Origin of the sequence: Zobellella aerophila (assembly GCF_039539325.1) — a bacterium.
GTDB lineage: Bacteria > Pseudomonadota > Gammaproteobacteria > Enterobacterales > Aeromonadaceae > Oceanimonas > Oceanimonas aerophila.
The window spans coordinates 1-112005 of record NZ_BAABCX010000006.1 but is presented as its reverse complement, the minus strand read 5'-3'; the positions used below and the strand labels follow the sequence as shown (position 1 = coordinate 112005).

The window sequence follows — 112005 nt, the reverse complement described above, 5'->3', positions numbered from 1 at the left end:
AGATCAAAATGATATACCTGCCAGTCGCCGGCCCGGTAGGGCTCGACCAGGGTGTAGGTCGGGCTTTTTACCTTTCCCCGATGACCCAGGGCGGTAATAAAGCCACGGCTCAGGGTGGTTTTGCCTGCCCCCAGGCTGCCATGCAGGTAAATCACCGTTGCTTGGGTGCAGGCTTGAGCCAACTGCCGGCCCAGTTCCAGGGTCGCGGCCTCGTCGGCCAGTTCAATGGTCCACTGTTTTATTGTCATCTTCTTCTACTTGATTAATAAGACGCCTGATATCCGGCAGCAGATCTGAAGCCAGCATACCGACCATTCCATCTTTGATGGCCCGATCACCGGCCAAGCCATGGAGACACACCCCCAGGCGCGCCGCCTGTCCCGCGGCCACTCCCTGGGCCAGCAGGGCGCCGATTATACCAGATAACAGGTCGCCCATACCTCCGGATGCCATCCCCGAATTGCCATAATGACAGAGGCTGACACCTGACTCATCAGCCACCAGGGTCCCGGCCCCCTTGAGGACCACGACCGCACCATATTGTTCCCGTAACCGGCTCACCGCCGCCAGCCGATCGGCTTCTATCTCTGCCACCGAGCAGCCCAGCAGGCTGGCGGCCTCCCCCGGATGCGGGGTCAGTACCCAGGAGCCGCACTCCTCCGGCCTGGCCCCTGTCTGCGCCAGCAACTGCAGGCCAGCTGCATCAACAACCCGGGGACCGCTAAAGGCAAGGGACGACAGCCACAGGGAGCGGGCCCATGCATCCTGCCCCATCCCGGGCCCCACCACCAGAGAGTGGCCCCAGGACCAGTCCTCAAAGTCGGGATACCAGGCGGTCATCAGTTCCGGGCAGGCCATATTCAGCAACCGGTAGTGTTGCCGATGGCTCACCAGCCGCACCAGGCCGGTGCCGCAACGCAAGGCCGCCGCTCCTGCCAGGCGGATGGCGCCGTTCATGCCCCGGTTGCCCCCCAGCACCAGCAGGCGACCCACCAGGCCCTTGTGGGCACTGGCCCGGCGCCGGGGCAACAACCGCCGCAGTTCATCCCATTGCAGTAAATCGGCCACCGGCGCTTGCCCCAAGTGAGACTGAATACCCAGATCGGCCAGTAAAATCTCGCCGCAGACATCCCGACCCTGGCCGGTCAACAACCCCGGCTTGAGGCCCACAAACGTCAGGGTCAGGCTGGCATTCACCGCCCCGCCCAGCAGACGACCGGTATCGGCACAGAGGCCGGAGGGCAGATCGACCGCCAGCACCGGCGCATCGAGCCGGTTGATGTGGTTAATGATCCCCTTGGCCGCTTGCCGCAGCTCGCCTTTCAGGCCGGAACCCAGCAAGGCATCGATCACCAGATCCGGCTGTCCCTGCAGGGCACCGACGCTTTCGATGGCACCGCCATCGGCCCGGTATTGATCCCGGGCCCGGGCCGCATCCCCGCGCAAGGCCTCGGCATCGCCCAGCTGCGCCAGTTGTACCCGGATACCGGCGGCCCGGGCGAGCCGCGCCACCACATAGCCGTCTCCGCCATTATTGCCGCCACCGACAAAGATCCACCAATGCTCCGCCCTGGGCCAACGGCTCCGGGCCAGCTCGAACACCGCCAGCCCCGCCCGGCACATCAGTTCATACATCTGGATCCCGGCCGCCCCGGCCGCCTGCCGTTCACCGAGCCGGATCTGCTCCGAGCGCCAGAGAGAATGTGTTAAACTGTGCCCATTTTCCAGACCGATGGCGACCATGACTGCTCCCGACCTACATACTTTGGCCAACGATATCAAGCTCTGGGGAACAGAGCTAGGCTTTGACCAGGTCGGTATCTGTGATCCCGATTTAACCGATCACGAGCCCCTGCTAGCCGATTGGCTGGCCAGGGGCTACCAGGGTGAAATGGAGTATATGGCACGCCATGGCATGATGCGGGCCCGCCCCCAGGAGTTGTTGCCCGGCACCCTGCGGGTGATCTCGGTACGCATGAACTATATGCCCGAACAAGCCGCCATCGCCCGGGTATTGAGCGCGCCCGATAAGGGTTACATCAGCCGCTATGCCCTGGGCCGGGACTACCACAAGGTATTGCGCCAGCGGCTCAAGCAGTTGTCCGACAAGATAAGCCAGGTGTTCAGCGAACTCAGCGCCCGCCCCTTCGTCGACTCGGCCCCCATCCTGGAGCGCCCCCTGGCGGCCAAGGCCGGCCTGGGCTGGGTGGGCAAGCATTCGCTGCTGCTCAACCGCGAACAGGGCTCCTTCTTTTTTCTGGGCGAGCTGCTGGTCAACCTGCCTCTGCCGGTGGACGAGCCGGTGGCAGAGGGCTGCGGCAAATGTGTCGCCTGTATCACCACCTGCCCGACCGGCGCCATCGTGGCTCCCTATGTGGTCGATGCCAGGCGTTGTATCTCTTATCTCACCATAGAGCTGGACGGCCCCATCCCGGAAGAGTTCCGGCCGCTGATGGGTAACCGTATCTATGGCTGCGATGATTGCCAGCTGATCTGCCCCTGGAATCGCTTCGCTGATGCCAGCAAGGAACCGGACTTTGCCGCCCGCGATAATCTGCATGCTCCCCAGCTGCTCGTCCTGTTTGCCTGGACCGAAGAGCAGTTTTTGAAGCGCACCGAAGGCAGCCCCATTCGCCGTATCGGCTATCAGCGCTGGCTGCGCAATATCGCCGTGGCCCTGGGCAATGCCCCGGCTTCAGCCGAGGTGGCTCAGGCCCTGGAACAAAAACGCCCGCAGGTCAGTGCCATGGTGCTTGAGCATATCGACTGGGCTCTGGGCCAACAGCGAGCGGGACTGACGCAGGTGGATCGCAAGACGGAGCGACTGATCCGGGCGGTGGACAAGGGCATGCCCAAGCATGCCCGCTGATGACTTGTCACCTAGGTTTGGCTAAACAACGTTGACACTCTGTTTCTTATACCAATTTGAATAAAAATCCGATCATCTTTTTAAACCTGAACTCAGAGGCAACACAGCCACCTCCCACAACACGCCATAGACTCATCCCTGAGGGCTCGGGAATGCCGTCCATGGCATTGCACGGTCGTGGTAGTCGATCTCTATTGCCTCTTCTCGAACACCGAGTTGTCTGTAAACTGCGTCAACAGGCAACTCCGTTGCATCAGAAGATGGGGGTGTAAACATCTGATGGAAAAATAAGCATAAAAAAACCGACCCTTAGGTCGGTTTTTTTATTTGGAGCGGGAAACGAGATTCGAACTCGCGACCCCAACCTTGGCAAGGTTGTGCTCTACCAGCTGAGCTATTCCCGCGTAAACTTTTAACTTCTGCGTGGGGCCGCGTCGCGACCCTCTTCGACTTCAGCAAGCTTGAACCCTGCCTGCTGAGCTATTCCCGCAAAACACTTTTGACTTGCTTAAACACCGGTCTGGTAACCCATGCTTTCAATTTGGAGCGGGAAACGAGATTCGAACTCGCGACCCCAACCTTGGCAAGGTTGTGCTCTACCAGCTGAGCTATTCCCGCACACACGTTTAACTAACACTTTAACTTTTCAGATACCGCTCTGGTAAGCCATATCTTCTTGATTTGGAGCGGGAAACGAGATTCGAACTCGCGACCCCAACCTTGGCAAGGTTGTGCTCTACCAGCTGAGCTATTCCCGCAAAACACTTTTGACTTGCTTAAAACACCGGTCTGGTAACCCATGCTTTCAATTTGGAGCGGGAAACGAGATTCGAACTCGCGACCCCAACCTTGGCAAGGTTGTGCTCTACCAGCTGAGCTATTCCCGCACACACGTTTAGCTAACACTTGAACTTTTCAGATACCGCTCTGGTAAGCCATATCTTCTTGATTTGGAGCGGGAAACGAGATTCGAACTCGCGACCCCAACCTTGGCAAGGTTGTGCTCTACCAGCTGAGCTATTCCCGCACACTTCTTCGTACACCGCCGTTTATTACAATTCCGACTGGCTACGGGAGGCGAATTATACGAGCCGAATTAATGAATGCAAGATTTTTTTCAGCCCCCTGAACCGGTTGCCGAATTTAACAGCAACCGTTTCCAGCAATGTCAAATTTTGAACACCTGAGCCCGATAAAACCTCAATTCATCGATGGATTCGCGGATATCATCGAGCGCCTGATGGCTGCCCTTCTTGGTGAATTGCTCGAGCAGGCTCGGCTGCCAGCGGCGCACCAGCTCCTTGACCGTACTCACATCGATATTGCGATAGTGAAAAAACGCCTCCAGTTCGGGCATGTGTTTGACCATAAAGCGTCTGTCCTGACCGATGGAGTTGCCGCACATGGGGGAAGTTCCTGCCGGCACCCACTGCCGCATAAAGTCCAGCGTTTGCGCCACCGCCTGGGCTTCGTCGACCGTGCTGTTTTTTACCCGTTCCACTAGGCCCGAGCCGGTATGGGTACGCACATTCCATTCATCCATCTTGGCCAGCTCGGCCTCGCCCTGGTGGATCGCCAGCACAGGCCCTTCGGCCAGCACGTTTAGCTCCTTGTCGGTTACTATGCTGGCTATTTCGATGATCCTGTTTTCTTCCGGATCCAGCCCGGTCATTTCCAAATCAACCCAAATCAGATTCTCGGTATTCTGGCTCATATCGCTACTCTTTGATCGGCAATGGGGACAAGCTTTAAGGGGAAAGTGTATCATAGCCGGGTATCAGTGCTGGTCTGAGGAAGTCCGTGACAAAGAAAAAACACCTGAACAAGGGGCAGAAACGCAGGGTTAGTGATAACCACAGCCGTCGCCTGCGCCAGAAAGACAACGTACAGATCGATGACAGCCTGCTGGGGCCACCTCAGGAGGGGGTCGTTATCAGTCGCTTTGGGCAACACGCCGACATCGAAGATGGCCAGGGGACCGTGCATCGCTGTAACCTGAGACGCACGCTGGACTCCCTGGTTACCGGCGATCGTGTGGTCTGGCGCCCCGGCGCCGACAACATACAGGGGATCAGCGGCGTGGTAGAAGCGGTTTATCCCCGTCAAACCGTGCTCACCCGTCCCGACTACTATGACGGTATCAAGCCCGTTGCCGCCAATATCGATCAGATAGTGGTGGTGTCTTCCGTGTTGCCCGAACTCAGCTGCCATATTATCGACCGCTACCTGGTCGCCGCCGAGGACGTGGGCATGCCGCCGATCATCGCGTTGAATAAGGTCGACTTGCTCACCGATGGGCAACGCCAGCAGGCCGAACAGGCATTGCAGCGTTATCAGGATATCGGCTACCGGTTGCTGATGGTCAGCTGCGAAACCGGTGAGGGCTTGCTCGAACTCAAGCAGGCGCTGAGTGATAAAACCAGCATCTTTGTCGGCCAGTCCGGGGTCGGCAAGTCGTCTCTGGTCAATGCGGTGATGCCCCATGTCGAGGCGGTCACCGGGGCTGTGTCCGATAACTCGGGCCTGGGACAACACACCACCACCACCGCGCGCCTGTATCATTTCCCCTCCGGCGGCTCCCTAATTGATTCTCCCGGTATTCGTGAGTTCTCACTCTGGCACCTGGAGCCCGAGCGGGTCGCCTGGTGCTTCCGGGAGTTCAGGGACTACCTGGGGGGCTGCCGTTTCCGCGACTGTACCCACGGCGCCGATCCTGGCTGCCTGTTGCAACAGGCCAAGAAACAGGGGGATATTCATCCCGAGCGGATGGAAAGCTACCACCGTATTATCGATGCCATGGCCGATCGCCCCACCCGACATCTGCCAAAAAATGCCTGAAGCCCATATTTTCCAACTAACCACCCATGTCTGCTTTTCGGTAACCAAATGATCGATCACCTGAAAATTCTGCTGCAATACCTCTTACCCAAACACCTGCTGTCCCGCTTGGTCGGCCGCCTGGCCGCCATGGAGGGCGGTAGCCTGAGCCAGTATCTGATTCGTCTGTTCATCCGCCGCTACCGGGTGAACATGAACGAGGCGCTGCACCCGGATCCTGCCCACTATGCCAGCTTCAATGACTTTTTCACCCGACCATTAAAGCCGGATGCTCGCCCGCTGGTGACGGAGCCTGGGGTGCTAGCCATGCCGGTCGATGGCGCCATCAGTCAGCTGGCCCCCATCCAGCAGGGCCGCATCATCCAGGCCAAGGGCCATGACTACAGTGCCTGCACCCTGCTGGGTGGTGACAAGACCCTGGCCGCACCTTTTATGGGGGGGGATTTCGCCACTATTTACCTGGCCCCAAAAGACTACCACCGCATCCATATGCCCTTGGACGGGGTATTGAAAACCATGGTGTATGTGCCCGGTGAACTGTTTTCGGTCAACCCTCTCACCGCGTCCCGGGTACCCGGCCTGTTCGCCCGCAACGAGCGGGTTGTGTGCATCTTCGACACTGAAGCCGGCCCCATGGCCTTGGTGCTGGTAGGCGCCACCATAGTCGCCAGCATAGAAACCGTCTGGGCGGGTACCATAACACCACCGGCCGGCAAACGGATACAGCGCTGGGATTATGCGCCCGAAACCGCCCCGCGCTTGAGCAAGGGGGACGAGATGGGCCGCTTTAAACTGGGCAGTACCGTGGTGTGCCTGTTTGCCCCTGACAGGGTTACACTGTCTGCCGAGCTGACTCCCGCAACCCAAACCCGGATGGGCACGGAGTTTGGTCGTATCAATCCGCAGTAACAGGGAACAGTCGGAAAGGAACCAAGGGATTGCTTTATAGACTAACCAGGCTCATCACCTGGTTAGCAACAATCTGTAACCATTATTGTCGAGAGTGTCACGTGCTTGCCCCTATCCTGCTGTTGTTGAGCCTGTTGTTTATACCTGCCGTGGTCCAGGCCGATCAGACCGCGGCCGATATCGAAGCCTTGCTGGCGGAAGTTCCCAAGGGAGATAAACCAGAGCTGCAGCGACTCCGTGACAGCTATGGCCAGGCCCTGCAACTGGTGCGGGAAGGCGAGCGCTACCAGCAACAAGCCATCGAGCTGAAGGAGTTTATGGACAGCTATCCGACCAAGTCCAAAAAACTCGAACAACAGCTGAAAAACTTCAAGCCCACAGACACCGCCGGCATCGCGGACCTGACCGAAGAGGCGGCCCAGCTCGCCCTGGTCAGTGCCCAGACCCGCCGCCTGAAACTCAGTCAGCAGCGGGAAGAGCTGAACAATGCCCTGAACCTGCTGGAGCTGAGCGACAGCGGTTTGCTCGACCTGCTCAACGACTTGCGTCAGCGGCTGCTCAAGACCCAGAAAAGTCTCGATGAATTGCAGCTCGATGAGAGCCAGGGCCGCCAGCAGGCCGCCAACCGGATCCTCGCCCTGGTACGTGAGCAGGCGCTGCAAAAACGTATCCAGGCCGTTGAACTGGAACAGCTTTCATCTGCCAACAGAAACCGCATGGATCGGCTGACCCTGGACCTCCTGCAAAAGCAGATAGCCGATCTTGACATCCGGATAGAAGCCCTGCAGAACCGGCAAAACGAACTCCGCAGAGAGACCACCGAAGCCACTATTGCCGAAAGCGATCGCTTGCTGGGTGAAGTCATGTCGGACACCCCCCTGCTCTCCAAGCAACAGGAGCTTAATCAACAGCTGTCTACCCAGCTCAGCGACAGGAGCCGGGCCATAGAAGCCTTGCAGCAGGAGTATCAGGCGGTCGAGCAATCGGCCGGCGAGCTGGCCACCATGCAGGCCAACCTCAAGGAACAGCTGGAATGGCTGCAGGTGAGCCGGGGCTTTGGGGAAAACCTGCGCAACCGGCTCAATGATCTGCCGGCGCCCTATCCATTGCCCCAGCTAGAAGCCCGTATTGTGCAGAGCCGGGTCGACAAATACAGCTTCCAGGAAACACTCGATAACCTGCAAACCAACGGTTACAGTGAAAACCTGCGACTGGCACAACAGGATCCGGAACTGGACGCGGAGCAGCTGGCTCAGCTGGAAGAACTGCTGAGTACCCAGCAGCGCCTGTTGGAGCGGCTGATCGTCGCCACCGAGAACTATATACACGAACAGACCCGGCTGAAGGTGGCCTATAGCCGCCAAAACAACCAGTTGGCGGAGATCAAGGCCCTCACCGACGAACGCCTGTTCTGGCTGCCGGACCTGCGGCCGCTGGACGGCCATTTTCCCCAGGCCCTGGCTGAAACCCTGGGCTGGCTGCTGAAGGCCAAAACCTGGACGGCCCTGCCCCGGTCCCTGTTGCAGCAGGGAACAGCCAACCTGACCCTCTATGGCCTGGGCAGCCTGGTAGTGCTGTATCTGTGGTACCTGAGCCGACGCAGCCTGAAAGACTACCTGGCCGACATCAGCCCCCGCATCGGCAAGGTCACCCTGGACAAGTACCAGTACACCTTCAATACCCTGCTGCTCAGCCTGCTGTCCGCCCTGCCGCTCCCCGCCCTGCTCTCCCTGCTGGGCAATGCCATCGACTCGACCTGGGCGCCGCCCATCGTCGGTGCGCTGGCACACGGACTCAGGGAGCTGATGGCGCCGGTATTTATCCTGCTAGTGGTCGGCAACCTGATGCGTAGCAACGGCCTGCTGGTGGTGCATTTCAGTTTGTCGCGGCAAAAGGTCCAGCGGATCCGCCGCCAGTTCCAGACCCTGATGCTGATGCTGCTGCCCGCCCTGCTGCTGTTCTATGTGTCCCAGGAGTTTCGTGAGTTCTCCCTGTACGACACCCAGGGCCGGCTCAGCTTTATGTTCGGCTGCGTGCTGATCAGCCTGTTTTCCTGGCGCATGTACCGGGAAGGCCTGCCATTGCTGATCACCACCCCCAAAAGGGAGCATCTGACCTACGTCAACCACCTGCTCTGGGCTGTGCTGATCATCTCGCCGCTTATCGCCATGCTCAGTGCCATGATGGGTTATCTGTTCACCGCCTACACCCTGTTGCGTCAGCTTGAGGTATCGGTGCTGGTCGGGGTCAGCTTCCTGCTGTTCTACCACCTGGTGAGCCGCTGGATGCTGCTGCAGAGACGCCGGCTGGCCTTTGAACGGGCCAAGAGCAAACGGGCCGAGATGCTGGCACAAAGGGGCAAAGATCGGGGAAAACAGAAGGAAGACGGCGTCGAGCCGCAAACCAGCAGCGAGATGGAAGTGACCGAAGAGCCGGAGGTGGATCTGAACACCATCAGCTCCCAATCCCTAGGGTTGCTGCGCTCGGCCCTGATGTTCGGCTATGTGCTGGGGCTGATGCTGCTCTGGTCCGAGCTCAATACCGCCTTTAGTTTTCTCGACACCATCGAAGTGTGGCAGGTCAGCAGTACCCTCGCCGGCGAAGACAGCCTGGTGCCCATCTCCCTGAAAGACCTGGTGATCGCCGTGTTCGTGGTGGTGCTGACCCTGGTCACGGCGCGCAACCTGCCCGGCCTGATGGAGCTGAGCCTGCTGCAGCGCCTGGACCTGTCACCCGGTACCGGCTTCGCCATTACCACCATTTCCAAATATGTGGTGCTGATTGTCGGCTCCTTTACCACCTTCGCCATGCTCGGCATCGACTGGTCCAAGACCCAGTGGCTGGTCGCCGCCCTGTCGGTCGGCCTGGGGTTCGGCCTGCAGGAGATCTTCGCCAACTTCGTGTCCGGCCTGATCATCCTGTTCGAAAAGCCCATCCGGATCGGTGATACCGTCACCATACGGGACTTGACCGGCACCATATCAAAAATCAAGACCCGGGCCACCACCATCATGGATTGGGACAGGCGGGAAATAATAGTGCCCAACAAGGCCTTTATTACCGAGCAATTCATCAACTGGTCCTTGTCCGATGCCATTACCCGGGTGAAGCTGCTGATCCGGGTGCGTCTGGATGCGGACGTCGAGCTGGTGCAGGCCCTGACCCACGAGGCCATCGCCGAATGCAAGCTGATCCTGGACTCCCCCGTCCCGGAAGTATTCCTGGTGGAAATGACCGATTCGGCCCTGGTCTATGAAGTGCGGGTGTATGTCAACGACATGTCCCACCGCATGCCGATGACCCATGAACTGCACAACCTGCTGCTGGAACGGTTGCGTCGGCACGACATCAAGATCCCTCATCAGCAGATCGATATTCGTCTGGTCGGCGAACAGCCGATCAGGACGACCGACGTCGGCAGAGGTTGACCCCGAGATGAATTTTACCCTTAAACAGCTCAGGCTGTTCGTCACCGTGGCCGAACGCGGCAGCCTGAGCCAGGCCGCCGAACTGATGGTCATGACCCAGTCGGCCGCCACCATGGCGTTGCAGGAGCTGGAACGCCAGCTTAATCATCCCTTGTTTGATCGGGTCGGCCGCCGCCTTAAACTTAACGCCTGGGGCCAGTGGCTGCTGCCGCGGGCCCAAAAGATGATGGCCGAAAGCTATTTGATCGAACAAGGCTTTAAGGGCCAGAGCCCGATCGCCGGCCGCCTCAAGCTGGGCGCCAGTCGCACCATCGCCGACTACTGGATCCCTGAGCTGATCGAGCACAGCTCCCGCCGTTACCCCCAGCTGGATATCAGCCTGGTGGTCGACAATACCCATAACCTGTTGAACCAACTGTATCTCGGCAAGCTGGAGCTGGCCCTGGTTGAGGCTCATGCACAAGAGAAATGGCTCAAAATAGCGCCCTGGACTCAAGATGAACTGGTGATCGTCTGCCATCCCCAGCACCCGCTGGCACAATGCCCACGGGTCAGCCTGGAGCAACTCAGCAAGAGCGAGTGGATTTTACGCGAACCCGGCTCCGGTACCCGGGACACCTTTGAGCGGGCATTGCAGGGCAAGCTGGGACCGCTGAAGATCCGTCAGGAGTATCCCCACCTGCCGACCATCAAGCGCCTGCTGCAATGCCGGCCCTGGCTCAGCTGTGTCTCCCGCCTGAGTGTAAGCGAAGAGCTCGCCGCCGGTACCCTGGTGGCGTTACCGGTCCCCGAACTGTCGCTGAAGCGTTTCTTTTACTTTGCCTGGCACAAGGACAGGGGCGATCACCCGGCCCGCATGGCGTTGCTGGAGCTGGCCAGGGAAATTTTGCACTGAGGGAGCCATACTCAAAGTATAAGCCGGAGGTGTTATGATAAGAGTCATCCTGTGTTGTCTGCTGCTTGCCGGTTGCGCCTCGCCCTACGACTATGATGAAAACGTCAACTTCGACCGGTTCGACAGTGTCGCTCTCTCTCCCGAGGCGAATTTTCAGTCCCTGGATGGCGCCAGGATAGCCGAGTATTCCCTCCAGCTACTGGCGGAGAAAGGGCTGACTCCCAAACCGGCCGACCAGGCGACGCTCTGGCTGAGTTACCACCTCACCACCGAAACCCGGCTGCTGACCACTATCCCCCGCATCACCCGCCACTCCAGATTTTCTCACTGGCATGACTGGGATGATGAAGAGCGGGTATATGGCTCGATACAGGAACAGAAGCTCACCCTGATGCTGACTGATGCCCGCACCCGCAAGATGGTCTGGCAAAGCAAGGCCAGGCGGGCCTTTCCCGATAAACAAAGCGGCGCCGAACGCAGCGAGCGGGTATATGGCCTGGTACAGCACCTGCTGGATAATTACCCGCCCCGGCTGTGAGAGTCCCTTCGGGGAGCCGGAAGCGTTAAGCTTGAAGAAAGACAGCGGTGCTTGCAGGTACAGTTTTGTTGCTGCAGGCCTCGCCGGGTGGCTTATAGCCGACCGCTTACAGCTTAACGCTCAAATTCAGGCCCGGTCCACGGGGAAGGCGATCACCTGCTCCAGCCGTTCAGCCCCAAGCGCCAGCATCACCAGCCGATCAACGCCCAACGCCACCCCGGCACAGTCGGGTAGGCCGGCGTGCAGGGCCGCGAGCATGTATTCATCCAGCGGTTTGGGGTCAAGGCCTCGGGCGATACGCAGCCGGTTGTCCTGCTCGAAGCGCTGCTGCTGCTCATCCGCATCGCTCAACTCATGGAAGCCATTGGCCAGCTCTATCCCCCGGTAGTACACCTCGAAACGCTCGGCCACCCGCGGGTCGGCCGGGCTGACCCGGGCCAGGGCCGCCTGGCTGGCGGGAAAGTCATGGACGAAGCAGGGCACCCGCTGGCCAATGGCCGGCTCCACACCCAAGGCGAACATCAGCTGCAACAGGGTATCCCTGTCTTCCTCCCGGGCGACCAGCTCATCGGCCCCCAGCCCCTGTGCCGCCGCCTTCAATTCATCCAGGGTTGCCGTCAACGGGCATACCCCCAGCTGCCGCCGGACCACCGCCTGATAGGTCAGCCGCTCGGGCTCGGCACACTCCAGCACCAGCATCAGCAACTCGGCCATCTCGTCCATCAGCCGGTGATGATCGAAGCCGGTCCGGTACCATTCCAGCATGGTGAATTCGGGGTTGTGCAGGCGCCCCGATTCTTCGTTACGATAGGATTTACATATTTGATAGATAGGCCCGCAGCCCGCCGCCAGCAGGCGCTTCATATGAAACTCCGGGGAGGTCTGCAGATACAGCAACCGTCCCCGGGCCATACCCGGCCCGACAAAACGGGTGACAAAATTTTCCAGGTGCAGGTCCGTTACCCCCGCCTGGGCCAGGGTCGGGGTGTCCACTTCCAGCACGCCGCGCTGGCCGAAAAAGTGGCGGATACGGGCCAGTACAGCGGCCCTTTGCCGTAACAAGGCAAGGGAGGCCGAGGGCCGCCAATCAACAGGCTGAGTCATAGGGCATTCCGGCAAAAAAGGCGATTTTACCCCTGCCCTGCCGCTTTGCCAGCCCCTTGGGGACCTTTTAATTCCAGCTGATTACCCTCCGGATCGAAGAGGTAGACCGACGGCCCCTCACCTTCGGCGCCGTAGCGCATCACCGGCGGCTCACAGATAACCCCAGCCTTGCTGAAATAGGTTAGCAGATTATCGGCATCGAACGGCGTAATACGCAGACAGAAATGATCCATGTTGGCCTTGCACTGATCGGCCTCCTGGCCATCGCCGCCCAGAGGGCCGCGGATATCCACCAGATCGATCAGGCTGTCTCCGGCCCTCAGCTGATACAGGCCGATATCGGTTTTTTCCCGTTCCAGCCGACAGCCCAGAATACGGCAATAAAAGTCGATCATTCGCTCCGGGTGCCGGACCCTCAGTACCAGATGATCTATTCCCAGGATCTGAAACATACAAGCACCCTCTCTTCACTTAGGCTGATATGAGAATGGCGTAAAATTAACCGAAATAAAAGGGCCAGCCTACCCCTGGCCTGCCTCTGGATGGATAATTCAGAACTGGCTCAATTTCCGTCAAGCGGATTACTTGCTCCAAAAAGTTGCAATGGCCGCGCCGATAAATAGGATCAGTACCCTTTCCCGCCCCGCCAACCGGTGGCATGCGCTCATACTGCCTGCCGGCGGAGCCAATGGGAATCATCAACCGCCTGGCCCCGGAGATTCGGGGCTACCTTATTTATGCTTTAAACATTACGAGGAATTACCGATGGATGTTCAACGTATCAATCCAGCGCCACGCTGGTCGGATGCCACCATTTATAACGGCTTGGTGCATTTTGTGGAGGTGCCTGAAGATACCTCCACCGATATCAGAGATCAGGCGCGCCAGATCTTTGCCCTGGCCGAAGCTTCCCTGGCACAGGCAGGCAGCGATATGTCCCGTATCTTATCGGTCACCATCTACATCACTGACCGGAACAATGTCGCCGCCTTCAATGATGAATGGGAAGCCTGGCTGCCGGCCGGCTGCGCGCCCTCCCGTGCCTGTCTGAAGGTGGAACTGCTCAACCCGGACATGCTGGTAGAAATTGCCTTTGTCGCCGCCAAAGCCGGCGTCTGAACAGAACAACAACGGCTTGACTAAAACATTCCGGCTTTCAGACCTTTCATAGAAAACGGCGCCGAGGCGCCGTTTTCTAAGCTGGTATTGCTGCTCGGGTTATTTCACCCGGGATACATACTCACCGGAGCGGGTATCGATTTTCAACACTTCACCGATCTGGATAAACAGCGGTACCCGTACCACGGCGCCGGTGGTCAGGGTGGCCGGCTTGCCACCGGTACCGGCGGTGTCGCCTTTCAGGCCCGGATCGGTCTCCACCACTTCCAGCTCAACAAAGTTGGGCGGGGTAACAGAGATGGGCGCGCCGTTCCACAGGGTCAGTACACAAACATCCTGTTCTTTCAGCCACAGCTTGGCATCGCCCACGGCCTTGTCGTCGGCGGCGAGCTGTTCGAAGGTATCGTTGTTCATGAAGTGATAGAACTCGCCGTCGTTATACAGGTAGGCCAGTTCCATATCCATCACGTCGGCGGCTTCAACGCTTTCACCCGACTTGAAAGTCTTCTCCAATACCTTGCCGTTCAGCAGGCGACGAATTTTCACCCGGTTAAAGGCCTGGCCCTTACCCGGTTTAACAAATTCGTTTTCGATAATGGCACAAGGCTCTCCATCCAGCATAATCTTGAGACCGGACTTGAATTCATTGGTACTATAAGAGGCCATTTTACCCTCGTGAATTTGACAGAGTTGCAGAAAATGCCGGCAATGATACCCCTAAATAGGGACGAATTACATAATAACTGGCAAAAAGAGCTTGCCCAGGCGTTTACCTCCCCCGAACAACTGCTGGCTTACCTGGAGCTGGACCCGTCTCCCTGGCAGGCCGGACTGGCCGCACGTCGCCTGTTCCCCATGCGGGTACCCCGCCCCTTCGCCGACAAGATGGAAAAGGGCAACGCCCGGGATCCCCTGTTGCGCCAGGTACTGCCCCTGGCCGAAGAGTTTCGGCAGGTCCCCGGTTTTGTTAAAGATCCGCTGGCAGAGCACGACAGCGTCCTGCCCGGCCTGCTGCACAAATACCGCTCGCGGGTACTGCTGATCGTACGCGGCGGCTGTGCCGTCAATTGCCGTTATTGTTTTCGACGCCATTTTCCCTACGGCGACAACAACCAGGACAAGCTCGGCCGACAAGAAGCCTTGAACTATATCGCCGCACACCCCGAGATCAACGAGGTGATCCTCTCCGGTGGTGACCCGCTGATGGCCAAGGATGAACACTTGGCTAGCTTGCTCAGCCAGCTGGAAGCCATTCCCCACCTGACACGACTGCGTATTCATACCCGGCTGCCGGTGGTGATCCCGAGCCGGCTGACCGGGTCCTTGAAGCAACGACTGACCGACAGCCGACTGCAGACGGTGATGGTGCTGCATATCAATCACCCCCACGAAGTGGACGATACCCTAGCCCGGCTCTGTCAGGATTGGCGCCGAGCCGGAATTACCCTACTCAACCAAGGCGTGTTGTTGGCCGGGGTCAATGACGATGCCGACACCCTGACCCGGCTGTCGGAGCGGCTGTTCGAAGCCGATGTATTACCTTATTATTTATATCTGCTGGACAAGGTCGAAGGGGCCGCCCACTTTGATGTCGAGGAGCAACAGGCCAGGCAACTGATGGCCCAGTTGCTCGCCCGTCTGCCTGGCTTTCTGGTACCCAAGCTGGTGCGGGAAGTCGGTGGCGAAACCAGCAAGACCCCCATCGATCTTGGCCTTGAACCCCGTTAAGGAGCCCCCATGCACGATTCCGTCACTGCCAAACTGCATGACACCATTAAAGAGCTGTATCACCAGGCCATAGATGCAGATAAAAAATTGCAGACCCTGCGTGACCAAGGGCAGGCAAAATTCAATGCGGTGCTACGGGAAGACAGCCAGTTTACCAGCCATGCCGATCATTTTATGCCCTATGTAGCCGAACTGGCGGAAGAGCTGGAACTGCTGGAAATGGCCAGTATGGAGGAGTACAACACCCTGCTGGCCCGTATGGTCAGCAAGATCCAGCTGCTGGCCGAGACCCTGAACCAGTTTCTGCGCCTGTCCTGACCAGAGGGCCCGCTACAGTTCAGCCGAGGGCCACTGCCATCAGGCCACGGCCCGACTCAGAGTCATGTTTTTTTAGCCAGGCCTGTACCTCCAGGGCAGGCAAGGGGCGCATGATCAGCTCCCCCTGTATCAATAACTCCCGGCTCAATTCACCGAGTACCTGCCGCTGATGCTCAGAGACCACGCCCTCACATATCAGCGGCAGTTTCAGTACCTGCCCCATTGCAATCAAATTGCCCAGTTGATGGCGGGCTGGACCCGGCTGCTCGATGCCGGACATAAAGCCGGCGTCAATTTTCAACCAGCTGAGGGGGGCGCGGGATAAATGCCCCAGGGAAGACAGCCCGCTGCCGAAGCCATCCAGGGCCAGGCGGATACCCTGCCGGGCGAAGCTGTCCATCAGCGCCATGGAGCCGGGAATATCCTGCATCAGGGTTTCCTCACTCACCTCCAGTACCAGGTCCTTCGGTTTCAGGCCGGTCTGCTTCAGTTCACCCTGTATCGCCACCAGCAGTTCCTGGCGAAACGCCGACAGGGGAATATTCAAGGCCAGCCCCAGCTGTTGGTATCCCTGCCGGTGCCAGCTATACAGATGCTGGCAGGACAGCCGTAAGACCCAGGTGATCAGCCGCTCCGACAACTGAAACTGCTCGGCCACCCGAACCAGCTCCGGTTGGGTAATAACGCCAAATTCGGGGTGGTGCCAGTGACACGAGGCCTCCACTCCTACGCACCTGCCCGACCACAGCTCGATCACCGGCTGATAATTCAGACTCAGGCTGTTGTTTTCCATGGCGACTATCAGATCACTGGCCAGTTGCCGGGTACGGGTGATCTCTTTCAACAGCGAGGGGTCAAAAAAGACATAGGGTGCCTGCTGCCGGCGACACAAGTCCAGCGCGATTTCCGCATGGGAAACCAGTTCGACCGCCGTCCCCGCATCGGAGGGATACAGGGCAACCCCTATCATGGGCTGCAGGTAAAAATCATGTTCCATGATGCTCTGCCTACGGCCGATGAGTTCACGGATACGGGACACCTGGGTCCTGACTTCTTCCAGCTCGACCAGCCCCTCGGCTACCAGCAGGAATTCATCCCGCTCCAGGCGGGCCAGATACTCATTGGCGGACAAAGACTGTGACATCCTGCAGGCCACCGCCTGCAGCAGTTCATCACCGAATTCAAAACCAAATTTACGGCTGATATCACCAAATTGCCGTATTTTTATCAGGGTGACACTGAAGGGCTGGGCCCGTCCGATCAGGCGGTTCAAGCGGCGCTGGGCCGCCGCCCGGTTCGCCAGCTGGGTCAGGGGATCCTTCAGCTGCTGCCGCTGGTGACGGATATGTTCCCGCAGCAGCAGCAGCAGCAGCAGGATCACGCTGACAAACAGGCTGGCCACCTGGATATTGAGCCGCTGGCTCAGGGCACGATAGGCCTGATCATATTCGGCATAAAACCGGACATTATTCTGCATGGTCGCGGTCACGGTCTGGGACAAGGGCTCGAAATAGGGAATGAGCTCAATCAGGATGGCCTGGTAGGCAGGGCTGTTGGGCGAGAGTGCCAGCACCTGAGGTTCAAGCCCCTGGATACGGTTCTCAATTTGTTGCACTAATTGCAACAGGTCCGGCCTGTCGCCCAATATCTCGGTGAGTTTACCGCTTAACAGCACCGGGGTACGGCTCCAGAGAATATCGTAGCGCAACATCAGTTCATCGTGGGTCACGGCGCCGTAATGCCGTAGCCGCACCGCATCGATAAAGCGGCCCATTTCCAATTGCAATTGCATCAGGGACCAGGGCACGTCGTAGGTTCTCTGCTCCAGCAGGCTGTTATGATCGCGGATTTTGACCAGGGTATGGGTGGCGCCGATGGCAAACAGTATCATGATACCCAGTAACAGCAGGGCTGTGCCTGTCTTAAGATAGTTAAGTGTGACCCGGTTGTTCTTGAACCAGGATACCAACGGGATCTGCACGCTTAGTTAATCTCCGTCTGAACCTTGATGTTCCGCAACTGCCAGACCATAAAATGGATAAGCTCCGCCTGCTGTAACACCGGCACCCGATCATAGGGCAGCATCAGCCACAGGGGCCCTTTATCTCTGCGGCTCATGCCGTAACCGTTATCTTGCCAGGCCAGAATAGGGTCATAAGGCGTCACCTTTGCCCAGTCAACCGCAACGCTGTAACCATTCAAGGCCCCCAGCGTCAGGGTTTTTATGGTGGTATGGGCAAATAAGGGCGCCAGCAACTGCCGCAATGCGGGCCCGCTATAAGTATGGGGATCTTGCACCCAGAAATGGGAGGTGGTGATATTAACCTGCGGCAAAGCCTGCAGCTGGCTCAGGGTGTAATCCATCCGTTCCAGGTGCCGGCCATTCTGGATAATGGGACCCGAAATGCTCAACACTACCGGCTCTACCGCCTCCTGCGCCTGTAGCTGCCATCCCAGCAGCATCAACAGCCATCCTATCCGTTTCATGCAGCTTCTCCCTGCTCTTCTCTATTTAATTGCCAATAGCAAATAAACAACCACGCCCGATAAAAGAACAATTCAAAGGATCTGCTCCGTACCGATACATATGATGCAGCATGACATCATAACAGCCTAATGATAGCTATCGGCAGGTCTATTTAATCAATACCTAAGCTCAGTGAAAGTATCAATAAAAAAAAATCCGGGCCACCTGGGCCCGGATTGAAGTGCTCCCGGCAGTCAACCGCCTGGGAAGAGGGATGATGTCGATTACATCATGCCGCCCATGCCGCCCATGCCGCCCATGTCAGGCATAGACGGAGCATCGTCTTTCGGCAGGTCGGTGACCATGGCTTCGGTAGTGATCATCAGACCGGCTACGGAAGCGGCAAACTGCAGGGCAGAACGGGTGACCTTGGTCGGATCCAAGATACCCATTTCCAGCATGTCGCCGTAGCTGTCGTTACCGGCGTTGTAACCATAGTTGCCTTCGCTGGCCTTGATTTTGGATACCACCACAGAGGCTTCTTCACCGGCGTTGGTGACGATCTGACGCAGCGGGGCTTCCATGGCGCGCAGGGCGACCTTGATACCCACGTTCTGATCTTCGTTGTCACCGGTCAGGCTGCTCAGCTTGCTGGCCACGCGTACCAGGGCGACACCGCCGCCAGGAACCACACCTTCTTCTACCGCGGCACGGGTTGCGTGCAGGGCATCGTCAACGCGGGCTTTCTTCTCTTTCATTTCCATCTCGGTGGCAGCACCCACCTTGATCACGGCAACACCGCCGGCCAGCTTGGCCACGCGCTCCTGCAGCTTTTCCTTGTCGTAATCAGAAGAAGACTCTTCGATCTGCTGACGGATCTGCGCGACACGACCATTGATGGCGGCAACTTCACCCACGCCATCGATGATGGTGGTGTTGTCTTTGGTGATCACCACGCGCTTGGCACGGCCCAGGTCTTCCAGAGTGGCTTTTTCCAGCTCCATGCCCACTTCTTCGGAGATCACGGTACCGCCGGTCAGGATGGCGATATCCTGCAGCATCGCCTTGCGGCGGTCGCCAAAGCCAGGGGCCTTGACGCCGGCAACTTTCACGATGCCGCGCATGTTGTTGACCACCAGGGTCGCCAGGGCTTCGCCTTCGATATCTTCGGCAACCAGCAGCAGCGGCTTGGACTGTTTGGCCACGCCTTCCAGCACCGGCAGCAGCTCGCGGATATTGGACACTTTCTTGTCAACCAGCAGGATGAAGGGGTCGTCCAGCTCGACGGTGCCGGTTTCCTGACGGTTGATAAAGTAGGGGGACAGATAGCCACGGTCGAACTGCATGCCTTCAACCACGTCCAGTTCGTCTTGCAGGCCCTGGCCTTCTTCAACGGTGATGACACCGTCGGTGCCGACCTTTTCCATTGCTTCGGCGATCAGCGCGCCCACGGTTTCGTCGGAGTTGGCGGAAATGGTGCCTACCTGGGCGATGGCGGTGGTGTCTTTACAGGGAACGGACAGGCCTTTCAGCTCTTCCACTGCCTGGATCACGGCTTTGTCGATACCGCGCTTCAGATCCATCGGGTTCATGCCTGCAGCCACGGCTTTCAGACCTTCGTTAACGATGGACTGGGCCAGTACGGTGGCGGTGGTGGTACCGTCACCGGCTTCGTCGTTGGCCTTGGAAGCCACTTCTTTCACCATCTGGGCGCCCATGTTTTCGAACTTGTCTTCCAGCTCGATTTCTTTGGCTACGGACACGCCGTCCTTGGTGATGGTGGGGGCACCGAAGGACTTGTCCAGTACCACGTTACGGCCTTTGGGGCCCAAGGTGACTTTAACGGCGTCGGCCAGGATGTTCACACCCTTGAGCATTTTAACGCGGGCATCGTTACCAAATTTTACGTCTTTAGCTGCCATTGTTCTTTCTTCCTTTAAGCTGAATGGAAATTAGGCTTCGACAATAGCCAGGATGTCGTTTTCTGACAGGATCAGCACTTCTTGGCCGTCCAGCTTCTCGGTCTTGACGCCAAAACCTTCGTTGAAGATCACCTTGTCGCCAACCTTGACGGACATGGGCTTCACTTCGCCGCTGTCCAGGATGCGGCCATTACCTACCGCCAGGACTTCACCACGGGTAGATTTCTCGGCGGCGGAACCGGTCAGTACAATACCACCGGCAGATTTGGATTCGGCTTCAATACGCTTGATAATGACACGATCGTGCAATGGACGAATGTTCATCGATAACTCTCCTGATGAGTGTTGTTACCTTGTGAGATAAACGGCCCAAGGCCGCAAACTGTTCCGTTGACCCTTTATATGGGAGCGCTTTTCTCCCCTTCAAGGGTAAAACTCAAAATTTTTTAAATTTTGTCCTGTCGGGGCGCTATCATAGCCGCCATCCTCACGCGGTAATGACCCACGTTCAATCAAGAGAGTCCGAGTGGCACGACAAAACTCCCTGCTTACCGCCCCCATAGGTCCGCAACTGGCCAGGATGACAGGCCCCATGACGCTAGGCATCGTCGCCATCCTGGCGTTCAATCTGGTCGATACATTTTTTATCGGACTGCTGGGCACCGAGGCGCTGGCGGCGGTGAGTTTCACCTTTCCGGTCACCTTTGTGGTGACCTCGCTGGCGATGGGTCTGGGGGCCGGCCTGTCCGCCAACCTGGGCCAGGCGCTGGGGGCCGGCAACCACCAACAGGCAGCCCAGTTCACCAGCGACGGCCTGCTGTTGTCGGTGCTGCTGGTCAGCCTGCTGGCATTCACCGGCGCCGGCACCATTGAGCCCCTGTTCCGCGCCTTGGGCGCCGGCACCTCACTGATTGGGCTGATCCATGAATATATGCTGATATGGTATCTGGCGGTGCCCATGTTGATCCTGCCGATGGTCGGCAATGCGGCGATCCGCGCCACCGGCGACACCCGCACCCCCAGCCTGGTGATGACGGTGGCTGGGCTGGTCAACGGCCTGCTCGATCCCCTGCTTATTTTCGGGCTCGGGCCCTTTCCCGAACTGGGCATTCGCGGCGCGGCCATCGCCTCTGCCTGCTCCTGGCTGATGGCCATGCTGGTGGGCATGTATCTGCTGCAAACCCGTGAACGCCTGTTGATCTGGCGCCTGTCCCCCTTGCCGGTGCTGTGCGGCCACTGGCGTCAGCTGCTGCATGTTGCCGTTCCCGCGTCCTTCACCAATATGCTCAATCCCATCGCCACCGCCCTGCTGATGACGGTGCTGGCCGCTCTGGGTACAGAGGTGGTGGCCGCCTATGGCGCCGCCTCCCGCGTGGAAGCCCTGGTGTTGATCGTGATGATGGCGCTCAGCTCGGTACTGGCGCCCTTTATCTCGCAAAATACCGGTGCCGGCCTGCATCAGCGCAGTCGCACCGCCCTGCTGCTGAGCATGCGCTTCGCCCTGGGTTTTCAATTGCTGGTATTTGCCTTGCTGTGGCTGCTGGCGCCCCTGATTGCCCGGGCCTTTACCGAGAGCGAAGCGGTGGCCCACCATATCACCCTGTATCTGCGGCTGGTGCCGCTAGGTTACGGTCTGCAGGGCTGCTTCATGCTGCTGGCCTCGGCCCTGAACGGCCTGCGGGTATCGGTGATTTCGCTGATGCTGAACGGCTTGCGGCTGTTTGGTCTGTTACTGCCCCTGGCCTGGCTGGGCGCCAGCTGGAGCGGCGAGGTGGGCATTTTTACGGGCATACTGCTGGCGAACATGCTGGCGGGGCTGATCGCCGGCCTGTTCGCCTGGCGACGCTTTCCCTCGCGGATCAAGCATCCGCTGGCCTGAGCGGGTACTCGTCGGTCGGCTTGATGCTGACAAGCGATGGGGCAGACCCACAGCAACATGTACAGCCGGAGATCCGCCTTTGGGGACCCCCGGCTTAGTGCCCCGGTGGTTAATCGTCCTTACGCTGGTAGTCTCCCTCGAAGGTGGAGCCTTCGTCCTGGGGATGACGTCTGATGCCGGGGCGCTCAACCCCCTGTTCGGTATAGTGATATGGCGCATGGGTAAAGGTCCGCCCCTGACGCATATGCACCTGGGCATTCCCCATCAGCCTGGTTGCCAGCCGCTCGCGCACCGGGGGCAGCAACAGGGCCAGACCGACGAGATCGGAAACAAAACCCGGGATCAACAGCAAGAGCCCGCTGATCCCCAGCATCAGGCCCGACAGCATCTCCTGCGCCGGCGCCTCTCCCCGATTCATCTTTTGTTGGGCATCCATCATGGTCTTCAGCCCCTGATGACGCACCAGGTTGATGCCCACCAGGGCGGTCAGGATGATCAAGGCGATGGTGGTCCAGGCGCCGATGGCGGAACCCACCTGGATAAAGACAAAAATTTCCAGCAAGGTCATGCCGACAAATAACAAAAACACTTTACCCACTCGTTACCTCATAACGCCGGTTTCGGCTTTCGATCGCTCCAAGGTAGTAAAATGAGGGCAAACAGTGTCACTTTCAAGCCTAAATAAGCATCCAGACTGTTCCTCCCGACCCGGACCAGTCTGGCGGGTACCGACCAGGGCCAGTGCCGAAAGATGATTTTACCCCTGGGTCGGGGTATAGTTGGGCTTGCCTGAACGGGAGAAAATCATGTCGGAACAGCTAGTCGTGGTGCTTTGCACCTGCCCCGATCGCCAGCAGGCCATGATGCTGGCCAATACCCTGGTCCAGGAAAAACTGGCCGCCTGTGTCAATTTATTGCCCGAGGTGCTGTCGGTCTATCAATGGCAGGGCAAACTGGAGCAGGCGGAAGAAGTACAACTGTTGATCAAAACGGCTTATTCCCGCTTTAATGAGCTCAGTCAACGAATTAAACAACTGCATAGCTATGATGAACCCGAAATACTGGCGCTGGATGTGAAAGCGGCCGGTCAAGGTTATGCCAGGTGGATAGCCGATGTTACACAGAATTAGTATTCTTTTAGCCTGTTGCTGGTTGCTGGCCGGTCCGGCCAGCGCCGGCCTGCTGGAGCGGCTTACCTCAGGCAATAGTACCCCCGCGCAAAACGCCTTCCTGCGGGTGGACCAGGCGTTCCGGATCGACAACTGGCAGCATGACGGCCAGCTGGTGATCAATGTCGATATCGAGCCCGATTATTATCTCTATCGCCATAGTATTTCGGTAACGGCGGAGGGGGCTGAATTGGGCCAGTGGCTGTTGCCGGAGGGCAGCCCCCATGAAGATGAATACTTCGGCAAGAGCCAGGTCTATTACCAAAACCTGCGGCTCCAGTTGCCGTTGGAAAATATCGGTCCCGAGGCCAGGATCACCTTCGCCTACCAGGGGTGTACCACGGGTCTCTGTTACCCACCGGAGCGACTCGGCATAGATCTTAATTCCCTGGCCGACGCCGGACGCACTTCCTCTCCAGCCACGACAGGCGGAGAGGATTCGCCAATGAAAGTGTCGTTCGATACCAGTGAACAGGGGCGGCTGGCCAGTGCCCTGAGCAACCAGGGTGTCTGGCTCAATATGGGCGTCTTCCTGTTATTGGGCATAGGCTTGGCCTTTACCCCTTGCGTCTTCCCCATGTATCCGATACTCACCGGTATTATCGCCGGCAGCGGCCGGCTGAGCAGCCCTCGGGCACTGTGGCTGTCCTTCGTGTATGTGCAAGGCATGGCGCTGACCTACACCCTGCTCGGCCTGGTGGTCGCCTCCATCGGTTTGCAGGCCCAGGCGGTGTTTCAGCATCCGTCGGTGCTGGTGAGCCTGGCACTGCTGTTCGGCATGCTAGCGCTGTCCATGTTCGGGCTCTACGAGCTGCGCCTGCCCAGCCGGCTGCAAACCCGGTTAACCGGGTTGGCCAACCGGCAGCGCGGCGGCTCCACGCCGGGTGTCGCCGCCATGGGCATGATCTCGGGACTGGTCTGTTCCCCCTGCACCACGGCGCCGCTCTCCGGCGCCCTGCTCTATGTTGCCCACAGTGGCGATCTTATGCTCGGTGGCCTGATCCTGTATGCCCTCGGCCTGGGCATGGGGGTGCCCCTGCTGATCCTCGGCACCAGTGGCGGTAAGCTGCTGCCCAGGGCCGGAGCATGGATGAACATGGTTAAAGCCCTGTTTGGCTTTGGCTTGCTGGCGGTGGCCATACTGCTGCTGTCGCGGCTGCTAGCCGACTCGCTGATTTTCTGGCTCTGGCTGGCGCTGGCACTTCTGGTGATTGGCTACCTCTATCACCAGAACCGGCGCAGTACCTGGTCGGCACTGCGCTCCGTCACCTCGCTCGGACTGATGGCCGGCCTTGCCCTGACCCTGTTGTTTGGCTGGCAACAACTGCACACGCCGGCGCCGGCCGCCCAGCCGGTCAGTTTTACCCGCATTAAAACTGTCGACGACCTGAGCCTGCAGCTGGCCTTTGCCCGGGAGCAGGGCAAGACGGTGATGGTGGACCTGTATGCCGACTGGTGCGTGGCCTGTAAAGACTTTGAGCATAAGACCTTTAATCAGCCGATGGTGCAACAACGGCTGGAGCAGATGCATCTGCTACAGGCGGACGTGACCGGCAACGACGCGGACGATATTGATCTGCTTAACGAACTCCAGGTGCTGGGGCTGCCGACCCTGGTGTTTTTCGACAAGCATGGACAGGAGCCGGCGGGCAGCCGGATCACCGGTTTTATGCCGGCGGAGACCTTTGCCGAGCACCTTAGCCGCCATCGTATGGCCGGCGGCTGAAGGCGGCGCTATTCCAGGGAGTATTCCACGCTGGTGACCACCCGCACCTGTTTTTTCTCGGGCGTATAGCCGTCCAGATCGGACACAGAGAAATAGCCTTGCTGGGCGGAGCGGATGGCGCCTACCTCCGCATCGGCGTCCTTGGCGAACTGCTGAGCCGCCGCCCGGGCATTGGCGGTGGCTTCGGCAATCATATCCGGCTTGATCTCGTTCAAACGGGTAAACAGATACTGGGTCTTGTGTTCAAAACGCTGCCTGAGCAGTACACCCTGACTGACCAGGGTAATCGCCTCCGGTTGGATGTTGTTAACCCGCTCGACCTGAGCCGTGCGCACCAGCACGATGGCATCGGCTCGGTAGCGTTGTGGCGCCCGTCGCTCACCATAGTTGTCTATCCATAGATCGGTGACCGCCGGTGCCGTCGCCCTGATCTCCTGTTCGCTGAATCCCGCCTGCATCAAAAAAACGGTGATTTTCTGCTGATCGTTATCGAGCGCCTCATATAACTCGGCCAGGGTGTCTGCCGTGACCGAAAAGCTAAGCGGCCATACAACCAGATCCGCCTGAACCTCCCGTTCGGCCAAGCCCTTTACCGCCACCACCCGATCAGCCTGCTTCCAAATAGCGACCGCGTCCTTGAGATAACTACCGCTCCAGACCAGGCCCAGTGCGATGAGAGAGCCCAGTACCAGGGCCGCGCCGTTATCGTTTCTATTCATCCTGGAACCCTGTATTATCCGCCTTATCAACCATTTGATTATAAACGGCTAAATGAACTCAGCCCCGGGATCACAGAGCCAAAACTGGTTTATTTATCTGCTACGCTGCCGGGACGGCAGCCTGTATACGGGCATCAGCCTGGATCCGCTGCGACGGTGCCGGGAACATAATCGGGATGCCCGTCGGGCATCCCGCTATGTCTGGTCTCGCCGCCCGGCGGTACTGGTATGGCAGCAGCCGCTCACCGACAAATCGCTGGCCCTGCGCCTGGAGCGGCGCCTAAAACGGCTGTCGAAAGCACGCAAGGAGGCCCTGCTCGCAGCCCCCGAACGCTGGCGGGGCTGGTTAGAGAACGACTGAACAGGACCAACAAAAATGGCGCCAAGTGGCGCCATTTTTATCTGATTAGCCGGCCGTTAATCTTCTTTTACCACTTCCTCGGCCTGGGCGATTTCCAGCAGCTCAACCTCGAAGATCAGCACCGAGTTGCCGGGGATGGTACCGGCACCGGTCTCGCCGTAGCCGAGTTCGGCGGGAATAAAGAACTTGTACTTGGCGCCCACCGGCATCAGCTGCACGCCTTCGGTCCAACCCGGGATGACCTGGTTCAGCGGGAAGCTGGCGGGCTCGCCACGTTCAACCGAGCTGTCAAACTGGGTGCCGTCGATCAGGGTGCCGGTGTAGTGTACCGTCACTACATCTTCGGCCGCCGGCTTATCGCCTTCTGCTGCCGTCAGCACTTCATACTGCAGGCCGGACTCGGTAACCTGTACGCCGTCACGCTTGGCGTTTTCTGCCAGGAACTCCTGGCCCTTGGCCTGGTTGGCCGCCGCCTTTTCCTCTGCTTGCGCCTCAATCAGGGTATTGATGCGCTCATCATAGGCGGTCAGGGCGCCCTGTACTTCCTCGTCAGACATCTGTCCCTGATCGGAAAAGCCGTCCTTTACACCTTGCAAGATAACTTCATTATCGAGGTCAACGCCCAGTTCCTGTTGTTTTTCCAGGGTAGAGCCAATATAGCGACCCATGGACAAACCAATGGCATAGGCCGACTTTTGTTCAAAACTGGTCAGCTCAACACCGGACTCAGTGGTTGCCGCCGGGGCAGTCTCAGCCACTTTTTCGTCTTTACAGCCACTCAACCCCACCAGAACAGCAGATGCCAACAAACTTACTTGCAACAGTTTTTTCATTATCTACTCCAAACTGGGGCGCAACCCCATGGAAAATAAAGTACTTATCACTCACGGCCTATACTACCGTTTCAGCTTACCCATGCGAAAGCCCAACAGCATAAAAATATCCACAGGCCTGTGGACTGCGGCATCTTTCGTCAGTTCCCGCGTCGAAAGGCGCTGCCGGTCGGGCTTCAGCTCCATGGCAAAGAAACTGGTGTCTGTTCCTGCATTCGGTGACAATAGCCAATACGATCACCCCGTCGCCCAGGTCATAAGCCAAGCCCGGCAAGCTACAAGAGGTCAGCATGAATCAGGAAGCCCGCATCGAACAACTCGAAACCCGCCTGGCGTTTCAGGACGACACCATAGAGCAGCTCCACCGGGAAATCACCGCCCAGGGCGCCGAGCTCGCCAAGCTTAAGACTCAGCTCACCCTGATGGGTTCAAAATTAAAGGAAATCCAGGGCGGGCAGATCGCCAGCCAGGCGGAGGAGACCCCGCCCCCCCACTATTGATGGCGCACCCCGCCCATTGAAAAGGGCGCCGAAGCGCCCCGTATTCCCTCATGCAGCTCAGTGCTTGTGACCGCAGCAACCGCCGGCGTGATCATGATCGTGGTCGTCATGGCCGTGTTCACCATGCACATGACCGTGGGCCAGCTCTTCTTCGGTGGCGGCACGCACTTCGCGTACTAGGCCCTTAAACACAAGGGTCATGCCCGCCAGCGGATGGTTGCCGTCGACTTTCACGTACTCTTCGGCCACTTCCACTATGGTCACCGGACGGTGGCCATCGTCTGTTTCGGCCACGAAGGTATCGCCTTCCGAGACTTCCATGCCATCGAACAGCTCGCCGGGGACCGACTGCACCAGGCTGTCATCATATTCGCCGTAGGCCTGCTCCGGCGGCAAGGTCACTTCAAAGTCTTCCCCGGCCAGTTTGTCGAGCAGGGCGGCTTCCAGGCCGGCTACCAGATAGCCGGTGCCGTGCAGGTATTGCAGCGGCTGTTTGCCTTCGGTGGAGTCGAGCACTTCGCCGTCGGCCTTGGATACGGTGTAATCGAGGGTAACTACACTGTCTTGGGATACTTTCATTGGTTCTACCCTGGTCGTGAATATGTGCATAGGATACATGATGGCCAGGTGGGATGAAATGCATGACACAAGGAAGCAATGAGGCGGGCAAAAAATGGCCCCAAAGGGGCCATCATGGCAGAAAACAAGCTTACACAGGGAATATGATTGCCTCGATCTGCCGGCACCTATTCTAGCCCAATATTTCCACTCGTGAAATATGGCTATTGCGGCTTGAACAGGCCAATCACATCCCCGCCGCCGGCTTCGCTCACCTTGGCATCCGTCTGGCTCTGGCTATGGCCACAGGCGACACAGTCAACCTTCTCGACACCGTGCTCCATATACAGCATCATGGTATCCATAGCATGGCATTTAGGGCAGGTGGCGCCGGCAATAAAGCGCTTCTTGCGGCGAGTCTCCATGGCTACATCCTCTGAGTGACAACTAACCCGAATTTTCCGCCAAAATCGAACCAACTACAATGACCTCACGCCTGCATTACAGCATTAGTTATCTTTTTCACGCCTCGACCAAATTGATCCCGGGCAAGCGTCAACGCCACCTCAAGGGCCAGGCGTTGCTGGTCCATCAGGGCTCGGGGCTGCTGCAACTCGGCCGCCACTATTACCCGCTGGTGGCGGGACAGGGAGTGTATCTGGCCAGTGAGACCCTGTTTGCCTGGCATGCCTTTGCCGGCGCCAGGGTAAGCACCCTGCTGCTGTCCCCCCGCCTGGAACAGCCCGGAGACAGCGGCCGCCTGCCGGCTTCCGCCCTGTTGCCCGCGCTGCTGGACAAGCTGGCCCACTGGCAGCAGCCCAGGGACTGGCAAGGTCCCTACGGCCGCCTGTGCCGGGCCGCCCATGATGAATTGCGCGAGTTGTCCTTTACCCCTGTCGACAGCCAGCCGCCGCTGCTGGCCAAGGTCTGCCGGGATCCGAGCGGATTTACCCTTGATGGTGCAGAACAAGACGACTTTCGCCGCCTGTTCGGCACCGATGGCGACAGCTGGCGCCTGCAGGCCAGGTTGTTGTTTGCCCTGCGCGATCTCGGCCAGGGCACGGGCCTGGAACAGCTGGCCGAGCGCTATGGTTTCGCCGGCGTGCCCCAGTTCGAGCAAGATTGCCGACATTGGCTGGGTAGCCTCTGTCATCAGAGGGGTAAAACCGGCTAAAATGGCGTTTTTCGCCATGAGTTTGCCCACGCCATGATCATCGCCAGCCAGATTGAGTTACTCCGGGGGGGCCGCCCCCTGTTAAAAGATACCAGTGCCACTATCCATGGCGGGCAGAAGGTCGGCCTGGTCGGCCAGAACGGTTGTGGCAAGTCCAGCCTGTTTGCCCTGTTCAAGGGCGAGCTCGGCCTGGACAGCGGCCAGCTGAGCCTGCCCGCCGACTGGCAGATAGCCAGCGTGGCCCAGGAAACCCCGGGGCTCGACTGTTCGGCGCTGGACTACGTGATCGATGGCGACCGGGAATACCGCCGGCTTTGCCGGCAGCTGAGCGAGGCTGAGACGGCCCACGACGGCCTGGCCATCGCCGAGCTGCACGGCAGGCTGGACACCCACGGCGGCTATCATATCCATGCCCGGGCCGCGGAGCTGCTCCATGGCCTGGGTTTTGCCGCCGACGCCCAGGCGCGCCCGGTAAAGGATTTTTCCGGCGGCTGGCGGATGCGCCTGAACCTGGCCCAGGCGCTAATCTGCCGCTCCGATCTGCTGTTGCTGGATGAACCCACCAACCACCTGGATCTGGATGCGGTGATCTGGCTGGAACGCTGGCTGAACAGCTACCCGGGCACCCTGATCCTGATCTCCCACGACCGGGACTTTCTCGATGCGGTGGTGAACCGCATCATCCATATCGAAAATGCCAAGTTAAACGAATATACCGGCAATTACTCGGACTTCGAGCGAATGCGCTGCGAGCAGCTGGCGCTGCAACAGGCCATGTACGACAAACAGCAGCGGGCATTGAGCCATATGCAAAGCTATGTGGATCGCTTTCGCTACAAGGCCAGCAAGGCCAAACAGGCCCAGAGCCGGCTCAAGGCCATGGAGCGGATGGAGCTGATCCTGCCGGCCCATGTGGATTCGCCATTCAGCTTCAGCTTCCGCCCCCCGACCAGCCTGCCCACCCCGCTGCTGGTGATGGAAAAACTGTCGGCGGGGTATCAGGGCAAGGCGGTGCTGTCGAATATCCAGCTCAACCTGGTGCCCGGCTCGCGCATCGGCCTGCTGGGGCGCAATGGCGCCGGCAAGTCCACCTTTATCAAGCTGCTGGCCGGTGAACTGTCGCCGATGTCGGGCAAGCTCGAAGCCAGCAAGGGCATCAGCCTGGGCTATTTCGCCCAGCATCAGCTGGAAAGCCTGCATCCGGAAGAGTCGCCGCTGACCCATATCGCCCGGCTCGACCCAAAAGCCAGCGAGCAGAGCCTGCGGGATTACCTGGGCGGTTTCGACTTCCGGGGCGACAAGGTCAAGGAGCCGGTCGGCCCCTTCTCCGGCGGCGAAAAGGCCCGTCTGGTGCTGGCGCTGATCGTCTATCAGAAACCCAATCTGCTGCTGCTGGATGAACCCACCAACCACCTGGATCTGGATATGCGCGAGGCGCTGACCCTGGCGCTGCAGGCGTTCGAAGGCGCCATGGTGATCGTCTCCCACGACCGGCACCTGCTCAGGGCCACCACCGATGAGCTGTATCTGGTGGACGGCGGCCGGGTCTCGCCCTTCGACGGGGATCTGGAGGATTACCATAAGTGGCTGCTGGAACGGGAAAAGAGCGCACAGCCGGCGGTCACTGCCGGGGGAGAAAATTCGGCCCAGGCCCGCAAGGCGGAAAAGCGCCGCCAGGCCGAGCTGCGCCAGCAGAGCCAGCCCCTGCGCAAGGCCATCGGCAAACTGGAGGGCAGGATGGAGGAGATCGGCGGCAAGCTGGCGGCTATCGAGATAGAACTGGCCGAGCCCGAGCTGTATCAGGCCGAGCACAAGGCGCGCCTGCAGCAGTTGTTACAGGCCCAGTCGCCCCTGCAACAGCAGCTGGCCGACACCGAAGCCGAGTGGCTGGCGCTGCAGGAACAACTGGAACAGCTGGAGCAGGAAGTCAACTGATGAGCATCACCTCCTCCTCCTTCTGGCAGTTCAGCAGCCGCCATTACGGCAAGCCTGGCGTGGCTCCGGCCTGCCTGGCGCTGCAGGATAACCATGGTGCCAATATCAACCTGTTGCTGTTATTGCTGATGCTCGAGCAGCAGGGGCTGACGGTGCCCCTCGCGCCCTTTAATAATCGGGCATTACAGCGGGCAAGGCTGTTCGACCAGTGGCGCGACCTGAGAAAAAATCTCAAGCATGATCTGCCCAGCGAACAGTACCAGCAGTTGCTGCAACACGAACTGGAACTGGAGCGCTGGCAACAGGCCGAACTGTTGCAGGTGCTGGACGAGCACCCCGCCGTCACCGGCAGCGGTGCCCTGCTCACCTACCTCACCCAATCCGGCGTGGCCGATGCCCCGCTGTGGCAAGCCCGGCTTGCCGGTACCTTACAGGAAAAATAATGCTCAGTTATCGCCATGCCTTTCACGCCGGCAACCATGCGGACGTGCTAAAACATGCCGTGCAATGCCTTATCCTCGAGGCCCTGGGCGCCAAGGACAAGGGCTTCAGCTACATAGATACCCATGCCGGTGCCGGCGGCTATGCCCTGGACCACGAATGGACCCAGAAACGGGCCGAATACCGGGACGGCATTGCCAAGTTGTGGCAGCAGCAGGAGCGATGGCCCGAGCTGCAAACCTATCTGGATGCCGTCAGGGCCTTGAACGATAGCGATGAGCTGGCCTTCTATCCGGGCTCCCCCCAGGTGGCGCGCCATTTCAAGCGGCCCCAGGACAGGCTGGCACTGATGGAGCTGCACAATAATGAAATCGATATACTGCGTGACCAGCTCAGGCAGGACGGCATCGCCATTCACCACAGGGACGGCTTCGAAGGCCTGGTCGGCCTGCTACCGCCCACCCCCAAGCGGGGCCTGGTGCTGATTGACCCGCCCTACGAGATCAAAGAAGACTACCAGCGGGTCGCCTCTACCCTGGCCAAGGCTCATCAACGCTGGCCCATCGGGATTTATGCGGTCTGGTACCCGCTGCTGGCCAGGGCCGTGGATCGCAGCGGGCAATTGAAACAGGCGCTCGCCAAGCTGGGTTTCGAGCAGGTGCTGTGCGCCGAGTTGATGGTGGAGCAACAGGCCGATGACTTCGGCATGTACGGTTCGGGCATGATAGTACTCAATCCGCCCTGGCAGCTGGACAGCAAGCTGGCCGGGCTGCTGCCCCGCCTGGGCCAGGCCCTGGCGCTGGACGGCCAAGCCGACTGGCGGCTGGAATGGCTTAAAAGAGCTGAAAGCTAGCAGGGCGCCAGCTTCACCCTGCCGGCGTTACGCTGTCCGCTTCCTGGAGAAGCCACTGGCAAAAGGCCCGGATCCGCGCCTGTTTGGGAGAATCCGGGTGCCACACCATATAATACTGATGCAGGGGCGCCAGCTGTTCGACGAAGGGCCGGCACAGCCGGCCTTCACGCAGCAGTTCGGCCACCAGCACGGAGCGGCTCAAAGCCACTCCCTGCCCCGCCAGCACCATATCCAGCGCCAAGCTGCCGTCATCCACCGTCACGCTCCGGCAGTGCGCCAACAACGACTGCCGGCCCGAGAGCGCCAACCAGTTCTGCCAGCTGACACCGGCATACTCGGGCGCCGCCACAAGCGTCACCTGTTCAAGATCGTCGACCTGGTGCAACCGAGCCGCCAGTGCCGGGCTGCAGACCGGAAAGGCCATATCCCGCATCAATAATTCGCTGTGCAATCCGGGGTAGTGGCCCTGACCATAGCGAATGGCCAGATCCACCTTATCTCGGGACAGGTCGGCCAGCTGCTGGCTGGGCAACAGACGGATATCTATGGTGGGGTAGGCACTGGTGAAACGCCACAGCCGCGGCATCAGCCAGCGTGCCGCCAGCGAGGGCAGCACGCTGATCACCAGCGGGCCTGCCAAGGGGGGATCGGTGAGCAGGGACAGGCCCTGGTGGAGCAGGGCCAGACCCTGCTCCACCAGCGGCTGCAACTGTTCCCCCTGTTCGGTCAGCAACATCTGCGTGCCCTGACGGCGGAACAGCCGGCAGTTCAGGCTCTGCTCCAGGTTGCGGATCTGTTGGCTGACCGCGGCCTGGGTGACATGCAGCTCGGCGGCGGCGGCGGAATAACTATGCAGCCTGGCGGCCACGGCAAAGACCCGTAGTCCGCTTAACTGACTGGCCGTTATTTCCTGTGCCACCCGCCTTGCTCCCGTTAAGCCTGCCCCTTGTTGGCGACCGGCCTGGCATACATAGACAGCACCAGCTCCCGCAGGTCCTGGGGCATCTGTGCCATATGCTGCTCAAACAGTTCGATGGCCTTGGGATCAATATGGGCCGTTTGTCCCGCCGCCAGATAATTGCTGGGGAACAGGTGGTAATTGGTGTGAATTTCCCGATCGATGGCCTGCGCCAACTGCTCGGGACCTTCAAACTCACCACCGATCGGCTGCCCGAAGGTGACATGCACCCGGCCTTTCTGGCCGACAATGCCCTGTACTATGCTCTGAATATCCTCGAACTCACTTTTTTCGTAGGAGCCGTGGCGGGCTTTGGCGTACAGCTCGCGGGCCTTGGCCAGATCGCCCGGATCGTATTCATAGGAGATGGATACGGGGACCAGGTTCAGGCTTTTAATGTAGTCATTAAAGGGGATTTTCTGCCTTTTCCCTTCCATATAGAACATTTTCAGGATAGCCGGATCTGTTCTGTCATCGCCGTCCTTGGCCCGTCCTTCTTTCTGGGCGATCCAGATGGACTGGCCCTCATCGATGGAGTGGCGCAGATAGGCGGACAGTTCGCTGAAGGCCTTCATCATCTCCCGCGGTCCCTTGGCCGAGCGCTTGACGATAAAGCTCTTGTTCAGCTTCATCAGCTCGGTGGCACAGGGCTTGCGCAGCAGGTTGTCGCCGATGGCGATGCGCACCGTATCCAGGCCGTTGCTGTGCAGCCCCCAATTGACGAAGGCCGGATCCAGGGCGATGTCCCTGTGGTTGGAGATAAACAGATAGCCGACGCCCGGCTTAAGCTGTTCAATGCCGGAATAACTCACCCCGCCGGTGGTATTGGCGATCATTTTCTCCATATAGCCCGCCACTTCCAGCTGAACCTGGCGAATGCTGGCGAGGTTGCGCCAGCGCCAACCCAGGTAGAGCCGGATGGCGGCTTTCAACAGGGGGCCACCCCATTGGGAAAAAGCAGGAAAACGGTATTTGGCGATGGCGCCAATGAATTCATCATCCCGGATCAGGCGCTCGGTGGCCGCGGCTACCTCATCATCCCGGTAGGGACGTATTTCTTTAAATGTATCAGTGTCTGAAACCATGACTGCCTTGGTCTAAGTAATTGTTCCAAATGGCACTATTTCGGTAAGTTCCACACCTCGCCGCAGTCTCATCGACTACGCAAGGAAGTAAATTAAGCGGCCATCCAGAGGGCAAAATGCGCCCAAATTCTACACCCTTTGACCATAATCGCTAATCAATTAACAAAAAAAACGGCTCACCACCAGATCATCAGTACACTGACGGCGGTCAGGCCCGCCATCAGCAGATTAAAGCACCGCCAATCCAGCGGTGTATGCAGCCAGCGCCGCACATGCATGCCAAACAGGGCCCATATATGGCCAGTCAACACGCCGAAAAACAGGAATACCGACAGCACCCAGAAGGTCGACGGCCAGTAAGCCTCTCCGGCCAGGGTGAAGCCGCTGATGGCGGAGATGGCCATCAGCCAGGACTTGGGATTCAGGAACTGGAACAGGGCACCCTGATGCCAGCGCATGCCCGTATCGCCTTGCTGCCGATCGGGAGGGGGAGCACTGGCTATTTTAAAGGCCAGCCAGAGCAGGTAGAGGCTGCCGGCGATTTTCAGCGCCCACTGCAACACTGGCCACAGGATAAAGAGCTGGCCAAGGCCCAGGGCGGTCAGCAGCATCAGGGTCTGCAACCCGAGCATGATACCCAGCAATAATTTCAGGGTAGGCCGGTAGCCGGAGCGGGTACCCGAGCTGGTAAGTAGCATGTTATTGGGCCCGGGCGTGCCACAGGCTGCCAAGGCAAAGCCGGCGACCGGGCCGATAAACGCAAGATCCATCAATATAAACCGAAAGGAATAAAAGCATGTTCTACTCGATTTTACCGGCGGCGCCCAGTATTTTATGATGGTGCCACCGGACGGGCACTCCCCCTGCCCCGATCACCCCGATATGTCAGCTTGTTAGTAGGTTCAGATGAATCAGCCCGGCCCCTTTACTTCTCCCTGGTGGGCGCGCAGCGGCCATGTGCAAACCATCTTTGCCAAATACCTGCACCGGACCAACATCGCCTACCGGAGCCAGCGCCTGGAGCTGCCGGACGGTGACTTTGTGGATCTGGCCTGGGGCCTGCCCCGGCTGCCCGACACCAGCCCCCTGGTGGTGCTGTTTCATGGTCTGGAGGGCTGTGTTCAATCGCACTATGCCAAGGGCATGATGGCCGCCGTCCATGCCCGTGGCTGGCAGCCGCTGCTGATGCATTTCCGCGGCTGCAGCGGCGTACCCAACCGAACCCTGACAGCCTATCATTCGGGCGCAACCGAAGATCCCCACTACCTGTTGCAGCGGCTTGCCAGCCATTTTCCCGGGCGCCCTCTGGCCGCCATCGGCTATTCCCTGGGCGGCAACATGTTGGTCAATTACCTGGCGGAGCACAGGGATAATCCCTTATGCTGCGCCGCAGTGATCTCGGCTCCTTTGCATCTGGCCGCCTGTGCCGAGCGGATAGACCAAGGATTCTCCCGAGTCTATCAGTACTACCTGCTGCAGCGCATGAAACGTAACTGGCAACGGCGCTTGGCCCGGCACCCGGGCCAGGCCTGGTCGGACGAGCTGGAACGGATCCGCAGCCTGAAACAGTTCGATGACAGGATCACCGCCCCGATGCATGGCTTCAGGGATGCCGACGACTACTACCGGCGTTGCTCTGGCCTGTCCAGGCTCAAGACCATCAACACCCCCACCCTAGTGATCCACGCGGCAGACGATCCTTTTATGTCGGCGGCAGTGATCCCGGACCCAGCCTCCCTGTCGCCGACCATCCACTATGAATTAAGCCGGACCGGCGGCCACGTGGGCTTTATGCAAGGCCCGCCCTGGCGCCCCCGTTTCTGGCTGGAACAACGTATCCCCGACTGGCTGGCAGACCATTGGCCAAATACTTAGGAGCATAGATTGATCATTCCCTATCAAGAACTGACCGAAGACACCCTGAACAACCTAATCGAGCACTTCGTGCTGCGGGAAGGAACCGATTACGGCGAACAGGAAACCGAGCTGGCGGAAAAGGTACGGCAGGTTAAACAGCAGCTAAAGCTGGGCGAGGCGATCATCCTTTACAGCGAGCTGCATGACAGCATCAACATAGTGCCGGCGACCCAGGTGGCTCACAAACCTTGACCTGCCCCCGGCCGACTGCGTATAAACATCCACAGTCACTGAATAAATAGGGCCCATTATGTCAGCCAAACACCCCGTTATTGCGGTTACAGGTTCATCCGGTGCGGGCACCTCCACCTCCACCGACGTCTTTCAATCCATGTTTGCCCAGCTGGGTGTCAAGGCGGCGGTAGTCGAAGGCGACAGTTTCCACCGCTATACCCGCCCGGAAATGGATGTGGCCATTCGCCGGGCCCGGGAGCAGGGCCGCCATATCAGCTATTTCGGGCCCGAGGCCAACGACTTCGATCTGCTCGAGCAGTTCTTCAAGGAATACGGCAATACCGGCACCGGCCAGTTCCGCCGTTATCTGCACACCTTTGATGAAGCCGTGCCCTTCAACCAGATGCCGGGCACCTTTACCCCCTGGCAGCAGCTGGCCAACGACACCGATCTGCTGTTTTACGAAGGGCTGCACGGGGGCGTGGTCACCGAGGAGCAAAACGTCGCCCAGCATGTGGATCTGCTGGTAGGCATGGTACCCATCGTCAACCTGGAGTGGATTCAAAAACTGATCCGCGATACCGCCGAGCGGGGCCATTCCCGGGAAGCGGTCACCGACTCCATCGTACGCTCGATGGAGGATTATATTAACTTCATCACCCCCCAGTTTTCCCGCACCCATATCAACTTCCAGCGGGTACCGACGGTGGACACCTCCAACCCCTTCAGCGCCAAGACCATACCCACCCTGGATGAGAGCATGATGGTGATCCGTTTCCGGGGCATCAAGAACGTCGACTTCCCCTACCTGCTGGCGATGATCGACGGTTCTTTCATGTCCCGCCGCAACACCCTGGTGGTGCCCGGCGGCAAGATGGGTTTTGCCATGGAGCTGATTTTGCGCCCCATGCTGGAGCAACTGCTGGAAACCGGGAAAATCCGCTAGATAACGGCTCCGCCTGAGCGAAACCCTGCCACCATCAGGCGGCGTTAATCTCAAAGGAATGGGAGACCTTGGCGGCCTTTTCCAGCATCATCATCACCGAGCAATATTTTTCCATCGACATTTGAACGGCTCTCGCCACCTGCTTGTCGGCCAGCTCGGGGCCGCTCACCACAAAGTGCAGATGAATATCGGTAAACACCCTGGGGGGCTGTTCGGCCCGCTCGGCGCTGAGCTCCACCTCGCAACCGGTGACCGTATGGCGACCCTTCTCCAGGATCATCACCACATCGATGGCGCTGCAGCCACCGGCACCCAGCAGTACCGCCTCCATCGGGCTGGGACCCTTGCCCGGGTTGGTGCCATCCAAGATGATCTTGTGGCCGGATTCGGACGTTGCCTCAAAGCACAGATCCTGCAGCCAGTTTACTCTTGCTTTCATATCGCCTCCCATGAACATGCAAAAGTGGCATGTTAGCCCATTGCCTCCGTCTCGACGAGTGGATAAAAGCCCATAGGCTCTTGATGGCGGGGTCCAAGCCTTTTATGCTAGCGACTATCCACAAGGCAAGGCAGCCTGGTTGCCTGGGTATTGCGCCCGAGTTAATTAAGAGGAAAGTCCATGGTTATTGGCAAGCCCCAAAGTGATCCTACCCTGGAATGGTTTTTGTCACATTGCCATATACACAAGTATCCGGCGAAAAGCTCCCTGATCCATGCGGGCGAAAAGGCCGAAACCCTCTACTACATAGTGAAAGGCTCGGTGGCTGTGCTGATCAAGGATGAAGATGGCAAGGAAATGATCCTGTCTTATCTGAATCAGGGCGACTTTATCGGCGAACTCGGCATGTTTGAGGAACTCGAAAGCCCGGTGCGTTCGGCCTGGGTGCGTGCCAAGACCCCCTGTGAAGTGGCGGAAATTTCCTATAAGAAATTCCGCCAGCTGATCCAGGTGAACCCGGAAATCCTGATCCGCCTGTCCGGTCAGATGGCCAAGCGGCTGCAGAGCACCAGTCAGAAGGTGGGCGACCTGGCGTTCCTGGATGTCACCGGCCGTATCGCCGAGACCCTGCTCAACCTGGCCCGCCAACCCGATGCCATGACCCACCCGGACGGCATGCAAATCAAGATCACCCGCCAGGAAATCGGCCAGATCGTCGGCTGCTCCCGGGAAACCGTGGGCCGCATCCTGAAAATGCTGGAAGAACAGAACCTGATCTCCGCCCACGGCAAGACCATAGTGGTATTCGGCACCCGCTGAGTACCCGTACCCACTACTCAAACGCCACCGTCCGCGGTGGCGTTTTGCTTTTGAGAATCGAGGAAAAAAGATGTCCAGCAAGGTCTATTGCATTGCCGCCTTTACGCCCAAAGCGGGCCAGGAAAAAGCGCTGTTCCGCGTGTTACAGGCGCTCGAAGCCGATACCCTGCGCGAAGACGGTTGCCTGCAGTACCGGGTCACCCGGCACATCCCGAGTCCCTTTGCCGGTGGCCAAAGCCATCCGCTGGTATTCAACGAGATCTGGGCCGACATGGCCAGCTTTGAAGCCCATTGTCAGCGCAGCGCCATCAATGACTTCTTTCAGGCCCACTGCGTCAACCCCGATGGCCTGGTGGCAGACCACAACGTCTGTATCTACACGGACGAGCCGGAAGACTACGACGCCCCCAAACTCGGCTGACATCACCCATACCCCAATAATAATGCCGGGATATCCCGGCATTATTATTGGGGTATGGGTGAGGCGGCGACTCAGTCCACCAGGCCGTATTCGTCGCGCAGTATGGCGATGATATCCGCCTTGGGGTTGTCGGACAGCACCAGCTTTTCACCGGTGATTTTCTCGGCGATACCCACATAGGTGCGGGAGATGTCCATCAGTACCTCGGTTGGCAATGCATTGTCCCGGGCCAAGGCCTCCCGTTCGGCCATGCGCTCCTTGTTGAGCAGGATATCCGGATCGGGGAAGTGATTGAGCAACAGCTGGCGGAAGCCTTCCTTGGAGTTCTCCACTATGCGTCCTTCCCTATAGGACGGGCCGTCCCAGATGCGGGATGAGTCGGGAGTGCCCACCTCATCCATGTAGATCAGCTTTTCATTGCCTTCGGCATCGGCAACATAGCCGAACTCGAACTTGGTATCGACGAAGATCTGATCGAGCTTGCCCAGCTCCCGGCTTATCACCTCGAAGCCTTCTTTCAGCAGCTTTTCGTAGTGGGCGATATCCTCCCGGCTGCTGAAGTTGAAGGCGGCGAAGTTGTCTTCGATATTCTGGCGGGTAATGTTCACATCGTCCGCCTCCGGCACCCCGGGAATGCCCTTGAGGACACCCTTGGTAGACGGGGTGATCAACAACTCCGGCAGCTTCTGGTCTTTTTGCAGGCCATCGGGCAGGCGAATGCCGCAGAACTCCCGCTCGCCCTTGGCATAACTGCGCCACATGGAACCGGTAATATACTGGCGGCAGATGGCCTCGATCTTCACCGGTTTGGCTTTTTGCACTATCCACACGAAGGGATGGGGAATATCCAAGATATGGCTGTCGGCCAGACCCTGCTCGCGGAACAGCTTGAACCAGTGGTTGGAGACAGCATTCAGCGCCGCGCCCTTGCCCGGTACCCCGTTGATACCACCTTCACCATGCCAGATGCAGTCAAAGGCCGAGATACGATCGCTGATCACCATGATCGCCAAGGGCGCGTCGGCGGCCACGTTATAGCCCTTTTCGGCAATCAGCCGGCGGCTGTCTGCTTCGGTCAGCCAATAGACAGAGCGCACCTTGCCGCTGTGAACCGGCTGCTGGGTACGGATGGGAAGGTCGTTGTTGACGGCTAAAACCTTGTCGGCAAGACTCATTGCACTTGTCCTGTATGAAATGTTCAACGTTGGGTGGTCTGGAAATTCACCGTGATAATTATGATTAGATGCCCGGTGGGGGAGGCGGAACGGGACTTTCCAGTGACGCTATAATAGCAGAACTTGCCCGGTCGCCTAACCTCCGGCGTCGCTTTTATGCTCGCCTCCGCCCTTCCCGGATCCGGGTTTGGGCCTGATGCCGGTGACACCGGCGGTCAGGGTAAAGCGCATGGCTTCTTCCAGGCTCATGTCCAGGGGCCGCACCGCGCTGCTCGGAATCAACACCGCATAACCGCCAATCATATAACTGAGCGGCAGATAGACCAGTACATAGCCTGCCTGGCGGAGCCCGGGCGGTAGCCGCTCCTGCTTGGCCTGGGTGACGAAACCGATCAGCTCCAACTCGCTATCCCCCAGCCTGACCGCCACCACCTGTTCAAACTCCTTGCGGGTTTCCGGCGAAAAGTAATCGAAGAAATCACGTATTGCCCGATAGATGGACTTGATCACCGGCATCCGGTAGAGCAATTGCTCCCCCCTGGCAAACAGGCTCTGCACCACATAGGCGTGCATCAACAACCCCACCACAAAGGCCAGGATACAACCGACCAGCAGGCCCAGGCCGGGAACATACCAGTGGTAAGGCACCAAGGCGCGGATCAGGTTGCCCAGAACCGCCTCCATGGAGATGATGATCCAGTAGAGCAGATACAGGGTCAGTGTCACCGGCAACAGGGTGATCAGGCCGGTTAGAATATTTTTACTGATAAACTTCACCATCTGGAGCTACTCCCTGCGGGCATGGAACAGGTCCAGGGCCCGGAGTGGGACAAGGCTCTGCTGTTAGGGGATGTCCCGTAACAGCCCCCCCTAAGTCTCAGCGCAAATGCCGGTTCGGGCCAGTCGGCGATTAGATCCCCTTTATCAGCAGTGCCCACCCCTGCAGTACCAGTTCGCTCAGCTCCTGCAGCGGTGGCACCAGGCTGCCGCCGGCCGACCAGGGCCATATCTGCTGCTGTTGCCACACTTGCTGCCAATCCAGCGGACTGGGGGCCAGCCACCAGCAGGCGGCAATCTGCAGCACAAGCAGCAGGCTCCAGCCCGGTGCCGACCAGTCGGTCAATTTCAGCGCCGTGCCGAACGACTGCTTGATGCGCATCCCGGCCAGATCCACGCTGTACAACTCATCCAACAACAGATGCAGGGTCGCGCCGATAAACACGAAGCCGCCGACGCCCCAGGCGGCCTGGGGGCTCAGGTGAAAGAGCCGATGGGCCAGCACTACGGCAACCAGGGTAAAGAGCAGATTGGCCAACAGCGAATGGAGTACCCCCCGGTGCACACTGAAATGGGCAAACAGCTGGCACAGGGGATAACGCACCAGCAGGTAAGCCAGCCCCCCCAGCCCCAGGGCGAGCGGGACAGACCAGAGGGTTATCGCGAAGGTAGCGGCCAGGGCCGCCGCCATGGCGCCGAAGCAGCGGAACACGATGCGCAAGGCCATCGAGCTGTCGGAGTCGATATCCGGCAGTATGCCGCCCAGGGTGCCGGCAGCCCAGTACAACAGGGCTTCCGGCAGGGAGGCCAGCCCGGAGAACAGGGCCAGCCCGGCCAGGCCGCCGCTGACCACGGCGGCCACCTGGGTGTGAGTTTTGAAATCAGCCATAAAATCTATTGGAGCCCAGAGAACCGGGCAATCAGCCATGCCCGTACCACAAAGGGCCGAGAGTCTAGCATGGGGGAATAACTGGATAAATATCCATAGCTGCCAGCCGGCTGGTTATACGGCGGCTTCGATCGCTTGCCGGAAAGCCAGCAGAAATAAAAAGGCCGCCCGAGAACGGACGGCCAATAGGCAGGTATCGGGCCAGGTTGTTTCCTCGCCAACACACAGCGAGTCCACCCTTGTATGCTTGAGGCGGCACCCCTGCCGCCAATAGTTGGCTCAGAGGCCAACCAGCCCCCCCTGCATAACGGCGTCTGCAGCGTTAGAAGTTCAGCTGGCCTTCCAGCATATAGGTGCGACCGGGCTGAGGTACACGACCGATGGAGCTCACATCCACACCGCGGAAGTAATAGTCTTCATCCAGCAGGTTGTTCACGCCCAGGCCCACATTCAGGGTCATGTCGCTACCCAAGGGGATATCCCGGCCCAGGCGGCTGTTGACCAGGGTATAGGCAGGCAACTCACCGGCGCCGCCGTTGGCGGTTTCATTCACCGTATTGGCGGCATCGCTGAAGCTTTCCGAGGCATAGAGCGCATTGGCGCTGGCGGTCCACAGGCCCATCTTGTAGGTGGCATCGGCGCTCACATGGTGGCGCGGTGCATTGGGCAGCTCCTTGCCCCGGTTGTCGCCGGTCAACTGCTCGGTATCCAGCAGGGTATAGCCCAGGCCCAGCTCGAACTCATCGGTCGGATGCCAGCGGCCTTCCAGCTCTATGCCCTGCTGGCGGGTCTCACCCAGGTTCTCATAGACCAGGGCGGTGCGGTTGAAGACGATCTGGTCCTCGTAGTCGATGCGGAACAGGGTGGCGGAAGCCTCCAGGCTGTCGGTCAGCTGCCAGCGGCTGCCCAGCTCGTAGTTCCAGGCGGTCTCGTTGGCCACATCCCCTTCCCGAGTGACCTGCGCTGTCTGCACCGGCACCAGGGAGCGCTGGGCGTTGGCGAACAGGAAGACGTCATCGGTGGCCTGCAGGCCGACGGTCAGGCCCGGCAGCCATTCGGAGGCGCGGTTGTCGCTGACGGCGCCGGAAATGGCGTCCTGGTAGTCGGTACGCACATCTTCGTAACGGATCCCCGGGGTGACGGCCAGGCGATCATCCATAAAACGCACCGTATCGCTCAGGTAGGCGGCATAGGCGTTGGTGGTAAAGTCCCACTCCCGCACCGGGGCATGGACACCGGTGGCCAGGGTCAGACGGTTGACGTCAAAGTCCACATCTTCCCGCACGTAGCGGCCGCCGAGCATCAGGGTATGGTTGGCCAGCTGTTTGCTCACCCTCGGCTCGGTGCCGTACACCTTGAACAGCCGGGGGGAATCAGACACCTGGGTGGCCGTCTGGGCCGGGTCCATGGGTGAGGCGAAGAAGAAGGTGCGATCCGCATCATGGGCGAAGTTGCGCCACTGGAACTCGAGGTCGTCGCTGGGGGTATGGATCCAGGTCAGGTTGGCGCGCCACATATCCGCATCATAGGCATCAAAGGGGCGCTGGGACTGGGTACGATCGGCGTCATAGGCGGCCGGGCTCAGGGCGCCGGGCAGGTCGGCGGTCACATCATAGTACTGCAGCTGGGCCTTGAGCTCGTTGATATCATCCAGGAAGTAGTCGGCATCGAAGATATAGTTCTGTACTTCGGTGTCGGAGTGATCGCGGAAGCCGTTGCCCTTCTGCAGGTTGGCCTGGAATTGCAGGCCCAGGCTGTCGGTGACGAAGCCGCCCACCCGGTAGTAGCTGTCGGTCATCACATGGCCGGTGCCGTCGGCGATCAGCAAGCGCTCACGCAGGGTCTGTTCCACTTCGTTGGGAATCGGCTTGGTGACCAGGTTAAGCACACCGCCCACGTTATTGGGGCCATAGTGCGTGGCGGCGCCGCCACGCACGATATCCACCGCCTCAAGGCTGGGCAGTGTCACCGGAAACAGCGAGACGCCCACATTGGTATAGGGACCGATGGCCACCGGATAGCCGTCCACCAGCATCTGCACCCGCTCGCTGCGCAGCGGGTTCAGGCCGCGCACCCCGATGTTGGGCAGTATGCCGGTACCGGTTTCGTCCAGCACCTGAATACCGGGCACCTGGCGCAGGGCATCCTCCAGGTTGAGGGCGCCGCGCTCGTGCAGCTCCTCGCTTTCCACCACGTTACGCGCACCCGTGTAGGTCTTGGCGTTTTCCTTGGTCGGGGTACCCAGCCAGTCGCCTTCGACCACCACCTGCTCCAGCTGGCTGGTGGCGACTTCCTCGGCGGCGATCGACGGCATGGCCGGCATCAGCGCCAAGCTGACCAGGACACTCAAGGGGCGACGGCGGAAACCGGTAGCCGCGTGATTCACTTTCCCTGCAAAAGACATAAAGAAACAAACCCAAATGATAATGATTAGTATTTGGTTATTATTTTACATTCTTGTTTTTATTTCAATTAAAAGTTGAACTTTTTATGCTTTTGATTGACACCTGCCTACGGGACGGCTACCTGGCCGTGCCCCGGGCCAGGGCATAGTGATAGCCTTCGTCGTCCCGGGAAATGGTGGCGTCGACGCCGAACACCCCGGCGATCAGCTCCCGCCTGAGCACCTGGGCCGGGCTGCCCTGGCAAATCAGCCGCCCCTCCCGCATCACCACCAGCTGGTCCGCGTAGCGGGCCGCCTGATTGAGTTCATGCAGCGACATCAGCACCGACAGGCCCTGTTCCTGGTGGAGCTCCCTGAGCAACTCCAGGGTTTCCAGTTGATAGCCCCAGTCCAGGTAGGTGGTCGGCTCATCCAGCAGCAACAAACCGGCCTGCTGGGCCAGGGCCATGGCAATCCAGGTCCGCTGTTGCTGGCCGCCGGACAGGCTGCGCAGCTGTCGCCCGGCCAGGTCGGCGACCCCGGTCAGCCTCATCGCCCACCCCACCCGGTCATGATCCTCCTGACCGGGTCGGCGCCACAAACCCAGGTGCGGGTAGCGCCCCAGCATCACCAGCTGTTCCACCCGGATCTCGTCCGGTGCCGTCGGCTGCTGGGGCATAAACGCCAGCTGGCGCGCCAGTTCGCGCCTTGGCCACCGGCCGAGCGCTCGTCCCTGCAGGCGGATCTCACCCGCCTCGGGCGCCAGCAGGCCGGCCAGTCCCTTGAGCAGGGTGCTCTTGCCGCAGCCGTTGGGGCCCAGCAGGGCGCAGACGCCCGCTTCCAGCTTTAGGCTGATGCCGTTGACAATCCGCTGCTCGCCATAGCCCAGGCTCAGCTTGTCGATTTCCAGCATGTTCACACCTTACGATTGAGTAGATAGAGGAAGAAGGGACAGCCGACCAGGGCGGTGACCACCCCCACCGGCAACTCGAACGGGCTCATCAATACCCGCCCCAGGGTATCGCCGATCACCACCAGCAAAGCGCCCAGCCAGATGCAGGCCCACAGCTGGGCCGGTACGCTGTGCGGGCAGAGCCGGCGGGCCAGGTAAGGCACCAGTATGCCGACGAAACCGACCGGTCCGCTCATGGCCACGGCGCTGGCGGCCAGTGCCACCGCCAGCCCCAGCATCAGGCCGCTCCACAGGTTCACGTTAAAGCCGAGGGTCAGCGCCTTTTGCCGATCCAGGCTGAGCAGCATCATGGGGCGGGCCAGGCCGGTGACCAGCGGCAGCAGCACCAGGCTCCAGGGCAGCAGCGCCCAGACCCTGTCCCAGCCGGCGCCATAGAGGGTACCCGCCAGCCAGAGGATGATCACCTCGCTGGTGGCCTGGCCCCAGACCACCAGGGCGCCCATCAGCAAGGCGGAAAAGATGGCGGCGCAGGTGGCACCGACCACCGCCAGCCGCACCGGACTCAGCCCGGTGCTGCGCCACAAGGCCCACAACAGCAGCCCCGCCAGCAGCCCACCGACCAGGGTCAGCCAGGGCAGCAGCGTCAATGTGACCGGCACCAGCCGGTAGGAGGCGTCCTCGCCCAGCAGCCGGGTCATGACCACAAACACGGTCACCGCCGCCAGCCCGCTGCCGGAAGAAATACCGAGCACCCCGGCATCGGCCAGGGGGTTGCGGGTGATCAACTGCAGCAGGTAACCGGCGAGGGCGAAATGGGCGCCCACCAGCATGCCCAGCAATACCCTGGGCATACGGTAATCCAACACCACCCGGAGGATATGCTCCCCGGCCTCGCCGGCCGTCAGCTCCACCAAGTTGGCCAGATGCACATTGGCCGCCCCCTGCACCAGGGCGGAAAAGGCTGCCAGTACCAGCAACAGAGGCAAGCCGAGGGCGGGTAACAGCCGCTTCATACCTTCTCCTTCACCATCAACCGCAGCAACAGCGGACCGCCGAGCAGGGCGGTCATCACCCCCAGGGGGATTTCCTGGACGGTCCCGGGCAGCCGGGCCAGCAGATCCGCCGCCATCAGCAAGACGCCGCCGAGCAGCAGGCACAGCCCCATGGGCAACCGCCGCCCCGGCCAGCAGAAACGCACTATATGGGGAGCGAGCAGGCCGACAAAGCCGATGGGACCGGCCACCGCCACCGTCGACGCCGCCAGTACGGTGGCCAGCACCAGGTACCAGGCCCGCCAGCGCGCCGGCCTGAGACCCAGGCTCAATGCCATCTCGTCACCGCCGCCGAGCAATTCCAGGTTGCGCCGGGTCAGCCACAGGGCCAGCAGGGGCGGCGTCATACAGCTCAACAATAACGTCAGCTGCGGCCAGCTGCGGCCGGCCACCCCGCCCGCCATCCAGAACAGGAATTCGCCGGCATCCGCCTCCGCCCGCAGCAGCAGCGTCGTAGTCAGGCCGCCGCATAGGGCGGTGACCGCCACCCCGGCGAGTACGATGCGAGTCGGTTGCAGCTGCCGGCCACCGGCAAGCAACAGGGTCAGCAGGCCGGCGCACAGGCCGCCGACGATCGCCAGCCAGGGGGTAAGATTGATACCGGTGTTCAGCAACAGGATACCGGCGACCACCGCCAGGGCGGCACCGGCGGACACCCCGGTCAGCCCGGGGGACGCCAGCGGGTTACGGCTCACCCGCTGCATCACCAGCCCCGACAAGGCCAGGCTGGCGCCCACCAAAAAGGCCAGCAGGGCCCGCGGCAGGCGCAGCTCCCATACCACCACACTGGCCAGGCTGTCGCCCTGCCCCAGCAGCGCCGTCCATATCTGGACCGGGGTCAGCGACAGGCGGCCCACCGCCAGCCCGCTCCAGAGCAGCACCGGCACCATGGCCAGCACGAAGAGCAGCGACTTCATCGGAAGGAATGCAAGGCCAAATCGGCCGGCAGATCGACGGGGGGGTCAAACAGATCTGGATAAGCCAGGTGGCCCAGCTGACGCAGGATCAGCGCCCGGGCGATGGGTCCGCCGCCCTCCTTCCAGTGCTGGCCAACCAGATACACCCGGTCATTTTTCACCGCCTTGAGATGCTTCCACAAGGGGTTGTTGACGAAGGCCCTGGGCTGGGCGCTGGGGAACAGTACCAGGATATCCGGGTCGGCGGCGAGCAGTTGCTCCAGGGGCATGCGGAAACCGAACGGCAGCTTGCCCGGCCAGTCGGGGCTGGCACCGGTCACGTTGTGCAGACCCAGGGCGGTGGCCAGTTCCACCGGCAGGAAATGATCGTAATAGACGAAGGGCTCTTCGCTGGCGGTGACCAGCAGGGCGATGCTCTGCCCTGCCCGTTCCCCGACCTGCCCGGCCATCTGCTCCAGGGTCTGCTGAAACTCCAGGTTGAGCCGTTCGGCCTGCGCCGGCTTGCCGACCAGGATGCCGATGTCCGACACCGCCTTCAGGCTGTCGGCCAGGGTCAGATCGTCGAACGCCACATAGGGCGCGATGGCGTCTATCCGCCCGGCGATGGTCTCGGTATAGCGACGTACCGCCAGCACCGCATCCGGCGCCAGTTCAGACAAGAGTTCCAGGTTGGGCTGCCCGCGCGTGCCCAGGCTGACCGCCTCGTTAACGGCATCCCCCAGGTAAGCGGGCCTGTCCTGTTCATCGAACTGGGTCACGGCCACCGGTGGCACACCCAGGGCCGCCAGGGTATCGGCGGCAAAGGTGGAAACCGCCGCCGGCCGGCTGGCCGGCTGGGGCAGCGCTATCTCCATGCCCCTGTCATCCGTGACCTGGATCCCGGCCGTCACATTAAAGGTCAGTGTCGCCAGCAGGGCGGCAGCTAGAGTCAATCTCATCTGAAACCTCTCCATCTTGGAATGGCTGACGAGTCTAAAACAAATAAGAATCAAAATCAGTTGCTTTTTATTACCTCATCTCGATTCACCCACAAAATTAATGGTTGAATTTGAATGATAATGGGAATAGTTTACATTTAACAAAAACAACAACCCTATCTTATGCTGACCATCAACCCGTTAAAAACCAGCCTCCGCCAGGGTAAGCTCGTGTATGGCCTGCTCAATTCCGTCCCCGGACCCTGGCTGGCGGAAATGATCGGCCGCGCCGGCTATGATTTCGTGATCCTCGATATGGAGCACCTGCTGGTGTCGGAGGAAACCCTGCGCCACAGCCTGCAGGCCGTCCTGCTCACCGGCTGTACTCCCCTGGTGCGGGTTCCCGCAGTGGATGCCAAGCTGATCGGCCGGCTGCTGGATGCCGGCGCCCGCGGCATAGTGCTGCCCCAGGTGGACGGCGCCGCCACCGTCGCCCGGGCCATCGCCGCCAGCCGCTTTCCTCCCCTGGGCAAGCGCGGCATCACCGGCGGCCCCATCACCGGCTTCGGTACCCTCAAGCTCGACGACTATATCCGGCTCGCCAACGACAACATCATGGTGGTGCCCATGATCGAATCCCGGGCCGGGCTTGACGCCTTGCCCGAGATCCTGGCGCTGGAGGGCGTCGACATGGTGCTGGAAGGTGCCCTGGATCTGGCGCTGGATATGGGGCTCGGCCCCCAGCCCCAGGATCCGCAGGTAGAAGCAGCCATCGGCCGGCTGGCGACTCAGTGCCTTGCTGCCGGCGTGCCCTTTTGCGCCAACCCGCGCAGCCCGGAGCAGGCCGCCCTCTGGCGACGAGCCGGCATCACCGCCTGGCTGGCGGGGGAAGACAGGGGCTATCTGTTCCGGGCCCTGAGCGACCGGCTGGCCGACCTCCGCCAAGATATCTGAATTCATGCCCCGTATTTCCTGAACCTGAGGACAGTTATGCAATCCCCTATCGTGATCCTGACCCACGTGGTCAACCGCGCCGTCATCGACGGCTTTATTCCCGCCGCCCGCAGTCTTGGCCATGAGGTGGTGCTGGTCACCGACCAGGGGCTGGCGCACCGGGAACGCCTGGCAGAGGTGCGCATCCTCGAGTGCGACGTCTTCAATCCCCTGGCGATCCTGGATCTGCTGACCGAGCAGGCCATCCGTCCCGCCGCGCTGTTCTCCAACAGCGATCACCTGCAGACCGCCGCCGCCATCGCCGCCCGGGCCCTGGCGCTGCCTGCCAAGGACTGGCAGGTCTGCTACCGGGCCAAGGACAAGCTGCGCATGCGGGAACGGCTGGCCGGCCTCGGCCTGCCCAGCGTCTGGTCCCGCCAGCTGCAGCCCGGCGAGGTACCGGAGCACGACTGGCCCTATCCGCTGGTGGTCAAGCCCAGCCAGGGGGTGGCCTCCCTGGATGTGTGCCGGGTCGACAGCCGGGAACAGCTGACCGCCTTGCTGGCGGAACGCGCATCCCCGGCCCCCCTGCTGCTGGAACAATATATGGAAGGCCCGCTGTTCACCCTGGAAACCCTAGGCGACGGCCGGGAACTGGTGGCCATCGGCGGCTTCGACGTCAGCCTGTCCGAGCCCCCGCACTTCATCGAAACCGCAGCCCGCTGGCAGGGGCCGATAAGCCAGGCCTGGCAAGCGCAGGCCCTGGAGCAGGTCCGTCGTTTCGGGGTCGGCCTCGGGGTCTGCCACAGCGAATTTATCCTCACCCGGGAGGGCCCGGTGCTGGTCGAGATCAACTACCGCAGCATAGGCGACGGCCGTGAGTTCCTGCTCGACCGGCTGCTGCCCGGCGGCTGGTTTGCCCCCATACTGCGGCTGCATCTGGGCAGCCCCCTGCCGACCATCAGCCCCTCGACACAACAGGCCCTGATCCAGTATCTGGTGGCCGAACGCAGCGGCCGGCTGGTCCGGGCACCGCAGCCTCCGGCCCGGCCCGGGCTGAGCTACAGCGCGCTCCACCAGGCGGGCGACAGCCTGCTGCTGAGTCACTCCAACAAAGACTACCTGGGCGTGCTCTATCTGCAGGCCGAGTCGGCCGCGGAGCTGGAACGACTGCACGGGGACGCCATGGCCGCCATCCACTGGGAGATCAACTGATGACAGAACAGCAACGCATTTGCTGGCGCATCATTGACGCCTGCCTGCGGGAAGATGTCCGTCAGATCCGCAGCCGGGGCCGGCGCGTCGAACAGGACGGCCAACTCTGGCTCGAGCTGGATCATCTGGGCTCGCCCCTGCGCCTGCCGGTGGCGGACTGCGATTACATGCAACCCCTGTGCGCCACCGCCAGCCACTGGTTTTATCACTCAGATGGCTACTGGCGGCAGGAATCCGGCCACCGCGCCTGGCTCGGCCGGCTGATGGCCGGCCTGGAGCAGGCAGAGCAGGCGCTCTATCTGTCCTATATGGATGAGGCCGACGCCGCGGTCGAGCAGGGCGAGCTGTGTCGCCAGTCCTTCGCCGAACAGGCCGGGCAACTGGCCCGCTTCGGGGGGGACTGGGGTGAGCGGCTGCTGCACGCGGATCAATTGGCCAGCTTCCTCGATCACCCCTACTACCCCACGGCCCGGGCCAAATTCGGCTTCAGCCCCGTACAACTCAGGGCCTATGCGCCCGAATTCGCGCCGGTGTTCGAGCTGCACTGGCTGGCGCTGCCCGCCGGCAGGGTGACCCTGACCGGCCCCCTGCCGGACTGGTGGCCCCGCTTCACCCAGGTAGGCCTGGCCTCGAGCCTGGCCCACAGCCATGTGCTGCTGCCGGTACACCCGCTCACCTGGCAGCAGCTGGGCCCGTTGCCCGCCGACGCCCTGCCGGCCCCCGATACCTTCCTGCCGGTGGTGCCGACCCTGTCGGTACGCACCCTGGCCCTGAAGGACAGAGCCTGCGAACACCTCAAGGTGCCGCTGGCCATGGCCACCCTGGGCCAGAAGAACATCCGCCTGATCAAGCCCAGTACCCTGTACGACGGCCACTGGTTCGCCCGCTGCCTGACCACCCTGGAGCATAACGACACCCTGCTGCAGGGCCGCTATCGCCATGTGGACGAATCGGTAGCCGGCCACTTGGGCGATGACAAGCTCTTTGCCTTCCTGCTGCGCCGCTACCCTGAGCCCAGACCCGGCGAGACCCTGGTACCGGTGGCCGCCCTGTGCAGCCCCCTGCCCGACGGCCGCCCCTATATCGCCGGCCTGTTGGCGCAGCAGGGCGGACCCGGGCTCGAGCCCTGGTGGCAGGAATACTGCGCCCTGATGGCCAGGGTGCATCTGCGGCTGTGGCTGAAATACGGCATCGCCCTGGAGTCCAACCAGCAGAATGCCGTGCTGTCGATCACGCCAGGCCAGCCCCTGAGCCTGGTGATGAAAGACAACGATGCCGCCCGGTTGTGGCCGGAACGCTTCGGCCAGGCCTGTCCGGGACTGGCCGGCAACCTCGACGAGCTGCGCGATGCCCGTATCCTGGTGGACGACGAGCTGGCCCTGGCCCAGATGTTCACCACCATCACCCTGCAGCTGGATCTCGCCGCCGTGCTCGAAGGCCTGGCCGAACGGGGCTGCCTGGAGCGGGAATGGGGCTACCGGGTGCTGCGCCTGAGCCTGCGTCAGGAACTGGATGCCCTGCACCGGGAGGGGCTGGATACCCGACTGGCCGAAGCGCTGCTGTTCAACGCCGAGCACCAGTACGTCAAGTACCTGCTGCAAAGCGGCAGCCTGCTCAGCAAACAGCACTCGGGGGCGGCCGACATCAACAAGTTCTACGGTCTGTCGGGCCCCAACTTCCTGCGGGCAGGCGAATGAGCAAGCTGCTTCCCGCCGTGCTGGCCTGCCATTTCCTGGCGGCCTTTACCGTACTCGGCATGCCGCTGTTCATGCCCCGGCTGGTGGCCGAATTCGGACTGGCCCAGACCAGCCCCTGGGTCGGTGTGCTGTACAGCCTGCCCGCCGTGCTTACGGCCTTGTCCGCCCCCCTGTGGGGGCGGTTCGCCGATCGCTTCGGCCGCAAGGCCTCGTTGTTGCGCGCCCTGGCCGGACTGAGCCTGGCCTTCCTGCTGGCCGGCCTGGCGCCATCCTTAAGCTGGTTCATCCTGGCGCTGATGCTGCAAGGGCTGTTCGGCGGCACCCTGGCCGCCGCCAACGGTTATCTGGCCGTCAGCCTGAGCCGGGAGCAGCTGGCCCGCGCCCTCGGCTGGACCCAGTTCACCGCCCGCCTGGCGCTGGTCTGTGCCCCCATCGGACTGGGCCTGCTGGCCGCCGCCTTTTCGGTGCGCCAGCTCTACCTCTGGCTGGCGCTGCTGCCGCTCGCGGCGCTGGTGCTGGCCATGGGCCTGCCCGGGGAAGGCGAGACCGGCACGAAAAAACCGTCCGTGGCCGGTGATACCGCCGTCCCCGAACACTGGCTGTGGACCGCCATGGCGCTGCAGTTCCTGTTCTTCTTTGCCATGGTGGCGACCTTTCCCTACTTCCTGCCCTATGCCGAACAACTGGTCGCCGAGCCGGCGCTGATCGGTCTGCTCTACAGCCTGCCGCACCTGGTGTATCTGCTCGCGCAGCCGTTTGCGCACCGCTGGCAACTGCCCTGGCGCACGGCGCTGCTGTGGGGACTGGCGCTGCAGCTGCTGGCCTGCCTCTGGCAGTTTCAGCTGCACAGCCTCCCCGCCCTGCTGGCGGCACGCCTGCTGTTCGGCTTAGGGATCTGGCTCGGCTTCCTGGGGCTGAACCAGCTGATCGGCCGGCTGACCCGGAGCCATAACGCCGGCAGCTGGTTCGGCAAGCTCGACGCCGTGGGCAAGGGTGCCGGCGTGCTGGCCGGTCTGGTGGCCGCCTGGCTCAGCGCCGGTCCGGGCGCGCATACCCCCTTTGTCGCCGCCGCCCTGGCCTGTGCCGGTGGCCTGCTGTTACTCAATTTTTTCACTATGGAGACCCACACCGATGGAAGCCCAGCTCATCTCGACCACACCGTTAAGTGATCCACTGCAGGGCCTGGCCGAACACCAGGCCATCGGCTGCCTGCTGAACTGCTACCTGCGGGAATTCGCCCTGCCCGCCGGGCAGGTGGAATGGCGGGCCGACGGCGATCTGCCCAAGGCCCTGACCAGCACCTTGCTCGCCGGCGAACCGCTGCGCCTGAGCCTGCCCGAAAGCGGTGTCAAGCTGGCGCTGAAAGCGGATCGTGTCAGCCTGCTGGGCCGGGCCCGCTTCAGCTCGGCCCCCTTTATCAAGCGCTTCGGCAATCCCTGGCGGCCGCTGTCGGCCATGGATGCCTGTCGCCTGCTGCTGCAGGAGATGGCGCTGCAGACCCGCACCCCCTTTAATCAGGAGCTGGCGGATCAGCTGGCCAACAGCACCGGCATCACCCGCGCCTTCCTGACCCATGCCCGCCCCACTCAGGCCGACAGCCTGCTGGAAAGCGAACAGGCCCTGCTCTGGGGGCACCCCATGCATCCCAGCCCCAAGAGCCGCCATGGCGTGCCCATGGACGAGCTGCTGGCCTGCTCACCCGAAGTGGGCGCCCGTTTCCCGCTTTGCTGGTTCCGGGTCGATGAGGCCCTGTGGCAACACAACGGTGAGCCGGCGGCCCTTGCCATGCTGGAACAACTGGCCGGCGCCCCCGGCCTCTATCCCTGCCATCCCTGGGAGGTCCGCCATATCCTGGACTCGTCGCTCTACCGTCGAGCCGAGCAAGGCGGGCTGATCGAGTACCTGGGCCCCCGGGGGCTGACCATGTGGCCCACCTCCTCGGTGCGCACCCTGTATCGGGCGGATTTGCCCTATTTTCTCAAGTGCTCCATCCATGTGCGGCTGACCAACTGCGTACGCAAGAATGCCTGGTACGAACTGGAAAGCGCGGTGTTCATGAGCGAATGCCTGGCCCCGGTGCTGGACCGGCTGGAACGGGACAACCCGGGCTTTGCCCTGATGCGGGAGCCGGCCGCCACCAGCCTGGACTTCTCATCCCTCGCCGGGCCGGCAGAACAGGCGGAAGTACAGCACCTGCAGGAATGTTTCGGCCTGCTCTATCGCGACAACCTGGACCAGGAAGTACAGCAGGCCTGCGAGCCAACCCTGGCCGGCGCCCTGTTCGCCTGGGATCGCTTCGGCCAGAGCCAGCTGGTGCAGCGGCTGCTCGGCCTGGCCCGGGACCGGGGCTGGCGTTACCGGGACGCCGCCCTGAACTGGTTCGATGCCTACCTGAGGGCGCTGGTGCCCGGGGTGCTGGATGCCTGCTTCAATCATGGGGTGGTGTTCGAACCCCACCTGCAGAACACCCTGGTCGGCTTCGATAACGGCCTGCCGAGCCGGGTCTGGATCCGGGATCTGGAAGGCACCAAGCTGCTCCCGGAGCTGTGGCCGGAGCAGCGCCTGCAGGGCCTGTCGGAGCGGGCCCGGGCCTCGGTCCACTACCCCAGGGCCCAGGGCTGGAACCGCATCGGCTACTGCCTGCTGGTCAACAACCTGTCGGAAGCCATCTTCCACCTGGCCGACGGTAACGCCGAACTGGAGCGGGCCGCCTGGCTGCGGCTGTCGTCGGCCCTGCAGGCCTGGGCCGACGCCAACTGCTGGCCGGCGGAGATTGCCGAGCTGCTGGCAGGCGGCCCCCTGCCTTCCAAAAACAACCTGAAAACCCGGCTGCTGCAAAAGGCCGACCGCCTGGCCGACTACACCCTGCTAGCCCACCCGATGAGAGCATCCGCATGAGCCCCCTGATTGAACAACAGTTAACACAGCTGCAACAAACGGCCGACGAGCCTGTTTGTGCCTATCTCTACGACCTGGACGCCCTGGCCGCCCACGCCCGGCAGATGCGCGAGGCCCTGCCCGCCAACTGCGAGCTGTTTTACGCCGCCAAGGCCAACCCAATGGGACCCATACTGGACACCCTGGCCCCCATAGTGGACGGCTTCGAAGCCGCCTCGGGCGGCGAGCTGGCCTGGCTGGCGGAGCGGCACCCGCAGCAGCGACTGCTGTTCGGCGGCCCCGGCAAGCTGAACTCCGAGCTGGAAGCCGCCCTGCGACTGGGAGTGGAATGCATCCATGTGGAAAGCCTGACCGAGCTGGAACGCTTGGTCGGCCTCTGTGCCAGACTCGGTTGCACGGCAAAACTCATGCTGCGCATGAACATCCCGCTCGACGGCCTGCCCAGCACCAAGCTCGCCATGGGCGGCAAGCCCACCCCCTTCGGCTTGGACCCGGACGACCTGCCCGAGGCGCTGGCGCTGGTTGCCGAGCATCCCTGCCTCGTGCTGCAGGGCTTCCACTTTCACCTGATGTCGCACCAGCTGGACCCGCAGGCCCACCTGGCGCTGATGCGGCTCTACTTCCGCACCGTCAAGGGCTGGCAGGCCCAATACGGGCTGGAGGCAAAGGTGCTGAATGTAGGCGGCGGCATCGGCGTCGACTACCAGCAACCGGATCGGCTGTTCGACTGGCCCGCCTTCTGCCGGGAGCTGCAGGCGCTGATCATCGCCGAGCAGATGACCGGCACCCGGCTGCGCTTCGAATGCGGTCGCTTCATCAGCGCCCGCTGCGGCTACTATGTGATGGAAGTGCTGGACATCAAGCGCAACCACGGGGAATGGTTTGCCATCGCCCGCGGCGGCACCCACCATTTCCGCACCCCGGCCGCCCAGGGCCACGACCATCCCTTTTATGTGCTGCGCGGCAGGCAGCCGGCACGGCTGCGGGACGCCCATGTCACCCTGGTGGGCCAGCTGTGCACCCCCAAGGATGTGCTGGCGCGCCGCCAGCCCATCCCTGAGCTGGCCATCGGCGACTGGCTGGTGTTCCGCCATGCGGGTGCCTATGCCTGGAATATCTCCCACCAGCACTTTCTGATGCATCCGGCGCCGGAGCAGATCTTCCTGAGTGAGCGGGCACAGGGCGAATTGTAGGATTGTCGGTCACCCGCATCAGGTAGGTCGGGCCTTGGCCCGACGAGGAAACATTGCCTGCCGCTTGTTCACTCCATTACGCCCACAAAAAAAAGGGGTTGCCCAAGCAACCCCCAAAAATGCCCTATCAGCTCACTCGTGCTCAGTGGCTGGGCAACAGACCCGGTTGTACCAGACGGCTCAGGCTACCGGCCTTGAGCAGGGCATCGGCCTGCTCGATATCCGGCGCGAAGAAGCGGTCCTTGTCGTAGTAGCTGACCTTTTCACGCAGGGTCTGACGGGCCAGCTCCAGGGTCGGTGTGGTCTTCAGGCCGCCACGGAAATCCAGGCCCTGACAAGCCGCCAGCAGCTCGATAGCCAGCACGCCGCGGCTGTTTTCCACCATGGGCCACAGGCGACGACCGCCGTTGGGAGCCATGGACACGTGGTCCTCCTGGTTGGCGGACGTCGGCAGGGAATCGACCGAGTGCGGATGCGCCAGCGCCTTGTTGTCGGATGCCAACGCCGCCGCCGTCACTTGGGCAATCATAAAGCCGGAGTTGACCCCGCCGTTTTCCACCAGGAAGGGCGGCAGGCCAGACATATGGGTATCCATCATCAGCGACACCCGGCGCTCGCTCAGGGAGCCGATTTCGGCAATCGCCAGGGCGATATTGTCCGCCGCCATGGCCACCGGCTCGGCGTGGAAGTTACCACCGGAGATGACGTCGTTGTCTTCGGCGAATACCAGCGGGTTATCGGACACCGCATTGCCTTCGATCAGCAGCACCTCGGCGGCCTGCCGCAACTGGGTCAGGCAGGCGCCCATCACCTGGGGCTGGCAGCGCAGGGAGTAAGGATCCTGCACCTTGGCACAGTGCACATGAGACTTGCTGATGTCGCTGGACTCACCCAGCACATGGCGGTAGCCGGCGGCGGCATCGATCTGCCCGGCTTGACCGCGCACCTCATGGATGCGGGGGTCGAACGGACGACGGGAGCTCAGGGTCGCTTCCACGGTCAGGCCACCGACCACGATGGCGCTGGCGAACAGATCTTCGGCTTCGAACAGGCCGCGCAGGGCGAAGGCAGTGGATACCTGGGTGCCGTTGAGCAGGGCTAGGCCCTCTTTCGGTGCCAGCGCCATCGGCTTGAGGCCGGCGATTTCCAGCGCCTGACCGGCACTGATGATTTCGCCCTGGTAACGGGCCTGGCCTTCGCCCAGCAGCACGCAGCTCATGTGCGCCAGCGGCGCCAGGTCGCCGGAGGCGCCGACGGAGCCCTTGGCCGGTATGCAGGGGTACACCTCATGGTTGACCAGGGCCATCAGCGCTTCCAGCACCTCCAGGCGGATACCGGAGAACCCCCGGGCCAGGCCGTTGATCTTGAGCACCATGATCAGCCGCACCAGCTCGTCGCTGACCAGTTCGCCCAGGCCGGTGGCGTGGGACAGCACCAGGGAGCGCTGCAGGGTTTCCAGATCTTCCGGCTTGATGCGGGTGTTGGCCAGCAGGCCGAAGCCGGTGTTAATGCCGTAAACGGTTCTGTCTTCGGCGACCATGCGGTTGACGCAGTCGACCGAGGCCTGAATGGTGCCGTGCGTGCTCGGATCCAGGCTCAGCTTGACCGGCTGCTCGTAGGCCTGGCGCATCTGCGCCAGGGTCATTTTTCCGGGGATGATAGTCAGAGTAGTCATCAAATCAGTCCTTATTTACCATGGGCAGGTCCAGGCCCTGCTCACGGGCACAATCAATAGCGATATCATAACCTGCATCGGCGTGACGCATCACCCCGGTACCCGGGTCGTTGCGCAGCACCCGGCCCAGACGGGCGGCGGCGGCGTCGGTGCCGTCGGCGACGATAACCACACCGGCGTGCTGGCTGAAACCCATGCCCACACCACCACCGTGGTGCAGGGAAACCCAGGTAGCACCGCCCGCGGTGTTCAGCAGGGCGTTGAGCAGAGACCAGTCGGAAATGGCGTCGGAACCGTCCTTCATGGCTTCGGTTTCGCGGTTGGGGCTGGTGACGGAGCCTGAATCCAGGTGGTCACGACCGATCACGATGGGCGCCTTCAGCTCGCCGTTCTTGACCATTTCGTTAAAGGCCAGCGCCAAACGGGCGCGGTCTTTCAGGCCAACCCAGCAGATACGGGCGGGCAGACCCTGGAAGGCGATGCGCTCGCGCGCCATGTCCAGCCAGTTGTGCAGGTGCGCGTCGTCCGGGATCAGTTCCTTGACCTTGGCATCTGTCTTGTAGATATCTTCCGGATCACCGCTCAGAGCTACCCAGCGGAAGGGACCTATGCCTTCGCAGAACAGCGGACGGATATAGGCCGGAACAAAGCCCGGGAAGTCGAAGGCATTCTCGACACCCTTCTCTTTCGCCATCTGACGGATGTTGTTGCCGTAATCGGTGGTGGCCGCGCCGCGGCTCTGCAGGGTCAGCATGGCCCGCACCTGGATGGCCATGGATTCCTTGGCGGCGTCGACGACGGCCGCTTCGTCTTTCTGGCGCATTTCGGCGGCGTATTCCATGGTCCAGCCCTTCGGCAGGTAGCCGTTCAGCGGATCATGGGCACTGGTCTGGTCGGTGACCACGTCCGGCACTATGCCGCGCTCGACGATCTCCGGGAAGATATCGGCGCAGTTGCCCAGCAGGCCGACGGAAACGGCTTCGCCCTTGGCCTTGGCTTCTTCGATCATCGCCAGCGCTTCGTCCAGGCTGTAGGCCTTCTTGTCGACATAACGGGTACGCAGGCGGAAATCGATACGGGTTTCGTCACATTCAACCGTGATACAGGAGAAACCGGCCATGGTGGCGGCCAGCGGCTGAGCGCCACCCATGCCACCCAGACCGCCGGTCAGTACCCAGCGGCCCTGGGCCACACCGTCGAAGTGCTGCTTGGCCATGGCGGCGAAGGTTTCGTATGTGCCCTGCACTATGCCCTGGGAACCGATATAGATCCAGGAGCCGGCGGTCATCTGGCCGTACATCATCAGGCCTTTCTTATCCAGCTCGTTGAAGTGCTCCCAGTTGGCCCAGTGGGGTACCAGGTTGGAGTTGGCGATCAGCACCCGGGGGGCGTCGACGTGGGTCTTGAACACCCCCACCGGCTTGCCGGACTGGATCAGCAGGGACTCATCGTCCTCGAGGCGTTGCAGCACTTCGATGATCTTGTCATAGCAATCCCAGTTACGGGCGGCCCGGCCGATACCACCGTATACCACCAGATCCTCGGGCCGCTCGGCCACATCCGGATGCAGGTTGTTCATCAGCATGCGCATCGCGGCTTCGGTCAGCCAGCTCTTGCAGATTTTATTGACGCCGGTCGGGGCTTTGATGACGCGGCTGGGATCATGGCGATTATTTTGTTGTGACATGGGGTGTCCCTCTTACAGTGTCAAGGTATGAATTAACCGAGCCGCCAACCGGGCCGTATGGCCATCAACGTCATACTCGGGGTTGAGTTCTGCCAGATCGGCGAGCCGTAACTTGCCGCTGGCTTTAATCTGTTCAATTAAAGGTTCAATCACATCCAGTGCCACCCCCCGGGCTGCCGGTGCGCTGACACCGGGCGCCTGGGCTGCGGGAAACACATCGATATCTATGGTCAGGTACAGGTGGTCGCATCCGCCGATAAAGGCATCCAGCCCGGCCTGCAGCTCGGGCAAACGGGCCTGAGTCATGGCCCTGTCTTCCCATACCAGTACCTGCAGCTGCTCGGCCTTGTTGAACAGCGCCTGGGTATTGGAGGCACGACTCACACCCAGACAGGCGTACTGGAAGGGCCAGCCTTTTTGCTCACAGGACTGGGCTATCTGGGCAAAGGGGGTGCCGGAGGACACCACGAAACCGGGATCGCGTAGATCGAAGTGCGCATCGAAATTGATGATGCCGATACGGGGGCTGACTTGCTGTTTGGCCAGATGTTGGGCCAGCCCGCTCCAGGAACCGAAGGCCACCTCATGGCCGCCGCCCATCACTATGGGCAGTTGCCGCTGCGCCAGGCACTCGGCGACCTGCCCGGCCAGGGCGACATGGGCCTGCTCCAGGGCTTCGCCTTCGCAGACCACATCACCCGCGTCATAGACAGGCGCCGACTGGTGCCAGGCCAGGCTCGCCAGCATCTTGCGCATGGCGGCGGGTCCTGCGGCGGCCCCCACGCGCCCCTTGTTGCGGCGTACCCCTTCATCGCTGCAAAAGCCGATCAGGGTATACCCCGGCTCGGCCGCCTGGCTGAACGGCTGTACCTGCTGGTGCCAGCGGGCGGTATTGGGCTCGGGATCAACCCGGCCTGTCCATGCGTTCATCTCCGGCTTCATGCCTTTACTCCTGCAAAAATACGTTGGGTTAACCGGGGCAGGCCCACGCTATAGGCCAGCTCGGCAGGATTCTTGGTATCCCACAGGCAGAAATCCGCCTGCAGCCCGGGAGCGAGCCGGCCCACTTGCTGCTGCAGCCCCAGCGCCCGGGCGCCGTGGGCTGTTACGCCGCGCAGCGCCTCAACCGGGGTCAGGCGGAACAGGGTGCAGGCCATGTTCAGCATCAGTTTCAGGCTGAACATGGGCGAGGTACCCGGATTGGCATCGGTGGCCAGCGCCATGGGCACGCCATAACGGCGCAGCAGCTCGATGGGCGGCAACTGGGTCTCGCGCAGCATATAGAAGGCGCCGGGCAACAGGGTGGCGACAGTGCCGGCTTCGGCCAGGGCCCTGACCCCGGCCTCGTCCAGGTATTCGACATGATCCACCGACAGGGCGCCGGCCCTGGCGGCGGCGGCGCTGCCACCCAGGTTGGACAGCTGCTCGGTGTGCCCTTTGATGGCCAGGCCATGTTCCTTGGCCGCGGCATAGACCCGCTCGCACTGCTCGACCGAGAAGGCGATGTTTTCGCAGAACACATCCACCGCATCGGCCAGGCCTTCGGCGGCCGCCGCCGGGATCATTTCCTTACACACCAGCTCGATATAGCCGTCGGCGTCCTCTTTATATTCGGGAGGCAGCGCATGGGCGCCGAGCAGGGTGGTTTGTACCCGCACCGGCAGCTCGGCGGCCAGTCGACGCGCCACCCGCAGCATCTTCAATTCGTGTTCCAGGCTCAGGCCGTAGCCGGACTTGATTTCGACCGTGGTCACGCCGTCCGCCATCAACGCCTGCAGTCGGGGTTTGGCTGCCTCGAACAGCTCATCTTCAGAGGCCGCGCGGGTCGCGCGCACCGTGCTGATGATACCGCCACCTGCGCGGGCTATCTCTTCGTAGCTCTTACCTTCCAGCCGGGCTTCGAACTCGCCGGCCCGGTTGCCACCGAACACCAGATGGGTGTGGCAGTCGACCAGCCCCGGGGTCACCAGGGCACCGGCCACATCGATACACTCGAAGCCGGACCGGTCAGCGGCGCTCAGCTCGCTCATCGGCTTGAGCCAGGCAATCTGTGCGCCTATTACCGCCATGGCCATCGGCTGCTCTTCGGTGTTTAAACCATCAAACAGGGTCGCGTTAAGCCAGAGTGTGCTGTCGGTGCCTTGCTTCATCGTTAAGCTCCTCGTTCATTTGTATATACATTCATTCATCAACACCGGTTAAGCAAGTAAAATATCGCTTAAATTCATTAAAAGGTGATTTTGATCACAGCTTGTTGCAATGATCAGTTAACAAAGCCAACCTTTTTGTATATACATTAAACGCGTCCAATATCTAATCTAAAGGAGGGACCGCAATGAACCAGGTAACGGAGCAGACTCGCCCCCAAGGCAAGGCCATAGGCCGACTGCTGGGCCTCAGCGCCATAGGTATATTTATCTTTTTTATTCCCATCAGCCTGCAGGGTAAGCAAAGCATCCCCCTGGATCATATGGTGGGCTGGCTGCGCGGCGCCCTGGGCGATACCGGTGCCGCCTGGTACGCCATGGCAATGATACTGGCCGGCGCCGTCTATCCGCTGATCACCGGCCGCTGGCGGGAAAGTATCACCGACAAGGTGTTCCTGCTGCTGAAATGGTTGGGGCTAGCCGCCGGCGTCATGGCGGTCACCGGGGCCGGACCGGCGATACTGCAGGCTCCGGACATGCTGCCGTTCCTGTTCAACAAGCTGGTGATCTCGGTCGGCCTGATCGTGCCCATCGGCTCGGTGTTCCTGGCCTTCCTGGTCGGCTATGGCCTGCTGGAAGCAATCGGCATACTGGTACAGAAGCTGATGCAACCGATCTGGCGCACCCCCGGCCGTTCCGCCATCGATGCGGTGGCCTCCTTTGTCGGCAGCTACTCCATCGGCCTGCTGATCACCAACCGGGTGTACAGCTCGGGTCATTACTCGGCACGGGAAGCCGCCATCATCGCCACCGGTTTTTCCACCGTCTCGGCGACCTTTATGATCATCGTCGCCAAGACCCTGGATCTGATGGATATCTGGAACCAGTATTTCTGGCTGACCCTGCTGATCACCTTTATCGTCACCGCCATCACGGTGCGGCTGCCGCCGCTGTCCACCATGGACAACCATGCCCGGCACCGGGAGCCGGAGTGTGAGGACGGTAATCGTCTGGGTGTCGCCTGGCAGAATGGCCTCGAAGTGGCCGAGCAGGCTCCCAGCCTGGGCAAGAATATCGTCGATAACTTCAAGGATGGCCTGGTGATGACCATCAGCATACTGCCGTCCATCATGTCGGTCGGCCTGCTGGGCCTGCTGATCGCCAAGTACACGCCGCTGTTTGACTGGCTGGGTTACCTGTTCTACCCGGTCACCTGGCTGTGGGGTATCGAGGATGGCATGGCCCTGTCCCGCGCCACCGCCGCCGGGCTGGCGGAAATGTTCCTGCCGGCGCTGCTGATGGCCGAGGCCGACTTCATCGCCCGCTTCGCCGCCGGCGTGGTGTGCGTATCCTCGGTGCTGTTTTTCTCGGCTTCCATCCCCTGCATACTGGCTACCCGCATCCCGCTGAAAGTCGGTACCCTGGTGATCGTCTGGTTTATCCGCGCGCTGTTAAGCCTGCTGCTGGCCATTCCCACCGCCATGCTGGTGGCAAGCTGACAATCAAAACGGGCGCCGCCGTACCCGCGGCGGCGCTTCTTGCCCCTCACCGTATTTCTTCAGGATAAAATCCGACCGGTTAACCGCCAATCGGGATACCCGAACTGCGAACGCCGGCAAAGGGGGCTATTTGGGCTGGTTCCCATCTCCTCTTGCCGCTAAGATGGTGTTTTTTATAAGAGAAACCGTCATGGCCCTGAACGCCACCCTGCACAAGGTCCGCATGAATATCAGCGACCTGCACCGTCACTATTACCAAGAGCACAGCCTGACCGTTGCCCGTCACCCCTCCGAAACCGAAACCCGGCTGATGGTACGACTGCTCGCCTTTATGCGTCATGGCCATGAAGATTTAAGTTTTACCAAGGGATTGTCGACCGACGACGAGCCTGAACTGTGGCAGAAGTCGCCTGATGGCCGCACCCTGCTGTGGGTCGAGCTGGGTGAGCCCAGCGTCAAGCGCATCAAACAGGCCCTGTCCCGGGCCGAGCAGGTGGTGATCTACAGCTATGGCGGACGCAGCGCCCTGGAATGGTGGAACAAGCATCGGACTGAGCTGGGCCAGCTGCCCAGATTGCAGATTTTTCATCTGACCGATCCCCAGCCGGCGCAGCTGGCAGAGTTATGTACCCGCTCGATGGACCTCTACGCCACCCTGCAGGAGTTCGAGCTGCAGCTGACCGACGGTGAGCACAGCCTGGATCTGCAGCTGACCCAGTGGCGCTGAGGCTTACCCCAACTTAAGGGTCGATCTGAGTTTATAGCGATCACCCGGGTGCCAGAGCCGGGCAAAACTGACCAGCTGATGCAGTGACCAGGTGCGCCGGCTGACCAGCAGGCAGGGGATTTCCGGCTTGACCTTCAGCCACTCGCCGATTTGTGCGGGGGCTATCCTGGCCTCCACTATATGTTCCAGATCGGACAGCGGGCAGTTCTGCACCAAAAAAGCATTAGGCGTCATCTGGCTGAAATCGCAGGACAGGTAATCGGGCACCAGCACCGGGTTGACGAAGCGCTCCTCGACTTGGATCGGCACCTCGTTCTCCTTATGCACTATCACCGAGTGATAGACATTGGCATTAAGCCGCATGCCCATCTGCAGGGCAATTTCCTCGTCTGCCCGGCGATTTTCCAGCAGGATCACGCTGTTGCTGTAGCTATGGCCTCGGCTTCGCACTTCGTCGGCAATATTATTGATATCGGCCAGGGGGGATTCCGCCTTGGGCTCGGTGACAAAGGTGCCCAACCCGGCCCGCCGTATCAGGTAGCCTTCCTGCACCAGATCCCGGATCGCCTTGTGGGCCGTCATCCGGCTGACACAAAATTGCTCGGCCAGCGTCTGCTCGGGTGGGATCTGCTGATACAGCGGATACTCCCCGGACTGAATACGGGATAGGATATGCTGCTTGATTTGCTGATAAAGCGGGGTTGATTGGGTCACTTGGCCTCCTGTTGCTGATTCAATTGTACATACAATTAAAATTGAGTCATACAACAAGGGTGAAAAAGCTCAGCTTCCGGCCTCGTGCCCATCGGTTAACCCATTGGCGGCAATATACCGTTAACACCTTGTAAAAAGGTCGGCTGCACGGCCGGACGCTGCCGTTGACTGTACGTCATAAGTCAAAAGGCAAGGCTTTCAACCCTGTGAAATTTACGATAAGGTGCCGCCCATCGAGCAAGCAGCACCATCGGCAGGATGACCTTGGAAAAACACGAAGAAATCCTAGTAGCGTTGCGCCAGATAATCCGGGCCATCGATATCCACTCCCGCAAGCTCAGCAAGGAATCGGGTCTAACCGGGCCCCAGTTGCTGCTGATGCAGGCAATCCAGGATATGGGGGATATCACCATGCGCGAGCTGGCTCAAGCGACCAACATGAGCCAGGCCACCGCGACCACCATTATCGACCGGCTGGAGCAGAAAAACCTGGTACGGCGTGAGCGCAGCCAAACCGACAAACGCAAGGTCCATGCGGTATTGACCGATGAGGGCGTGGCCAAGTTGAAAACGGCGCCCCGTCCCCTGCAGGAGAGCTTCATCAAGCGCTTTCAGGCCTTGGACACCTGGGAGCAAAACCTGCTGTTATCCTCGTTGCAACGGGTGTCGACCATGATGAACGCCAGTGATCTGGATGTGGCCCCCCTGCTGCAGGTCGGCAGCCTGCTCCACGAATAACCGGCTTATTCTTCCAGGCTGATCCCCAGGTTGGAGACCCCCCCCTGGGCGGAAAAGTCCCGGATGGCCAGTATGGTCTCGGCCTCCCTGGGCTGGGCAACCCGCTCCAACAAGGCCACCTGAAACTCCATCTCGGCCTCGATCAACTCGTTTTCGTACAGTTCCTCATCGCTGAGATCCCGCTCCGCCAACAACTCGACAAAACCGGCCACCGCTCCCAGCGAGGCATGGCTGGCTTCCGAGGCCTCTTCACCGATGCGGCAAATCACCGAATTGTAGGCCGCCCCCAGGGCCACGCAGGCGTCCAGCGCCGGATAGGCACCATAGGATTCAAAGCGGGCGGGATCCGGGATCATCTTTTCAAATGCTTCCAGTTCGGTGGACAAGTCCACCCGGGATCCTTTTACCGTCAGATAGGTCCATAAGACGTCCAGGGTATGTCGAAAGCGTTCGCCGTCACCGAACCCCGAGGTTTCGGCAAACAACCGATAGTTAGGATACATGCGTTCGGCCAGGCTCAGGGCGAATACCGTTTGTTGCCAGGGCATCAGCTTGTTTATTTTTTTATAGAATTTGTCACCAAACACGCGGGAATCCTTGTTGTCTCGGCTACCCCTGGTGCCAAGTGCCGCCATGCAGGCCTTTTACGGCCGCGGCTCACACTTTGCGAGGGAAACCCTGGTATAAGTCTGTGCATATGCCATTGTCTCATAAAAAGGTCTTACAAGAAGCACATTGAGGAGATTAAGGTATGTCTACTCATACCCTGCTACTGCTCAGCCAGGACAACGAACAATATCATGCCCTGTTAAAACAGGCCTACCTGCCCGGCCTGACCATAGTCGCCCCCAAGCAGCAAGGTGAAATCCAGGCCGCCCTGCCCATTGCCGATATCCTGCTGGGCGAACCGGTCCGCCTTAAGCCTTGGCTAAAAGAGGCCCGCGCCCTGAAGTGGGCCCAGTCCACCTACGCCGGGGTAGACACCCTGCTGACCCCCGGCTGCCGCCATGATTACCGGCTGACCAATGTGCGGGACATTTTCGGCCCCCTGGTCAGCGAGTACGTCTTTGCCCACCTGCTGTCGGTCACCCGCCACCTGCGTCATTACCGCGAACAACAGCGGCACCATAACTGGCAGCCGATCCCCTATCAGAGCCTGCAAGGCAAGACCATGCTGATCGTCGGCACCGGCAGTATAGGCCAACATATCGCCGGCACCGCCAGGCAGTTCGGCATCACAGTGCTCGGCGTCAGCCGCTCCGGGCGGGAGGCGCCAGGATACGAGCGAACCTACCAGGTACAGGCCCTGAACAAGGTATTGCCCAAGGCCGATATCCTGGTGAGCGTGGTGCCTTCAACCCCCGCAACCCGCAACCTGTTCGATGCCGAACGGCTCAGTCACGTTAGGCCCGGGGTGATTTTCTTTAATGTCGGCCGGGGTGATGCGGTGGATGAAACCGCCCTGATCCAGGCCCTGCGCAATGGCCGTATCGGCGCCGCCATCTTGGATGTATTTGCCACCGAGCCGCTGCCGGCGGACAGCCTGCTGTGGGATATGCCCAATGTCATCGTCACCCCCCATAATGCCGGTTATAGCTTTCCCGACCAGATAGTGGGCCGCTTCTGCCGCAACTATCTGAAGTTTATCGAGGGCAAACCGATGGAAGGGCTGGTGAACTTCGACCTGGGATATTGATGGAACGGACGGGATAACGTGACCGAATCATTAGACAAACTGCTGGTGCGGGTACGCAACTGTCAGATCTGTACCGCCCATCTGCCCCTCGGCCCCCGGCCCGTGGTGCAGATAGCCCGCCAGGCGCGCATCGTGATTATCGGCCAGGCGCCCGGGCTCAAAGTACATCAGACCGGCCTGCCCTGGAACGATGCCTCGGGCGATAACCTGAGGAGCTGGCTGGGAGTCAACCGGGAGCAGTTTTACAACCCGGAGCTGTTCGCCATCATGCCCATGGGCTTTTGTTACCCGGGCAAGGGCAAGTCCGGCGATCTGCCGCCCCGTCCCGAGTGCGCCCCCGCCTGGCACCGGCAATTATGGGAACAGTTGCCCAATATCGAGCTGACCCTGTTGATCGGCCGCTACGCCCAGCGCTATTACCTGGCCGGAGAAGGCTATGCCACCCTGACCGAAACGGTGCGGAACTGGCAGCAATACGCCCCCGCACGCATCCCCCTGCCCCATCCCTCACCCCGTAACCGGCGCTGGCTGAGCCAGAACCCCTGGTTTACCGAAACCCTGCTGCCGGAACTGAAGGCACGCACTCAGGCACTGTTGGCCAACCAATCTCATGACTTTTCCGGGTAATCCAACGGGCTGCCACATCGGCCCGGGAACGGGACACCCCCTAGCCCTTCTTGGGTAACAGCTGGCTAATCAAGAACAGCGAGGCGGCGGACACCACCACCGAAGGGCCGGCCGGGGTGTCATGGGAAATAGACAGCTGCAGACCGCCCAATACCGACAACACCCCCAGGCCGATGGCGTAGAGCGCCATCTGTTCCGGGGTGCGGCTGAAACGACGGGCGGTGGCGGCGGGAATGATCAGTAAAGAAGTGATGATCAGGGCACCGACAAACTTCATCGCCACCGCGATCAGCACGCTGATCATCAGCAGCAGCAGCAGTTTCAGCGCCTCGACCCTAACCCCTTCGACCCGGGCCAGCTCCTCGCTGACGGTGATCGACAGCAACTGGCTCCAGTAACGGCGCAATACCAACAGCAGCAGCAATCCGCCCCCGTAAATCCAGTACAGGTCCATCGGCTGGATCGCCAGCAGGTCACCGAACAGGTAGGACATCAGATCGACCCGCACATTGTCCATAAAGGCCAGCGCCACCAGGCCCAGGGAGAGGGCGGTATGGGCCAGGATGCCGAGCAGGGTATCATTGGCCAGCCAGCTGGATCTCTGCAGGGCCGCCAGCATGATTCCCAGGATCAGGCAGGCCACCAGCACCGCCAGGGTGAGATCTATCTGTAACAACAACCCCAGCGCCACCCCCAGCAGGGAGGAATGAGCCAGGGTATCGCCGAAATAGGCCATCCGCCGCCATACCACGAAACTGCCCAGGGGACCCGCCAACGCGGCGATGCCGATCCCTGCCAGCAGGCCATACAGCAAAAAACTATCCCACATGGCGAACATCTCCGTGGTGCTCATCGTCACAGTCGTGATGGTGGGTATAAACAGCCAGCTGGGCCAGTTCGGGGCGGCCGAACAGACGGGCAAACTCCGGATGACGAGCCACATGTTCCGGCTCACCGTGGCAGCAAATATGCTGGTTCAGGCAAATCACCTGATGGGTGCTGGCCATCACCAGGTGCAGGTCGTGGGATACCATGAGCACACCGCAGTTAAGCTGGTCGCTGATCTGTTTGATCAGCGCATACAGCTCGGTCTGGCCATGGACATCGACGCCCTGGGCCGGCTCATCCAGGATCAGCAGCTCCGGCTCCATCATCAAGGCCCGGGCCAGCAGCACCCGCTGCATCTCCCCTCCCGACAGGGCCTGCATGGCCCGCTCGGCCAGCCGCTCGGCCCCCACCATGGCCAACGCCCGGGCCACCGTGATGCGCCGGCCGTGGGCCAGGCTCAGGAAGCGGGCGACCGTCAGCGGCAACACCGGATCCAGGTGCAATTTTTGCGGCACATAACCGATCCGCAGCCCTGACTTTCGCCACAGGGTCCCGGCCGTGGCCACTTTAAGCTTCAGCACCAGCTTGACCAGCGAACTCTTGCCGGCGCCGTTCGGCCCCACCAGTGTGAGTATCTCCCCCCGGTGCAAGGCAAAGGAAATCCGCTCCAGAATCACCGTATTCTCGGCAGTCAGACCCACATCGGTCAACTCCACCAGTTTTGTCATGGGCTCCTGCCTTTACAAAAATGTTTGTTATATTATAACATTGCCAATTCACCGAACTCCACCATCAATCGAGCGGATCCCGTCAATGAAAGTGTTATATACCCTGGCCCTGGGCCTTCTGCTGCACGCCCAGGCAACAGCCGTAGAGGTGCTGGCCAGCGTCAAGCCCCTGCAGTTGATTGCCACCGCCATCACAGATGGGGCCGCAACCACCGAGTTGCTGCTCAAGCCGGGTACCTCACCCCACGATTATGCCCTGCGACCATCCGATCTGAGACGCATCGATCAGGCAGAACTGGTGCTGTGGGTCGGGCCCGAACTGGAGCCGTTTTTAACACCGCTGTTGGGCAACCAGCCCAACAGCCTGCCGGTGCTGGCCCGGCTGCCGCCTCGTGAGACCCATGCGGAACACGAAGAACATGCAGAACATGCAGAACATGCAGAACATGCAGAACATGCAGAACATGCAGAACATCAGCATAAGGCCGCGGTCATCGATAAGCACACCGAAGCACATGATGACCATCGGCACGGTGGCCGGGATCCCCATGTCTGGCTGGATCCCCATTATGCGCAGCACATCGCCGAGTTGCTGGCCGAACGGCTAAGCAAACTGGATCCAGCCAATGCCGCCCGCTATCGAGACAACCTGGAGCAATTCAAGACAGGCCTGGCTCAAGTCGATCTGGAAATCATGGAGCAACTGGCCCCGGCCAGAAACCAGGGTTATTTCGTGTTTCACGATGCCTATGGCTACTGGGAAAAGCATTACCGGATCCCCTCCCTCGGCCATTTCACCATCAACCCGGAACGCTCACCCGGCGCCAAGACGGTGAGCCGTATCCATCAGGCGCTGAGTGAAGCCAAGGCCCATTGCGTCTTTGCCGAGCCCCAGTTCAGGCCGGCGGTACTGCAGGCGGTGGTGCGCAATACCCCTGCCAGGGTGGGCATCCTGGATCCCCTGGCCACCGATATACGGGTTGATACACAAGGATATTTTGCCTTTATGCGACAGCTGGCCAACAGCATGGCCGATTGTTTACTCACCAAATGAGAAAAAAAACGGTATACTGGGGAACTATTTTTAGACTTACTTAAACTAATTCCGATTGAGTCGCTCTGCGAGTCTATTTTTTCATAAAAACTTGCCGTTTTATCGCCTGTAGAAAGATTCAGGAGTATAGAGCAGTTTTTGCATTCACATTAAGAGACCAACAGGCACAGGTAACCCGGATGAATCCACTCCGCCCGATACAGACATTACTGCAGGAAATACCCACCCAATTACCTAAGCGGCACAAGTATGGCCTGGTCTTGTTGAGCGGTTTGACCCTGTCGACGGCGGTCATGATGCCCACTCCCAACGATCTGATTGAGCAACCCATCAAGATCAGCCTGCCGGCCAGCCTAAACCTCCCCAAAGAAGCAAAAACCCAGGTAAACAACACTGAGTTCTTTACCCTCACCCATGATGAAATCGGGCCGGTTGAGCCGGTTGATGCGCTCGATACCATAGTATCGGATGAACCTGAATGGCAGGAATATGTGGTACAACCCGGCGACACCCTGAGCAGCATCTTTAACGGTTTGGGCCTGCCCCTGGGCACCATGTACACCCTGTTGGAAGCCGACAAGGCCCGTTCGTTGAACGGCATTAACCCGGGCCAGGTCCTGTCGCTGCTGATCGACGCCGACAACCAGTTGCAACAGCTCAAAATCAAGCGGGATCTGCTGCACACCCGCATCTTCACCCTGGCGGGAAATCAATTCGAAAGTACGCTGGAAACCGAAGAAAGCAGCTGGGAATCCCGCAGCCTGAGCGGAGTCATCAACGGCAGTTTCTACATCAGCGGCCGCAACGCCGGCCTGTCGGCCACCCAGATCCAGCGCATCGCCAACCTGTTTCAATGGCAGATGAACTTTTCCCGCGACCTGCAGCAGGGCGATACCTTCAAGGTGGTGGTCGAACGGGAGTTTGTAAATGGCCAGAATACCGGTAAATCCGAACTCAAGGCCGCCCAGATCACCAATCGGGGGAAAACCCTAATGGCATTTCGTCATGAGGACGGCAAATTCTACGATGAAAACGGCGACAGCCTGGAACGCGGTTTTATCCGAACCCCGCTTGAACGAAACGCCAGGATCAGTTCCAATTTCAACCTAACCCGCAAGCACCCGGTCACCGGCCGGGTACAGCCCCATAACGGCACCGATTTCGCCGTACCGGTCGGCACCCCCGTCATCGCCACCAGTGACGGTGTGGTGGTCAAGGCCACCCGCCATCGCGCGGCGGGCATCTACCTGGTGATCCGCCATGGCCGCCAGTACAGCACCCGTTACCTGCACCTGAGCCGCCTTCTGGTAAAAAAAGGCGACAAGGTCAGCCGTGGTCAGCGCATCGCCCTGTCCGGGAACACGGGCCGCTCCACCGGCCCGCACCTGCATTATGAATTCCATGTCAATAATCGCCCGGTCGACCCCCGGCAGGTCAAGCTGCCGATGGCCGAAGGCCTGAACGGCAGCGAACGCCAACAGTTCCTGAGCCGGGTCGAACAGTACAAACGCGGCTTTGCCGGTTAAGCGGACACCATAAAAAAAAAGCGCCTCGCGGCGCTTTTTTACTTTCCCTATTGCTATGCCTGGTGGTAAGACCGGGACAACCGCTGCACCGCTTCGATAAAGGCGCCGGCGTGCGCCGGATCCACATCAGGGTGAATGCCATGGCCCAGGTTGAACACATGGCCCGGCCCCTTGCCGAAACCATCCAGTATGCCGGCCACTTCCTGCTCGATGCGGGGGATCGGCGCGTAGAGCATGGACGGGTCCATATTGCCCTGCAGCGCCACCTTGTCACCGACCCGGCGCTTGGCGTCGGCGATATTGATGGTCCAGTCCAGGCCGACGGCATCACAACCGGTACCGGCGATGGCCTCCAGCCACTGGCCGCCATTTTTGGTAAACAGGGTGACCGGCACCCGGCGGCCTTCATTCTCCCGCACCAGGCCATCGACGATCTTAGCCATATACTGCAGCGAGAAATCCTGGTAATCCCTGGGGCTCAGCACACCGCCCCAGGTATCGAACACCATCAGCGACTGGGCGCCGGCGGCCACCTGGGCATTAAGGTAGGCAATGACGCTGTCGGCCAGCTTGTCGAGCAACAGGTGCAGGGCTGCCGGCTCGGCATACATCATCTTCTTGATCTTGGTAAACGCCTTGCTGCTGCCGCCTTCCACCATATAGGTCGCCAGGGTCCAGGGACTGCCGGAGAAGCCGATCAACGGCACCTCGCCCTTCAATTCCCGGCGAATGGTACGCACCGCGTTCATCACATAGGCCAGTTCCCCTTCCGGATCCGGCACGCCCAGCTTTTGTACATCCGCCATGGAGGTGATGGGGCGTTCGAAGCGGGGACCCTCGCCGGTTTCAAAATACAGCCCCAGGCCCATGGCATCGGGAATGGTCAGGATATCGGAGAACAGGATGGCCGCATCCAGGGGAAAACGACGCAGCGGCTGCAGGGTCACCTCACAGGCCAGCTCGGCATTTTTGCACAAAGACATAAAGTCGCCGGCCTGAGCCCGGGTGGCCTTGTATTCGGGCAGATAACGCCCCGCCTGGCGCATCATCCATACCGGCGTCTGCTCCACCGGCTGGCGTAAGAGGGCTCGTAGATAGCGATCGTTTTTTAAAGTATTCATCCTGTCTTCCCGGATAGGCTGGCAAATTGGCGTTATTCTATCACCAGAGCCCGATGATATGAAAAACTAAACCAGAAAACAGGATACCAGTTATCGGCAACACGGGGGCTACATAGGAGTAACAAATAATAGCGAATTGACTCCCATCTTGTGAGTCTGGCTATTGACCAAGGCAGAAGTTTTCTTTACTTATATCTGTATCGCTGTGCTTCGTCCGGGCAGCCCATGGAGGGAATTATGCTAAGGAAAATAGAAAAAACAAAAGAGCAGTGGTCGGGTAAACATCAGGCCCTGGACTCTTTCCTGAATGCACGTCAGAGCCTGCTGGTTGACTATATCCACCTTTCTGACAAGCACAAGACCCTGCCCTCTCAGGAAGAGCTACAGGAGTTTTGTGGTCAGCTGGTCGACTATGTCTCTGCCGGCCATTTCGAGATTTACGATTATGTGCTCGCCGCCTACGAGGCCGCCCAGGGGGACGCCCGGCTGATGGCCGAACGCATCTACCCCAGCATCAAGGAAAATACCGAAGAAGCACTGTATTTCCACGATAAATACGCCGAAGCCGCCGATGAAGAAACCCTGTTGGAACTAGATCAGGATCTGAACCGGCTGGGCGAGGTGCTGGAAGAGCGCTTCGAGCTGGAAGACAAGATGGTGTCGGCGCTGAACCTGCTGGCCAGGCTGGATAACCAGCAACCGGCCTGAGCATGGCGGCCGCCTTCCTGTCAGAGGGCGGCCAGGGCCTCATCCAGCTTCTTCACCGCGATCACTTCCATCCCCTCGGGTGACTGTTTAGGTCTGTTGGCCCAGGGCACGATGGCGCGGGTAAAGCCGTGCTTGGCCGCTTCCATCAGCCGTTCCTGGCCCGAGGCCACCGGCCGGATTTCGCCGGACAGCCCCACCTCGCCGAACACCACCAGTTCCTTGGGCAGCGGCTTGTCCCGAAAGCTGGAAACCAGGGACAGCAACAGCGCCAGATCCGCGCCCGTATCTTCCACCCGGACCCCACCCACCACATTGACGAACACATCCTGATCCGCCATCTGCAGGCCGCCATGCCGATGCAGTACCGCCAGCAGCAACGCCAAGCGGTTATGCTCCAGCCCCACCGTCACCCGCCTGGGATTGGCCAGCTGGGAATAATCCACCAGCGCCTGCAACTCGACCAACAGCGGCCGGGTACCCTCCCAGATCACCATCACCACCGAGCCGGTGGTCTGCTCCTCGCCCCGGCTGAGGAAGATGGCCGACGGGTTGCTGACCTCCTTCATGCCGGTTTCGGTCATGGCGAACACCCCCAGCTCGTTGACCGCACCGAAGCGATTCTTATGGCTGCGCAGGGTACGAAACCGGCTGTCGTTACCGCCATCAAGCAATACGGAGCAGTCGATGCAGTGTTCCAGCACCTTGGGGCCGGCCAGGGTACCATCCTTGGTGACATGGCCGACCATCAGGATCACCACGCCCTGCTGCTTGGCGAAACGGGTCAGCTGGGCGGCGGCTTCCCGCACCTGGGACACCGAGCCCGGCGCCGACTGCACGTCGCTCACATGCATCACCTGGATAGAGTCGATCACCATCACTGCCGGCCGCTCTTCCCGGGCGATATGGCAAATTTGCTCGACGCTGGTTTCCGACAGCATGCGCAGCTGATCATTGGGCAGGCCCAGACGCTGGGCGCGCATGGCCACTTGCTGCAGCGACTCCTCGCCGGTGACATAGAGGGTTTTCATGCGGCGGGCCAGCCCGCACATCACCTGCAACAGTAAGGTACTCTTGCCCGCCCCCGGGTTGCCCCCGATCAGGATCGCCGAGCCGGGCACCAGTCCCCCGCCCAGCACCCGATCCAGCTCCCTGAAGCCGCTGGCGAGCCGGGGAATGTCGGTCAGGGCTATCTCGCTGAGCACCTGCACCTGGTTATCCTGCGTCCCCGCATAACCGGAGAAGCGGCTGTTGCGGTTACCGGCGGCCGGTGCTAGGCGGATTTCACTGACGGTGTTCCACTCCTTGCATTCGGAGCATTGCCCCTGCCAGCGGGGAAACTCGGCGCCACATTCATTACAGACGTAGGCGGTTTTGGTCTTGGCCATGGCGTAATCAGGATCCGGTTATGAACGAAATACCTGTCAGTTAACTAACTGATTTTAATCGTGCTACAGCGGTCAGGTCCGAAGACAGACACGCCGTAGACCCTTCCCTGGGGGCTCCGCCGCGCCATCCATGGCGCGGAGGGTCTGCTTGTCGGCTCCTGACCACTGTCTCGAGTGGTGCGGTATTTGTATCAGTTATTTAGGGGAGGAATCGGCCTGCAGCAGGCACAAGACCCCTTCCAGGCTAAGATGGTTGAGGCATACAGGCGCCTTTTCCCGTACCAGTGGCTTGGCGTGCAGCGCCACCCCCAGTCCCGCATGGCCGAGCATAGCCAGATCATTGGCGCCGTCGCCGATGGCCACCGTCTGGCTCATGGGCAGGCCATATTCATGGGCCAGATCCACCAGTATGTTGGCCTTGGCATCCGCATCCACGATGGCGCCCAGCACCTCGCCGGTCAGCTTGCCGTCGCGCACTTCCAGGGTATTGGCAAACACCGCATCCAGTCCCAGCTGCTGCTGCAGATGGCAGGCAAAGGCGGTGAAGCCGCCGGAGGCGATGGCCACTTTCCAGCCCATGTCCTGCAGGCCGGTCACCAGGGTGGTCAGCCCCGGCATCAGCGGCATGCGGCCGATCACCTGCTCGATAATGGCCGCGTCGGCACCGGCCAGCGCCTTGACCCGCCGGCGCAGGCTTTCGGAAAACGGCAGGGCGCCTTCCATCGCCGCCCGAGTGATGGCTGATACCTGCTCACCGACCCCGGCCAGCTTGGCGATTTCATCTATGCATTCGATTTGAATGGCGGTGGAGTCCATGTCCATCAGCACCAGGCCGGGCTGCCGGCTGTCCGGCAGAGATGGCAGGCAGGCCAGATCCCAATCACTGGCCACCGCTTCCAGCTGGAACTTGAGCTCGGGATGCCAATGGGACAGCCGCAGGCTCACCAGCTCCCGCTCCGCCACCCGCTTGATGCCGACCAGCTCTACCTCTATATCCTGCCCGGCCAGGACCGCCAGGCTGGCGTTCAGCGCGGTCTTGGTCAACCGCTCGGCCAACAGCACCAGCACGGCTTCGCTCTGTTCCAGCCGTCCGAGGCTCAGATGCTGGGGGTGGCACAGGTAGCGGCCATCATTGAGGATAGGAGGCCATTCCTGGAGCCGTTCGGGTAATGTATCCATTGGCAACGCCACGTTTATGTCCTTTGTTTATGCAAATCTGGGGGCTTCAGGGTAGCGTATTGCTTTTTCTCCAGGCAAGGGACAATATGGGCCCTCTTCATCAAAAAACACCGGTTATGCCTCGCTACCTGCTTATCCTCTTGATATCACTGATTATTGTGCTGCCCGTCGGCTGGCACCTGGCACGCTTGTCCGAGGCGGGGCAAAGTTGGCTGCTGCTGCCCCAGCGCCAACTGGCCGACACCCTGAGCGACTACGCGCAGGCCCAGGCAGTCCGGGCGATTCAGGCAGAAGACAGCGAACTGCAGCAACAGCTGGTGGATGAATTGGCGGCGGCCCGTCTGATCCTGGCCGCCCGGCTGTATGACAGCCAGGGGCGGATGCTGGCCCGGGCCGGTACACAGCCGACAGAGGCGGGAGGCAGCCCTTATGTGCGACCGCTTTACCTGCAAGACAGACCGCTGGGATTCTTGCGGTTGACCCTGGCAAAGCAAAGCATCCACCAGCAGCATCAGCAATTACTGCTCCAGCTGGAGCTGCACCTGCGCTGGCTGCTGCCGCTTTGTGCCGCCGGCGGTGCCCTGCTCTGGATTGTGCTGGGCAGGCTGCGCCGGCGGACGGTGACTTAGTTACCCAGCAGCACCGACTCCAGCGCCACGGAGATCATATCGTTGAAGCTGGTCTGGCGCTCATCCGCACTCAGCGCCTCATGGCGCAGTATATGATCGGAGACGGTGCAGATGGTCAAGGCCCGGGCACCGAACTCCGCAGCCACCCCATAGAGGCCGGCCGCTTCCATCTCCACGCCCAGGATGCCGTACTGTTTCATCAGCTGGAACAACTCGGGTTGGGGCGAGTAAAACAGGTCGGCGGAGAACAGGTTACCCACCTTGAGCGGCACCCCTTTGGCCTTGGCGGCGGTCACCGCGTTGGCAACCAGCCCGAAGTCGGCGATGGCGGCGAAATCATGATCCTTGAAGCGGCTGCGGTTGACCTTGGAGTCGGTGCTGGCGCCCATGCCGATCACCACATCCATCAGGTTGACATCGTCACGCACCGCGCCGCAGGAGCCGACCCGGATCAGGGTATTCACCCCGAACTCGGTGATCAGTTCCTTGGCATAGATGGACACCGAGGGGATGCCCATGCCGTGGCCCATCACCGAGATGGCCCGGCCCTGGTAGCTGCCGGTAAAGCCCAGCATGTTGCGCACCTTGTTGACCTGCCTGACATCGCTGAGGAAATTGTCGGCGATATATTGGGCCCGCAGCGGATCGCCGGGCATGATGACAGTACCGGCAAAGTCGCCGCGCTCGGCATTGATATGGGGTGTAGCCATAAAATTCCTCGTTAATCTTTCCAAAATAGCAGTGAGATAGACCGACAGGGTCGGAACACCGGGGCTGGTCAGCCCAGGCCCAACCACCATCGGCGCTTACAAAAACGACTTGCCGTAATCCATCGGGCTGACACCGAAGTAGCTGGCCAGGGTCTGGCCGATATCGGCGAAGGTGTCGCGCCCGCCCAACGAGCCGGGCTTGAGGCCGCCGCCGGAACAGATCACCGGGATATGCTCACGGGTGTGATCTGTGCCGGTCCAGGTAGGATCACAGCCGTGATCGGCGGTCATGATCAGCAGGTCATCCGGTTGCAGCAGGGCCAACAACTCCGGCAGGCGGCGGTCGAAGGCTTCGAGTTCGGCGGCATAGCCGGCCACATTGCGACGATGGCCGTAGCTGGAATCGAAGTCGACGAAGTTGGTCATCACCAAGGTGTCATCCCCCGCCCGCCTGATTTCATCCAGGGTGCTGTCGAACAGCGCATCCATCCCCGTGGCCTTGACCTTGCGACTAATGCCGAGGTGGGCATAGATGTCGGCGATTTTGCCGATGGACACCACCTCGCCGCCTTTTTCATCCACCAGCTTCTGCAACAGAGTCGGCGCCGGCGGCGCTATGCTGTAATCGCGACGGTTGCCGGTACGTTCGAAATCGGCGGCACTCTCGCCCTTGAACGGCCGGGCGATCACCCGGCCTATGTTGTAGGGCATCAGGGCTTCCCGGGCAATCTCGCACAACCGGTACAAGCGCTCCAGGCCATAGCTCTGTTCATGGCAGGCAATCTGAAACACCGAATCGGCCGAGGTGTAGCAAATCGGCTTGCCGGTTTTGATATGCTCCTCGCCCAATTGTTCGAGTATGGCGGTGCCGGAGGCATGGCAGTTGCCCAGTATGCCGGGCAAGCAGGCACGTTCGATTAGCGCGTCCAGCAATTCTGGCGGGAAGCTGTCGCGTTCGTCCAGGAAATAGCCCCAGTCGAACAACACGGGCACACCGGCGATTTCCCAATGGCCGGACGGGGTATCCTTGCCGGAAGACAGCTCACGGGCATAACCGTAGCTGCCGGTCAGCCGCTCCGGCAGGGTGATGCCTTCGGCAAACCGGCCGGTGCTTTCCTGATGGGCGTGGAACAGGCCCAGCCGGCCCAGGTTGGGCAGCCGGAGCGGTCCCTGCCGGCCGTTGTCGGCCTGGCCGCGGGCACAGGCCTCGGCAATATGACCCAGGGTGTCGGCCCCCACATCGCCGAATTGGGCGGCATCTGCGGCGGCACCGATACCGAAAGAGTCGAGCACCAATACGATTGCGCGTTTCATTTTTCCTCCTTGGGGCGGATCACGTCATAGATCATCCTGGGGGCCTCTTCCTTTTCCCCCACGGTGATGGCCTCACGCAGCTGTCGGGCGGCGACGGCATAATCGTCTTCGCTACGAGCATGGATAAAGGCCAGCGGAGTCTGGGTATCGAGCCGGTCACCGATACCCACTATCTGGGTCAGGCCCACGCTGTGATCGATGTTATCCTCGGGCCGGCGGCGTCCACCGCCCAGCTCCACCACCGCCATGCCGACGGCACGAATATCCATGTCGGCCACATAGCCTGCCTGCTCGGGATAAACGGGGCGGATAACGGCCGCCTCGGGCAGATATTTGCCGGCGTTGTCGAGGATGTCGCTTGGTCCGCCCAGGCTGGCCACCATGCGTTCGAAACGCTCCGCCGCCTGGCCCGAACTCAAGGCACCATACAGCTTACCCCTGGCTTCATCCTCGTCCTCGGCCAGCCTGCCCGCCAACAGCATTTCCACCGCCAGGGCCTGGGTCACCTCAAACAAACGGCCGGTACGGATGTCTCCCTTGAGCATGGCGATGGCCTCGGTCACTTCCACCGCATTGCCGGCACTGTTGGCCAGTACCTGGTTCATATCGGTGAGCAGCGCCCGGGTCGGGGTGCCGGCGCCATTGGCCACCGTCACTATGGCCTCGGCCAGCTCCCGGGAGGCGGAGGCATTGGGCATAAAGGCACCCGAACCCAGCTTCACGTCCATCACCAGGGCATCCAGGCCACAGGCCAGTTTTTTGCCGAGGATGGAGGCGACGATCAGCGGGATCGATTCGACGGTGGCGGTCACATCACGCACGCTGTACAGACGGTTGTCGGCGGTCGCCAGGCTGCCGGTCTGGCCAATAATGGCCACCCCCACCTCCTTGACCAGGCGGCGAAAGTCGGCGTTGGACGGGGTGATGTCGTAACCGGGGATCGACTCGAGCTTGTCCAGGGTGCCCCCGGTATGGCCCAGGCCACGGCCGGAGATCATCGGTACATGGGCACCGCAGGCGGCCACCCAGGGGCCCAGTACCAGCGACACCAGGTCCCCGACCCCGCCGGTGGAGTGCTTGTCGAGCACGGGCCCGTGCAGGCCCATGTCGGACCAGCTCAACAGGTCACCCGAGTCCCGTATCGCCAGGGTCAGGGCGATGCGTTCCTGATCCCTCATGTCGTTCAGATACACCGCCATGGCGAAGGCGGCTATCTGGCCTTCGCTGATGCTGCCGTCACCGATGCCCTTGACGAAGAAGGCGATCTCCTCCGGGCTGAGTTCCCGGCCGTCCCGCTTATGGCGGATGATTTCCTGGGGCAGCATCAGTAGCCTCCCTCCGGTGCGTCCTTATCATCGACGCCCAGGGTGTGCAGCAGGTTGGTCAGCAGGCTGGAGGCACCGAAGCGGAAGTGCCGGGGGCTAACCCAGCCGGCGCCCATGATGCGTGCTGCCAGCCGCAGATAGTCCTGCGCTTCTTCGGCACTACGCACGCCCCCGGCCGGCTTGAAGCCGATGTCCCGGCCCGCATCGCGGATCACCCGGAGCATGATGTCGGCGGCTTCCAGGGTGGCATTGACCGGCACCTTGCCGGTGGAAGTCTTGATAAAGTCGGCGCCGCCCTCGATGGCCAGCTCGGAGGCGCGCTTGATAAGCGCCGGCTCCTTCAGCTCGCCGCTCTCGATAATCACCTTCAGCAACACCTCGCCGCAGGCGGCCTTGCAGGCCTTGACCAGTTCAACGCCCACTTCCTCGTTACCGGCCAGTAAGGCGCGATAGGGAAAAACCACGTCGACTTCATCGGCACCGTAGGCGATGGCGGCACGGGTTTCGGCCACGGCTATCTCGATGTCATCGTTGCCCAGGGGGAAGTTAGTCACGGTGGCGATCTTCACTTCAGCTTCCACGCCCAGCTCGCGCAGGGCTCTGCGGGCAACGGGAATGAAACGCGGGTAGATGCAGATGGCGGCGGTGTTGCCGGCGGGCGTGACCGCCTGCCGGCACAGCTCGACCACCCTGGCATCGGTATCGTCGTCGTTGAGGGTGGTCAGGTCCATCAGGCCCAGGGCCTGGCGGGCGGCAACTTGTATTTCTGTCATATGCTTCTCCAGTCTTCACTATCAGGTTATAAGCGAGCGGACTTGGTTCCTTGAAGAGGTGATTAATTCCATTTAACCGCAAATGTAGGCCTATGTACCGCCGATGGCAGGTTGCCGACGCATATACAGGAGTCTTCCCGAAGCAACGCCGGTAATTAAGGAGCGGTGAAAGGGATCAGCTCAACCGCTCTGTGCCAAGGTCGAAAAATGCTTCCTGCATTTTTCGACATTTCCGCCATCCATGTCGGTCAGTGGCGCAGCGGAGCCCCCATGGGGCAGCTTGCTGGCTGCACCGAGCCGGGTGACGGACCGAACATCCGGTGAATGTTCGCAGCCGTCAACCTGCGAAGGCGGCCTTAGACCATGGCGTGTCAGAGGAGCCCTTTTACCGCTCGTCAGCCTGCATGAACAAGTCACTCTTTTAGTTTACAGGGCCGCCAGCGCCAGGAAGAAACCGGCGATGGTGGCGGACATCAGGTTGGACAGGGTGCCGGCCAGCACCGCCTTCAGGCCGAAACGGGCGATGTCGTGGCGGCGGTTCGGCGCCATGCCGCCCAAGCCGCCGAGCAGGATGGCCACCGACGACAGGTTGGCGAAGCCGCACAGGGCGAAGGAGATAATCGCCTTGGTGTGCTCGGACATGGCTAGGCCGGTACCTTCGATCAGCAGTTCATCGGTCAGGTAAGGGGCGAAGTTGATATAGGCGACGAATTCGTTGACCACCAGCTTCTGGCCGATAAAGGAGCCGGCGATGGTGGCTTCTTCCCAGGGTACTCCCAGCAGGAAGGCCAGCGGCGCAAACAGCCAGCCGAGCAGCAGCTCCAGGCTCAGGTTGTCCATGCCAAACCAGTTACCCACTCCGCCCAGCATGCCGTTGATCAGTGCGATCAGGCCGATAAAGGCCAACAGCATGGCACCCACATTCAGCGCCAGCATCATGCCGGAAGTGGCACCGGCGGCAGCGGCATCGATCACGTTGGCGGGACGATCTTCCGCCGGCATATCCGCATTGACGCTGGACTCATCCACATCGACACTTTCGGTCTCCGGCATGATCAGCTTGGCGAACAGCAGGCCACCGGGGGCGGCCATAAAGGAGGCGGCGATAAGGTACTCCATGGGCACCCCCAGCGAGGCGTAGCCGGCCAGCACGGAGCCGGCGACCGAGGCCAGGCCGCCACACATCACCGCGAACAGCTCGGAGTTAGTCATCTTGGCGATAAAGGGCCGGACCACCAAGGGGGCCTCGGTTTGGCCCACAAAGATATTGGCGGTCGCCGACATGGACTCGGTGCGCGAGGTGCCCAGCACTTTTTGCAGGGCGCCACCGAGGATCCGGATGATCCACTGCATGATGCCTAGGTAGTAAAGCACGGCGATAAGGGAAGAAAAGAACACGATGATCGGCAATACCTTGAGGGCGAAGATAAAGCCCAAGCCGCTCGCGAAGGCCGCATCGCCGACCAGGCCCCCGAACAGGAAGCCCATGCCGTCCTGGGCATAAGTAATGACCTGGGACACGCCGCCGGAGATGGCCTGCAGTATGTCTTTGCCCACAGGCACATAGAGCACGAAAGCACCCAGACTCGCCTGGATGGCGAAGGCCCCGCCCACGGTACGCAGGCGGATGGCCCTGCGGTTGTTGGAGAACAATACGGCGATTAGCACAAGCGTCGCCATCCCGACCAGACTCATGATCAATGTCATCTGATTCCTTCCTCTGTAATGAGCGGTTACGGATCAGGCGGACAGCCTGCCATCAAGGTTGGGCATTATACGTGTTGCCTTACCACTGAGTAGTGAGCATGCGGAAATCGACGCGGATATGGCGGAGAAAATATCAAATATTAGAACGAAAACGTTTTTTTAAGGAGTACACTCAGGCCGGCAAGGCGAACAGCCTGCCGACATTTGCCTCCGTTGCCGCTCCGATCGAATCCTCACTCTCGCCCCTGAGTATAGCCAGGGTGGCGAGGATGTCGGTCACCCGCACCGGTTCATTGCGCTGGCCCTGACAGCCGCACAGGGGCATATCCGGGGCATCGGTTTCCAGCACCAGGGCTTCCAACGGCACCTGGGCCATCACTTGGCGGGTCTTGGCTGCCCGCTCATAGGTGATTACTCCGCTTACCCCCAGCTTGAAGCCCAGTTCGATGTAGGCTTCGGCCTGCTGCAGCGAGCCGGAAAAGCTATGGATAACGCCACCAGGGGGGCGGAAGCGACGCAGTTGCTTGAGGATGGGTTCATGGGTCTGGCGGGCATGGAGGATCACCGGCAGGGCATGATCCGCGGCCAGGCGCAGCTGAGCCTGGAAAAAATCCTGCTGTTGGGTCATCGGCAGATCGACGGCGGCGTCCAGGCCAATCTCCCCCACCGCCACCAGCTTGGCAGGACGCTGGCCGAGCCGTTCCGCCAGCTGCTGCCGCCAGTCGGCCGGTTCGTCGTGGAGAAACCAGGGATGAACGCCGACGGCGTAGAAGATCCCGGGATAAAGACTCGCCAGGGCGTGCAGCTTGGGCCAGCGGTGAGACTCGGTACCCGGAATGACAATCCGCTGCACGCCCTTGGCGGCCGCGTTCTGGATCACCCGATCTCGGTCCGGGTCGAAGCGGTCGAAATCCAGGTGGCAGTGGCTGTCGGTCAGTTTCATTCGGGCTCCTTTCGGCGCGGGGTACAGGAACGCCGGTGTTCCGGCAGCAGGCCCCATTCCCGGCACCAGGCATCATAGTTGGCCAACCAGCGGCGGATCCATTTCATCTGTGCCTCCTGCCCTCAGTGTAATATCGATGATGCCCTTAGGGGGCGAAACTCTGGCTTTCCTGGTACAAAAAAGCCGCCCGCAGGCGGCTTCATGCTTGTTAGTTAAGCGTAAAACGGGATTGATTAGCTTCCCGCCGACACGCCGTAAACCCATCCCTGGGGGCTCTGCTGCGCCATCCCTGGCGCAGAAGGTCGGCTTGAAAGCCAACCCATCCCGTTAACTGACCGGCACTAGCCCGCAGGCGGCTTCGGCTTAGTGTTCGCGGGTCTTGCTGAACTCGATGTCCGGATAGCGCTCCCGGGTCAGGTTCAGGTTGACCATGGTCGGGGCTATGTAGGTGAGGTTGTCTCCGCCGTCGAGCGCCAGGTTGAGCGACATCTTGCGCTGGAACTCGTCCAGCTTCTTGGCATCCTTGCCATAGACCCAGCGAGCGGTGGAGACGTTCACCGCCTCGTACATGGCATCCACGTTATATTCGGACTTCAGGCGGGCCACCACCACGTCAAACTGCAGCACGCCGACGGCGCCGACGATCAAGTCGTTGTTGTCGAGCGGACGGAATACCTGCACCGCACCTTCTTCCGACAGCTGAACCAGACCCTTGAGCAGCTGCTTTTGCTTGAGTGGATCGCGCAGGCGGATGCGGCGGAACAGCTCGGGGGCAAAGTTGGGGATGCCGGAGAACTTGAGATCCTCGCCCTGGGTGAAGGTGTCGCCGATCTGGATGGTGCCGTGGTTATGCAGGCCGATAATGTCGCCGGCAAAGGCTTCTTCCGCCCGCTCCCGGTCGCCGGCCATAAAGGTGACCGCGTCGGAGATGCTGACTGTCTTGCCGAGGCGCACGTGCTTCATCTTCATGCCCTGGCTGTATCTGCCGGAGACGATGCGCATAAAGGCGATACGGTCCCGGTGCTTGGGATCCATGTTGGCCTGGATCTTGAAGACAAAGCCGGAGAACTTCTCTTCGCCCGCTTCCACTTCGCGTTCGTGGGTCTGGCGCGGCATCGGCGCCGGCGCCCAAGAAGTCAGACCGTCGAGCATATGATCGACCCCGAAATTACCGAGCGCGGTGCCGAAGAACACCGGGGTCAGCTCGCCGGACAGGAACAGTTCCTTGTCGAACTCGTGCGACGCCCCCATCACCAGCTCCAGTTCTTCCCGCAGCTGGTCGGCCAGATCGCTGCCCACCGCCTCATCCAGCTCGGGATTATCCAGTCCCTTGACGATGCGTACCTCCTGGATGGTATGACCCTGGCCGGACTTGTAGAGGATGGTTTCGTCCCGGTGCAGATGATACACCCCCTTGAACAGCTTGCCGCTGCCGATGGGCCAGGTGATGGGGGCACACATGATCTTGAGCTCGTTTTCCACTTCATCCAGCACTTCCATGGGATCACGGATATCGCGGTCGAGCTTGTTCATAAAGGTGACGATGGGGGTGTCGCGCAGCCGGGTGACCTCCATCAGCTTGCGGGTCCTGTCCTCAACGCCCTTGGCCGCATCGATCACCATCAGGCAGGAGTCCACCGCAGTCAGGGTGCGGTAGGTATCTTCCGAGAAATCTTCGTGACCGGGGGTGTCAAGCAGGTTGACCAGGCTGTCGTTATAGGGGAACTGCATCACCGAGGTGGTCACCGAGATACCCCGCTCTTTTTCCATTTCCATCCAGTCGGACTTGGCATGCTGGCTCGAGCCCCGGCCCTTAACGGTACCGGCGGTCTGGATGGCGCGCCCGTGCAGCAACACCTTTTCGGTGATGGTGGTTTTACCCGCATCCGGGTGCGAAATGATGGCGAAAGTCCGTCTTTTGGCGACTTCCTGCAGAAATTGCGGTGATGACATGGTCGGCGATCTTCTACTTTGATGATGGAGTCAAGGCGGCAAAGCGCGCTTCACTCGATGAGCGACAGATAAACTGCATCTATTGTCTCCGATCCGCGGCGGATCCTCAATCAACAGATCGTGCCCGCAGGCTCGCTGCGGCAGCCTGCCCGTATCAAAGTTCCCGCTCCCGCAGGCTTCATCCCTCCCCGACTTGTCGTTATCATGACGTTTTCAGCAGATAAATCATCTTGAATCATGTCCCGTCATTACTGCCATGGCTGTCGGTTGCCACTGAACGCCTGTCTGTGCCACCAGGTTACTCCCCAGCCTTGTCCTCTCCCCGTGCTGATCCTTCAACATCCGCTCGAGGCGAGGCATGCCAAAAGTACCGTGCCTCTGCTGCGCCTGGCCATGCCCGAGCTGCGGGTAGTGGTAGCGGAAACGCTGGACCCTTTACCTGAACCGGCAAGCGGCCGCTGGTGGCTGTTGTATCCAGGCGCCCAGGCGCTGGATGTGGACCGGGCAGAACCGGCCCGGCTCCGGGCCGAGATAGGGGGGCTGGTGGTATTGGACGGCACCTGGCGCAAAACCCGCCGTCTGCTGTACCTCAATCCCTGGCTGCGGCAACTGCCCACCCTGAGTTTCAGCCAGGCTCCCGCCGGTGCCTATGCGATACGCAAAGGCCCGGGGGGGCAGGCCCTTTCCACCCTGGAAAGCCTGGCCCATGTGCTGCATCGCCTGTCTCCCCGGTTTGCTCCGGCGCCCCTGCACCGGCTGCTGGCAGCCAGGGTGGCGTTGTTTCAAACACACCGGGGTGCCACGGGTGACATGGGCTGAACCAGCCCGGCGCCCCGGCCCGCAACAGCTGTATACAAGGAGCCCGGCAGCAGGGCGAACACTCCACCTCCCTTTTTACACTCGCTGGCTTCCAATATCCGCTATCATGATGTCATTAAGCGCGGGACCAGCCAATTTACCTCCACATAAAGAAAATTTGACCGATCGCGAGTAAAACATGCAACCATATGATAATATTGATTTTTAAACGAATAAAAACGATAAATTTCAGATTTTTTTAGCGACCAAGCTAAATTCATTGTTAAATAACATTGACATTCGTCATATAATTGAAAAAAATTCAGTGTCAAATTGTCAACATTTCAATATTTAAAAAGTATACAGTTTGAACCAAAAGGCAGCGCATGTGGTCTCAGCACCCAGCTCGACGCAAGCTGGGCATCTGTTTCGATGCGCTAGGGTCCAAGTAATAAATATGAAACAGAGAAGGTAATACCATGGAAGCGTATCTGCTGGAATTTGGTAACTTGTTGCTGAGATGGCTGCACGTCATCGCCGCTATCGCCTGGGTGGGCGAGTCCATCTATTTCGTCATGCTCGATAATGGCCTTAAGCCACCCAAGTCCGAGGCCTGCAAGAAGAAAGGGGTATTCGGAGAAATGTGGGCGGTCCACGGTGGTGGTTTCTACCACAATCAGAAATATGCCAGCAGCCCGGAAGAGCTGCCGGAAGACCTGCACTGGTCATTCTGGAAATCCTACACCACCTGGCTGTCCGGTTTCGGCCTGTTTGCCCTGCTCTACCTGACCAAACCCAGTTTTTACCTGGTTAACCCCAACAGCCCCTGGGAATGGGCCGCCAACATGGTCGGCTGGCAGGCCAATATCGCCGCCCTGGCCTTCCTGCTGTTCGGCTGGGTGGTCTATAACGAACTCTGTAAACGCATCAGCCCGAACATGGAACGGGACGGTATCCTGAGTATTGCCGTCGCAGTGATGATGGTCGTGGTCGCCTACCTGAGCACCCACATCTTCTCCGGTCGCGCCGCCTTCCTGCTGACCGGTGCCGTCATGGCGACCGCCATGTCCGCCAACGTATTCTTCTGGATCATCCCCGGCCAGCGCCGCATGGTGAACGCCATGAAGGCTGGCGAGACCCCGAACCCCCTCGATGGCAAACGCGGCAAGCAGCGCTCGGTGCATAACACCTACTTTACCCTGCCGGTGGTATTGCTGATGCTCAGCAACCACTACTCCTTCACCTATACCCATGCCGATGCCTGGGTGATCATGTCACTGTTTATCTTTGCCGGAGCCCTGATCCGCCAGTACTTCGTACTGATGCATGCGGGCAAACACCAGCCTGCCTACCCGGTTGCCGGTGTGGCGCTGATCCTGGTGGTGGTATGGCTGGGTGCACCTACCGATGCCAAGGCCCCGACCGTCAGCTCGCCTGCCGTCCAGTCGCAGGATGTATCCGCGACGTCCGCCGTGGTAGATGAAGACGACGGTGAGGCAAGCTTGGCCCAAGTACTGGAGATCATGGAAAGCCGTTGTGTTCAGTGCCATGCAGCACAACCGACCCAGCCGGGTTTTGCCTCTGCGCCCCTGGGCGTGCTGCTGGACTCGCCGGAGCATCTGAAACTGCAGGCCGAGAGCATCAAGCAGGTAACGGCAAGCAAATATATGCCGCTGGGTAACATCACCGGGATGACAGACGACGAGCGCGCCGTCATTGCCGCCTGGGATGGCAACTGAGTCCAAGCCAGGTCTTTTACTCCTTTCACAGGCTCGCTTCGGCGGGCCTGATTTATTTATGCCGCCGGTCTTCCCCCTTTCCCGGATGACCGCCTCTCCGCCAGACCCACAACGACATGACCCGGTCAACTCCGGTGCTTCTCGCTTATCCCGAGCGGGTGGAGTAAGTCGGCCCGGCTTCGGATTCGCCCACCATCCAGGCCTCTCCGGCTCGACTCGTGCCGTGAACGCCAAGCCGGATGTCATTCAGTTAACGGGACTGGCCTCATGACTGCCTGACGGCTCTCAAAAAAGGGGGGGGCGCGGGTCGCGCAGGGAGGAAGCCCTTCCTGACTCGCATTACCACCTAAGAACCTGTTTACGATCTTTGCAAGACGGCCTGTTACCACTTAGCGAAGCAGCAGGGCTACCTCCACCGACACGCTCGGCACATCCCTGTGACGCTCGACACATGCCGTCCATGGCGGTCAGTGGCGCGGCGGAGCCCCAGGGGGCGAGCTTGCACGCCGTGACGAGGTGTTTCAACCCAACCGAACATCCAGTGAATGTTCGCAGTGGGTTGAAACATCAAATGTCATGTCCTCACGGCGTGTCGGCGCAGCAGTGCGCTTTGTCCGAGTATCGCAGGTATCAAACAGCCCTAGGGTGTGTCCCGTTACTGTGCGTTAATTACGCTGATGCTGTGCCGCTTCGAGGCAAGGCGCGCACCGCGCAGTTTGGTGGCCCCAAATCAACGGTAAGCAACACCGCAACGGAGCGGCACAGCATCAGCCCTTCGGGTCGCCCCCCAACAGGGCGCGTTCTGCGTTAGCTGGCTTACCCATAGGCCCACTATGCGTTGCACCTGCTGCCTTGAGCGCCCCTGTTGGGGTGGCGTCGAAATCATGAACAGTATCGGGACACACCCTAAGGGCACCTTGCACCCAGTCGGCCGACTCAGCGGTGTTAACCGGTAACCGATCCCTCACACAAAAACACCGCATATCTAGGGATACGCGGTGTCAGGTTTGCTCAATGTCAGGCAATTATCGAAACTTTAGAACAGCTTGATATAGGCCAGGATCAACAGGGCGATAAACAGGGTTTCCAGCACCACCAACAGTACCGGTTTCCAGCCCACAGACAGGATATCTTTCAGCTGGGTGCGAACCCCCAGGGCCGCAATCGCCGTCAGCAGCAACCAGGAAGAGCTGTCGGCCAGGGGATCGCGAACCTGGGCAGGGATCCAGCCCAGGCTGTTGAGGGTGAACAGGGCGACAAAGCCCAGCAGGAAGCCCGGGATGGCCACGCCCTTGCCACTGCTATCGCCGCTGTTGCGTGCGGCACGGCGGATCACCACACCAATGGTCATGACGATAGGCACCAGCATCGCCACCCGCAGCAGCTTGACGAAGGTACTCAAGTCACCCACTTCACTGGACATGCTGTAACCGGCACCGACCACCTGGGCCACATCATGGATGGTGGCACCGATAAACAGGCCGGACTCCTGGGGGGTAAATCCCAAGGCGGTACTAATCATGGGGTAGAAAATCATCGCCAGGGTGCTGAGGGTCGTGACGCTGATAACGGTAAAGAGGGTATTACGCTTGGCCTGCTCATCATTGGGCAGCACACTGCTGATCGCCATGGCCGCAGACGCCCCGCAGATGGCCACGGAGCCGCCGGTTAGGGTGCCAAACGAAGAAGAAAAGCCCAGCATACGCGCCATCACGATGCCGAAACCGATGGTCAGGACCACCGCGGAACACACCATCAGCATCGGCGCCCACCCCAGGGTCAGCACATCTCCGAAGGTAATACGCAGGCCCAACAGGGCAACCCCCAGACGCAGCAGGGTCTTGGCCGAAAGCTCCAGCCCCGGCAGGCAGTTGGGCTCCTGGCTCAGGAAGTTGAAGGCCAGCCCCAGCAGCAGGGCCATCAGCATGGCCGGCGCGCCATAGTGTTGTGACAGGAAACTGGCCGCGATCCCTATGGTCACAGAAACACATACACCGGGAAAATAACGTTTTCTTAGTTCTTCGAGTCTGCGCACTGGGCCTACCGCCTGATTTGTGGTGTCAACAGCCATGTTTACCGCCTTTGCTAAGCTTAGTTCCAGACAGCAACAGGGCAAGGACAATCGAGCCTCTTCCCTGGCATGCTGCCATACCTATCCGTTTCCGTTTTTATTCGTTATCGGGTAACAGTCACGGCAATATGTTAGGAAGACGGGTTCTGCTTATCCAATGCCTTTTTCTAGGGACATAGTTACTTTTCGGCATACAATGCCTTATCACCCCATTAACAGGCTAAGCAATGGAAACCAAGTGGCTGCACGACTTTGTCGTCCTGGTCGAACAAGGCAACTTTTCCAAGGCGGCCGACGCCCGCAACGTTACCCAGCCGGCCTTCAGCCGGCGGATCCGCTCCCTGGAAAACTGGCTGGGAGTACCGCTGGTCAACCGTCATCGCTACCCCATGAGCCTGACCAAGGCCGGGGAAACCTTCTTCGAACAGGCCAAGACCCTGCTAGGCCAGATCTACGGGATTAAAGAACAGCTGAGACAGACCAGCGCCGAGTACCAAAGCCTGCGCTTTATCGCCCAGCCCTCGCTGGCGGTGTCATTTTTCCCCGCCTGGCTGCATGGCTTACGGCCCCGGATTGGGGACTGCATGGTGAGGTTGAATACCAGTCATTACCACGATGCGGTGGAGCAATTCCTGGCCGGCTCGGTGGATTTTTTATTGTGCTTTTGCGGCTCCGGCGCCGATAGCCCCCTCGAACGTCAGGAGATAGAGCGCGTACATGTGGGTCAGGACAGGCTGGTGCCGGTTTCCATACCGGACTTGGAAGGCCGGCCACGCCATGCTCCCCACCAGGACAGGCCGCTGAAATTGCTGGCCTACCCCAAGGATGCCTATCTGGGTGAGCTGATCCAGCGGGAGTGCCTGGCCAAGCTGGGAGATCATAAGTACCAGCCAGTCTGTGAGAATGCCCTGGGAGAAGGGTTGAAGGCCCAAGCCCTGCAGGGGGACGGCGCCGCCTGGCTGCCGGCCGGCCTGGTTCAGCGGGAAATAGCGCAGGGCCAGCTGGTGATACTGCCCACACTGCCCGCACCTGTCCTCAATATCGAACTCTGCCGGATGCTCCCGCCCCGCTCCGAAGAAGCCGAGCAATTCTGGCACTATGTGCTGGAGCAGGCCCATGAGGCCGGGGCGCCGGGCTGACATCTGCGACCAGATGCGCCGCTACCAACAGGCATCATACCCTGGCCGGATCATGGAGACGGGGTGGGAAAACGCCCCTGATATATGCGTTCGCTCTGCTCCATCATCCCTTGGCCTCTCTGAATCAGCCGCTTTCCAGCCCTGATGTTCTCATTCCCCTCGGCAACCTGCTGCTCGCCTTTTTCCTGCAGCTTCTCCCCCTCCATCACCAGCTCACTGCCTTCGTTCCACATTTCCGCGAACGCCTCGACGTCCCTGCTATCGGACATCATCCTCTCGCCCATGGTCGGCTTGCTGCCACAGCCGTAAATCGACAGCAGCATCAACGCAAGTACTCCCCAGCCTGCTCGGTTGCTCATCATTACCCCCTGGGTATCACCGATATCTGCATGACAACGCCGTAAGCATAGTTCATCCCGCTGGCATATCGCGCCATGGGACAGGAAGGCCGGTTTAACCATAGCCGACACCTGCCGTGCAGGGAGAATGCCTGGATCATCCAATTTATGCATCGCAATAAAAAAATAAAAAAATATAATCAATATTATATTTTTAAAGTAAAAAATTAATAAAAAACAAACAATGCAACGCACAAAACACACTAGGCTTATCATTGAATCCGGCTCTTGCACTTAGCAAGTATTAATCCAACGATGACAGGTAACGATGATGAACAAGCTGACTCAAGATATGCAGGGCAAGGTGTGTGTTGTCACCGGCGCCGCCCGCGGCCTGGGCCGCGCCATCAGTGAACGACTGGCCGGAGCGGGGGCGAAACGAGTATATGTGTGTGACATCAACCTGGCGCCGGCCCATGCCTGGCTCGAACAATATCCCAATATCACCGGCGTGGAGCTGGATGTCTGCGATCCGGCGGCGCTGGCACAACTGAGCGCAAGGATAGTGGCGGACCATGGCCGGGTAGATGTGCTGGTCAATAATGCCGGCATCACCCGCGATGCCCTGCTCGACAAGATGACCGCGTCCGACTGGGACCTGGTGCTCAACGTCAACCTCAAGGGGGTATTCCTGGTGACCCAGGCCATGTATTCGCTGATGAAGGTGCAGATGCAGGGCGCCATCGTCACCATCTCCTCCATCGTCGGCACCGACGGCAACATCGGCCAGAGCAACTATGCAGCCAGCAAGGGCGGAGTGATCGCCATGACCAAAGGTTGGGCCAAGGAATTTGCCCGCGGTGGGGCACAGATCCGGGCCAATTGCATCGCCCCCGGTTTTATCAATACCGAGATGACCCGGGCAGTGCCGGAAAAAGTGCTGGAAAAGATGACCGCCCGCATCCCCCTGGGCAGGCTGGGCGAGCCCCGGGACATCGCCGAGGGCGTGCTGTTTCTGGCCAGCGACCGGGCCCGCTATATCACCGGCCAGGTACTGAAAATCGACGGCGGCCTGGTACTTTAATACCCACACAAAGGCAGCGCTCGGAACCAGTGTTAGCGCCGCGACATCGGTGCGGCAGAGCCCCATGGGGCGAGCTTGCTCGCCGTGACGAGGTGTTGCCACCCAACCGAACATCCAGTGAATGTTCGCAGTGGGTTGAAACATCGAGTGTCATGTCTTCACGGCGAGTCTGCCTGTGGTACCCGACCGTTGCGCCCAGATCACAACACCTCCGCCCGGCTGCTCAGGTGCAGCCGGCGGCGCAGGCGCCGGGCCAGGGCATCCACCAGGATATTGAGCCCGGCACACACCAGCAACAGCATCATGGCCCGATCGAAGCGGAACTCGCTGAACGCCGAATCGATGAAAAAACCCAGGGTGGGAATGCCCAGCATGCCCAATATCGCCGTTTCCCGGATCAGGTTCTCGAAGCGGTACAGGCTGTAAGCCATAAAGACCCGGTACAACCGAGGCAGCACTTCGAAACAGTAAAGGTTCACTCCGCGGACCGCATCCTCCCGCAGCACCAGGGTATTGAGATGGTGCCCCAGCAAATGGGCAATGATGGCGCCGTTGTGCAGGCTGAGCGCCAGTATCGCCGGCAGCATGCCCGGGCCGAGCAACAGCATGCCGATAAAGGCCAGCAGGTACTCGGGCAGGGAGCGCATCAGTACCAGCCACCAGTGGCTAGTGGTGCGGCTGAGCCGATAGCCGAAGCGACGGGAAATGGCCGGAAACCACAACAACGCAAGCCACGCCGTGACCACCAGTGAAAGCAGCGCCAGCACCAGGGTGTTGAACAAACCGGGGGCTATCTGCCCTTGCCACAGCCCGCCCAGCCAGGGCCAGAGCCCGGCCCAGTCGCCAACCCGCAAGGGGGCCGGTACTATGTCTTCGGTAAAGAAACGCGCCATCAGCGCCCAGTTCAGGCTGGCCAGCGGCGGCAGCCAGAGCAGCGACACCAGCAGATAAAACGGTACCAGCCGGGGCCGCAACCACCATTTGATGCTGGCGATGATCAGCACCAGGGCATAGAAGAAACTCGCCGCCTCACCGTAGAAGCCCTGGCGCAGCAGGGATTCCAGATGGTAACCCAGGGTTGGCAGGCCGATAAAACCCAGCACCGCCGAGCTGCGGATACCGCATTCCAGCCGATAGCCGGTGTAGGTGGCCATCTGCCGCCAGCACAGAGGCAGCTGGATAAACAGCAGTCGCGACCAACGCCCCATGCCGGGAGCCAACGCCTGCTCCGGTGCCGGATCCGCCTCTTCGAACAGCTCGCCGTAGATCTTGGCGAAGGTGCCCGCGTAGGGCAGCGCGATGGCCAGCACCCCGGCCGGCGCCGACAGCCCCAGCAACTGGATAAACAGCAGCGCCCAGAACAGCTCGTGCACCGCCCTGAGCGACGCCGACAGCCGGCGAAGGCCGGCATGGCGGTACCCCGCCGCCAGCCCCAGCCCCAACAGGGCGCCCAGGGCCACGCCCTGCAGGGCGAAAGCCAGGGTATTGGCAATGGCGGAAAACAGGGTAGCGGCCTCGGGCAGGCTCGGCAGCAGCAGGCCGGCGCCGAGGCGGGCCAACTCGCTCCAGGGATCCAGGGCGGTAATAGACAGATCGGCCCAGGGCAGGCACAGCAGCGCCAGCAGCACAAACAGCAGGCTGCTGTGCACCATGGCCCGGGCCGGCTGCGGCTGGGCCATCAGGCGCTCCGGTACAGGGTACGCAGCTGGTCCGGGGTCAGCTCACAACTTGCCGCATCCAGCATCACCCTGCCCTGACGCAGGCCCACCACCCGGCTGCAGTGCGTGAGCGCCTGCTCCACGTTATGCAGCGCCAGCACTACCGTGTGATGGCGCTGACAGACCAGCCGCAACAGCTCGTCGGCCTGGCGTTCATCCAGCGCCGATACCGGCTCGTCGCCGATAAAGATCGGCTTTTGCTGATACAGCGCCCGCCCCAGGCTGACCCGGCTCTGCTGGCCGCCGGAAAGCTGCTCGGCGGCGGTCCACAGCTGGCCGCCCAGGCCGAGACTAGCCGCCAGCTCGCGGATCTCCGCCCGGGGCCGGGCCAGGGGGCGTACCAGGTTGGCCAGGTTGTACCAAAACGGATAACGGCTGAGCCGGCCCATGTAGATGTTGTGGAACGCCGACAGCATGGGCACAAGCCCCGGTTGCTGCGGGCACCAGGCCACGTCATTGGGCCGCAGCTCGCGCAACCGGCGCAACAGGGTGCTCTTGCCGGCGCCCGACTCACCCAGCAGGGCAATCTTGTCGCCCCGCCTTACCTCCAGCGACAGCTCGCGCAGCACGGGCGTGCCCGCGTAGCCCAGGGTATCCTGGTGGAACTGGAACAGGCTGGCGCCGTTTTCCATTACTGCTCGGGATCCATGATACCGATGGCCACGGCAGTCTCGCGGATGGGAGCGTAATCATCGTTGCTCGCCGCGATAAAGCCGGAGCGGGGGAAAGCGGCAAGCAGCTCGGGAGCATCCATCTCCAACAGCGCCTGCCGCACCTTCTGCTTGAAACCCTCGCCGAAGCGCGCGTCCACGTCACCGCGAATGCTCCACTGATAGTCGGGGTAGGCGGGGGTGGCCCAGATCACCCTGACCTTGCTCTCGTCGATATTGCCTTTTTCCTTTTCCGCATCCCATACCGCATAGTTCACCGCACCCAGCTCGAAGGCGCCGGACTGCACCAGGCTGATGGTGCGGTTGTGGTCACCGGAAAAACCCACCCGGGAGAACAGCTGCTCCGGGGCCTGGCCGAACCGTTCGCGCAGGTAGAATTCGGGCATCAGCCGGCCCGAAGTGGAGCCCTTGTCACCGAAGGTGAAGCGCTTGCCGGCGATGTTCTCGGGCAATTGCTCGCCCTCGCTCAGCCCGGTACTGGCATGGGCGATGATGTAGCTGACGAATTCGGTATCTTCCACCCCCTGGGCGATGGCCTCGCTGCCAGGTACCAGCTCGCGGGCCTGCACCCCGGTGAGGCCACCAAACCAGGCCAGTTGCACTTGATCGTTGCGAAAGGCGCTCACCGCCGCCGGATAGCTTTTCACAGGAACATATTTCACTTCAATGCCCAGTCGTGCGCTCAGGTGGTCGGCAATCTTGCCGAAACGCTCGGTCAGATGGCGTTCATCCTGGTCCGGAATGGCGGTAAATACGAAAGGCTCGGCCTGTGCCAGGGTGCTCAGACACAGGGCGGTCAGGCCTAGCAGGCAGGCCCGGAAAGAAACGGTCATCTTCATGGTCAAGTGGTCCGAAAAGTGCGGGAGGCAGATTATAACCGATGACCGGCCGGGATCAGAGTCCCAGCCAACCGTTCATCTGCGCCATGTACACTAGGGTGCCCAACAATATGCTGAGCAGCGCCTGACGCCGCCATAGTTGCAGCACCGCAACCACCACCACGGCGATGATCTGTGTCTGGCCATCGGCCGGTGCTTCCCATCTATGTACCCCCATGGCGTACAGCGTCAGCAGCACCATCATCGCCACCGGCAACCGCCGTCCCAGCACCTGGATACGCCTGTGGTGGGCGATAAAACCTCGGGCCACGAAGGGAAAGGCGCGCAGGCCGAAGGTCACCAACCCCATGATCAGCGCCGCGAGCAGGTAATCCAGATCAGACATGGGCCGCCTCCCCCTGGGGCTCTGGCCAAGCCAGCAACACCAGCACCAGCATCACCGAGGCCGCCAGCAGGAAGTACTCACCGACCCAGGCGCCGGCCACGGCCGCGGCCGTCAGCCCCAGGGCCACCGCCCACCAGTCTTTCTTGGCACGGATCTGCTCCACCGCTAGCACGGTAAAGAGCGCGGCCAGGGCGAAGTCCAGCCCCTGCAGACCGGTGGGCAGGCCGCGCGCCAGCAGCACCCCGGCCAGGGAGCCGATCACCCAATAGCTCTGGTTGAACAACACCACCAGCAGGGCGGTCCTGCTGTCCTTCACCTGGCCGGAAGCACTGAGCAACGAATAGGTCTCGTCGGTGATGCCGAAGATAAAATAGGGGCGGCCGACGGCCCCCTTCGGCAGCAGATGATAGAGCGACAACCCGTAGAACAGGTGGCGGAAGTTGACCAGCAGCGCGGCCACCGCCAGATCGAGCCAGCCGATGCCGGCGGCCAGCATGCCCACCGCCAGATACTGCAGGGCCCCGGCATAGACGATAATGCTCATCAGCGGCGCCCAGTACCAGCTCAAGCCCGCATCCACCCACAACACCCCGAACACCGCCCCCAGGGGCAGGTAGCCCATCATCACCGGCAAGGTGAGCGGCAGCACGCCGCGCCAGCTATTCATGCTCGTTGTCCCATAACCAGATAAAACACCAAACATTAAGAGATTGACGGGAGCTTATCAAGAACCCTGGCCGGTTTGGTGACATATAAACAGGTTTTCGCGAAACTAGCCTTTAACACAGAGCACCTGCTTTAAGGTATGGACCACCTCGACCAGGTCGTTCTGGTTGGCCATGACGGTGTTGATATCTTTATAGGCGGCGGGGATTTCATCAATCACATGTTTATCCTTGCGGCATTACACGCCCTGGGTCTGTTGCCTTAACTCATCGACACTAAAACGTTCACGCGCCGCCTTACGGCTCATGCTGCGGCCGGCGCCATGGGAGCAGGAACAAAACGAGTCCGGATTACCTTTGCCTCGGACGATATAAGAACACCCCCCCATACTACCGGGAATAATGCCCAGCTGCCCCTTACGGGCGCTGATCGCCCCCTTGCGGGTCACATAGACCTCGGCATTAAAATGCCGCTCTTTTTGTACGTAATTATGATGGCAATTGATGGCCTCCTCGGTCACCTCAAAGGTCGGCAATAAGGGGCGGATGGCTCCGAGGATTAACTCCATCATCTGTTGACGATTTATCCAGGCGTAGCGTTGTGCCCAGTCCACCGCCTTGAAGTAGTCGTCAAAATAGCGGCTGCCTTCGCGAAGATAGGCCAGGTCTTTGTCGGGTAGCCGGATGTGATGGCGTTGCATTTCCTGGCGCGCCAGTGCGATAAAGTAGCGGCCGAGGGCATTGCCAATACCGCGACTGCCGGAGTGCAGCATGATCCAGACGTCATCGGCTTCATCCAGACAAAGTTCAATAAAATGATTGCCGCCGCCCAGGGTGCCGATCTGCTGAATCCAGGTTTGTTCAGGCTTACGCATCATCTTCAGCAGGCCGGAGTGTTTGTGAAAAAGCCGGTCTATTTCCGCTTTAAGGGGACGCCAGAGCCCTGGGCTTACCGAAGGCCCTCGATGTTTTTCAGCACCAACCGGCACTGCGTCTTCAATCGCACCGCGCAAGGGACGCATATAATCGGGCAGTTGTGCCGCCGTCAGCGATAGCCGGACGGCGTTCATACCGCAACCGATATCCACGCCCACGGCCGCGGGGATAATGGCGGTGCGCGTTGGGATGACGGTGCCTATGGTGGTGCCAATACCCGCATGGACGTCGGGCATGGCGGCAATGTGGGGATACACTATATCCAGCTGTGCCAGCTTCTTCAGCTGTTCCAGGGCCGACCTCTCCACCTCACCGGTAAAGATCTTCACCGGCCTCAAGCCAGAACGCGGATCCGTGTTCAACTCCAGTTTTACCGGCATAGCTCTACCTCACTCGGGATCAGGAACCACTGTGTGACTACAGGCCCGGCTCACTTCCTGATAGCTACGTCCGGCATGTCCCCGATAGCGCCTGGAAAAATGAAAGGGCACCAAATGTTTGACCGCCGCTTCGGTGCCAATCTCCCCACGGGCCCGCGTGGTCAGATGGCCGGTGCCGCTTGCCTGGGTGGTATCGGCATTGACAAAAGAGGCTTCACAAAACAGCGTATGGGCATTCCTGGCCAGCTCGGTCAGCTTGCGGCGGTTGTCTGGAATATCGGCGAAGTCGGTCGCATAGACCAATTTTTCTCCCGTACCCTGCATCAGGATGCTGTCTGCCAGCTCAGCCACCGATACCGACCGGCCGGCAAGCGGGATGCGCGCGCCGAACTCACCGTTCAGCACATGCTCCTTGAGTTGCTGTAACCAGGGGCCCGGCGTCAGCCTGAGTGCGGTCAATTGAGCATTACGCACCTTGAGCCGGCCGCTGGTTTCAAAGGCAAAGGCTAGCACGGGGGTATGCTGACGGCGCCCTGCCGCGGGGGCTATGATCCAGCGTCACGGCGCGCACGCGACATGAGTCGTCCTGCCAGATAAGGCCATCCGTGACCACTTGCTCAGGGAGTTCATGGCCGATGACGGAACCGGCGGTGATTTGCCAGCGGCGCAGGCGCTGGTCATGGAGTTCAAAGATATCGAAGCTGGGGGCTTTGTCGCCGATGCGATCCCAAAGGATACCGCCGATCATGCCGGCAATATGTTGTGTCAGACCCGGAGGCCCGAACAGCCGGCAAGGCGGGTAGTAGCCGATGCGGGAACGCAATAACCAGAGAAAGCCAATGATATGGTCGATATGGGCGTGGCTGATAAAGACATCACTGATTTGGTGCGCAATACGGGCAGGCAGCCGGCCGTGATCGCCCAGATCAAACAGCCAGCTGCGTTTCTGGTCGCGTAGGCGGAGCAGCAGTAACGGATCGCCAAAGACCCCATTGACCAGCATAGCGTCCAGCGGACCGACCCGCCTGACGACCGGCGGATTGCGGGAGTCTGTCGACAGCCGCTCGCCCAGGGTCTCCTCGGCTGTGGGGGTCATGACATCCGTTATTGGGCCGGCGGCTCGGGTTTGTGGTCGAATGGGCGGGGCCGTATGTAAACCCTTGCCGGCCGTGCACACGGCATCGCGCAGCAACAATTGCCGAACGTTTTTAAGCTAGCCGTTGCTAACGGGAGCCGGAATCCGCAGCCTGTTGTGAACCAGACTCATCACCTGGCCCAAGGCGAGGGTTCGTTGTTCGTCCAGCAGGGCGACCTGTCGTCCAACCCAGGCCCTGGGTTCCGACAAGGGAGGCGGTGTTCCCAATAGTAACAAGTGGTCGAGCCGATGGGTTTGCCCGGTCGCCTGCTTCAGATAGCTCTGCCAGCGTTGGGTTCGCTCGCGCCGGTGAGGCATTTTATCGGGCCGGCAGGCTTGATGATGAGCGGAGACGAACACCCACTCGGCACCGCAAGCGCCGAGTTCATTAATTAACGGCGGCGGCTGGCCGTTACGGATCAGGATGAGCACCAGCTCAACATGGGCCGCCGAGATCAGCGCCGGCAGCAATTCGGCGCCTGCAACGCCGCGGGTCACGCCGGGGCCATCGATAATCAGTGTGTCGGTGTTGTGCTGCGGGAGCCTGGCCAACAATGCGCTTACCATGGCCGCCAGCGGTAAGCGAAAGCGGCCGGCATCCAGGCTGCAGAGCGCTTCGAAGTCCCGTATTTCCCACAACAGCCGCCCTCCTGTCGCAGGTTCCTGCCCCGTTAACTGCTTGTCCGCCAAATACGGAACCGTTAGGCAAATGGCGCCCTCTTGACAGCAGCAGCCCTATTAATTGCGCCGCCAAGGTGGATTTGCCAATACCGGATTCGCCAAACAACAGCACCCGGCACCCTGTCGTCAGATGCTCATTGATGATTTTTTCGGGCGAATAGCCGCCATAGTCGTGATGAATAACGCTCTTCATTGAGCCGCCTACCGGTGTTTTCGGGACTCTTGCTCACAAGATCATAGCTGTTCCGAATGGTGGGTCACTCGAGACAGCGAGCGGGTATCGCTAAGCAGACCCCCAGGGGCGAGCTTGCTTGCCGTGACGAGCGGTTTTCATGGCGTGCCTGCGCTACCCGTGTTGGAAACAGTTATTCAGTCTCTACTTTTAACATCGGTTAAAAACAAGGGGATTACCAGGCCTTCCCGGGCTCCCCATAAACAAAAAGGGAGCCTAAGCTCCCTTTGGTTAACCTGTCGGTATTAAGGCATTACAGCGCTTTCAGGATATTGTCCACGCTGTCTTTGGCGTCGCCGAACAGCATGACGCTGTTTTCTCGGAAGAACAGCGGGTTCTGCACGCCGGCATAACCGGTGTTCATGGAGCGCTTGAATACCACCACCTGCTGGGCCTTCCACACTTCCAGTACCGGCATGCCGGCGATGGGGCTGGCCGGATCTTCGGAGGCGGCCGGGTTGACGGTGTCGTTGGCGCCGATCACCAGCACGGTATCGGTATCCTCGAAGTCCTCGTTGATCTCGTCCATTTCCAGCACGACGTCGTAGGGTACCTTGGCTTCCGCCAGCAGCACGTTCATATGGCCAGGCAGACGGCCGGCCACCGGGTGGATACCGAAGCGAACATTGACGCCGGCCGCACGCAGCTTGGACACCAGATCCGCCACCGGATACTGGGCTTGGGCCACCGCCATGCCGTAGCCGGGGGTGATGATCACCGAGCTGGAATTCTTCAGCATCTCGGCGACGTCTTCGGCGTTAGCCTCGGTATATTCGCCATCTTCTTCTTCACCACTGGACGCACTGACGCCATCGGTGCCGAAGCCGCCGGCAATCACCGAAATGAAGGAACGGTTCATCGCCTTACACATGATGTAGGACAGGATGGCACCGCTTGACCCCACCAGCGCGCCGGTCACGATCAGCAAGTCGTTGGACAGCATAAAGCCCGCCGCCGCCGCCGCCCAGCCCGAGTAGGAGTTGAGCATGGAAATCACCACCGGCATGTCGGCACCGCCGATGCTGGCCACCAGATGCCAGCCGAAGGCCAGGGCGATCAGGGTCATCACCAGCAGGGCGAAGGTAGAGCCTTCCACCTGCACGAACCAGATCAACAGCAGCGCGGACACCACCAGCGCGGCCAGGTTCAGCTTGTGGCGGTGCGGCAGGGTCAGTGGCTTGGAGGAAATCAGGCCCCGCAGCTTGCCGAAGGCCACCACTGAGCCGGTGCAGGTCACGGCACCGATAAACACGCCCAGGAAGACTTCGGTATTGTGGATGTTGAGGATGGCGCCGGACATATCGCCATGATCGATATAGGTGTTGTAGCCCACGAAAACGGCGGCCAGACCCACGAAGCTGTGCAGCACGGCAATCAGCTCCGGCATTTCGGTCATTTCCACCTTGAGGGCGAAACGCACACCGATGGCACCACCGATGATCATCGCCAGCACTATCCAGCCCAGGCCGGTCACTTCAGGGTTAAAAATAGTGGCCAGCAGCGCTATGGCCATACCGGCGACGCCAAACCAGTTACCGGCCTTGGCCGACTCCTGCTTGGACAGTCCCGCCAGGCTCATGATAAAGAGCACAGCGGCAACGATATAAGATGCAGTAACAAGTCCTTGTGACATTCAATTAGCCCCTTCTAAACATCTTGAGCATACGGTGGGTGACGGTGAAACCGCCAAAGACGTTGATCGAGGCGATCAATACGGCAATAAAGGCAAGAAAGGTAACAAAACCACCTCCTCCCACCTGGGACAGGGCCCCGACCACGATAATGCCGGATATGGCGTTGGTGACCGACATCAGCGGCGTATGCAGCGAATGGGACACGTTCCAGATCACGTAGTAACCCACGATACAGGCCAGCACGAATACGGTGAAATGGGACAGGAACTCGACCGGCGCCGCCGTCGCCAGCCAACCGAACAGCACCAGGCCAGCACCGCCCAGATAATACTTGAGGTTACTCGGTTGCTTGGCATGGGCTTCGGTCTGGGGCTGCGCCTTGGCCGCGGCCTTGGGGGCGGCGGATACGCTGATGGCGGGAGGCGGGAAGGTCACTTCGCCATCTTTTACCACCGTCATGTTGCGCAGCACCACGTCGTCGAAATCGACCTTGATATTGCCGTCTTTCTCTTTGCTCAGCAGCTTGGCCAAGTTGACCAGGTTGTTGGCATACAGGGTGGAGGACTGGGTCGGCAGTCTACCGTTCAGATCCGTATAGCCGATGATCTTGACACCGTTGTCGGACACGAACAACTCGCCGGGCTTGGTCAGTTCACAGTTACCGCCGTTTTGCGCCGCCAGATCCACGATCACCGAGCCGGGGTTCATGTTGGCCACCATCTCGGCGGTGATCAGCTTGGGCGCGGGTTTACCCGGGATCAAAGCGGTGGTGATGATGATATCCACCTCTTTGGCCTGGGCCATGAACAGTGCCATTTCGGCTTCGATAAAGGCCTTGCTCATCTCCTTGGCATAACCGTCGGTGGAGACGCCTTGCTCTTCTTCGTATTCCAGCTCCAGGAACTCGGCACCCATGGAGTTGATCTGCTCTTTTACCTCGGGACGGGTGTCGAAGGCCCGTACTATGGCACCCAGGGAGCCGGCGGCACCGATGGCGGCCAGGCCGGCCACACCGGCACCGATCACCAGTACCTTGGCGGGCGGTACCTTACCGGCGGCGGTGATCTGGCCGGTGAAGAAACGGCCGAATTCGTGAGCGGCTTCCACCACGGCACGATAGCCGGCGATGTTGGCCATGGAAGACAGGGCATCGAGCGACTGGGCGCGGGAGATCCGCGGCACCATGTCCATCGCCATCACGGTCACGCCCTTGGCTTTCAGTTTTTCGACCAGCTCGGGGTTTTGAGCAGGCCAGATAAAGCTCACCAGCGTGGTGCCGGCAACCAGTTTTTCCACTTCCTCAGCGGTAGGGGCATTCACCTTATAGATAAGGCCGGCCTGCCAGACTTCGTCCGAGCTGGCCAGACTGGCGCCGACGGCCTGATAGGCGGCATCGTCGAAACTGGCCTTCAGACCCGCGCCCTGTTCGACACATACATCAAAGCCCAGTTTGCGCAGCTGTTCGACCGACTTGGGGGTCGCCGCCACCCGCGTCTCGCCGTTCAGCGTTTCTCTTGGGATTCCGATTAGCATAATAATTCCCTGATTGATGTTGATATCTCACCGGTGCCCCGTAAATCAGGCATACCGGAGATCGGGCAGGCTGTTCCTTCAACTCCGCCGGGCCAGCCTAGCCCTTCCTTACTCCAGCCATAATGAAGCTTTAATTACATCGACACAGTTTCATTTACATACTTGAAACTAAGTTTTATACTTTTTAACCTGTTCGAAATCAAAACCTCTCCCGAATCATAAAAAACAGATTCTGGTGGGGAATAATAACGCAGGAATGAAACAGTGTCGGACGACACTATACTGATAATGGATGTAAAAGATAAATTGGTCTTTCCTCCGTTCTTAATCGGTAATAGCTTTCAATCGCCCAACTTCCCTCTATGTCGCCCCGATTTAGCGAGCCAAGTCACAGAAAAGACAGTCCTAATAAAAAAGGGGCCTCAGCCCCCAGCTATTTCGGCATAACTTATGCCTTCACAAACAGATACCAATAGCCGAATAACAGGTTAAAACCGGCAAAAAACACAATGCCGGCCCAGCACAGTGCCACCATCGCAGACCCGAGCCGATACTGTTGCGGCACATTGTCCAGCTTCATCAACCGGTAATTCAGCCAGGCAAATACCAGGGCGCTGATAAAGGCGGAAATCATGGCGAACTCCAGCATCGCCAACAGCGCCCCCTTGAAGAACATGATGATCAGCGCGCCGGCCATACCCATCACAACCATCAACGGATAGGTATAGCGGCTGCCATGGCCGGTCGGCCGGCTGCCCCGGGCTTGCCCAAACTGCACGAAACATTCACTCAGGGCCCGGCTGTAACCGTCGAGCACGGTCACGGTAGTCGAAAACATACACAAGAAGGCGATCAGTGCGATCAGCCAGCGGCTCCACTCCCCCATGACACTGGCATAGACATCGACCAGCTGATGGGCGAACGCCAGGCCAGAAGTCGCCAGCGGCTGGTCGCTGCCGTGCAGCACCAGGGCACCCAGCGTCACAAAGGCGATGGCCAGGATCGTTGAGGTGATATAGCCGACGTTGAAATCGACCAGGGCGTCTTTATAGTCCAGCTCATCACCCAACGCCTTTTTCTTCTGACGCAGCCAGACACTGTTCCAGGAAGACAATTCGATCGGCGCCGGCATCCAGCCCATCAACGCCACCAGGAAACCAACCGCGGCCAGGTTCCAGGGACTGGGTGAAACAAAGTCGGGCGGAGCTACTCCGCCTTTATTGAGGGCGATAAACACGGCGGTGACGGTGGCGACGGCCAGGCCGACGATGATCCACTTGGTGACCCTGTCCAGCATCTTGTAATGGCCGGTGATCAAAAATGCCAGTGAGCCTGCCAGCACTATCATGCTGAGCTGAGTCACATTCAGGCTGTCCCCGATGAAAAGCCCCAGGATGCTGCCGCAGAGCATGGCCACCCCGGCGGTACTGACCACGGCGGCGAAGATATTGAGCAGGGTAAACAGGTGCAGATAGCCCCGTCCGATGCGGTCATAGCCCTGGATCAGGGTTTCATCGGCCGCCATGGTGTAACGGGCGCCAATCTGGAAGAAAGGGTATTTCAGCAAGTTAACAAGGATAATCAGGCCAACCAGTTGCCAGCCGTAAATGGCCCCGGCTTGGGTAGAAGCCACCAAGTGTGAACCACCAATGGCGGCGGCGGCGGCGAGTATGCCCGGACCCAATGCACGCATGTAGTGGCTTATGCTGCGTGGCTTGCCCTGCGCTGCCTCGACTGACTCTATCATCTTACTTTCCCGCCCTTTTACTTTTATTTTCATTTAAAAAAGCGAGTAAAAAGCCATAAGCCACTGGCTAAAGCAACTGCTTTTTTAAGCCACGCATCATAACAATCAGGCCAATAAACCAAAAAACAATAATTAACTGAAATATAAACCCAAAACAAAAACAAATAACTTGCCTAAGGATTGCACATCACGATGAGTTCGATATTTAATATCATCTATGTTTTTTGATCCTATCCGCAAATTTTCAATGGTTTGTCCTGTTCTCAAACCACAGGCCTACTCCTTGGCCAATAACCAGTTTCCCGCTTCGGGATGATGTCCCTGCAGGGTAAAGGGGACCGACTCCAGGCCATGCCCATTGTTGATTTGCAAGGCAAAATGCAGGTGCGGCCCCGAGCTGAAACCGGTGTTCCCCGAGGCCGCTACCCGCTCCCCGGCACGTACCCGCTGCCCTTCCTGCACCAGGATGGAATGGGTCTGAATATGGGCATACAGGCTCATGGTGCCGTCATCGTGCAGCAGCCGCAGGTAGTTGGTGCGTTTGCGGTACTCGGCCTTGAGTCCGCCGCCGGAATGGTAATCCACCGCATCCATCACTATGCCGTCCTTGGTGGCCACCAGCGGCGTCCCTTCGGGCAGGGCGATATCCAGGGCATAACGGTTGGCGACTTTGTTATGGCTGAAGTCGCCGTTAAAGCCCTGGGTGATACGGTAGCGCCCGATAAAGGGCACCCCTATGTCCCTAGCCCCATCCGGAGCTCTCAGTTTAGGCGCCTGGTGCAGCGGCTGCCTGGTCATCCCGCGGATGATCTCCGGCTTGGGTCTGACCCTGTTGTCATCCAAGCGGCTGTCGAACGACGCCATCAGCATCCGTTTTCCCGGCATATAGGCAAAACCATAGTCATAACGCCAGTGGCCTGGCTCGGCCGGTGTCAGCTTGCCGATAAACTTTTCTTCCCGGGGAGCCAGGCGCATGGCCTGCAGCAGGCGCTCGGGGATCTGCACATTTTCCTGGCGTGGAAAACTCAAGGTCAGCTTGGCGGGGCTGAACAACCGGTTGAGGGCGAAGAAATAGTGACCATCGGGCTTTTCCAGCACCCGGATCAGCACCCCGTCCTCGTCGATGTCATCTTCCAGCCAGAGATCCGGCTCAAAATCGACCGAGTTCAGATAGCTGTCGGTGTAATGGATTACCCCAGAGGCGTCCTGGTAACGATAGATATTGGCGCTGAGGGCCATCGGCAGCAACAGCAGCCAGGCCCAGAGGAAAGGCTGTAAGGCACTCATTTGGCATCCTTGCTTGAGTGTTTGACCTTCAGTATAGGTAAGCTACAGCACTTTTTGCATGATGACGGCGTCTTCCCGGCCCTGGGCCGAGCGGTAGTAAGCCTTGCGTCTTCCCTGCTCCACGAAACCGGCCGATAGATACAGCCGCTGGGCGGCTTGATTGGATTCACGTACCTCCAGCCACAGCTGGGAGATATGCCGTGCCGCCGCCGACTCGACATACCGGGCCAGCAATTGGCGACCCAGCCCCTGCCCCTGGCAAGGCGGTGTCACGCAGATATTCATCAGGGTGCTTTCATCCAATACCTGATCGGCAATATAGAAACCCAGCAAGGTTTGCCCCCGCCAGAGTGAGCCGGAGAAATAGCGCTCGGAAAAACAGCCGGCCAGCAGCTGCCGACTCCAGGGAACGGGATGGGCCGCCTGTTCCAGCTGCAGCATGGCTTCCAGGCAGTCGGGGGTCAACGGGCGATGGTCAGGCTGCACAGGCAACTCCAAAGCCGGCGCTTGTGTTCGGCCGTCAGCGGCAGGGCACCGGACCAGGTCAGTTCAGCCCCTTCTTCTTCCAGATTAAAACCCAGTACAGCAGGAGCCGTAGGACAGCCGGCCTTCCTCCAATCCCGTTCACTCAACCGCCGTAACTGCCCACCATCGAGCGTCAGCGCCCTAGCGATATCGGTGGCCAGTTGCTCGGGCAGCCGAACCCCTTCCCCCACCACCAGCAGCAGCTGTGCCGGGGTGGCGGCCGGCACTGGCGCATAAGGCAGCCGGCCAGGATGAATACATCGCCAGACCGGCAGTTCAAGGCTTGTCAGTAATTGTGTTTGTAATGGCGTCATCGGGCCACTCTATAACGTCCATAACGCAAAAAGCCAGCATTAAGCTGGCTTTTTGACTGTCATTTGGCAGGGGCGGAGGGATTCGAACCCCCAACCGTCGGTTTTGGAGACCGCTGCTCTACCAATTGGAACTACGCCCCTGCAACACGAGGCGAATTATAGCGAGACGCGATCAAAGGTAAAGGGCTTTTTCCGCCCCCTCGGCGCGTTCGCTCAGCTTTTCACCGATTACCCTTTAAAAAACAGCCAGCATTTTGATTTAACGGTGTAATTCTCTATAATCTGCACGACTTGCAGCCGCCCGGAGCCTTTGATGCCCCCTTCCCTTTTCCTGCACCAGGCCAACACCCAGCTCGTGCCGAACGGGATGCTCTGCGACTGCAATCTATTAGCTCTAATGGCCCCGCTCCGGGGCTTTTTTACGGTCCCAACTTCACCTAAAGAGCCTTGCTGATGGCAAACCCCCTATTTCAAAAGCATGTTATCTCTATCTCCGACTTTACCCGAGCCGAGCTGGAACTGGTGATCGACACGGCGGTCAAGCTCAAGGCCCATCCAAGGCCCGAATTGCTCAGGCACAAGGTGGTCGCCAGCTGCTTCTTCGAGGCCTCCACCCGCACCCGACTGTCGTTCGAAACGGCGGTACACCGCCTGGGCGGCGCCGTCATCGGCTTCTCAGACAGCGGCAGCACCTCGCTGGCCAAGAAAGGCGAAACCCTGGCCGACTCGGTGAAAATCATCAGCTCCTACAGCGATGCCTTTGTGATGCGCCATCCCCAGGAAGGCGCGGCCCGGTTGGCGGCCGAGTTCTCCTCGGTGCCGGTGATCAACGCCGGCGACGGCTCCAACCAGCACCCAACTCAGACCCTGCTGGATCTGTTCACCATCTATGAGACCCAGGGCACCCTGCAGGGCCTGACAGTGGCCTTCGTCGGTGATTTAAAATACGGCCGTACTGTGCACTCCCTGACCCAGGCCCTGAGCCTGTTCGGCTGCAAGTTCTACTTTATCGCCCCCCAGGCACTGGCCATGCCCGACTACCTGTGCGACGAGCTGACCGAGAAAGGCATCAACTTCGAGTTCCGGGACAGCATGGAAGAAGTGATGGACGAGCTGGACATCCTTTATATGACCCGGGTGCAGAAAGAGCGCTTCGACGAAACCGAGTACATGCATGTGGCGTCCAGGTACGTGCTGTCTCCGGAGATACTGGACAACGCCAAGGACAGCCTCAAGGTACTGCACCCCCTGCCGCGGATCGACGAGATCACCGCCGAGGTGGATGACACCCCCTATGCCTATTATTTCGAGCAGGCGGAAAACGGGGTTTACGCCCGTCAGGCCCTGCTCGCCCTGGTGCTGAACGAGAGCCTGTGAGAACCATGATGAACAAGAACCAACTGCAAGTTGAAGCCATCAACAACGGTACCGTCATCGACCATATCCCGGCGGGTCAGGGCATCAAGATACTGCAACTGTTCGGCCTGGCCGACACCCATGAAAAAATAACCGTCGGCCTGAACCTGCCTTCCAAGGCCTTCGGCGCCAAGGACATCATCAAAGTGGAAAACACCCGCCTGTCCGCCGTCCAGGCGAACCAGCTGGTGCTGTTCGCGCCCCAGGCCACGGTCAACCTGATCGAAGACTTCGAAGTGGTGGAAAAACTGCAGCTGCAACTGCCCGAGCGGGTGGAGGGCGTGTTCTCCTGCCCCAATTCCAACTGCATCAGCCATAGCGAGCCGGTCACCAGCAAGTTCAAGGTCAGGGTCGTGGAGTCTCAGGTCCGCTTTCGCTGCAACTACTGCGAGAAATCCTTCCATCAGGACATGATGGGGAGCTGAGCCATCTGCCACCGAACCGATAAACAATAAGCCCCGGCCTGCTTTCAGACCGAGGCTTACTCAATGACCACTCCTGCGACTTAGGGCAGATCGAACACCAGCGCCCGTACCGGCTGGGTGGCACTGAAGCTTAACCGTTCTTCGTCGCTGAGGGCGGCGCCGTCGCCGGGGGCCAGCCGCTCGCCGTTGACACTGAGTTTTCCTTCCACCAGCTGGACCCAGGCCTTGCGCCCCGGGGCCAGCGCCAGCTCGGCTCCCTCGCCTTGTCCCAACCACAGTTGATACAGGCAGGCATCCTGCTTGATGGTCAGCGAGCCCTCGGCGCCGTCCGGGCTGACCACCAGGGTCAGGCCGGGAGCGCGGCCGAAATTCTGCTGCTGGTAGCCAGGCTTGCCGCCGATGGCGTTGGGCTCTATCCAGATCTGCAGGAACTTCAACGGCTTGCTGCTGGAAGGATTGTACTCGCTGTGGTAGATGCCGCTGCCGGCGGACATCAGCTGGAACTCCCCGGCGCTCAGCACCTCCTCGTTGCCGGAGCTGTCCTTGTGGGCGATGCAGCCCTCCAGCACATAGCTGATGATCTCCATGTCTCTGTGACCATGGGTGTCGAAACCTGCCCCCGCGGCCACCGCGTCGTCGTTGATCACCCGCAGCCGGGAAAAGCCCATCTGTGCCGGATCGTAGTAGCTGCCGAAAGAGAAGCTGTGCCGGCTGTGGAGCCAACCGAAGTTGGCCCTGCCTCTTTCATCCGCCCTTCTGATGCTGATCATGGGACCTCCTCAGTTCAAACGTTGTGCCAGGGCCTGGTCCAGGCCCAACTTGCCGGCGCCGGAGAACAATAGGGAGACCGAGGCCGCCAGCAAGGCCAGGCCGAATTCGTAGCCGCCGTTACTCATAAAGAGGCCGTTTTGAATATGCACCGAGAAAATCGCCACCAGCATGGTCACCGCCAGGGTCAGCGCCGCCGGCCGGGTCAGCAGGCCGAGCAGGATGAAAAGCCCGCCGAAGAACTCCCCGGCCCCGGCCAGGAAGGCCATCAGCATACCCGGCGTCAGGCCGATGGAGGCCATGAACTGACCGGTGCCTTCGAGGCCGTAGCCGCCGAACCAGCCGAACAGCTTCTGGGCGCCGTGGGCCATAAAAATGATGCCGACCGGTACCCGCAGCACCAGTGCACCCCAACCGGCCTGGGACTCGAGTAAGGAAACCAGAGTAGACTTGCTCATATAACACCTCTTCATAAAATTTGATAAAAACTGTGGAATTAAAGCCTGCCTGAACGGCAAGCTTTGAACTTGAGGCAATTTTAATGGAGGGATTTGCAGTAAAAAATTGGAATGATTTGGCGATGTCATTGAAATATTCTGACAAAGAAAGTGCCTCTTAAGAAACAGAGGCACGCTTCGTTCAGCTTTGGGCCGCCTTATACTCCCGCGCCTGGGACGCCAGCCGGATATGGGCATTGACCTCGCCGTAGCGGGAATAGCCGAGCCGCTGTACCACCTCGAAGAAAACGCCATGCACTTCGTGGGTGTAGAAGTGGAAGAACTCGCCCTCGTCTTTGCGATCGTAGAGGATATTTAGCCGCTTGAACCCGGACAGCAATTCCGGCTCCAGGGCGAAGCGGTTGCAGTGGTAATGCTCGGTGCACCTGAGCAGTTGCTTGAGGTTGTCGGTGGCCAGCGCCAGGGCACAGACCGATACCCCGTGGGCCAGGTAATGCTAGCGGGCTAGGCAAGCGCATCGTTCACGTTGTCCGTTCCATGCCAACAGACCATTTTCGTACCAGGCACATATTACTTCCAGTTTTGCAGGAATGCCGTTATATCCCCGATTTGTGGATAACAGTAGCTGAAATTTAAGGCTGCAATGCCCGACCGATCAAAGCCTGTATCGTCGGGCTGAAAGGAATTTGCAGCGCGGCGGCATGCCCTTGTTCGGACATCTTGAGCCAGGTTTTGTGGATGATGCCGATCAACTTCTCATCATCATGTTTGGCGGCGAACGCCTCCAGATAAAAACGCATAAATACCAGGCAAGCCACATCTTCCAGGGTCTGAGCTTCAGCATCGCGTTTCAGCTGTTTTTTTAACAACAGGCTGGATACCCGGGCCTGATCCTCTTCGCCATAACCGGCGGCGGCCATCAATTGAGCCGTCAACTCCCCATGGAATCGGGCCAGATCAGTACGCCAGTGCTTATACCCAGCCCTGTCCATGGGGTAATCACTACGCGGTATAGCCCAGCGCCGGATATGTTGTGCCCGGCAGGCTATTTGCAGCTGTTCTGAAGCATCCGGTTGCAAGTTGCTCAACTGCTCACTCATGCGTAGGCTGTACAGATACTCACCGGCATAACTTTGGCCATCAAGGATAATCTGATGAGGATCCTGGCGATTCTCGGCATCGATTGCGGATAGAACCTGTTGTAGTGGCGTCGGTTGACTCATGGTGTCACTCCTGTTCGCGGCAAATGCCCTATTCTCCGGTGTTTTAAAATGGTTGAAAAGGCATATTCATAACCCTCTCATACCAATCCGCTAAATAGCGTCAATAAATGGGTGACTAGCTTACATCCAGCCCGTCGGGATTGAACTGTATTCCCCCTCCAGGCGGACTTGATGTCAAACCGTTATCCCGCTTAAGTGATTACATCGACCAGCAAAGCACCGGGGTAGATTGCAAGGAACAGCCATTCAACCCTATATCGAAAAAGGGTTAGGGGTCTATGAATTTTATGAGCTGTAGTAGTTCAGATACAAAAAAGCCCTTCACATCGGTGAAGGGCTTTTCAATTGGGTGCCTGGCAGTGACCTACTTTCACATGGCAGCTGCCACACTATCATCGGCGCGGGTGCGTTTCACTTCTGAGTTCGGCATGGAGTCAGGTGGGACCACAACGCTATCGCCGCCAGGCATA

General features: G+C 60.2%; 110 protein-coding genes, 6 tRNA genes, 1 rRNA gene and 1 pseudogene (1 of these 118 only partly in view). 44 read left to right on the top strand and 74 right to left on the bottom strand.

All coding sequences use genetic code 11. The features are described 5' to 3' along the window. Together tsaE and ABD806_RS16235 are read right to left on the bottom strand one after the other, a co-directional pair. Positions 1-248: the 5' portion of a tRNA (adenosine(37)-N6)-threonylcarbamoyltransferase complex ATPase subunit type 1 TsaE gene (tsaE, locus tag ABD806_RS16240; protein ID WP_344959837.1), read on the bottom strand. Its footprint begins 220 nt before the window's first position; only the first 248 of its 468 coding nucleotides appear in the window; it begins with the start codon at positions 246-248; the stop codon falls past the left edge of the window. Then, complete coding sequence (locus ABD806_RS16235; RefSeq protein WP_344959836.1) at positions 223-1743, bottom strand: NAD(P)H-hydrate dehydratase; 1521 nt, start codon at positions 1741-1743, stop codon at positions 223-225. Before ABD806_RS16235 ends, tsaE begins: the two co-directional genes overlap by 26 nt. On the opposite strand from ABD806_RS16235, the gene queG reads away from it, so the two are divergent. Further along, positions 1742-2869 carry a tRNA epoxyqueuosine(34) reductase QueG gene (queG, locus tag ABD806_RS16230; protein WP_344959835.1) on the top strand — a complete coding sequence of 376 codons (1128 nt, stop codon included), beginning with the start codon at positions 1742-1744 and terminating at the stop codon, positions 2867-2869. The two genes, ABD806_RS16235 and queG, sit on opposite strands and share 2 nt — an antisense overlap. 328 nt (positions 2870-3197) lie before the next feature. Here the strand turns inward: queG and ABD806_RS16225 are convergent. From ABD806_RS16225 to orn, 6 genes are all read right to left on the bottom strand, one after another. After that, a tRNA-Gly gene (locus tag ABD806_RS16225) sits at positions 3198-3273 on the bottom strand. 138 nt (positions 3274-3411) lie between these two features. Then, positions 3412-3487: transfer RNA gene (locus ABD806_RS16220), tRNA-Gly, on the bottom strand. Between the two features lie 64 nt (positions 3488-3551). After that, a tRNA-Gly gene (locus ABD806_RS16215) sits at positions 3552-3627 on the bottom strand. 53 nt (positions 3628-3680) lie between these two features. Next, positions 3681-3756, bottom strand: a tRNA-Gly gene (locus ABD806_RS16210). Positions 3757-3820: 64 nt separating this feature from the next. Beyond that, positions 3821-3896 (bottom strand) — tRNA-Gly (locus tag ABD806_RS16205). Between the two features lie 141 nt (positions 3897-4037). Continuing rightward, a complete protein-coding gene (gene orn / locus ABD806_RS16200) occupies positions 4038-4583 on the bottom strand; it encodes an oligoribonuclease (protein WP_344959834.1) in 546 nt (181 codons plus the stop codon). Between the two features lie 86 nt (positions 4584-4669). On the opposite strand from orn, the gene rsgA reads away from it, so the two are divergent. The 5 genes from rsgA to ABD806_RS16175 all read left to right on the top strand — a co-directional run bounded on the left by rsgA (position 4670) and on the right by ABD806_RS16175 (position 11477). Further along, on the top strand, positions 4670-5707 hold the full coding sequence (rsgA, locus tag ABD806_RS16195; protein ID WP_344959833.1) for a small ribosomal subunit biogenesis GTPase RsgA: 1038 nt from the start codon (positions 4670-4672) through the stop codon (positions 5705-5707). A gap of 48 nt (positions 5708-5755) precedes the next feature. Next, on the top strand, positions 5756-6616 hold the full coding sequence (gene asd, locus ABD806_RS16190) for an archaetidylserine decarboxylase (protein WP_344959832.1): 861 nt from the start codon (positions 5756-5758) through the stop codon (positions 6614-6616). Positions 6617-6717: 101 nt separating this feature from the next. Further along, positions 6718-10044: a miniconductance mechanosensitive channel MscM gene (gene mscM, locus ABD806_RS16185; protein ID WP_344959831.1), complete on the top strand. Its 3327-nt coding sequence runs from the start codon at positions 6718-6720 to the stop codon at positions 10042-10044. Positions 10045-10051: 7 nt separating this feature from the next. Continuing rightward, complete coding sequence (locus tag ABD806_RS16180; RefSeq protein WP_344959830.1) at positions 10052-10939, top strand: LysR substrate-binding domain-containing protein; 888 nt, start codon at positions 10052-10054, stop codon at positions 10937-10939. Positions 10940-10973: 34 nt separating this feature from the next. Further along, positions 10974-11477 (top strand): DUF4136 domain-containing protein, encoded by a 504-nt coding sequence (locus tag ABD806_RS16175; protein ID WP_344959829.1) that lies wholly within the window; start codon positions 10974-10976, stop codon positions 11475-11477. A gap of 126 nt (positions 11478-11603) precedes the next feature. Here ABD806_RS16175 and epmA read toward each other — a convergent pair whose 3' ends face one another. Together epmA and ABD806_RS16165 are read right to left on the bottom strand one after the other, a co-directional pair. After that, positions 11604-12581, bottom strand: coding sequence for an elongation factor P--(R)-beta-lysine ligase (gene epmA / locus ABD806_RS16170; protein WP_344959828.1), 978 nt, complete (start codon positions 12579-12581; stop codon positions 11604-11606). Positions 12582-12607: 26 nt separating this feature from the next. Beyond that, positions 12608-13033, bottom strand: a complete 426-nt coding sequence (locus tag ABD806_RS16165) for a VOC family protein (RefSeq protein ID WP_344959827.1) — start codon at positions 13031-13033, stop codon at positions 12608-12610. Positions 13034-13346: 313 nt separating this feature from the next. Here ABD806_RS16165 and ABD806_RS16160 point away from each other — a divergent pair, with 313 nt between their 5' ends. After that, complete coding sequence (locus tag ABD806_RS16160; RefSeq protein ID WP_344959826.1) at positions 13347-13700, top strand: RidA family protein; 354 nt, start codon at positions 13347-13349, stop codon at positions 13698-13700. Between the two features lie 99 nt (positions 13701-13799). Here ABD806_RS16160 and efp read toward each other — a convergent pair whose 3' ends face one another. Then, positions 13800-14366, bottom strand: coding sequence for an elongation factor P (gene efp / locus ABD806_RS16155; protein ID WP_344959825.1), 567 nt, complete (start codon positions 14364-14366; stop codon positions 13800-13802). A 42-nt stretch (positions 14367-14408) separates the two neighbouring features. Between efp and epmB the strand changes: the two genes are divergently transcribed. Together epmB and ABD806_RS16145 are read left to right on the top strand one after the other, a co-directional pair. Then, on the top strand, positions 14409-15428 hold the full coding sequence (gene epmB / locus ABD806_RS16150) for an EF-P beta-lysylation protein EpmB (RefSeq protein WP_344959824.1): 1020 nt from the start codon (positions 14409-14411) through the stop codon (positions 15426-15428). A 9-nt stretch (positions 15429-15437) separates the two neighbouring features. Beyond that, entirely contained in the window at positions 15438-15746 is a 309-nt protein-coding gene (locus ABD806_RS16145) for a hypothetical protein (protein ID WP_344959823.1), read from the top strand. 19 nt (positions 15747-15765) lie between these two features. Here ABD806_RS16145 and ABD806_RS16140 read toward each other — a convergent pair whose 3' ends face one another. The 4 genes from ABD806_RS16140 to ABD806_RS16125 form a co-directional block, all read right to left on the bottom strand. Beyond that, on the bottom strand, positions 15766-17727 hold the full coding sequence (locus ABD806_RS16140; protein ID WP_344959822.1) for a putative bifunctional diguanylate cyclase/phosphodiesterase: 1962 nt from the start codon (positions 17725-17727) through the stop codon (positions 15766-15768). 2 nt (positions 17728-17729) lie between these two features. After that, positions 17730-18233 (bottom strand): putative pterin-binding protein, encoded by a 504-nt coding sequence (locus ABD806_RS16135; RefSeq protein ID WP_344959821.1) that lies wholly within the window; start codon positions 18231-18233, stop codon positions 17730-17732. Between the two features lie 264 nt (positions 18234-18497). After that, positions 18498-20135 (bottom strand): chaperonin GroEL, encoded by a 1638-nt coding sequence (groL, locus tag ABD806_RS16130; protein ID WP_344959820.1) that lies wholly within the window; start codon positions 20133-20135, stop codon positions 18498-18500. 30 nt (positions 20136-20165) lie between these two features. After that, positions 20166-20459 (bottom strand): co-chaperone GroES, encoded by a 294-nt coding sequence (locus tag ABD806_RS16125; protein WP_344959819.1) that lies wholly within the window; start codon positions 20457-20459, stop codon positions 20166-20168. Positions 20460-20661: 202 nt separating this feature from the next. On the opposite strand from ABD806_RS16125, the gene ABD806_RS16120 reads away from it, so the two are divergent. Then, positions 20662-22014: an MATE family efflux transporter gene (locus ABD806_RS16120; RefSeq protein ID WP_344959818.1), complete on the top strand. Its 1353-nt coding sequence runs from the start codon at positions 20662-20664 to the stop codon at positions 22012-22014. Positions 22015-22123: 109 nt separating this feature from the next. Here the strand turns inward: ABD806_RS16120 and ABD806_RS16115 are convergent, their stop codons facing one another. Continuing rightward, complete coding sequence (locus tag ABD806_RS16115) at positions 22124-22603, bottom strand: FxsA family protein (RefSeq protein ID WP_344959817.1); 480 nt, start codon at positions 22601-22603, stop codon at positions 22124-22126. 217 nt (positions 22604-22820) lie between these two features. Here ABD806_RS16115 and cutA point away from each other — a divergent pair, with 217 nt between their 5' ends. Beyond that, positions 22821-23144 carry a divalent-cation tolerance protein CutA gene (gene cutA, locus ABD806_RS16110; protein WP_344959816.1) on the top strand — a complete coding sequence of 108 codons (324 nt, stop codon included), beginning with the start codon at positions 22821-22823 and terminating at the stop codon, positions 23142-23144. After that, a complete protein-coding gene (locus ABD806_RS16105) occupies positions 23128-24909 on the top strand; it encodes a protein-disulfide reductase DsbD (protein WP_344959815.1) in 1782 nt (593 codons plus the stop codon). Before cutA ends, ABD806_RS16105 begins: the two co-directional genes overlap by 17 nt. Before the next feature lie 8 nt (positions 24910-24917). On the opposite strand, the gene ABD806_RS16100 is transcribed toward ABD806_RS16105, so the two are convergent. Then, positions 24918-25628, bottom strand: a complete 711-nt coding sequence (locus tag ABD806_RS16100) for an SIMPL domain-containing protein (RefSeq protein ID WP_344959814.1) — start codon at positions 25626-25628, stop codon at positions 24918-24920. A 52-nt stretch (positions 25629-25680) separates the two neighbouring features. Between ABD806_RS16100 and ABD806_RS16095 the strand changes: the two genes are divergently transcribed. Next, positions 25681-25989 (top strand): GIY-YIG nuclease family protein, encoded by a 309-nt coding sequence (locus tag ABD806_RS16095; RefSeq protein WP_344959813.1) that lies wholly within the window; start codon positions 25681-25683, stop codon positions 25987-25989. Positions 25990-26045: 56 nt separating this feature from the next. On the opposite strand, the gene fkpA is transcribed toward ABD806_RS16095, so the two are convergent. Next, positions 26046-26822, bottom strand: coding sequence for an FKBP-type peptidyl-prolyl cis-trans isomerase (fkpA, locus tag ABD806_RS16090; RefSeq protein ID WP_344959812.1), 777 nt, complete (start codon positions 26820-26822; stop codon positions 26046-26048). Positions 26823-27112: 290 nt separating this feature from the next. On the opposite strand from fkpA, the gene ABD806_RS16085 reads away from it, so the two are divergent. Then, positions 27113-27322, top strand: a complete 210-nt coding sequence (locus ABD806_RS16085; RefSeq protein ID WP_344959811.1) for a SlyX family protein — start codon at positions 27113-27115, stop codon at positions 27320-27322. 57 nt (positions 27323-27379) lie between these two features. On the opposite strand, the gene slyD is transcribed toward ABD806_RS16085, so the two are convergent. Then, positions 27380-27901: a peptidylprolyl isomerase gene (slyD, locus tag ABD806_RS16080; RefSeq protein ID WP_344959810.1), complete on the bottom strand. Its 522-nt coding sequence runs from the start codon at positions 27899-27901 to the stop codon at positions 27380-27382. Positions 27902-28104: 203 nt separating this feature from the next. Continuing rightward, the gene (locus tag ABD806_RS16075) at positions 28105-28305 is read right to left on the bottom strand and encodes a YheV family putative zinc ribbon protein (protein WP_344959809.1); all 201 of its coding nucleotides are present in this window, start codon (positions 28303-28305) and stop codon (positions 28105-28107) included. Between the two features lie 59 nt (positions 28306-28364). Between ABD806_RS16075 and ABD806_RS16070 the strand changes: the two genes are divergently transcribed. The 4 genes from ABD806_RS16070 to ABD806_RS16055 are packed head-to-tail and all read left to right on the top strand — an operon-like array spanning position 28365 to position 32283. Next, the gene (locus ABD806_RS16070) at positions 28365-29054 is read left to right on the top strand and encodes a hypothetical protein (RefSeq protein ID WP_344959808.1); all 690 of its coding nucleotides are present in this window, start codon (positions 28365-28367) and stop codon (positions 29052-29054) included. Positions 29055-29087: 33 nt separating this feature from the next. After that, complete coding sequence (locus tag ABD806_RS16065) at positions 29088-30989, top strand: ABC transporter ATP-binding protein (protein ID WP_344959807.1); 1902 nt, start codon at positions 29088-29090, stop codon at positions 30987-30989. Next, entirely contained in the window at positions 30989-31432 is a 444-nt protein-coding gene (locus tag ABD806_RS16060; RefSeq protein WP_344959806.1) for a TIGR02444 family protein, read from the top strand. Before ABD806_RS16065 ends, ABD806_RS16060 begins: the two co-directional genes overlap by 1 nt. Further along, positions 31432-32283 (top strand): 23S rRNA (adenine(2030)-N(6))-methyltransferase RlmJ, encoded by an 852-nt coding sequence (locus ABD806_RS16055; RefSeq protein ID WP_344959805.1) that lies wholly within the window; start codon positions 31432-31434, stop codon positions 32281-32283. Before ABD806_RS16060 ends, ABD806_RS16055 begins: the two co-directional genes overlap by 1 nt. A 13-nt stretch (positions 32284-32296) precedes the next feature. Here ABD806_RS16055 and ABD806_RS16050 read toward each other — a convergent pair whose 3' ends face one another. The 3 genes from ABD806_RS16050 to ABD806_RS16040 form a co-directional block, all read right to left on the bottom strand. Further along, on the bottom strand, positions 32297-33202 hold the full coding sequence (locus tag ABD806_RS16050; RefSeq protein ID WP_344959804.1) for a LysR substrate-binding domain-containing protein: 906 nt from the start codon (positions 33200-33202) through the stop codon (positions 32297-32299). A 14-nt stretch (positions 33203-33216) separates the two neighbouring features. After that, positions 33217-34326 carry a 1-acyl-sn-glycerol-3-phosphate acyltransferase gene (locus tag ABD806_RS16045; RefSeq protein WP_344959803.1) on the bottom strand — a complete coding sequence of 370 codons (1110 nt, stop codon included), beginning with the start codon at positions 34324-34326 and terminating at the stop codon, positions 33217-33219. A gap of 176 nt (positions 34327-34502) precedes the next feature. Continuing rightward, positions 34503-35096, bottom strand: a complete 594-nt coding sequence (locus ABD806_RS16040; RefSeq protein WP_344959802.1) for a LysE family translocator — start codon at positions 35094-35096, stop codon at positions 34503-34505. A 136-nt stretch (positions 35097-35232) separates the two neighbouring features. Here ABD806_RS16040 and ABD806_RS16035 point away from each other — a divergent pair, with 136 nt between their 5' ends. Genes ABD806_RS16035 through ABD806_RS16025 form a run of 3 tightly spaced genes read left to right on the top strand, consistent with a single transcriptional unit; the run spans position 35233 to position 37363 of the window. Next, positions 35233-36201, top strand: a complete 969-nt coding sequence (locus ABD806_RS16035) for a hydrolase (protein WP_344959801.1) — start codon at positions 35233-35235, stop codon at positions 36199-36201. A gap of 9 nt (positions 36202-36210) precedes the next feature. Beyond that, a complete protein-coding gene (locus tag ABD806_RS16030; RefSeq protein WP_344959800.1) occupies positions 36211-36435 on the top strand; it encodes a YheU family protein in 225 nt (74 codons plus the stop codon). A gap of 58 nt (positions 36436-36493) precedes the next feature. Continuing rightward, the gene (locus tag ABD806_RS16025; protein WP_344959799.1) at positions 36494-37363 is read left to right on the top strand and encodes a phosphoribulokinase; all 870 of its coding nucleotides are present in this window, start codon (positions 36494-36496) and stop codon (positions 37361-37363) included. A gap of 34 nt (positions 37364-37397) precedes the next feature. Here ABD806_RS16025 and ABD806_RS16020 read toward each other — a convergent pair whose 3' ends face one another. Continuing rightward, positions 37398-37802 carry an OsmC family protein gene (locus ABD806_RS16020; RefSeq protein ID WP_344959798.1) on the bottom strand — a complete coding sequence of 135 codons (405 nt, stop codon included), beginning with the start codon at positions 37800-37802 and terminating at the stop codon, positions 37398-37400. 180 nt (positions 37803-37982) lie between these two features. Between ABD806_RS16020 and crp the strand changes: the two genes are divergently transcribed. Continuing rightward, on the top strand, positions 37983-38621 hold the full coding sequence (gene crp / locus ABD806_RS16015) for a cAMP-activated global transcriptional regulator CRP (protein ID WP_344959797.1): 639 nt from the start codon (positions 37983-37985) through the stop codon (positions 38619-38621). A 70-nt stretch (positions 38622-38691) separates the two neighbouring features. Then, positions 38692-39042, top strand: coding sequence for a putative quinol monooxygenase (locus ABD806_RS16010; protein ID WP_344959796.1), 351 nt, complete (start codon positions 38692-38694; stop codon positions 39040-39042). 71 nt (positions 39043-39113) lie between these two features. Here ABD806_RS16010 and ABD806_RS16005 read toward each other — a convergent pair whose 3' ends face one another. From ABD806_RS16005 to ABD806_RS15970, 8 genes are all read right to left on the bottom strand, one after another. Then, positions 39114-40217, bottom strand: coding sequence for a phosphoribosylaminoimidazolesuccinocarboxamide synthase (locus ABD806_RS16005; RefSeq protein ID WP_344959795.1), 1104 nt, complete (start codon positions 40215-40217; stop codon positions 39114-39116). Positions 40218-40352: 135 nt separating this feature from the next. Then, on the bottom strand, positions 40353-40997 hold the full coding sequence (locus tag ABD806_RS16000) for a DUF502 domain-containing protein (RefSeq protein WP_344959794.1): 645 nt from the start codon (positions 40995-40997) through the stop codon (positions 40353-40355). A gap of 130 nt (positions 40998-41127) precedes the next feature. Further along, entirely contained in the window at positions 41128-41883 is a 756-nt protein-coding gene (locus ABD806_RS15995) for a metal-dependent hydrolase (protein WP_344959793.1), read from the bottom strand. A 322-nt stretch (positions 41884-42205) separates the two neighbouring features. Further along, the gene (locus tag ABD806_RS15990) at positions 42206-44287 is read right to left on the bottom strand and encodes a TonB-dependent receptor family protein (protein ID WP_344959792.1); all 2082 of its coding nucleotides are present in this window, start codon (positions 44285-44287) and stop codon (positions 42206-42208) included. A 118-nt stretch (positions 44288-44405) separates the two neighbouring features. Continuing rightward, entirely contained in the window at positions 44406-45179 is a 774-nt protein-coding gene (locus ABD806_RS15985) for an ABC transporter ATP-binding protein (RefSeq protein WP_344959791.1), read from the bottom strand. Between the two features lie 2 nt (positions 45180-45181). After that, positions 45182-46192, bottom strand: coding sequence for a FecCD family ABC transporter permease (locus ABD806_RS15980; RefSeq protein WP_344959790.1), 1011 nt, complete (start codon positions 46190-46192; stop codon positions 45182-45184). After that, positions 46189-47148, bottom strand: a complete 960-nt coding sequence (locus ABD806_RS15975) for a FecCD family ABC transporter permease (protein ID WP_344959789.1) — start codon at positions 47146-47148, stop codon at positions 46189-46191. Before ABD806_RS15975 ends, ABD806_RS15980 begins: the two co-directional genes overlap by 4 nt. Next, entirely contained in the window at positions 47145-48086 is a 942-nt protein-coding gene (locus ABD806_RS15970; RefSeq protein ID WP_344959787.1) for an ABC transporter substrate-binding protein, read from the bottom strand. Before ABD806_RS15970 ends, ABD806_RS15975 begins: the two co-directional genes overlap by 4 nt. Positions 48087-48248: 162 nt before the next feature. Here ABD806_RS15970 and ABD806_RS15965 point away from each other — a divergent pair, with 162 nt between their 5' ends. Genes ABD806_RS15965 through ABD806_RS15940 form a run of 6 tightly spaced genes read left to right on the top strand, consistent with a single transcriptional unit; the run spans position 48249 to position 56001 of the window. Beyond that, a complete protein-coding gene (locus ABD806_RS15965; RefSeq protein ID WP_344959786.1) occupies positions 48249-49019 on the top strand; it encodes an HpcH/HpaI aldolase family protein in 771 nt (256 codons plus the stop codon). A 36-nt stretch (positions 49020-49055) separates the two neighbouring features. After that, positions 49056-50213, top strand: a complete 1158-nt coding sequence (locus ABD806_RS15960) for an ATP-grasp domain-containing protein (RefSeq protein WP_344959785.1) — start codon at positions 49056-49058, stop codon at positions 50211-50213. Then, entirely contained in the window at positions 50213-51910 is a 1698-nt protein-coding gene (locus tag ABD806_RS15955) for an IucA/IucC family protein (RefSeq protein WP_344959784.1), read from the top strand. The genes ABD806_RS15960 and ABD806_RS15955 overlap by 1 nt, the downstream gene beginning before the upstream one ends. Continuing rightward, positions 51907-53079, top strand: a complete 1173-nt coding sequence (locus tag ABD806_RS15950) for an MFS transporter (RefSeq protein ID WP_344959783.1) — start codon at positions 51907-51909, stop codon at positions 53077-53079. Before ABD806_RS15955 ends, ABD806_RS15950 begins: the two co-directional genes overlap by 4 nt. Then, positions 53042-54808 (top strand): IucA/IucC family protein, encoded by a 1767-nt coding sequence (locus ABD806_RS15945; RefSeq protein ID WP_344959782.1) that lies wholly within the window; start codon positions 53042-53044, stop codon positions 54806-54808. Before ABD806_RS15950 ends, ABD806_RS15945 begins: the two co-directional genes overlap by 38 nt. Then, positions 54805-56001: a type III PLP-dependent enzyme gene (locus tag ABD806_RS15940; RefSeq protein ID WP_344959781.1), complete on the top strand. Its 1197-nt coding sequence runs from the start codon at positions 54805-54807 to the stop codon at positions 55999-56001. Before ABD806_RS15945 ends, ABD806_RS15940 begins: the two co-directional genes overlap by 4 nt. Before the next feature lie 142 nt (positions 56002-56143). Here the strand turns inward: ABD806_RS15940 and hutH are convergent, their stop codons facing one another. Genes hutH through hutI form a run of 4 tightly spaced genes read right to left on the bottom strand, consistent with a single transcriptional unit; the run spans position 56144 to position 61513 of the window. Then, a complete protein-coding gene (gene hutH, locus ABD806_RS15935) occupies positions 56144-57676 on the bottom strand; it encodes a histidine ammonia-lyase (RefSeq protein WP_344959780.1) in 1533 nt (510 codons plus the stop codon). A 4-nt stretch (positions 57677-57680) separates the two neighbouring features. After that, positions 57681-59363, bottom strand: a complete 1683-nt coding sequence (gene hutU, locus ABD806_RS15930; protein ID WP_344959779.1) for a urocanate hydratase — start codon at positions 59361-59363, stop codon at positions 57681-57683. 12 nt (positions 59364-59375) lie between these two features. Then, entirely contained in the window at positions 59376-60293 is a 918-nt protein-coding gene (gene hutG / locus ABD806_RS15925) for a formimidoylglutamase (RefSeq protein ID WP_344959778.1), read from the bottom strand. Between the two features lie 8 nt (positions 60294-60301). Then, positions 60302-61513 (bottom strand): imidazolonepropionase, encoded by a 1212-nt coding sequence (gene hutI / locus ABD806_RS15920; RefSeq protein WP_344959777.1) that lies wholly within the window; start codon positions 61511-61513, stop codon positions 60302-60304. A 185-nt stretch (positions 61514-61698) separates the two neighbouring features. Here hutI and ABD806_RS15915 point away from each other — a divergent pair, with 185 nt between their 5' ends. Next, positions 61699-63009 (top strand): YjiH family protein, encoded by a 1311-nt coding sequence (locus tag ABD806_RS15915; protein WP_344959776.1) that lies wholly within the window; start codon positions 61699-61701, stop codon positions 63007-63009. A gap of 190 nt (positions 63010-63199) precedes the next feature. Next, a complete protein-coding gene (locus ABD806_RS15910) occupies positions 63200-63736 on the top strand; it encodes a YaeQ family protein (RefSeq protein ID WP_344959775.1) in 537 nt (178 codons plus the stop codon). A gap of 3 nt (positions 63737-63739) precedes the next feature. Here ABD806_RS15910 and hutC read toward each other — a convergent pair whose 3' ends face one another. After that, positions 63740-64450: a histidine utilization transcriptional repressor HutC gene (gene hutC, locus ABD806_RS15905; protein WP_344959774.1), complete on the bottom strand. Its 711-nt coding sequence runs from the start codon at positions 64448-64450 to the stop codon at positions 63740-63742. Positions 64451-64714: 264 nt separating this feature from the next. Between hutC and ABD806_RS15900 the strand changes: the two genes are divergently transcribed. Continuing rightward, positions 64715-65188, top strand: a complete 474-nt coding sequence (locus ABD806_RS15900; RefSeq protein ID WP_344959773.1) for a MarR family winged helix-turn-helix transcriptional regulator — start codon at positions 64715-64717, stop codon at positions 65186-65188. A 5-nt stretch (positions 65189-65193) separates the two neighbouring features. On the opposite strand, the gene ABD806_RS15895 is transcribed toward ABD806_RS15900, so the two are convergent. Further along, positions 65194-65775 (bottom strand): YjaG family protein, encoded by a 582-nt coding sequence (locus ABD806_RS15895; RefSeq protein WP_344959772.1) that lies wholly within the window; start codon positions 65773-65775, stop codon positions 65194-65196. A 164-nt stretch (positions 65776-65939) separates the two neighbouring features. Here ABD806_RS15895 and ABD806_RS15890 point away from each other — a divergent pair, with 164 nt between their 5' ends. Both ABD806_RS15890 and ABD806_RS15885 read left to right on the top strand, forming a co-directional pair. Next, positions 65940-66884: a D-2-hydroxyacid dehydrogenase gene (locus ABD806_RS15890; RefSeq protein WP_344959771.1), complete on the top strand. Its 945-nt coding sequence runs from the start codon at positions 65940-65942 to the stop codon at positions 66882-66884. 18 nt (positions 66885-66902) lie between these two features. Continuing rightward, positions 66903-67511 carry a uracil-DNA glycosylase family protein gene (locus tag ABD806_RS15885; RefSeq protein WP_344959770.1) on the top strand — a complete coding sequence of 203 codons (609 nt, stop codon included), beginning with the start codon at positions 66903-66905 and terminating at the stop codon, positions 67509-67511. A gap of 40 nt (positions 67512-67551) precedes the next feature. On the opposite strand, the gene znuB is transcribed toward ABD806_RS15885, so the two are convergent. Then, positions 67552-68340 (bottom strand): zinc ABC transporter permease subunit ZnuB, encoded by a 789-nt coding sequence (gene znuB / locus ABD806_RS15880; RefSeq protein WP_344959769.1) that lies wholly within the window; start codon positions 68338-68340, stop codon positions 67552-67554. Next, on the bottom strand, positions 68330-69067 hold the full coding sequence (gene znuC / locus ABD806_RS15875; RefSeq protein WP_344959768.1) for a zinc ABC transporter ATP-binding protein ZnuC: 738 nt from the start codon (positions 69065-69067) through the stop codon (positions 68330-68332). The genes znuB and znuC overlap by 11 nt, the downstream gene beginning before the upstream one ends. 85 nt (positions 69068-69152) lie before the next feature. Here znuC and znuA point away from each other — a divergent pair, with 85 nt between their 5' ends. Both znuA and mepM read left to right on the top strand, forming a co-directional pair. Beyond that, the gene (gene znuA / locus ABD806_RS15870) at positions 69153-70121 is read left to right on the top strand and encodes a zinc ABC transporter substrate-binding protein ZnuA (protein WP_344959767.1); all 969 of its coding nucleotides are present in this window, start codon (positions 69153-69155) and stop codon (positions 70119-70121) included. A 179-nt stretch (positions 70122-70300) separates the two neighbouring features. Next, positions 70301-71647, top strand: coding sequence for a murein DD-endopeptidase MepM (gene mepM, locus ABD806_RS15865; protein ID WP_344959766.1), 1347 nt, complete (start codon positions 70301-70303; stop codon positions 71645-71647). A 53-nt stretch (positions 71648-71700) separates the two neighbouring features. Here mepM and hemE read toward each other — a convergent pair whose 3' ends face one another. Then, positions 71701-72768 carry a uroporphyrinogen decarboxylase gene (hemE, locus tag ABD806_RS15860; protein WP_344959765.1) on the bottom strand — a complete coding sequence of 356 codons (1068 nt, stop codon included), beginning with the start codon at positions 72766-72768 and terminating at the stop codon, positions 71701-71703. Between the two features lie 237 nt (positions 72769-73005). Between hemE and rsd the strand changes: the two genes are divergently transcribed. Next, on the top strand, positions 73006-73476 hold the full coding sequence (gene rsd / locus ABD806_RS15855) for a sigma D regulator (protein ID WP_344959764.1): 471 nt from the start codon (positions 73006-73008) through the stop codon (positions 73474-73476). Between the two features lie 20 nt (positions 73477-73496). Here rsd and radA read toward each other — a convergent pair whose 3' ends face one another. Both radA and serB read right to left on the bottom strand, forming a co-directional pair. Then, complete coding sequence (gene radA, locus ABD806_RS15850) at positions 73497-74861, bottom strand: DNA repair protein RadA (protein ID WP_344959763.1); 1365 nt, start codon at positions 74859-74861, stop codon at positions 73497-73499. A gap of 195 nt (positions 74862-75056) precedes the next feature. Then, positions 75057-76046: a phosphoserine phosphatase SerB gene (gene serB, locus ABD806_RS15845; protein WP_425583157.1), complete on the bottom strand. Its 990-nt coding sequence runs from the start codon at positions 76044-76046 to the stop codon at positions 75057-75059. Positions 76047-76180: 134 nt separating this feature from the next. On the opposite strand from serB, the gene ABD806_RS15840 reads away from it, so the two are divergent. Continuing rightward, positions 76181-76669: a hypothetical protein gene (locus ABD806_RS15840; RefSeq protein WP_344959761.1), complete on the top strand. Its 489-nt coding sequence runs from the start codon at positions 76181-76183 to the stop codon at positions 76667-76669. Here the strand turns inward: ABD806_RS15840 and deoD are convergent. From deoD to prfC, 8 genes are all read right to left on the bottom strand, one after another. After that, positions 76666-77379, bottom strand: a complete 714-nt coding sequence (gene deoD / locus ABD806_RS15835) for a purine-nucleoside phosphorylase (protein WP_344959760.1) — start codon at positions 77377-77379, stop codon at positions 76666-76668. The two genes, ABD806_RS15840 and deoD, sit on opposite strands and share 4 nt — an antisense overlap. A 96-nt stretch (positions 77380-77475) precedes the next feature. Continuing rightward, positions 77476-78693, bottom strand: a complete 1218-nt coding sequence (locus ABD806_RS15830; RefSeq protein WP_344959759.1) for a phosphopentomutase — start codon at positions 78691-78693, stop codon at positions 77476-77478. Next, positions 78690-80018: a thymidine phosphorylase gene (deoA, locus tag ABD806_RS15825; RefSeq protein ID WP_344959758.1), complete on the bottom strand. Its 1329-nt coding sequence runs from the start codon at positions 80016-80018 to the stop codon at positions 78690-78692. Before deoA ends, ABD806_RS15830 begins: the two co-directional genes overlap by 4 nt. After that, complete coding sequence (deoC, locus tag ABD806_RS15820; protein WP_344959757.1) at positions 80018-80791, bottom strand: deoxyribose-phosphate aldolase; 774 nt, start codon at positions 80789-80791, stop codon at positions 80018-80020. Before deoC ends, deoA begins: the two co-directional genes overlap by 1 nt. A gap of 426 nt (positions 80792-81217) precedes the next feature. Continuing rightward, positions 81218-82498 carry a NupC/NupG family nucleoside CNT transporter gene (locus tag ABD806_RS15815; RefSeq protein WP_344959756.1) on the bottom strand — a complete coding sequence of 427 codons (1281 nt, stop codon included), beginning with the start codon at positions 82496-82498 and terminating at the stop codon, positions 81218-81220. 172 nt (positions 82499-82670) lie between these two features. Continuing rightward, positions 82671-83441, bottom strand: coding sequence for a TatD family hydrolase (locus ABD806_RS15810; protein ID WP_344959755.1), 771 nt, complete (start codon positions 83439-83441; stop codon positions 82671-82673). After that, a complete protein-coding gene (locus ABD806_RS15805) occupies positions 83438-83548 on the bottom strand; it encodes a DUF5363 family protein (RefSeq protein ID WP_344959754.1) in 111 nt (36 codons plus the stop codon). The genes ABD806_RS15810 and ABD806_RS15805 overlap by 4 nt, the downstream gene beginning before the upstream one ends. Positions 83549-83804: 256 nt before the next feature. Then, positions 83805-85394 (bottom strand): peptide chain release factor 3, encoded by a 1590-nt coding sequence (gene prfC / locus ABD806_RS15800; RefSeq protein WP_344959753.1) that lies wholly within the window; start codon positions 85392-85394, stop codon positions 83805-83807. Positions 85395-85631: 237 nt separating this feature from the next. On the opposite strand from prfC, the gene ABD806_RS15795 reads away from it, so the two are divergent. After that, positions 85632-86213, top strand: a complete 582-nt coding sequence (locus tag ABD806_RS15795) for a tRNA-uridine aminocarboxypropyltransferase (RefSeq protein ID WP_344959752.1) — start codon at positions 85632-85634, stop codon at positions 86211-86213. 458 nt (positions 86214-86671) lie between these two features. Further along, positions 86672-87931 (top strand): urate hydroxylase PuuD, encoded by a 1260-nt coding sequence (locus ABD806_RS15790; protein ID WP_344959751.1) that lies wholly within the window; start codon positions 86672-86674, stop codon positions 87929-87931. 1036 nt (positions 87932-88967) lie between these two features. On the opposite strand, the gene ABD806_RS15785 is transcribed toward ABD806_RS15790, so the two are convergent. Further along, on the bottom strand, positions 88968-90002 hold the full coding sequence (locus tag ABD806_RS15785; protein WP_344959750.1) for a YeiH family protein: 1035 nt from the start codon (positions 90000-90002) through the stop codon (positions 88968-88970). 227 nt (positions 90003-90229) lie between these two features. On the opposite strand from ABD806_RS15785, the gene ABD806_RS15780 reads away from it, so the two are divergent. After that, complete coding sequence (locus ABD806_RS15780; RefSeq protein ID WP_344959749.1) at positions 90230-91141, top strand: LysR family transcriptional regulator; 912 nt, start codon at positions 90230-90232, stop codon at positions 91139-91141. A 50-nt stretch (positions 91142-91191) separates the two neighbouring features. Here ABD806_RS15780 and ABD806_RS15775 read toward each other — a convergent pair whose 3' ends face one another. After that, positions 91192-91755, bottom strand: coding sequence for a hypothetical protein (locus tag ABD806_RS15775; protein ID WP_344959748.1), 564 nt, complete (start codon positions 91753-91755; stop codon positions 91192-91194). Between the two features lie 55 nt (positions 91756-91810). Between ABD806_RS15775 and fabG the strand changes: the two genes are divergently transcribed. Next, a complete protein-coding gene (fabG, locus tag ABD806_RS15770; protein ID WP_344959747.1) occupies positions 91811-92563 on the top strand; it encodes a 3-oxoacyl-ACP reductase FabG in 753 nt (250 codons plus the stop codon). Between the two features lie 200 nt (positions 92564-92763). On the opposite strand, the gene ABD806_RS15765 is transcribed toward fabG, so the two are convergent. The 16 genes and pseudogenes from ABD806_RS15765 to ABD806_RS15690 all read right to left on the bottom strand — a co-directional run bounded on the left by ABD806_RS15765 (position 92764) and on the right by ABD806_RS15690 (position 107386). Then, entirely contained in the window at positions 92764-94242 is a 1479-nt protein-coding gene (locus ABD806_RS15765; RefSeq protein ID WP_344959746.1) for a PhnE/PtxC family ABC transporter permease, read from the bottom strand. Next, on the bottom strand, positions 94242-94913 hold the full coding sequence (locus ABD806_RS15760; RefSeq protein ID WP_344959745.1) for an ATP-binding cassette domain-containing protein: 672 nt from the start codon (positions 94911-94913) through the stop codon (positions 94242-94244). The genes ABD806_RS15765 and ABD806_RS15760 overlap by 1 nt, the downstream gene beginning before the upstream one ends. Next, positions 94913-95791: a putative selenate ABC transporter substrate-binding protein gene (locus tag ABD806_RS15755; RefSeq protein ID WP_344959744.1), complete on the bottom strand. Its 879-nt coding sequence runs from the start codon at positions 95789-95791 to the stop codon at positions 94913-94915. Before ABD806_RS15755 ends, ABD806_RS15760 begins: the two co-directional genes overlap by 1 nt. A 55-nt stretch (positions 95792-95846) precedes the next feature. Further along, positions 95847-96176, bottom strand: a complete 330-nt coding sequence (locus tag ABD806_RS15750) for a branched-chain amino acid transporter permease (protein ID WP_344959743.1) — start codon at positions 96174-96176, stop codon at positions 95847-95849. Beyond that, entirely contained in the window at positions 96169-96843 is a 675-nt protein-coding gene (locus ABD806_RS15745; protein ID WP_344959742.1) for an AzlC family ABC transporter permease, read from the bottom strand. The genes ABD806_RS15750 and ABD806_RS15745 overlap by 8 nt, the downstream gene beginning before the upstream one ends. A gap of 105 nt (positions 96844-96948) precedes the next feature. Then, positions 96949-98157: pseudogene (locus ABD806_RS15740) on the bottom strand (RtcB family protein). 9 nt (positions 98158-98166) lie between these two features. Next, positions 98167-98670 (bottom strand): MBL fold metallo-hydrolase, encoded by a 504-nt coding sequence (locus ABD806_RS15735; protein ID WP_344959741.1) that lies wholly within the window; start codon positions 98668-98670, stop codon positions 98167-98169. Next, entirely contained in the window at positions 98651-99253 is a 603-nt protein-coding gene (locus tag ABD806_RS15730) for an MBL fold metallo-hydrolase (protein ID WP_344959740.1), read from the bottom strand. The genes ABD806_RS15735 and ABD806_RS15730 overlap by 20 nt, the downstream gene beginning before the upstream one ends. A 117-nt stretch (positions 99254-99370) precedes the next feature. Then, a complete protein-coding gene (locus ABD806_RS15725) occupies positions 99371-99931 on the bottom strand; it encodes a hypothetical protein (RefSeq protein ID WP_344959739.1) in 561 nt (186 codons plus the stop codon). Positions 99932-100458: 527 nt separating this feature from the next. Continuing rightward, the gene (gene pntB, locus ABD806_RS15720) at positions 100459-101838 is read right to left on the bottom strand and encodes a Re/Si-specific NAD(P)(+) transhydrogenase subunit beta (protein WP_344959738.1); all 1380 of its coding nucleotides are present in this window, start codon (positions 101836-101838) and stop codon (positions 100459-100461) included. A 4-nt stretch (positions 101839-101842) separates the two neighbouring features. After that, entirely contained in the window at positions 101843-103372 is a 1530-nt protein-coding gene (locus tag ABD806_RS15715; protein ID WP_344959737.1) for a Re/Si-specific NAD(P)(+) transhydrogenase subunit alpha, read from the bottom strand. 448 nt (positions 103373-103820) lie between these two features. Next, a complete protein-coding gene (locus ABD806_RS15710; RefSeq protein WP_344959736.1) occupies positions 103821-105119 on the bottom strand; it encodes an Nramp family divalent metal transporter in 1299 nt (432 codons plus the stop codon). A 276-nt stretch (positions 105120-105395) separates the two neighbouring features. After that, positions 105396-106406, bottom strand: a complete 1011-nt coding sequence (locus tag ABD806_RS15705) for a peptidoglycan DD-metalloendopeptidase family protein (protein ID WP_344959735.1) — start codon at positions 106404-106406, stop codon at positions 105396-105398. Between the two features lie 42 nt (positions 106407-106448). Next, the gene (gene rimI, locus ABD806_RS15700; RefSeq protein ID WP_344959734.1) at positions 106449-106892 is read right to left on the bottom strand and encodes a ribosomal protein S18-alanine N-acetyltransferase; all 444 of its coding nucleotides are present in this window, start codon (positions 106890-106892) and stop codon (positions 106449-106451) included. After that, positions 106868-107245: a hypothetical protein gene (locus ABD806_RS15695; protein WP_344959733.1), complete on the bottom strand. Its 378-nt coding sequence runs from the start codon at positions 107243-107245 to the stop codon at positions 106868-106870. The genes rimI and ABD806_RS15695 overlap by 25 nt, the downstream gene beginning before the upstream one ends. A 64-nt stretch (positions 107246-107309) precedes the next feature. Continuing rightward, positions 107310-107386, bottom strand: a tRNA-Trp gene (locus tag ABD806_RS15690). A 312-nt stretch (positions 107387-107698) separates the two neighbouring features. Between ABD806_RS15690 and pyrB the strand changes: the two genes are divergently transcribed. Both pyrB and pyrI read left to right on the top strand, forming a co-directional pair. Further along, complete coding sequence (gene pyrB, locus ABD806_RS15685) at positions 107699-108622, top strand: aspartate carbamoyltransferase (protein ID WP_344959732.1); 924 nt, start codon at positions 107699-107701, stop codon at positions 108620-108622. Between the two features lie 5 nt (positions 108623-108627). Continuing rightward, the gene (gene pyrI / locus ABD806_RS15680) at positions 108628-109086 is read left to right on the top strand and encodes an aspartate carbamoyltransferase regulatory subunit (protein ID WP_344959731.1); all 459 of its coding nucleotides are present in this window, start codon (positions 108628-108630) and stop codon (positions 109084-109086) included. 80 nt (positions 109087-109166) lie between these two features. Here the strand turns inward: pyrI and ABD806_RS15675 are convergent, their stop codons facing one another. From ABD806_RS15675 to rrf, 5 genes are all read right to left on the bottom strand, one after another. Further along, positions 109167-109856, bottom strand: coding sequence for a pirin family protein (locus tag ABD806_RS15675; protein WP_344959730.1), 690 nt, complete (start codon positions 109854-109856; stop codon positions 109167-109169). Between the two features lie 9 nt (positions 109857-109865). Then, positions 109866-110312 carry a DoxX family protein gene (locus ABD806_RS15670; protein WP_344959729.1) on the bottom strand — a complete coding sequence of 149 codons (447 nt, stop codon included), beginning with the start codon at positions 110310-110312 and terminating at the stop codon, positions 109866-109868. A gap of 181 nt (positions 110313-110493) precedes the next feature. After that, on the bottom strand, positions 110494-110691 hold the full coding sequence (locus tag ABD806_RS15665; RefSeq protein WP_344959728.1) for a hypothetical protein: 198 nt from the start codon (positions 110689-110691) through the stop codon (positions 110494-110496). A gap of 253 nt (positions 110692-110944) precedes the next feature. Further along, a complete protein-coding gene (locus tag ABD806_RS15660; RefSeq protein WP_344959727.1) occupies positions 110945-111535 on the bottom strand; it encodes a DUF4202 domain-containing protein in 591 nt (196 codons plus the stop codon). A 351-nt stretch (positions 111536-111886) separates the two neighbouring features. Beyond that, positions 111887-112001 (bottom strand): 5S ribosomal RNA (gene rrf, locus ABD806_RS15655). Positions 112002-112005: the final 4 nt, after the last annotated feature.

Coding starts and splice junctions, on each gene's coding strand:
- ABD806_RS16160 (WP_344959826.1), top strand. CDS start 13,347: ATGGATGTTCAACGTATCAATCCAGCGCCACGCTGGTCGGATGCCACC.
- ABD806_RS16235 (WP_344959836.1), bottom strand. CDS start 1,743: ATGGTCGCCATCGGTCTGGAAAATGGGCACAGTTTAACACATTCTCTC.
- deoA (WP_344959758.1), bottom strand. CDS start 80,018: ATGCTGCCCCAGGAAATCATCCGCCATAAGCGGGACGGCCGGGAACTC.
- ABD806_RS15815 (WP_344959756.1), bottom strand. CDS start 82,498: ATGACATTGATCATGAGTCTGGTCGGGATGGCGACGCTTGTGCTAATC.
- ABD806_RS16105 (WP_344959815.1), top strand. CDS start 23,128: ATGTTACACAGAATTAGTATTCTTTTAGCCTGTTGCTGGTTGCTGGCC.
- deoC (WP_344959757.1), bottom strand. CDS start 80,791: ATGACAGAAATACAAGTTGCCGCCCGCCAGGCCCTGGGCCTGATGGAC.
- ABD806_RS15960 (WP_344959785.1), top strand. CDS start 49,056: ATGCAATCCCCTATCGTGATCCTGACCCACGTGGTCAACCGCGCCGTC.
- fkpA (WP_344959812.1), bottom strand. CDS start 26,822: ATGAAAAAACTGTTGCAAGTAAGTTTGTTGGCATCTGCTGTTCTGGTG.
- ABD806_RS15990 (WP_344959792.1), bottom strand. CDS start 44,287: ATGTCTTTTGCAGGGAAAGTGAATCACGCGGCTACCGGTTTCCGCCGT.
- ABD806_RS15970 (WP_344959787.1), bottom strand. CDS start 48,086: ATGAGATTGACTCTAGCTGCCGCCCTGCTGGCGACACTGACCTTTAAT.
- ABD806_RS16025 (WP_344959799.1), top strand. CDS start 36,494: ATGTCAGCCAAACACCCCGTTATTGCGGTTACAGGTTCATCCGGTGCG.
- ABD806_RS16045 (WP_344959803.1), bottom strand. CDS start 34,326: ATGGTTTCAGACACTGATACATTTAAAGAAATACGTCCCTACCGGGAT.
- ABD806_RS15945 (WP_344959782.1), top strand. CDS start 53,042: ATGGAAGCCCAGCTCATCTCGACCACACCGTTAAGTGATCCACTGCAG.
- epmB (WP_344959824.1), top strand. CDS start 14,409: ATGATACCCCTAAATAGGGACGAATTACATAATAACTGGCAAAAAGAG.
- asd (WP_344959832.1), top strand. CDS start 5,756: ATGATCGATCACCTGAAAATTCTGCTGCAATACCTCTTACCCAAACAC.
- ABD806_RS15805 (WP_344959754.1), bottom strand. CDS start 83,548: ATGAAATGGATCCGCCGCTGGTTGGCCAACTATGATGCCTGGTGCCGG.
- ABD806_RS16180 (WP_344959830.1), top strand. CDS start 10,052: ATGAATTTTACCCTTAAACAGCTCAGGCTGTTCGTCACCGTGGCCGAA.
- pyrI (WP_344959731.1), top strand. CDS start 108,628: ATGATGAACAAGAACCAACTGCAAGTTGAAGCCATCAACAACGGTACC.
- ABD806_RS15980 (WP_344959790.1), bottom strand. CDS start 46,192: ATGAAGCGGCTGTTACCCGCCCTCGGCTTGCCTCTGTTGCTGGTACTG.
- ABD806_RS16000 (WP_344959794.1), bottom strand. CDS start 40,997: ATGGTGAAGTTTATCAGTAAAAATATTCTAACCGGCCTGATCACCCTG.
- ABD806_RS16145 (WP_344959823.1), top strand. CDS start 15,438: ATGCACGATTCCGTCACTGCCAAACTGCATGACACCATTAAAGAGCTG.
- ABD806_RS15995 (WP_344959793.1), bottom strand. CDS start 41,883: ATGGCTGATTTCAAAACTCACACCCAGGTGGCCGCCGTGGTCAGCGGC.
- ABD806_RS15660 (WP_344959727.1), bottom strand. CDS start 111,535: ATGAGTCAACCGACGCCACTACAACAGGTTCTATCCGCAATCGATGCC.
- znuB (WP_344959769.1), bottom strand. CDS start 68,340: ATGTGGGATAGTTTTTTGCTGTATGGCCTGCTGGCAGGGATCGGCATC.
- ABD806_RS15940 (WP_344959781.1), top strand. CDS start 54,805: ATGAGCCCCCTGATTGAACAACAGTTAACACAGCTGCAACAAACGGCC.
- ABD806_RS15965 (WP_344959786.1), top strand. CDS start 48,249: ATGCTGACCATCAACCCGTTAAAAACCAGCCTCCGCCAGGGTAAGCTC.
- crp (WP_344959797.1), top strand. CDS start 37,983: ATGGTTATTGGCAAGCCCCAAAGTGATCCTACCCTGGAATGGTTTTTG.
- ABD806_RS15780 (WP_344959749.1), top strand. CDS start 90,230: ATGGAAACCAAGTGGCTGCACGACTTTGTCGTCCTGGTCGAACAAGGC.
- ABD806_RS16055 (WP_344959805.1), top strand. CDS start 31,432: ATGCTCAGTTATCGCCATGCCTTTCACGCCGGCAACCATGCGGACGTG.
- ABD806_RS16040 (WP_344959802.1), bottom strand. CDS start 35,096: ATGGATCTTGCGTTTATCGGCCCGGTCGCCGGCTTTGCCTTGGCAGCC.
- ABD806_RS15950 (WP_344959783.1), top strand. CDS start 51,907: ATGAGCAAGCTGCTTCCCGCCGTGCTGGCCTGCCATTTCCTGGCGGCC.
- ABD806_RS16010 (WP_344959796.1), top strand. CDS start 38,692: ATGTCCAGCAAGGTCTATTGCATTGCCGCCTTTACGCCCAAAGCGGGC.
- ABD806_RS15785 (WP_344959750.1), bottom strand. CDS start 90,002: ATGGCTGTTGACACCACAAATCAGGCGGTAGGCCCAGTGCGCAGACTC.
- ABD806_RS16175 (WP_344959829.1), top strand. CDS start 10,974: ATGATAAGAGTCATCCTGTGTTGTCTGCTGCTTGCCGGTTGCGCCTCG.
- ABD806_RS15830 (WP_344959759.1), bottom strand. CDS start 78,693: ATGAAACGCGCAATCGTATTGGTGCTCGACTCTTTCGGTATCGGTGCC.
- ABD806_RS15910 (WP_344959775.1), top strand. CDS start 63,200: ATGGCCCTGAACGCCACCCTGCACAAGGTCCGCATGAATATCAGCGAC.
- ABD806_RS15710 (WP_344959736.1), bottom strand. CDS start 105,119: ATGATAGAGTCAGTCGAGGCAGCGCAGGGCAAGCCACGCAGCATAAGC.
- ABD806_RS15890 (WP_344959771.1), top strand. CDS start 65,940: ATGTCTACTCATACCCTGCTACTGCTCAGCCAGGACAACGAACAATAT.
- ABD806_RS15755 (WP_344959744.1), bottom strand. CDS start 95,791: ATGAAGATGACCGTTTCTTTCCGGGCCTGCCTGCTAGGCCTGACCGCC.
- cutA (WP_344959816.1), top strand. CDS start 22,821: ATGTCGGAACAGCTAGTCGTGGTGCTTTGCACCTGCCCCGATCGCCAG.
- hutI (WP_344959777.1), bottom strand. CDS start 61,513: ATGAAGCAAGGCACCGACAGCACACTCTGGCTTAACGCGACCCTGTTT.
- prfC (WP_344959753.1), bottom strand. CDS start 85,394: ATGTCATCACCGCAATTTCTGCAGGAAGTCGCCAAAAGACGGACTTTC.
- ABD806_RS15730 (WP_344959740.1), bottom strand. CDS start 99,253: ATGACCCCCACAGCCGAGGAGACCCTGGGCGAGCGGCTGTCGACAGAC.
- ABD806_RS15750 (WP_344959743.1), bottom strand. CDS start 96,176: ATGTCTGATCTGGATTACCTGCTCGCGGCGCTGATCATGGGGTTGGTG.
- slyD (WP_344959810.1), bottom strand. CDS start 27,901: ATGAAAGTATCCCAAGACAGTGTAGTTACCCTCGATTACACCGTATCC.
- znuC (WP_344959768.1), bottom strand. CDS start 69,067: ATGACAAAACTGGTGGAGTTGACCGATGTGGGTCTGACTGCCGAGAAT.
- ABD806_RS15745 (WP_344959742.1), bottom strand. CDS start 96,843: ATGAATAGCTGGCGCGGCGTGCTGCCGCTCACCTTGCCGGTGATGATG.
- ABD806_RS15675 (WP_344959730.1), bottom strand. CDS start 109,856: ATGATCAGCATCAGAAGGGCGGATGAAAGAGGCAGGGCCAACTTCGGT.
- groL (WP_344959820.1), bottom strand. CDS start 20,135: ATGGCAGCTAAAGACGTAAAATTTGGTAACGATGCCCGCGTTAAAATG.
- efp (WP_344959825.1), bottom strand. CDS start 14,366: ATGGCCTCTTATAGTACCAATGAATTCAAGTCCGGTCTCAAGATTATG.
- ABD806_RS15705 (WP_344959735.1), bottom strand. CDS start 106,406: ATGAGTGCCTTACAGCCTTTCCTCTGGGCCTGGCTGCTGTTGCTGCCG.
- pyrB (WP_344959732.1), top strand. CDS start 107,699: ATGGCAAACCCCCTATTTCAAAAGCATGTTATCTCTATCTCCGACTTT.
- ABD806_RS15985 (WP_344959791.1), bottom strand. CDS start 45,179: ATGCTGGAAATCGACAAGCTGAGCCTGGGCTATGGCGAGCAGCGGATT.
- ABD806_RS16020 (WP_344959798.1), bottom strand. CDS start 37,802: ATGAAAGCAAGAGTAAACTGGCTGCAGGATCTGTGCTTTGAGGCAACG.
- deoD (WP_344959760.1), bottom strand. CDS start 77,379: ATGGCTACACCCCATATCAATGCCGAGCGCGGCGACTTTGCCGGTACT.
- hemE (WP_344959765.1), bottom strand. CDS start 72,768: ATGAATACTTTAAAAAACGATCGCTATCTACGAGCCCTCTTACGCCAG.
- queG (WP_344959835.1), top strand. CDS start 1,742: ATGACTGCTCCCGACCTACATACTTTGGCCAACGATATCAAGCTCTGG.
- ABD806_RS16085 (WP_344959811.1), top strand. CDS start 27,113: ATGAATCAGGAAGCCCGCATCGAACAACTCGAAACCCGCCTGGCGTTT.
- orn (WP_344959834.1), bottom strand. CDS start 4,583: ATGAGCCAGAATACCGAGAATCTGATTTGGGTTGATTTGGAAATGACC.
- ABD806_RS16165 (WP_344959827.1), bottom strand. CDS start 13,033: ATGTTTCAGATCCTGGGAATAGATCATCTGGTACTGAGGGTCCGGCAC.
- mepM (WP_344959766.1), top strand. CDS start 70,301: ATGAATCCACTCCGCCCGATACAGACATTACTGCAGGAAATACCCACC.
- ABD806_RS15775 (WP_344959748.1), bottom strand. CDS start 91,755: ATGATAAGCCTAGTGTGTTTTGTGCGTTGCATTGTTTGTTTTTTATTA.
- ABD806_RS16005 (WP_344959795.1), bottom strand. CDS start 40,217: ATGAGTCTTGCCGACAAGGTTTTAGCCGTCAACAACGACCTTCCCATC.
- fabG (WP_344959747.1), top strand. CDS start 91,811: ATGAACAAGCTGACTCAAGATATGCAGGGCAAGGTGTGTGTTGTCACC.
- ABD806_RS15670 (WP_344959729.1), bottom strand. CDS start 110,312: ATGAGCAAGTCTACTCTGGTTTCCTTACTCGAGTCCCAGGCCGGTTGG.
- ABD806_RS15955 (WP_344959784.1), top strand. CDS start 50,213: ATGACAGAACAGCAACGCATTTGCTGGCGCATCATTGACGCCTGCCTG.
- ABD806_RS16125 (WP_344959819.1), bottom strand. CDS start 20,459: ATGAACATTCGTCCATTGCACGATCGTGTCATTATCAAGCGTATTGAA.
- ABD806_RS16095 (WP_344959813.1), top strand. CDS start 25,681: ATGAACTCAGCCCCGGGATCACAGAGCCAAAACTGGTTTATTTATCTG.
- ABD806_RS15765 (WP_344959746.1), bottom strand. CDS start 94,242: ATGGCCCAGCCGCAGCCGGCCCGGGCCATGGTGCACAGCAGCCTGCTG.
- ABD806_RS16060 (WP_344959806.1), top strand. CDS start 30,989: ATGAGCATCACCTCCTCCTCCTTCTGGCAGTTCAGCAGCCGCCATTAC.
- ABD806_RS15915 (WP_344959776.1), top strand. CDS start 61,699: ATGAACCAGGTAACGGAGCAGACTCGCCCCCAAGGCAAGGCCATAGGC.
- ABD806_RS15715 (WP_344959737.1), bottom strand. CDS start 103,372: ATGCTAATCGGAATCCCAAGAGAAACGCTGAACGGCGAGACGCGGGTG.
- ABD806_RS15795 (WP_344959752.1), top strand. CDS start 85,632: ATGTCCCGTCATTACTGCCATGGCTGTCGGTTGCCACTGAACGCCTGT.
- ABD806_RS15760 (WP_344959745.1), bottom strand. CDS start 94,913: ATGGAAAACGGCGCCAGCCTGTTCCAGTTCCACCAGGATACCCTGGGC.
- epmA (WP_344959828.1), bottom strand. CDS start 12,581: ATGACTCAGCCTGTTGATTGGCGGCCCTCGGCCTCCCTTGCCTTGTTA.
- ABD806_RS16035 (WP_344959801.1), top strand. CDS start 35,233: ATGAATCAGCCCGGCCCCTTTACTTCTCCCTGGTGGGCGCGCAGCGGC.
- ABD806_RS16100 (WP_344959814.1), bottom strand. CDS start 25,628: ATGAATAGAAACGATAACGGCGCGGCCCTGGTACTGGGCTCTCTCATC.
- ABD806_RS15810 (WP_344959755.1), bottom strand. CDS start 83,441: ATGAAACTGACCGACAGCCACTGCCACCTGGATTTCGACCGCTTCGAC.
- ABD806_RS16065 (WP_344959807.1), top strand. CDS start 29,088: ATGATCATCGCCAGCCAGATTGAGTTACTCCGGGGGGGCCGCCCCCTG.
- znuA (WP_344959767.1), top strand. CDS start 69,153: ATGAAAGTGTTATATACCCTGGCCCTGGGCCTTCTGCTGCACGCCCAG.
- ABD806_RS15790 (WP_344959751.1), top strand. CDS start 86,672: ATGGAAGCGTATCTGCTGGAATTTGGTAACTTGTTGCTGAGATGGCTG.
- ABD806_RS15975 (WP_344959789.1), bottom strand. CDS start 47,148: ATGAAGTCGCTGCTCTTCGTGCTGGCCATGGTGCCGGTGCTGCTCTGG.
- pntB (WP_344959738.1), bottom strand. CDS start 101,838: ATGTCACAAGGACTTGTTACTGCATCTTATATCGTTGCCGCTGTGCTC.
- ABD806_RS15695 (WP_344959733.1), bottom strand. CDS start 107,245: ATGACGCCATTACAAACACAATTACTGACAAGCCTTGAACTGCCGGTC.
- hutH (WP_344959780.1), bottom strand. CDS start 57,676: ATGACTACTCTGACTATCATCCCCGGAAAAATGACCCTGGCGCAGATG.
- hutG (WP_344959778.1), bottom strand. CDS start 60,293: ATGAACGCATGGACAGGCCGGGTTGATCCCGAGCCCAATACCGCCCGC.
- ABD806_RS16135 (WP_344959821.1), bottom strand. CDS start 18,233: ATGAAACGGATAGGATGGCTGTTGATGCTGCTGGGATGGCAGCTACAG.
- rsd (WP_344959764.1), top strand. CDS start 73,006: ATGCTAAGGAAAATAGAAAAAACAAAAGAGCAGTGGTCGGGTAAACAT.
- hutU (WP_344959779.1), bottom strand. CDS start 59,363: ATGTCACAACAAAATAATCGCCATGATCCCAGCCGCGTCATCAAAGCC.
- ABD806_RS16075 (WP_344959809.1), bottom strand. CDS start 28,305: ATGGAGACTCGCCGCAAGAAGCGCTTTATTGCCGGCGCCACCTGCCCT.
- ABD806_RS16070 (WP_344959808.1), top strand. CDS start 28,365: ATGACCTCACGCCTGCATTACAGCATTAGTTATCTTTTTCACGCCTCG.
- radA (WP_344959763.1), bottom strand. CDS start 74,861: ATGGCCAAGACCAAAACCGCCTACGTCTGTAATGAATGTGGCGCCGAG.